Source organism: Sorangium sp. So ce176 (assembly GCF_051519835.1).
GTDB lineage: Bacteria > Myxococcota_A > Polyangia > Polyangiales > Polyangiaceae > Sorangium > Sorangium cellulosum_G.
The window spans coordinates 7,938,012-8,053,354 of record NZ_CP150371.1; the positions used below are offsets into that span (position 1 = coordinate 7,938,012).

At 73.5% G+C, this 115,343-nt stretch carries 91 protein-coding genes and 1 riboswitch (1 of these 92 only partly in view); of the genes, 44 read left to right on the top strand and 47 right to left on the bottom strand.

From position 1 onward, the window contains the following. Positions 1-25, bottom strand: the beginning of a protein-coding gene (locus WMF42_RS29785; RefSeq protein ID WP_437686236.1) for a DUF2378 family protein. Its footprint begins 713 nt before the window's first position; 25 of the gene's 738 nt are visible here — the first part of the coding sequence; it begins with the start codon at positions 23-25; its stop codon lies beyond the left edge, outside the window. 275 nt (positions 26-300) lie between these two features. Continuing rightward, on the bottom strand, positions 301-846 hold the full coding sequence (locus tag WMF42_RS29790; RefSeq protein WP_061612033.1) for a DinB family protein: 546 nt from the start codon (positions 844-846) through the stop codon (positions 301-303). Between the two features lie 100 nt (positions 847-946). Here WMF42_RS29790 and WMF42_RS29795 point away from each other — a divergent pair, with 100 nt between their 5' ends. The 3 genes from WMF42_RS29795 (at position 947) to WMF42_RS29805 (ending at position 2,307) form a co-directional block, all read left to right on the top strand. Beyond that, entirely contained in the window at positions 947-1,342 is a 396-nt protein-coding gene (locus WMF42_RS29795; RefSeq protein ID WP_437686237.1) for a VOC family protein, read from the top strand. Then, positions 1,339-1,494, top strand: a complete 156-nt coding sequence (locus tag WMF42_RS29800; protein WP_437686238.1) for a hypothetical protein — start codon at positions 1,339-1,341, stop codon at positions 1,492-1,494. Before WMF42_RS29795 ends, WMF42_RS29800 begins: the two co-directional genes overlap by 4 nt. A gap of 93 nt (positions 1,495-1,587) precedes the next feature. Beyond that, positions 1,588-2,307 carry a M15 family metallopeptidase gene (locus WMF42_RS29805; RefSeq protein WP_437686239.1) on the top strand — a complete coding sequence of 240 codons (720 nt, stop codon included), beginning with the start codon at positions 1,588-1,590 and terminating at the stop codon, positions 2,305-2,307. Between the two features lie 9 nt (positions 2,308-2,316). Here WMF42_RS29805 and WMF42_RS29810 read toward each other — a convergent pair whose 3' ends face one another. Together WMF42_RS29810 and WMF42_RS29815 are read right to left on the bottom strand one after the other, a co-directional pair. Next, positions 2,317-2,808, bottom strand: coding sequence for an acyl-CoA thioesterase (locus WMF42_RS29810; protein WP_437686240.1), 492 nt, complete (start codon positions 2,806-2,808; stop codon positions 2,317-2,319). 63 nt (positions 2,809-2,871) lie between these two features. Further along, positions 2,872-5,703: an ATP-binding protein gene (locus WMF42_RS29815; RefSeq protein WP_437686241.1), complete on the bottom strand. Its 2,832-nt coding sequence runs from the start codon at positions 5,701-5,703 to the stop codon at positions 2,872-2,874. A 102-nt stretch (positions 5,704-5,805) separates the two neighbouring features. Between WMF42_RS29815 and WMF42_RS29820 the strand changes: the two genes are divergently transcribed. Further along, a complete protein-coding gene (locus tag WMF42_RS29820) occupies positions 5,806-6,924 on the top strand; it encodes a hypothetical protein (protein WP_437686242.1) in 1,119 nt (372 codons plus the stop codon). Positions 6,925-7,018: 94 nt separating this feature from the next. Here the strand turns inward: WMF42_RS29820 and WMF42_RS29825 are convergent, their stop codons facing one another. Both WMF42_RS29825 and WMF42_RS29830 read right to left on the bottom strand, forming a co-directional pair. Continuing rightward, complete coding sequence (locus tag WMF42_RS29825) at positions 7,019-7,645, bottom strand: hypothetical protein (protein ID WP_061611530.1); 627 nt, start codon at positions 7,643-7,645, stop codon at positions 7,019-7,021. 147 nt (positions 7,646-7,792) lie between these two features. Beyond that, positions 7,793-9,205, bottom strand: a complete 1,413-nt coding sequence (locus WMF42_RS29830; protein ID WP_437686243.1) for a penicillin-insensitive murein endopeptidase — start codon at positions 9,203-9,205, stop codon at positions 7,793-7,795. 294 nt (positions 9,206-9,499) lie between these two features. Between WMF42_RS29830 and WMF42_RS29835 the strand changes: the two genes are divergently transcribed. The 6 genes from WMF42_RS29835 (at position 9,500) to glmM (ending at position 15,941) form a co-directional block, all read left to right on the top strand. Continuing rightward, positions 9,500-10,258: a CoA transferase subunit A gene (locus tag WMF42_RS29835; protein WP_437686244.1), complete on the top strand. Its 759-nt coding sequence runs from the start codon at positions 9,500-9,502 to the stop codon at positions 10,256-10,258. A 29-nt stretch (positions 10,259-10,287) separates the two neighbouring features. After that, positions 10,288-10,953 (top strand): CoA transferase subunit B, encoded by a 666-nt coding sequence (locus WMF42_RS29840; RefSeq protein ID WP_061612514.1) that lies wholly within the window; start codon positions 10,288-10,290, stop codon positions 10,951-10,953. Between the two features lie 10 nt (positions 10,954-10,963). After that, a complete protein-coding gene (gene accD / locus WMF42_RS29845) occupies positions 10,964-11,821 on the top strand; it encodes an acetyl-CoA carboxylase, carboxyltransferase subunit beta (RefSeq protein WP_061612515.1) in 858 nt (285 codons plus the stop codon). Then, positions 11,818-13,140, top strand: a complete 1,323-nt coding sequence (locus WMF42_RS29850) for a bifunctional folylpolyglutamate synthase/dihydrofolate synthase (protein ID WP_437686245.1) — start codon at positions 11,818-11,820, stop codon at positions 13,138-13,140. Before accD ends, WMF42_RS29850 begins: the two co-directional genes overlap by 4 nt. A 144-nt stretch (positions 13,141-13,284) precedes the next feature. Further along, a complete protein-coding gene (locus WMF42_RS29855) occupies positions 13,285-14,340 on the top strand; it encodes an SDR family NAD(P)-dependent oxidoreductase (RefSeq protein WP_437686246.1) in 1,056 nt (351 codons plus the stop codon). A 158-nt stretch (positions 14,341-14,498) separates the two neighbouring features. Further along, on the top strand, positions 14,499-15,941 hold the full coding sequence (gene glmM, locus WMF42_RS29860; protein WP_081426537.1) for a phosphoglucosamine mutase: 1,443 nt from the start codon (positions 14,499-14,501) through the stop codon (positions 15,939-15,941). Between the two features lie 31 nt (positions 15,942-15,972). On the opposite strand, the gene WMF42_RS29865 is transcribed toward glmM, so the two are convergent. Together WMF42_RS29865 and WMF42_RS29870 are read right to left on the bottom strand one after the other, a co-directional pair. Next, positions 15,973-16,977 carry an ABC transporter ATP-binding protein gene (locus WMF42_RS29865; protein ID WP_061608720.1) on the bottom strand — a complete coding sequence of 335 codons (1,005 nt, stop codon included), beginning with the start codon at positions 16,975-16,977 and terminating at the stop codon, positions 15,973-15,975. Beyond that, positions 16,974-18,398, bottom strand: a complete 1,425-nt coding sequence (locus WMF42_RS29870) for a sigma-54-dependent transcriptional regulator (RefSeq protein ID WP_437686247.1) — start codon at positions 18,396-18,398, stop codon at positions 16,974-16,976. The genes WMF42_RS29865 and WMF42_RS29870 overlap by 4 nt, the downstream gene beginning before the upstream one ends. A gap of 390 nt (positions 18,399-18,788) precedes the next feature. On the opposite strand from WMF42_RS29870, the gene WMF42_RS29875 reads away from it, so the two are divergent. From WMF42_RS29875 to aat, 5 genes are all read left to right on the top strand, one after another. Continuing rightward, entirely contained in the window at positions 18,789-21,659 is a 2,871-nt protein-coding gene (locus WMF42_RS29875) for a carboxypeptidase regulatory-like domain-containing protein (RefSeq protein WP_437686248.1), read from the top strand. 84 nt (positions 21,660-21,743) lie between these two features. Then, positions 21,744-22,502, top strand: a complete 759-nt coding sequence (locus WMF42_RS29880) for a hypothetical protein (protein WP_061608730.1) — start codon at positions 21,744-21,746, stop codon at positions 22,500-22,502. 56 nt (positions 22,503-22,558) lie between these two features. Further along, positions 22,559-23,884 (top strand): ergothioneine biosynthesis protein EgtB, encoded by a 1,326-nt coding sequence (egtB, locus tag WMF42_RS29885; protein ID WP_437686249.1) that lies wholly within the window; start codon positions 22,559-22,561, stop codon positions 23,882-23,884. A gap of 56 nt (positions 23,885-23,940) precedes the next feature. Beyond that, positions 23,941-24,942 (top strand): glycosyltransferase, encoded by a 1,002-nt coding sequence (locus WMF42_RS29890; RefSeq protein WP_061608724.1) that lies wholly within the window; start codon positions 23,941-23,943, stop codon positions 24,940-24,942. Between the two features lie 62 nt (positions 24,943-25,004). Further along, positions 25,005-25,727: a leucyl/phenylalanyl-tRNA--protein transferase gene (gene aat, locus WMF42_RS29895; RefSeq protein ID WP_437686250.1), complete on the top strand. Its 723-nt coding sequence runs from the start codon at positions 25,005-25,007 to the stop codon at positions 25,725-25,727. A 52-nt stretch (positions 25,728-25,779) separates the two neighbouring features. On the opposite strand, the gene rbfA is transcribed toward aat, so the two are convergent. From rbfA to WMF42_RS29930, 7 genes are all read right to left on the bottom strand, one after another. Then, entirely contained in the window at positions 25,780-26,154 is a 375-nt protein-coding gene (rbfA, locus tag WMF42_RS29900; RefSeq protein WP_061608726.1) for a 30S ribosome-binding factor RbfA, read from the bottom strand. Next, positions 26,151-26,546, bottom strand: coding sequence for a DUF503 domain-containing protein (locus tag WMF42_RS29905; protein ID WP_061608727.1), 396 nt, complete (start codon positions 26,544-26,546; stop codon positions 26,151-26,153). Before WMF42_RS29905 ends, rbfA begins: the two co-directional genes overlap by 4 nt. A gap of 9 nt (positions 26,547-26,555) precedes the next feature. Beyond that, positions 26,556-29,693, bottom strand: coding sequence for a translation initiation factor IF-2 (gene infB, locus WMF42_RS29910; protein WP_437686251.1), 3,138 nt, complete (start codon positions 29,691-29,693; stop codon positions 26,556-26,558). A 15-nt stretch (positions 29,694-29,708) separates the two neighbouring features. Then, positions 29,709-30,713, bottom strand: coding sequence for a DUF448 domain-containing protein (locus WMF42_RS29915; protein ID WP_437686252.1), 1,005 nt, complete (start codon positions 30,711-30,713; stop codon positions 29,709-29,711). Between the two features lie 23 nt (positions 30,714-30,736). Beyond that, entirely contained in the window at positions 30,737-32,380 is a 1,644-nt protein-coding gene (nusA, locus tag WMF42_RS29920; RefSeq protein WP_061611001.1) for a transcription termination factor NusA, read from the bottom strand. A 30-nt stretch (positions 32,381-32,410) separates the two neighbouring features. Then, a complete protein-coding gene (gene rimP, locus WMF42_RS29925) occupies positions 32,411-32,995 on the bottom strand; it encodes a ribosome maturation factor RimP (protein WP_437686253.1) in 585 nt (194 codons plus the stop codon). Positions 32,996-33,342: 347 nt separating this feature from the next. Beyond that, positions 33,343-34,527 (bottom strand): phosphoglycerate dehydrogenase, encoded by a 1,185-nt coding sequence (locus WMF42_RS29930; protein ID WP_233562165.1) that lies wholly within the window; start codon positions 34,525-34,527, stop codon positions 33,343-33,345. 22 nt (positions 34,528-34,549) lie between these two features. Here WMF42_RS29930 and WMF42_RS29935 point away from each other — a divergent pair, with 22 nt between their 5' ends. Beyond that, complete coding sequence (locus WMF42_RS29935; protein WP_437686254.1) at positions 34,550-35,587, top strand: FG-GAP repeat domain-containing protein; 1,038 nt, start codon at positions 34,550-34,552, stop codon at positions 35,585-35,587. On the opposite strand, the gene WMF42_RS29940 is transcribed toward WMF42_RS29935, so the two are convergent. The 3 genes from WMF42_RS29940 to WMF42_RS29950 are packed head-to-tail and all read right to left on the bottom strand — an operon-like array spanning position 35,544 to position 39,707. Continuing rightward, positions 35,544-37,355, bottom strand: coding sequence for a hypothetical protein (locus WMF42_RS29940; RefSeq protein WP_437686255.1), 1,812 nt, complete (start codon positions 37,353-37,355; stop codon positions 35,544-35,546). The genes WMF42_RS29935 and WMF42_RS29940 overlap by 44 nt on opposite strands. A 12-nt stretch (positions 37,356-37,367) precedes the next feature. Beyond that, positions 37,368-38,006, bottom strand: coding sequence for a hypothetical protein (locus WMF42_RS29945; RefSeq protein WP_061610996.1), 639 nt, complete (start codon positions 38,004-38,006; stop codon positions 37,368-37,370). A 15-nt stretch (positions 38,007-38,021) separates the two neighbouring features. Beyond that, on the bottom strand, positions 38,022-39,707 hold the full coding sequence (locus WMF42_RS29950; RefSeq protein WP_080682436.1) for an FHA domain-containing serine/threonine-protein kinase: 1,686 nt from the start codon (positions 39,705-39,707) through the stop codon (positions 38,022-38,024). Positions 39,708-40,092: 385 nt separating this feature from the next. On the opposite strand from WMF42_RS29950, the gene WMF42_RS29955 reads away from it, so the two are divergent. From WMF42_RS29955 to WMF42_RS29990, 8 genes are all read left to right on the top strand, one after another. Then, positions 40,093-41,256 (top strand): hypothetical protein, encoded by a 1,164-nt coding sequence (locus WMF42_RS29955; RefSeq protein WP_155798792.1) that lies wholly within the window; start codon positions 40,093-40,095, stop codon positions 41,254-41,256. Between the two features lie 339 nt (positions 41,257-41,595). After that, entirely contained in the window at positions 41,596-43,377 is a 1,782-nt protein-coding gene (locus tag WMF42_RS29960; protein WP_437686256.1) for a serine/threonine-protein kinase, read from the top strand. A 259-nt stretch (positions 43,378-43,636) separates the two neighbouring features. Further along, positions 43,637-46,330, top strand: a complete 2,694-nt coding sequence (locus WMF42_RS29965; RefSeq protein ID WP_437686257.1) for a TonB-dependent receptor domain-containing protein — start codon at positions 43,637-43,639, stop codon at positions 46,328-46,330. A gap of 8 nt (positions 46,331-46,338) precedes the next feature. Then, positions 46,339-47,865, top strand: coding sequence for a hypothetical protein (locus WMF42_RS29970; protein WP_437686258.1), 1,527 nt, complete (start codon positions 46,339-46,341; stop codon positions 47,863-47,865). A 158-nt stretch (positions 47,866-48,023) separates the two neighbouring features. Beyond that, entirely contained in the window at positions 48,024-51,701 is a 3,678-nt protein-coding gene (locus WMF42_RS29975; RefSeq protein ID WP_437686259.1) for a S8 family serine peptidase, read from the top strand. A gap of 218 nt (positions 51,702-51,919) precedes the next feature. After that, the gene (locus WMF42_RS29980; RefSeq protein WP_061609588.1) at positions 51,920-54,625 is read left to right on the top strand and encodes a vWA domain-containing protein; all 2,706 of its coding nucleotides are present in this window, start codon (positions 51,920-51,922) and stop codon (positions 54,623-54,625) included. A 60-nt stretch (positions 54,626-54,685) separates the two neighbouring features. Continuing rightward, positions 54,686-55,021, top strand: a complete 336-nt coding sequence (locus tag WMF42_RS29985) for a hypothetical protein (RefSeq protein ID WP_061609587.1) — start codon at positions 54,686-54,688, stop codon at positions 55,019-55,021. Between the two features lie 312 nt (positions 55,022-55,333). Beyond that, positions 55,334-56,068 (top strand): high-affinity nickel-transport family protein, encoded by a 735-nt coding sequence (locus WMF42_RS29990; protein ID WP_437686260.1) that lies wholly within the window; start codon positions 55,334-55,336, stop codon positions 56,066-56,068. Between the two features lie 92 nt (positions 56,069-56,160). Here the strand turns inward: WMF42_RS29990 and WMF42_RS29995 are convergent, their stop codons facing one another. From WMF42_RS29995 to WMF42_RS30015, 5 genes are all read right to left on the bottom strand, one after another. Then, a complete protein-coding gene (locus WMF42_RS29995; RefSeq protein ID WP_437686261.1) occupies positions 56,161-56,919 on the bottom strand; it encodes a response regulator in 759 nt (252 codons plus the stop codon). Positions 56,920-56,923: 4 nt separating this feature from the next. Beyond that, a complete protein-coding gene (locus WMF42_RS30000; RefSeq protein WP_437686262.1) occupies positions 56,924-58,087 on the bottom strand; it encodes a sensor histidine kinase in 1,164 nt (387 codons plus the stop codon). Beyond that, positions 58,075-58,596, bottom strand: coding sequence for a Rab family GTPase (locus WMF42_RS30005; RefSeq protein WP_061609583.1), 522 nt, complete (start codon positions 58,594-58,596; stop codon positions 58,075-58,077). The genes WMF42_RS30000 and WMF42_RS30005 overlap by 13 nt, the downstream gene beginning before the upstream one ends. 3 nt (positions 58,597-58,599) lie before the next feature. Then, positions 58,600-60,336 carry an OmpA family protein gene (locus tag WMF42_RS30010; protein ID WP_437686263.1) on the bottom strand — a complete coding sequence of 579 codons (1,737 nt, stop codon included), beginning with the start codon at positions 60,334-60,336 and terminating at the stop codon, positions 58,600-58,602. A 96-nt stretch (positions 60,337-60,432) separates the two neighbouring features. Beyond that, entirely contained in the window at positions 60,433-61,020 is a 588-nt protein-coding gene (locus WMF42_RS30015) for a hypothetical protein (protein WP_061609581.1), read from the bottom strand. Between the two features lie 164 nt (positions 61,021-61,184). Here WMF42_RS30015 and WMF42_RS30020 point away from each other — a divergent pair, with 164 nt between their 5' ends. Continuing rightward, positions 61,185-62,132 (top strand): hypothetical protein, encoded by a 948-nt coding sequence (locus WMF42_RS30020; protein ID WP_437686264.1) that lies wholly within the window; start codon positions 61,185-61,187, stop codon positions 62,130-62,132. 15 nt (positions 62,133-62,147) lie between these two features. On the opposite strand, the gene WMF42_RS30025 is transcribed toward WMF42_RS30020, so the two are convergent. Genes WMF42_RS30025 through WMF42_RS30035 form a run of 3 tightly spaced genes read right to left on the bottom strand, consistent with a single transcriptional unit; the run spans position 62,148 to position 65,067 of the window. Then, the gene (locus WMF42_RS30025; RefSeq protein WP_437686265.1) at positions 62,148-62,837 is read right to left on the bottom strand and encodes a hypothetical protein; all 690 of its coding nucleotides are present in this window, start codon (positions 62,835-62,837) and stop codon (positions 62,148-62,150) included. Further along, positions 62,837-64,096, bottom strand: a complete 1,260-nt coding sequence (locus WMF42_RS30030; protein WP_437686266.1) for an MbnH family di-heme enzyme — start codon at positions 64,094-64,096, stop codon at positions 62,837-62,839. The genes WMF42_RS30025 and WMF42_RS30030 overlap by 1 nt, the downstream gene beginning before the upstream one ends. Positions 64,097-64,101: 5 nt before the next feature. Further along, a complete protein-coding gene (locus WMF42_RS30035) occupies positions 64,102-65,067 on the bottom strand; it encodes an MbnP family copper-binding protein (RefSeq protein ID WP_437686267.1) in 966 nt (321 codons plus the stop codon). Between the two features lie 296 nt (positions 65,068-65,363). Here WMF42_RS30035 and WMF42_RS30040 point away from each other — a divergent pair, with 296 nt between their 5' ends. Genes WMF42_RS30040 through WMF42_RS30050 form a run of 3 tightly spaced genes read left to right on the top strand, consistent with a single transcriptional unit; the run spans position 65,364 to position 69,277 of the window. Next, positions 65,364-67,499 (top strand): TonB-dependent receptor, encoded by a 2,136-nt coding sequence (locus WMF42_RS30040; protein ID WP_437686268.1) that lies wholly within the window; start codon positions 65,364-65,366, stop codon positions 67,497-67,499. A gap of 9 nt (positions 67,500-67,508) precedes the next feature. Continuing rightward, positions 67,509-68,402 (top strand): hypothetical protein, encoded by an 894-nt coding sequence (locus WMF42_RS30045; RefSeq protein WP_437686269.1) that lies wholly within the window; start codon positions 67,509-67,511, stop codon positions 68,400-68,402. Positions 68,403-68,419: 17 nt separating this feature from the next. Beyond that, positions 68,420-69,277 (top strand): hypothetical protein, encoded by an 858-nt coding sequence (locus WMF42_RS30050; protein WP_437686270.1) that lies wholly within the window; start codon positions 68,420-68,422, stop codon positions 69,275-69,277. Between the two features lie 27 nt (positions 69,278-69,304). On the opposite strand, the gene WMF42_RS30055 is transcribed toward WMF42_RS30050, so the two are convergent. The 8 genes from WMF42_RS30055 to WMF42_RS30090 all read right to left on the bottom strand — a co-directional run bounded on the left by WMF42_RS30055 (position 69,305) and on the right by WMF42_RS30090 (position 78,102). Then, a complete protein-coding gene (locus WMF42_RS30055; RefSeq protein WP_437686271.1) occupies positions 69,305-71,065 on the bottom strand; it encodes a protein kinase domain-containing protein in 1,761 nt (586 codons plus the stop codon). A 67-nt stretch (positions 71,066-71,132) separates the two neighbouring features. Beyond that, the gene (locus WMF42_RS30060; RefSeq protein WP_437686272.1) at positions 71,133-72,377 is read right to left on the bottom strand and encodes an NAD(P)/FAD-dependent oxidoreductase; all 1,245 of its coding nucleotides are present in this window, start codon (positions 72,375-72,377) and stop codon (positions 71,133-71,135) included. A gap of 66 nt (positions 72,378-72,443) precedes the next feature. Further along, the gene (locus WMF42_RS30065; RefSeq protein ID WP_061605863.1) at positions 72,444-73,208 is read right to left on the bottom strand and encodes a class I SAM-dependent methyltransferase; all 765 of its coding nucleotides are present in this window, start codon (positions 73,206-73,208) and stop codon (positions 72,444-72,446) included. Between the two features lie 81 nt (positions 73,209-73,289). After that, positions 73,290-74,315, bottom strand: coding sequence for a dipeptidase (locus WMF42_RS30070; protein ID WP_061605864.1), 1,026 nt, complete (start codon positions 74,313-74,315; stop codon positions 73,290-73,292). Positions 74,316-74,380: 65 nt separating this feature from the next. Further along, the gene (gene sugE / locus WMF42_RS30075; RefSeq protein WP_061605865.1) at positions 74,381-74,698 is read right to left on the bottom strand and encodes a quaternary ammonium compound efflux SMR transporter SugE; all 318 of its coding nucleotides are present in this window, start codon (positions 74,696-74,698) and stop codon (positions 74,381-74,383) included. 26 nt (positions 74,699-74,724) lie between these two features. Next, positions 74,725-74,791: riboswitch (guanidine-III (ykkC-III) riboswitch) on the bottom strand. 163 nt (positions 74,792-74,954) lie between these two features. Next, positions 74,955-75,959, bottom strand: a complete 1,005-nt coding sequence (locus WMF42_RS30080) for a pectate lyase family protein (RefSeq protein ID WP_437686273.1) — start codon at positions 75,957-75,959, stop codon at positions 74,955-74,957. 893 nt (positions 75,960-76,852) lie between these two features. Further along, a complete protein-coding gene (locus WMF42_RS30085; protein ID WP_061605866.1) occupies positions 76,853-77,590 on the bottom strand; it encodes a pyridoxine 5'-phosphate synthase in 738 nt (245 codons plus the stop codon). 158 nt (positions 77,591-77,748) lie between these two features. Continuing rightward, positions 77,749-78,102 (bottom strand): SPW repeat domain-containing protein, encoded by a 354-nt coding sequence (locus tag WMF42_RS30090; RefSeq protein ID WP_437686274.1) that lies wholly within the window; start codon positions 78,100-78,102, stop codon positions 77,749-77,751. Between the two features lie 351 nt (positions 78,103-78,453). On the opposite strand from WMF42_RS30090, the gene WMF42_RS30095 reads away from it, so the two are divergent. After that, positions 78,454-79,563 carry a THUMP domain-containing class I SAM-dependent RNA methyltransferase gene (locus WMF42_RS30095; RefSeq protein ID WP_061608630.1) on the top strand — a complete coding sequence of 370 codons (1,110 nt, stop codon included), beginning with the start codon at positions 78,454-78,456 and terminating at the stop codon, positions 79,561-79,563. A gap of 45 nt (positions 79,564-79,608) precedes the next feature. Here WMF42_RS30095 and WMF42_RS30100 read toward each other — a convergent pair whose 3' ends face one another. Then, the gene (locus tag WMF42_RS30100) at positions 79,609-81,723 is read right to left on the bottom strand and encodes a protein kinase domain-containing protein (protein WP_437686275.1); all 2,115 of its coding nucleotides are present in this window, start codon (positions 81,721-81,723) and stop codon (positions 79,609-79,611) included. 510 nt (positions 81,724-82,233) lie between these two features. Between WMF42_RS30100 and WMF42_RS30105 the strand changes: the two genes are divergently transcribed. From WMF42_RS30105 to WMF42_RS30115, 3 genes are all read left to right on the top strand, one after another. Continuing rightward, positions 82,234-87,246, top strand: a complete 5,013-nt coding sequence (locus tag WMF42_RS30105) for a hypothetical protein (protein ID WP_437686276.1) — start codon at positions 82,234-82,236, stop codon at positions 87,244-87,246. Between the two features lie 235 nt (positions 87,247-87,481). After that, entirely contained in the window at positions 87,482-88,117 is a 636-nt protein-coding gene (locus tag WMF42_RS30110; RefSeq protein WP_437686277.1) for an N-acetyltransferase family protein, read from the top strand. Positions 88,118-88,306: 189 nt separating this feature from the next. Next, the gene (locus WMF42_RS30115) at positions 88,307-89,518 is read left to right on the top strand and encodes an MFS transporter (protein ID WP_061608634.1); all 1,212 of its coding nucleotides are present in this window, start codon (positions 88,307-88,309) and stop codon (positions 89,516-89,518) included. Between the two features lie 9 nt (positions 89,519-89,527). On the opposite strand, the gene WMF42_RS30120 is transcribed toward WMF42_RS30115, so the two are convergent. After that, entirely contained in the window at positions 89,528-90,745 is a 1,218-nt protein-coding gene (locus tag WMF42_RS30120) for a M14 family metallopeptidase (protein ID WP_437686278.1), read from the bottom strand. Positions 90,746-90,852: 107 nt separating this feature from the next. Between WMF42_RS30120 and WMF42_RS30125 the strand changes: the two genes are divergently transcribed. The 3 genes from WMF42_RS30125 (at position 90,853) to WMF42_RS30135 (ending at position 94,221) form a co-directional block, all read left to right on the top strand. Continuing rightward, on the top strand, positions 90,853-91,383 hold the full coding sequence (locus WMF42_RS30125; protein ID WP_437686279.1) for a hypothetical protein: 531 nt from the start codon (positions 90,853-90,855) through the stop codon (positions 91,381-91,383). 67 nt (positions 91,384-91,450) lie between these two features. After that, a complete protein-coding gene (locus WMF42_RS30130; protein ID WP_437686280.1) occupies positions 91,451-91,720 on the top strand; it encodes a hypothetical protein in 270 nt (89 codons plus the stop codon). Positions 91,721-91,803: 83 nt separating this feature from the next. Next, complete coding sequence (locus WMF42_RS30135) at positions 91,804-94,221, top strand: fused MFS/spermidine synthase (RefSeq protein ID WP_233562646.1); 2,418 nt, start codon at positions 91,804-91,806, stop codon at positions 94,219-94,221. A gap of 43 nt (positions 94,222-94,264) precedes the next feature. Here the strand turns inward: WMF42_RS30135 and WMF42_RS30140 are convergent, their stop codons facing one another. Beyond that, positions 94,265-95,068 (bottom strand): OmpA family protein, encoded by an 804-nt coding sequence (locus tag WMF42_RS30140; protein ID WP_434042020.1) that lies wholly within the window; start codon positions 95,066-95,068, stop codon positions 94,265-94,267. A gap of 138 nt (positions 95,069-95,206) precedes the next feature. Between WMF42_RS30140 and larE the strand changes: the two genes are divergently transcribed. Both larE and WMF42_RS30150 read left to right on the top strand, forming a co-directional pair. Beyond that, the gene (gene larE, locus WMF42_RS30145; protein WP_061612992.1) at positions 95,207-96,061 is read left to right on the top strand and encodes an ATP-dependent sacrificial sulfur transferase LarE; all 855 of its coding nucleotides are present in this window, start codon (positions 95,207-95,209) and stop codon (positions 96,059-96,061) included. A gap of 148 nt (positions 96,062-96,209) precedes the next feature. Continuing rightward, entirely contained in the window at positions 96,210-96,515 is a 306-nt protein-coding gene (locus tag WMF42_RS30150) for a hypothetical protein (protein ID WP_061612991.1), read from the top strand. On the opposite strand, the gene WMF42_RS30155 is transcribed toward WMF42_RS30150, so the two are convergent. The 4 genes from WMF42_RS30155 to WMF42_RS30170 all read right to left on the bottom strand — a co-directional run bounded on the left by WMF42_RS30155 (position 96,481) and on the right by WMF42_RS30170 (position 101,213). Continuing rightward, on the bottom strand, positions 96,481-97,095 hold the full coding sequence (locus tag WMF42_RS30155; RefSeq protein ID WP_437686281.1) for a hypothetical protein: 615 nt from the start codon (positions 97,093-97,095) through the stop codon (positions 96,481-96,483). The two genes, WMF42_RS30150 and WMF42_RS30155, sit on opposite strands and share 35 nt — an antisense overlap. Positions 97,096-97,364: 269 nt before the next feature. Beyond that, on the bottom strand, positions 97,365-98,210 hold the full coding sequence (locus WMF42_RS30160; RefSeq protein ID WP_061612997.1) for a pyruvate, water dikinase regulatory protein: 846 nt from the start codon (positions 98,208-98,210) through the stop codon (positions 97,365-97,367). Between the two features lie 101 nt (positions 98,211-98,311). Further along, positions 98,312-99,412: a molecular chaperone DnaJ gene (gene dnaJ / locus WMF42_RS30165; RefSeq protein ID WP_061612988.1), complete on the bottom strand. Its 1,101-nt coding sequence runs from the start codon at positions 99,410-99,412 to the stop codon at positions 98,312-98,314. Positions 99,413-99,464: 52 nt separating this feature from the next. Further along, complete coding sequence (locus WMF42_RS30170) at positions 99,465-101,213, bottom strand: class I adenylate-forming enzyme family protein (RefSeq protein ID WP_437686282.1); 1,749 nt, start codon at positions 101,211-101,213, stop codon at positions 99,465-99,467. 48 nt (positions 101,214-101,261) lie between these two features. Here WMF42_RS30170 and WMF42_RS30175 point away from each other — a divergent pair, with 48 nt between their 5' ends. From WMF42_RS30175 to WMF42_RS30185, 3 genes are all read left to right on the top strand, one after another. Then, complete coding sequence (locus WMF42_RS30175) at positions 101,262-101,666, top strand: PilZ domain-containing protein (RefSeq protein ID WP_061612996.1); 405 nt, start codon at positions 101,262-101,264, stop codon at positions 101,664-101,666. Positions 101,667-101,727: 61 nt separating this feature from the next. Next, on the top strand, positions 101,728-103,971 hold the full coding sequence (locus WMF42_RS30180) for a hypothetical protein (RefSeq protein WP_437686283.1): 2,244 nt from the start codon (positions 101,728-101,730) through the stop codon (positions 103,969-103,971). A 181-nt stretch (positions 103,972-104,152) separates the two neighbouring features. After that, positions 104,153-104,716 (top strand): hemerythrin domain-containing protein, encoded by a 564-nt coding sequence (locus WMF42_RS30185; RefSeq protein ID WP_061612985.1) that lies wholly within the window; start codon positions 104,153-104,155, stop codon positions 104,714-104,716. A gap of 36 nt (positions 104,717-104,752) precedes the next feature. Here the strand turns inward: WMF42_RS30185 and WMF42_RS30190 are convergent, their stop codons facing one another. Further along, positions 104,753-105,874, bottom strand: coding sequence for a hypothetical protein (locus WMF42_RS30190; RefSeq protein WP_437686284.1), 1,122 nt, complete (start codon positions 105,872-105,874; stop codon positions 104,753-104,755). A gap of 74 nt (positions 105,875-105,948) precedes the next feature. On the opposite strand from WMF42_RS30190, the gene WMF42_RS30195 reads away from it, so the two are divergent. Further along, positions 105,949-106,254: a PilZ domain-containing protein gene (locus tag WMF42_RS30195; protein ID WP_061612983.1), complete on the top strand. Its 306-nt coding sequence runs from the start codon at positions 105,949-105,951 to the stop codon at positions 106,252-106,254. A 47-nt stretch (positions 106,255-106,301) separates the two neighbouring features. On the opposite strand, the gene WMF42_RS30200 is transcribed toward WMF42_RS30195, so the two are convergent. Both WMF42_RS30200 and WMF42_RS30205 read right to left on the bottom strand, forming a co-directional pair. After that, positions 106,302-107,609 (bottom strand): FecR family protein, encoded by a 1,308-nt coding sequence (locus WMF42_RS30200; RefSeq protein ID WP_437686285.1) that lies wholly within the window; start codon positions 107,607-107,609, stop codon positions 106,302-106,304. Then, a complete protein-coding gene (locus WMF42_RS30205) occupies positions 107,606-108,538 on the bottom strand; it encodes an RNA polymerase sigma factor (protein WP_233562067.1) in 933 nt (310 codons plus the stop codon). Before WMF42_RS30205 ends, WMF42_RS30200 begins: the two co-directional genes overlap by 4 nt. Positions 108,539-108,656: 118 nt before the next feature. Here WMF42_RS30205 and WMF42_RS30210 point away from each other — a divergent pair, with 118 nt between their 5' ends. Next, complete coding sequence (locus WMF42_RS30210) at positions 108,657-108,779, top strand: hypothetical protein (RefSeq protein ID WP_437686286.1); 123 nt, start codon at positions 108,657-108,659, stop codon at positions 108,777-108,779. A 121-nt stretch (positions 108,780-108,900) separates the two neighbouring features. Here WMF42_RS30210 and WMF42_RS30215 read toward each other — a convergent pair whose 3' ends face one another. After that, positions 108,901-109,287: a hypothetical protein gene (locus tag WMF42_RS30215; protein ID WP_437686287.1), complete on the bottom strand. Its 387-nt coding sequence runs from the start codon at positions 109,285-109,287 to the stop codon at positions 108,901-108,903. A 101-nt stretch (positions 109,288-109,388) separates the two neighbouring features. On the opposite strand from WMF42_RS30215, the gene WMF42_RS30220 reads away from it, so the two are divergent. Beyond that, positions 109,389-110,240: a purine-nucleoside phosphorylase gene (locus tag WMF42_RS30220; RefSeq protein WP_437686288.1), complete on the top strand. Its 852-nt coding sequence runs from the start codon at positions 109,389-109,391 to the stop codon at positions 110,238-110,240. Then, entirely contained in the window at positions 110,237-110,701 is a 465-nt protein-coding gene (locus tag WMF42_RS30225; protein ID WP_437686289.1) for a cytidine deaminase, read from the top strand. Before WMF42_RS30220 ends, WMF42_RS30225 begins: the two co-directional genes overlap by 4 nt. A gap of 33 nt (positions 110,702-110,734) precedes the next feature. On the opposite strand, the gene WMF42_RS30230 is transcribed toward WMF42_RS30225, so the two are convergent. Then, positions 110,735-114,004, bottom strand: coding sequence for a response regulator (locus tag WMF42_RS30230; protein WP_437686290.1), 3,270 nt, complete (start codon positions 114,002-114,004; stop codon positions 110,735-110,737). A 202-nt stretch (positions 114,005-114,206) separates the two neighbouring features. Continuing rightward, a complete protein-coding gene (locus WMF42_RS30235; protein WP_061612531.1) occupies positions 114,207-115,331 on the bottom strand; it encodes a 6-phosphofructokinase in 1,125 nt (374 codons plus the stop codon). Positions 115,332-115,343: the final 12 nt, after the last annotated feature.

The following is a 115,343-nucleotide window of genomic DNA, read 5'->3' on the forward strand; positions in this document are numbered from 1 at the left end:
GCTGATCGCTGCGGACCTCTTTCATGGGGAGCTCGTCGCGCAAAAGACCTCAACTCAGGACCACTTGCGGCAACCACCGCAGCGGAGGGAACATCGTCCGACGGTGCAATGGCCATGCCGTCTCGCCCTGAGACGAGTACCGCGCGAACACGGGGGTCCTCGGCAGATTTCCCTTGCATGGATGCAACGCCGCTTCAGCGCTGCAACCGGAGTCGATGGCGAGGACGTCCCGGCGCCTCCGCTCCTGCCGAGCGCGCGTGTGCCCAGGTACATCGCCGTGCGCCCGCCCGAGGCGCCGCGTCACCGCACCGGCAGACCGAGCTCGCGGAGCTCTGCCTCGCGCAGCGGCAGCTCCGCCGCCATGAAGAACTCGTCGAGCTGCGGCGGCTTCACGCGCGTGCCGGCGAGCATCGCGTGCGCCTGCCCACGGTGGTGGATCTGGTGGACGAAGAGGTGCAACAGCACGCTTCCTACCCGATCGACCTGCACGTAACCCTCGCGCGGAATCTGCACCTCGTCGTCGATCGCTGCGTCGCCGGAGAGCCGCTCGCAGAAGGCGGTGAGGCGGCGGTCGGCCTCACGCTGCGCCTGCCGCAGCGCGGCGAAGTCGGTGAACGGCGCGACGTCCTTGAAGACGCCGAGGCCGCGGCCGCCGCGCTCGAGCGCGTCGAGGTAGTACCAGTCGACGTGCAGGATGTGCGTCAGGGTCCTGTGGATCGAGGGGAAGAAGCTGGTCCGCTCGGCCGTGAGCTCATCGAAGGTGAGCTCGGCGCACGCGCGGTGGAGCCGGTGGTTCGACCAGGCGTTGTTCTCGGCCATGGAGCGAAATGTGGACAGCGAGTTCATGCGCGGGAGTATCGCGCGCCTCGTCTGCTGACAGCACGCTGTCAGGAGGGCGGTCCCATGATCCCGTGCGTGCGGGCCGGAAGCCCGCGAGGAGGTCTTCATGAGCGCAGAGTTCGGCGGTGTGATCGTCTATGTGCCCGACGCGCTGGAGGCGGCGGCGTTCTACGAGCGCGCGTTCGGCTTCGAGCGAAAGTTCGTCTCTGGCAACAACGACTATTGCCAGATGCAGGGGGAGGTGCCGCTCGGGTTCGTGCGGGAGGACTTCGCCCAGAAGAGCCTCCCCGAGTTCGTGAAGAACCGGGCCGGCGCACGCCCGCCCGGGTTCGAGATATGCGTCGCCAACAAGGACGTCGACGCGGCGTTCAAGCGCGCGGTCGAGGCCGGGGCGACGCCGGTCGCGCAGCCCCACGACGTGCCCTGGGGCCAGCGCATCGCCTACGTGCGCGATCTGAACGGCGTGCTCGTGGAGATCTGCTCGCCGTGGAGCACCCCATGAGATCGACCGCCGGGCGGCCGCGCGGCGCGCTCGCCGTCGTCCGCGGTCCGCCGCGCGCGATGTTGTCGCTGCTGCGCAGCCGCGCCGCCCCGGAGACGCAGCGCGCCATCCATCGGCTGGGTGCGCCCTGCCTCCTGACAGCGCTCTCCTGACGGGCACTTGCGGACAAGTCCTTGCCGCCCTTCGCTCGGCCTGCTTAACCTCCGCGCGTGAACGCGAACGGCCGGACACGGGTGCATCTGCTCGTGGCAGCAGCGATCGCCCTGCTCGCGGCCGGCCCCCTGGGGCTCGGCGACGGGCCCGTGGCCGAGGCCAAGGAGGCCGCCCGGGCCAAGAGCAAGAGCAAGAGCAAGAAGGCGAAGCAGGTCGAGTGCCGCCCGCAGAGCCCGCAGAAGTTCCTGAAGCGGCGCACCTTCGTCCAGAAGGGCATGCTCGTCCCGAGCAAGCACGCCAAGGCGGTCCGCTACCTCGCCGAGCGCTACGGCCACGTCGAGACCGAGGAGACGCGGCGCTTCAACCAGGAGAGCGCCCACTCCCAGGCCACGACGGTGCAGTTCATGGGCCTGCCGCTCTCCATCCACGAGAAGATCGCCCCCGCGCTCCACTGCGTCGAGAAGCGGATCCGCGCGACGTGCTCCGGCAAGCCGCGCCGCTACACGCCGCGCGCTGTCGGCGGGTTCCGCACGGCGAACAGCTACCGCGGCGCGGAGATCTCGAACCACCTCTTCGGCATCGCGGTCGACATCGATCCCGACCGCAACCCGTGCTGCGGCTGCGTCGATCCGTGGCCCACGAGCCCGCTCTGCCAGGAGAAGAAGCGCACCGCCTACGAGCGCACCGCGCTCACCCGCTGCTGGATCAAGGCGTTCGAGCGCTACGGCTTCGACTGGCTCGGCCACGACGACCTCGAGGACACGATGCACTTCGAGTTCCTCGGCAACCCCGATCGCTTCTACAAGAAGTAGCGCCGGCGGTCAGGCGCCGCCGCGGCCGCCGCTGCGCCGGGCGAGCCGGCGGGCGCGCCGCTCGGCCGCGGCCTCGGCGAGGTGGCGATCCTCGTCCGTCTCCAGCCGGAGCGGCCGCACCGCTGTCGGCTTCAGCGACGCGTCGACCGCCACGAACGTCACGAAGGCCGTGACCGTGGGCCAGACGTCGCCCGTCGCCGCGTCCTCTCCCTCGACGGACACGAGGATCTCGAGCGACGTGCGGAAGGTGGCCGTCACCCGCGCCGCGAGGCGGACGACCTGGCCGACCTTGATCCCGCGGTCGAACGAGAGGTCGTCGATGCCGGCGGTGATGACCGTGCTGCCTGTGTGCCGCTGCGCGCAGATGGCGGCGCACAGGTCGATCCAGGCGAGCACCTGGCCGCCGAAGATCGAGCCGAGCGCGTTCGCGTGCGTCGGCAGGACGTACTCGGTCATTGTCGTGACCGAATCGGCGGCGCGCTTTGCGGGCTTGGCGTTCACCCCGCAGGCGTATCACGGGCGGCCGGCCGCGTCAGAGCGCGCCGCCCGCGCGCCGCTCCGGCGTCAGCTCGACGTCGACGCCGTGTCGGGCCCCGGGAACGGCGGCTCCTCCGGGGCGGAGGAGGCCGCGCGCCCCGGGCTCGACGCGACCGGCGGCTTCGCGAGCCCGGGCGGGCCCGTCGGGAGCGTGGGCTCGTCCTCGAGGCGCGCCGCCGTGATCTTGAGCCGCCCGAAGATCGCCTCGGCCCGCTCGTTCATCGTCACCGCCTCGCGCCGCGCCGCCATGTTCGCGACGAAGCTCCGGTCGGTGGTCAGGAACCGCGCGTACGCCTGGAAGGTGCGCGCGAGCTCGAGCTCGTTCCCCGTCTCCTCGAAGATGCTCACCGAGCGCGCGAAGTAGGCGCGCGCGCTCTTCGTGTTCGCGCTGCCCCACCCGCCCGCCGCCGTGATCTCCCCGAGCGTCCGCAGCGCGATCCCGAGGTGCACCTTGCTCCGCACGGAGGCGAACAGGTCCACCGCCCGGCTGATCGAGTCGCGCGCCTTCTCCAGGTCGCCCCGCAGCATGTACGCCTTCCCGAGCGCCCGCCGCGCCTCGGCGAGGCCGAGCCGGTCGCCGAGCTCGTCGCAGAGCTCCTCGGCCTGCTGCAGCACGCGCACGGCGTGGTCGGGATCGCCGCTCCGGTAGAGCGTCCCGCCGATGTTCGTCAGGATCAGCGCCGTGCGGTTGCGATCCCCGACCTGCCGCGCCACCTCGAGCGCCTCCTCGAACAGCTTGAGCGCGCGCCGGTGGTCGCGCTGATCCTGCGCGATCATGCCGAGGTTGTTCAGGCTCATCACGACGCCGAGCAGGTCCGAGATCTCGCGCCGGATCGCGAGCGACCGCTCGAACGTCGCGAGCGCCTGCTTGAACTCGCCCGAGTCCTGCAGGGCGAGGCCGAGGTTGTTCAGCGAGAGCGCGATCGAGCGGCGATCCCCCATCTGCTCGCGGCGGGCGAGCGCGTCGCGCAGCCACTTCAGCGCCTCCTGGTACTCGCCCCGGAGCCAGTGCAGCTTGCCGATGTCGTCGATGGTCGAGGCCTTCCCCCGCTCGTCCCGCGCGCCCTCGAACAGGCGGAGCGCGGTCGTGAGGTGCTTGCCGGCCTCGTCGAGCGAGCCGCTGTCGCGGTAGAGCCGCCCGATGCGGTTGTGCGCGGCGCCGCCCTTGCGCCGGTTGTCGAGCCGGTAGGCGAGCGTCAGCATCTCGCGGAAGGCCGCGAGCGCGTCGTCGATCCGCCCGGCGAGCTGCAGGACGTCGCCGTAGTCGTGGAGCGCGTCGATGCGCCGCGCGACGTGCCCGTCGCCGAGCAGCGACAGCCCGCGCGCGTAGTACTCCGCGGCCTTCGCGTTCGAGTAGCGCCCGCGCGCCACGTCGCCGGCGTCGAGCAGCGACAGCCCCGCCCGCACCGCGTCGCCGATGCGCTCGCGGTGCATCGCGAGCTGCGCCAGGAACTCCTCGCTGGCGCGCACCGCCACCTGCTGCTCCAGCCACTCGGCGACCGCGTGGTGGTACCGCCGCTGGGCCGCGGCGCTCATCCGCTTCTGGAGCGCCTCGCGCTCCTTGTCGTGCACGAACACGTACTCGTCCGAGCCCGCGAAGCTCGACTCGCCCTGCCTGCGCAGGTAGCCGCGGTCGCACAGCGAGCGGAGCGAGGCGTGGATCCTGTCGAGGTCCCTGTCGCTCTCCTCCTCGCCCCACAGCTCGGGGGCCTGACAGCCCGCCCGGCCGAGCACGAACAGCGCGCCGCTCCAGAACACCGGGCCGATCGTCGCGGCCTGCTCGAGCAGCAGCCGGCTGTCCTGATCGAGCGCCGCGAGGCGGACGTTCACGGCGTCCTCGACCGTCATCGGCAGGCGCGCGGTCGACAGCTTCCCGAGGTGCACGCGCCAGCGCGGCCCGCCCGCGGAGTCGGGCGAGATCTCCTCGATCACGCCCTGGTCGTGGCAGATGCGGACCATCTGCTCGAGCAGCGCCGGGTTGCCGTTCGCGAAGGAGCACGCGGCCTCGACGAGCTCGGGCGGCGCGCCCGGCCGGGGCTGCGACTGCGCGCCCGCGGCGTCGACGACGACGACGTCCTCGCTCCCGCTCGGCATGAACGGCGCGAGCAGCGCCCTCGCCATCGCCGCCGACTCGGCCTCGGCGAGCGGCGCGAGCTCGATCAGCGCGTGGCGCCGCTCGCCGACCTTGCCCCAGTCGTCCTGGCGGGTGAGCAGGTCCGGGCGGGCCACGCAGAGGATCAGCACTGGGCCCGCGAGGTACTCGATGAGGTAGCGCAGCAGCGAGAGCGAGTCGTCGTGGGCGGCGTGCAGGTCCTCGAAGACGAGGCACAGCGGCCCGTGGGCGGCGTCCGCCTCGAGGAACGCCTTCAGGACGGCGCGGCGGATGAGGTCGGCCTGCGCGGGGTCGTCCTGAACCGCGCGGGTGAGCGGGCTGTCGCCGAACGCGAGCCCGATGAACTGGCCGAGGAAGTAGATGACGTCCCCGACCTTGCGGTCGCCCATCACGTGCGCCGCCTGCGCGCGGACCTCGGCGCGGGCCGCGTCCTTGTCCATGCCGTCCGAGAGGCCGAAGCGGGCGCGCAGGAGCCGCGTGAAGATGCCGTACGCCGACGCGATGTCGCCGGCGCTGCCCGAGGTGACGCGCAGCGCGGAGGAGCCCTGGCGCTGCTGCTCGAGGAACTCGCGCGCGAGCCTGCTCTTGCCGATGCCCGGGGGGCCGACCAGCGTCACGGCGCGGGTGGAACGCCCCCTCTCGACCGCCTCGAGGGCGCGCGCCAGCGCCGACAGCTCGGCCTCGCGCCCGATCAGCGGTGCGCGAGCGGGCGGCGCCGCGCCAATTGCACTGTCCTCTCGGCTCATCTCCCCTGGCCTCCACATCCCCCGGGTGCCGAAGCGCGGGGCACGATGTCCGGAGCCTATACCAGGTTCGGCTTCCGTGGCGCGTGCGGTAAACTGCAGGGCGTGGATGACGAGATCACGGGAGGGCCGCGGAGCGCGGGCAGCACGGCGCGCGACGCCGCGGAGATCCGCGGGCGCATCGCGGCGTGCTTCAGCCTCGCCGAGCTGCGCCGCTTCGCGCAGGAGCTCGGTGTGCCGGATATCCCCTGGGAGCGGGGGATCAAGGGCGCGGCGCACGAGCTCGTCCGCCGCTTCGAGCAGCGGCGCGAGCTCTGGGCGCTCGTCGAGCACCTCCGCGCCGTGAGGCCGCTCGTGGAGTGGCCCGACTTACGCACGGTCCCGCCCGCGTCGTCGGTCGGACAGGCGCACACCGACATCCCGCGGCCGGCGCCGCTGCCGAACCTCTCGCCGCAGCCTGTCCCCTCGCCTGTCGCGCAGATCCCGCCGACGCTGGCGCCGCCGCCGATCCCGCCGACAACGCGCACGCCGGCCGTCCCCGTGCCCGAGCCCGCGAGGGCGCGCGCGCCCGGCGCCGCGTCGGCCTACCGGCCTGCCGGCTCAGCGGGCGCCGCCGAGCGAGCGCCGGCGCGCGCGTCGCGCCGCGTCGACTCCCGCCTGCTGCTCGCGGCCCTGGGGCTCGTGGTGGTCAGCCTGGTCGTCGCCTTCCTGATCGGCAGGGCGTCGAGCGCGCCGGGCGAGGAGGCCGCGCGCGCGAGCGCCGCGCCCGCGAGCGCCGCGCCGCCGGCGCTGCGGCCGGACGGGGTCGCGGCGCGCGCGGCCGCCGCTGTCGAGCGCCGGATCGAGAGCGTGGCGCGGGCGTGCGAGATCCCGCCGGGCCCGGCGGAGGACGTGATGCGCCGCGCCTTCGCGCGCTGCGGTCCGGGATCCGTGCTCCCCGCGCAGCGGGCGGCGCCGGCGGCGCAGGGCGGCCCGCCGGACGCGGAGCCCTCGAGCGCGCCGCCGCCCGCTGCGGCCGCGGAGCGCCGCGCGCCCGCCGCGGCCGGCAACCTCCCGGCGGCCGGCAACGCCGGGTGCGTGGGCGCGTGCGAGCGGCGCCACAAGACGTGCAGGGCGACGCGATGCGGCAGCGAGCCAACGCAGAGCAGCCTGTACGAGCGCTACCAGAGCTGCCTGTCGACGTGCCTGGAGGAGGCGTCCAGGTGCCGCCTCGGCTGCCTCTGAGCGCAGGGCCGCGCGGGCGCGAGCGCAACGGCCGGACGCGCGGGCGCTAGGGCCGCGCATACCGGCGCCGGTATGCGCGCCCGCGGGCCGGGCCTCAGATCGGCGGGCGGCTGCGGCGCATCACGCTGACCGTGGCGGTCGGCTGGTGCTCGGGGCAGCCGGTGCGGCCGGACCTGCTCGGATCGAAGTCGATGCGGAGGCACGTCTTGCAGACGCAGAGGTACGCGTCGTGGAACTCGCGGTAGCTCAGGATGTCGGCGGCGAACAGGCTGAGGACGACGTCGCTGAGCAGGTCCTCCTCGCGCGGGGACGGCTCCCAGAGCGCGGCGTCTCCGGCGGGGCGCACGCGCCCGCCGCTGACGGCAGCGGCGAGGAAGCGATCGTCCGCGGCCGGCGGCATGAAGGCGCGGAGCGAGGCGAGCACGCGGAACCGCGCCGCGTCGACGAGCTGCTGGAGCTCGGGCTCGTCAGGGTCCGCGGAGAGATCCGGGCTGAGCCTCACCTGCTCGGAGAACCCCTCCGTCACGTAGCCCGGGCGCGGCATCCACCCGGGCGCCACGAGGTGCTTCTCGAACCAGGCCGCGAGCGCTGCCGCGCTCCGGGGTGGCTTGTCGATGAACGTGAGCGCGGCGAGCAGCGCGCGGCGATCATGGCCCCTGGCGATGAGCGACGGAGCGGATGGAAGCGTGGGAATCGAGGTGTGGGAGTCCGCTTGACGCATGAACATCCCCCTTCAACTGTCCCAGTCTGCACGCGGAGTTCTCGCCGGGTCTAGATGGGAGGACTCCCGGTTGAGGAATGCGGGACCACCTTCAACGCATGGCGTCATGCGATCGGCGCTGTCGCGCGGGCGCGGAGATCGCGGGTCTCAGTCCGTGATCTTGAGCGCGCCGCTCTCGTCGAGCGCGCCGCCCGCGTCGGCGCCGTCGGAGTCCGCCTCGAGCTCCTCCTGGGAAGCGGAGGGCGCCGATCGGCGAAGGAATGACAGATCGAGGCCGCCCGTGGGCTGCTGCGCCGCCGCGCGCGCGGCGGCGAGCGGGAGCGCCTCTCCGTCGCCCGCGCGCGGCGAGGCCCGGCGCGCCTCCTTCTCGGGGCGCGGGCCCTCGGGGCGCGGCTCCTCCCGGCGGGCGCCGTCGCGGCGCGGCCCTTCCTGGCGCGCTCGCTTCGTGGGCTCGCGCCCGCTCGCCTCGGCCTCGCGGGGCCGCCTCGCGGGCGCCGCGGTCGCCTTTTCGGAGCGCGCGGCGCTTCCCGGCGCGCGCGCGGTCGGGGTCCGGAGCGCCTTCGCCCCCTTCGCCATCCGCTCGCGCGTGCGGAACGAGGGCGCGTTCTTCGCGAGCTCGATGCAGCTGCCGCGCATGGCGCTGGGGCAGGAGATGCGCACGTGCATGTGGTCGTCGTGCGGCTCGGCGCCGGTCGGCTGCATCATGGCGAGCTGCGCGCGGACGAGCAGCGCGCGGGAGACGCCGATGCGCTTGGCGTGGGTGACCAGCGCGTGCCGCAGCGGATCGGAGATGAAGATGTGGCTCACGCGGGCGCGCGGATCGGTGAGCAGGTGCTGCACGAGCAGCCAGTTGCGCGGCACGTCGAAGCGCGCGCCGGGCATGTTGGTCGACGCGAGCCGGGCGTTGAACCGCAGGAAGAACGGCGCGTGCACCTGCTTGCCGCGCACGTCGAGCGCGTAGAAGCCGAGGTCGACGTCGCGGCCGCTCTCGTGGGAGCCGTGCCGGTGGACCTCGCCGCCGCGCTCGCGCGACAGGTCGCCGACCTCGAGCACGGCGCCCGGGTATCTCCTGGCCACGCCGCGCGCCGCGCGCTCGATCATCCCGACGAGCGCCGGCAGCCCCCACTGCACGTCGGCGTGGGCGTACGCCGGCACGACGCGGATGTCCTTGCGCGAGGAGTCGAGCCGCACGCCCCCCTCGAGGCGCCCCTCGTTCGGATGGCCGACCGACGAGGCGGGCGTCCGGGGCGCGGCCTTGCGCTTGGCGGGCTCGGTCGACCGCGCGCCCGCGTCGCTGGCGCGCGGCCGGTGCCCCTTGGCCGGGTCGTTCGCGAGGCGCGCGCGCGGCGTGCGCGCGGTGACGCCCTTCGCGCCGGCGCCCTTCGCGCCAGCGCTCTTCGCGCCAGCGCCCTTCGCGCCAGCGCCCGCGCGCGGCGACGCCCCGCGCGCCGCCGACGCCGCGGCGGATCGCGCCGGCGCTTCCGTGGCGGCGTCGGCTGACCGGAAGCCGGGCAAGGAGAGCGCCAGCATCGTGAGCAGCAGGGGGAGCGGTCGAGGCACACCGGTCCGTTACGGGGTTTCTGCGGGCAGGGCCAAGAAGCCGGCGGCCCTGTCGCGCCCTGCGGTGGAGCGACCGTGGACGTACGAGCACCTCGATCTGCAGGCGATCTCTGTAGGCGAGCACGCGGGGGCTGCGCGCTGCCCGGCGCGGCTCGACGCGCGGCGCCGCGGCGCGACGAGCACGGCCGGCGCCGCCCGGCCCCTGTGCCGCGCTGCGGCGCCGGCGTGATGGCGTGCTGCGGCGGCAGCGGAGGCTTTTGCCACGCGGCCAGTTGGGCTACCTCTCGTGCGGCCATGGACAAGGTCTACAAGAGCGCGCTGGATGCGGTGAGGGACATCCCGAGCGGCGCCACGGTCCTCGCGGGCGGCTTCGGCCTCTGCGGCATCCCGGAGAACAGCATCGCGGCGCTCCGGGAGCTCGGCACGAAGGATCTCGTGGTCGTGTCCAACAACTGCGGCGTCGACAGCTTCGGGCTCGGGGTCCTCCTCCAGAACCGCCAGATCCGGAAGATGATCTCGTCGTACGTCGGCGAGAACAAGGAGTTCGAGCGGCAGTACCTGAGCGGGGAGCTTGAGGTCGAGCTCACGCCGCAGGGCACGCTGGCCGAGCGCATCCGCGCCGGCGGCGCCGGGATCCCCGCGTTCTACACCCCGACGGGCGCGGGCACGGCCATCAGCGAGGGCGGGCTGCCGGTGCTCTACGACGCCAGCGGCGCGGTGAAGAGGTACTCCGAGAAGAAGGAGATCCGGCAGTTCGACGGCCGCGACTACGTGCTCGAGCCGGCCATCCGCGGCGATTACGCCCTCGTGAAGGCCTGGCGGGGCGACCGGTTCGGCAACCTCGTCTACCGCCACACGGCCATGAACTTCAACCCGATGATGGCGATGGCCGCGAAGGTGACGGTCGCCGAGGTCGAGGAGCTCGTGGAGGTCGGCTCGCTCGACCCGGACCACATCCACACGCCCGGGATCTTCGTGCACCGGATCTTCCAGGGCGAGCGCTACGAGAAGCGGATCGAGCGGCGCACGGTGCGGAAGGCTTCGGCGGCCTAGCCGCGCGCGGCGCAGGGACAGGGGACACGATGGGACTCACGCGGGAACAGATCGCGCAGCGCGCCGCGCTGGAGCTCAGGGACGGCTACTACGTCAACCTCGGCATCGGGATGCCGACGCTCGTCGCCAACTACATCCCCGCCGGGATCGAGGTGGTGCTCCAGAGCGAGAACGGGCTGCTCGGCATCGGCCCCTACCCGGTCGAGGGGTCGGAGGACCCGGACCTCATCAACGCCGGCAAGGAGACGGTGACCATGCTGCGCGGGTCGGCGATCTTCTCGAGCGCCGAGTCGTTCGCGCAGATCCGGGGCGGCCACATCGACCTCGCGATCCTCGGGGCCATGGAGGTCTCCGAGAAGGGCGATCTTGCCAACTGGATGATCCCCGGCAAGATGGTGAAGGGGATGGGCGGGGCGATGGATCTCGTGGTGAGCGCGAAGCGCGTCGTCGTGATCATGGATCACGCGGCGAAGAACGGCGCGCCCAAGATCCTGAGCGAGTGCGCGCTGCCCCTCACCGGGCGGGGCGTCGTCCACCGGATCATCACCGACCTCGCCGTGCTCGACGTGACGCCCGAGGGGCTCATGCTGCGCGAGCTCGCGCCCGGCGTGAGCGCCCGAGAGGTTCAGGAGAAGACACAACCAACGCTCCGGGTCCCCTCCGACGTGAAGGAGATGGACCTCGGGAGCGCCTGAAGGTGCGCCGATGACCTGGCCCGAAAAGACCCTGCCGACGACCGACGCGAGCGAGAAGCGCTCGCTGGGAGCGGGCGTGTTCCGTCGCTGCGACGGCTGCGCGCACACGCACGACGCCGCCGAGCTCGCGCGCACCTTCGAGGTGTGCTCGCAGTGCGGCCACCACCACAAGCTCGACGCCGACGGCTGGCGGCGGCTCCTGCTCGACGACGGCGAGCTCGCCCAGTGGGACGACCACCTCGCCCCGAACGACCCGCTCCGGTTCAGCGACGGCAAGAGCTACCGCGACCGCGTCGCGGCGCTCCACAAGAAGGGCCGCGCGAAGGAGGCGATCGAGATCGGTCGGGCCCGGATGGGCGGCCGCGACATCGCGTACGGCGCGTTCGTCTTCGCCTTCATGGGCGGGAGCATGGGCTCGGTCGTCGGCGAGAAGATCGCCCGCCTGTTCGAGCGCGCGGCCCGCGAGGAGCTCCCGGTGGTGCTGCTCCAGTCGTCGGGCGGCGCGCGCATGCAGGAGGGCATCCTCTCGCTGATGCAGATGGCGAAGAGCGTGTCCGCGCTCGAGCGGTACCGCAAGACGCGGCTCCCGTTCTTCTCGGTGCTGCTCCACCCGACGACGGGCGGCGTCGCGGCGAGCTTCGCCTTCCTCGGCGACGTGAACATCGCCGAGCCCAAGGCGCTCATCGGCTTCGCCGGGCCCCGGGTCATCGAGAACACGATCCGGCAGACGCTGCCGGAGGGCTTCCAGCGGGCCGAGTTCCTGCTCGAGCACGGGATGGTCGACGCCATCGTGCCGCGCCTCGAGATGAAGGCGTACCTCGGGACGCTGCTCCATCACCTCGCAGACGGTCGCCGGGCGCGGCGATGAGCTCCGCGGCGCCGCGGCTCCCGGCGCTGCTCGCGGCGCTGGGGCAGCGGGCGCCGCGCGGCATGGTGCTCGGGCTCGACCGGGTGCGCGAGGCGCTCGCGGCGCTCGGCGACCCGCACGCCGGCCTCGCCGCGGTGCACGTCGCCGGCACCAACGGCAAGGGCAGCGTGTGCGCGATGGTCGAGTCGATCGCGCGCGAGGCCGGGCTCCGCGCCGGCCTCTACACGTCGCCGCACCTGTCGCGCTTCGCCGAGCGCATCCGCATCGGCGGGGAGATGATCGGCGACGCGGCGCTCGAGGCCGCGCTCTCGGCCGCGCTCGAGCGGGTCCCCTCGCCGCTCACGTTCTTCGAGGCGCTGACGGTGGCCGCGTTCGTGGCGTTCCGCGACGCCGGGGTCGACCTCGCGATCCTCGAGGTGGGGCTCGGCGGGCGGCTCGACGCGACCAACGTGATCGCGGCGCCGCTCTGCACGGCGATCACGTCGATCGCGTTCGATCACGAGGCGCTGCTCGGCCCGACGCTGGCCGACATCGCCAGGGAGAAGGCCGGCATCCTGAAGCCGGGCGCGCCCGCGGTGCTCGGCCCGCTCGACCCCGAGGCGGACGCCGCGATCGAGTCGGCCGCGCAGGCCGTCGGCGCCGGGCCGCGCGTCCGCGTCGGGCGGGCGGAGCACCGCGGGCGCGCGGGCGAGATCGCGGTGGGGCGCGCGGGGCCTGGAGGGCGCGCGACGCGCGTCGCGGGGCCGGGGCGCGGCGCGATCGAGGTGGAGCTCGGCCTGCGGGGGGCGCACCAGGCGGAGAACGCGGGCGTGGCGTGCGGCGTCGCGTGGCAGCTCGCCGGCCGGTGGCCCGAGATCGAGCGGGCGCTGCCGGCGGGGCTCGCCGCGGCGCGCTGGCCCGGCCGGCTCGAGCGGATCGACGCGGGGGGCGCCCAGGTCCTGCTCGACTGTGCGCACAACCCGCACGGCGCGCAGGCGCTCGCGGCGTGGCTCGACGAGGAGGGCCCGGGCGCCGCGCGCACCGCGCTCGTGTTCGGCGCGATGGCCGACAAGGGGTGGGGCGAAATGCTACAGATGCTCGCCCCGCGCGCGCAGCGTCGGTTCTACGTGACGCCGCAGGGCCGCGCGGCCGCCCCGCTCGAGGCGCTGCGCGAGGTCGCGCCGGGCGAGCCGATCGGCGACCCGGGCGCGGCGGTGGCCCGGGCGATCGAGGGCGCCGCGCCGGGCGGGCTCGTCGTCGTGGCCGGCTCGATCTACCTGGTCGGCGAGGTGCGGTCGGCGCTGCTGGGCATCGCGCCGGATCCGGTCGTGGCGCTCTGAGCGGGCGCGAGCGCGGAGGCAGGCGCGAGCGCTGGAGCGGGCGCAGGTGAGCACCGCAGAGGAGCGCCGCGGGAGCGCCCATGTGCAGGCGCGTCGCTGCCCGACGGCGCGCCGGCTGGCATGCGCGATGCCGGCTCCGGCGTCATGGCATTCATCAAGAAGCGGCGTTCGCCGGTGCTCTTTCCAGCGGCAGCCCTCGGGGCGGCCGCGCTCGCGCGGACGGCGTTCCGCGCCCTGCGGCGGCTCGACCTGCGCGGCCGGGTCGTGGTCATCACGGGCGGCTCCCGCGGCCTCGGGCTGCTCCTGGCCGAGGAGTTCGGCCGGCACGGCGCGCGGGTGGCGATCGTCGGGCGCGACGCCGGGGCGCTCGACCGGGCCGCGCAGCGGCTGCGGGCGCTCGGGATCGAGGTGCACACGGCGGCGTGCGACCTCGGCGACCGGGCCGCGGCCGAGGCGTTCATCGACGGCGCGGCGCGCGCGTTCGGCCGGATCGACGTGCTCGTCAACAACGCCGGCGTGATCCAGGTCGCGCCGATGCAGGACCTCAGCGTGGAGGAGCTCAACGAGGCGATGCGCTCGAACTACTGGAGCGCCGTCCACGCGACGCTCAGCGCGCTGCCGCACCTCGAGAAGCAGGGGCGCGCGGCGCGCATCGTGAACGTGGTGTCGATCGGCGGGCGCGTCGCCTTGCCGCACCTGCTCGGGTACAACGCGTCGAAGTTCGCGATGATGGGCTTCTCGGAGACCCTCCAGGCCGAGCTCTCCCACGGGAGCGCGGGCGGCCCGCGCGTCACGACGGTGATCCCGGGGCCGATGCGCACGGGGTCGATCTACAACGCCGAGTTCGGCGGCAACCAGCAGCTCGAGTTCGGCTGGTTCGGCCTGGCCTCGTCGATCCCTGTCGCGACGATCGACGCGCGGCGCGCGGCGCGGCGGGTGGTGGCGGCGGCGCGCGAGGGGCGCCCCGAGGTGAAGCTCGGGCTGTCGGCGCACCTGCTGAGCTGGGCGCACGGGATCGCGCCGCAGGCGACGGTGCGGCTGATGGGCCTGGTCAACGCGCTGCTGCCGGCGCCGCGCGGCGTGGAGGGCACGACGCGCGGGAGGGACCTGCGCACGCCGGCGCAGAGGTCGGTGTTGCTGCGCCTGAGCAACGAGGCGGCGCGGCGCAACAACGAGGCGCCGCCCGAAGCTGCGCGATGAGCGCGATGAGCGCGATGAGCGCGATGAGCGGCCGCGCCGCCGAGACGGAGCGCGGCGCGACGAGCGCGCCTCGGTCCCGCGCCGGCGATTGCCCGTAGGCTGTCTTGGCAAAGGTTGCTAAGGGTGGTCTCCTCAGCGCAAAACCACAGAGAGGGACCGTGCCGAAGCACACCAAGAAGGATCAGAAGGAGAGCGCTCCGTCGGCGACGGGCGAACCGCAGAAGCAGTCCGCAGGCCGCAAGCTCTTCGGCACCGACGGGGTGCGCGGCGTGGCGAACCAGCCGCCGATGACGCCGGAGATGGCGCTGCGGCTCGGGCGCGCGATCGCGTTCGTCGCGAGCCACGGGAAATCCCGGCAGGTGCGGGTGGTGATCGGGAAGGACACGCGGCTGTCCGGCTACATGCTCGAGACAGCGATCGCGTCCGGCGTGTGCGCGATGGGCGGGCGCGTGATGCTGAGCGGGCCGATCCCGACGCCGGCGGTCGCGCAGCTCACGCAGAGCATGCGGGCCGACGCCGGGGTCGTGATCAGCGCGAGCCACAACCCGTACCAGGACAACGGCATCAAGATCTTCGGGCCCGACGGCTACAAGCTGCCCGACTCGGAGGAGGAGGAGATCGAGCGGCTCATGGAGAGCCACGAGCTCGATGAGGCGCGGGTGGTGGGGGCCGCGATCGGCAGCGCGGTGAAGCTCGACGACGCGCGGGGGCGGTACGTCGTGTTCTGCAAGAGCACGTTCCCCACGGCGCTGTCGCTCGACGGCGTGAAGATCGTCGTCGACGCGGCGCACGGCGCGGCCTACCGCGTGGCGCCCCTGGTGTTCAGCGAGCTCGGCGCGCACGTGACCGCGCTCGGCGTGAAGCCGAACGGCCGCAACATCAACCGCGAGACGGGCGCGATGCACCCGGAGCACGTGAAGGCCGAGGTGCTGAAGCGCGGCGCGGCGATCGGCATCGCGCTCGACGGCGACGCGGACCGGGTGATCATGGTCGACGAGCGCGGCGAGGTCGTGGACGGCGACGCGATCATGGCGCTCTGCGCGCTGCGAATGCTGCGCACGGGCAAGCTGCCGCGGAACACGATCGTGACGACGGTGATGTCGAACCTCGGCCTGGAGCGCTCGCTCAAGGCGCACAACGGGCACGTGGTGCGGACGGCGGTCGGGGACCGCTACGTCGTGGAGGCGATGCGGAACGGCGGCTACTCGTTCGGCGGGGAGCAGTCGGGGCACCTCATCTTCCTGGATCACGCGACGACGGGCGACGGCATCGTGGCGGCGCTGCAGGTGCTCGCGATCATGGCGGAGGAGGACAAGCCGCTGAGCGAGCTCGCCTCGAAGGCGATGCAGCGGGTGCCTCAGGTGCTGGAGAACGCGACGTTCGCGACGCGCCTGCCGCTCGACAGCATGCAGCGGACGCGGCTCACCGTGGATCGCATCGAGAAGACGCTCGGCGACAAGGGGCGCATCCTGGTGCGCTGGAGCGGAACGGAGCCGAAGCTGCGCGTCATGGTCGAGGGGGAGGACGCGTCGACCATCGGGGCGTATGCGCTCGAGATCATCGAGGCGGCCAAGCAGGACGTGGCGGGGGCCACGGCCTGACGGAGGCCGCCCGGCCCGAGGGGCGGGTCGATCACAGCGCGCGGCGCATGAAGAGGTCCTCGAGCGTCTCGCGGCGCGGCGTCACCTCGACGACCTGCGCGCCCGCCGTGAGGGCCTCCTGGAGCACCTCGCGCACGCGCGCCTCGCCCTCCACGTCGACCACCACGACGTCGCCCCGGACCGAGGTCGCGAAGCCCTTCGCGCCGAGCTCCGCGAGCAGCGCTCGGCTCGCGCCGGCCAGCGTGACGTCGGTCCGCAGCACGTCGCCCCGGAGGAGCTGCCGGATCGCGCCGCTCACGACGACCTGGCCCTCGCGCAGGATCGCCACGCGATCGCACATCGCCTCGACGTCGCTCAGGATGTGCGTCGAGAAGAAGATCGTCCGGCCCTGGTCGCGCTCCGCGAAGATGAGATCGCGCACCTCCTTGCGGCCCACCGGATCGAGGCCGCTCATCGGCTCGTCCAGGATCAGCATCTCCGGGTCGGCGACCAGCGCGGCGGCGAGCCCCGTGCGCTGCAGCATCCCCTTCGACAGCCGGCGCACCTGGCGGTCCGCCGCGTACGCGATCTTCACCTGATCGAGCACCTCCATCGCCCGCCTGCGCAGCGCCGCGCCGCGCATCCCCGACAGGCGGCCGCACAGCTCGACGAACTCGCGCGGGGTGAGGTACGGGTAAACGTACGGGTTCTCTGGCAAAAAGCCGATCTTCCGGCGCGCCTCGGGCGAGGGGACGCGCGCGCCGAACAGGTACGCCTCGCCGCCGGTCGGGGAGATGAGGCCCGTCAGCATCTTGATCGTCGTCGTCTTGCCGGCCCCGTTCGGACCGAGGAAGCCGAAGATCTCGCCGCGGCGCACGTCGAAGCTCACCCCCTTGACCGCCTCGACCGCCTTCCGGCGCAGGAAGCCCACCTGGAACGTCTTCAGCAGGCCGCGCACGTCGATCAGCAGCTCGCCGTCCGCCGCCTCGTCGCCGGAGCGCGCTGGCGCGGCGCGCCCTGCGCGCTGCTCGACGAGAGGCTCCGCTCCGCTGCTCATGCGCCCTCCTCACCCTCGGGATGCTCGCCGGCCCCGTCGCCCGGCCTCGCCCGGCCGCGCGCGTTCGCCGCGCTGTACTCGTGCAGCTTGTACTGGATCTTGCGCGGGCTGATCCCCAGGATCGTCGCCGCCTTGGAGGTCGAGCCCTTGCACGCCTCGAGCGTACGCAGGATCGCGTAGCGCTCCAGGTCGTAGATGGTGCTCCCGGGGATGCGGGGCATCGCGTCGGCCGCCTCCGCCGGCTCGGACGACATCTGGACCGGCAGGTGCCGGGGCTCGATGCGCGGGCCGTCGCAGAGCACCGCCGCGCGCTCGATCGCGTTCTCCAGCTCGCGCACGTTGCCGGGGAACGAGTAGCTCGTCAGCGCCGACAGCGCCTCGTCCGTGAAGCCCTCGATCCGCTTGCCGTTCTCCTGCGCATAGCGGCCCAGGAAGAACGTCGCGAGCTCGGGGATGTCGCTCCGGCGGTCGCGGAGCGGCGGGATCTCCAGGGTGACGACGTTGAGCCGGTAATAGAGATCCTCCCGGAACAGGCCCTCGGCGATGCGCTGGCGCAGGTCGCGGTTGGACGCGGCGAGGATGCGCACGTCGACCTTGAGGGTCTCGTTGCCGCCGACCCGCTCGAAGGTCCGCTCCTGCAGGAAGCGCAGCAGCTTCACCTGGGTGGCGAGCGGGATCTCGCTCACCTCGTCCAGGAACAGGGTGCCGCCGTTCGCCTGCTCGAAGCGGCCCTCGCGGCGCCCGACCGCGCCGGTGAAGGCGCCGCGCTCGTGGCCGAACAGCTCGCTCTCGAGGAGCGACTCGCTCAGCGCGGCGCAGTTCAGCCGGACGAGCGGCGCCTTCGCCCGCGGGCTGGCGCGGTGGATCATCTCGGCGATGAGCTCCTTGCCCGTGCCCGTCTCGCCCACGATCAGCACGCTCGCGCGGCTCGGCGCCACCTGCTCGACAAGCCTGACGAGCTTCACCATGCTCGGGTGGCTCGCGATCACGTGGCCGAACGCGTTGCGCTCGCGCAGCCGCTCCCGCAGCCGCGAGTTCTCCTGGAGCAGCCTCGCCCGCTCGACCGCGCGCTCGACCACGACCGCCAGCACCGAGAAATCGAGCGGCTTCGTGAGGTAGTTGTACGCGCCCTTCTTCACCGCCTCGACGGCGCTCGAGATGGTGCCGAACGCGGTCATCACGACGAACGTCGCGTCCGGCAGCGCGAGCTGCGCCTTCTCCATCATCCGGATGCCGTCGAGCCCCGGCATCTTCAGGTCGGTCAGGACCACATCGGGCGCGAACTCCTCGAGCTTGCCGAGCGCCTTGAACCCGTCCGCCGCCGTCTCGGTGGTGTACCCCTCCTCGCGCAGGATCTCGGAGAGCGCCGCGCGCGCGTTGGCCTCGTCGTCGACGATCAGGATACGCCCGCGGGATGCCATGGCGGCTTTCCTAGCATGCGCGCTCGCTGGATTGGGCGGCGGCTCGGCCCGGCCGAGGAGCGCCCGGGCCGCGGGGCGCAGCGGTCCAGCACGTTTGCGACCCGGGGGCGCCCGTGCGGGAGGGCGCCGCGCGCGCCGCTCGACGGAGGACGTGGCGCGCGGAGCGCTCGCGGGAGGGCGCAGACGACTGGGCATCACCTCGAGGCGAGATCGCGGAAGCCGCAGCGAGGCCGCACTTATCGAGCTGCGCGGCGCGGCTTGTCGCGAATCTGCCGCCGACGAAAACCGCTGTTTCGTGGGCCGCCCGCAGTGGTACAACGGGCCGCGCGCGAGGTCTCCACCGTCCCGATTGGCGGGCGTTTCCTTGATCGACCTCGCGGATGAGGCTCGATGCATACGCTTCTGAAGGTGTTCGCCGACAGGCCCCGGCGCGCTGCGCTCACGGCGCTGCCGCTCGTCGGCTGTCTCACGCTCGCGGGCGCCGCCGAGGCGCAGCAGCCGCAGCCGCCCTTCGGACCGCAGCCGCCCTTCGCACCGCAGCCTCCTCCCGGCCAGCCTGGCCCGTTCGGGCCGCAGCCGGGCTCGCCGGGCGACGCTCCCCAGTTCGGGCCGCAGCCGGGCTTCCCGGGCGGCCCTCCGCCCCCGCAGTTCGGGCCGCAGCAGCCGGGCTTCCCGGGCGGCGCTCCGCCTCCGCAGTTCGGGCCGCAGCCGGGCTTCCCGGGCGGCCCTCCGCCTCCGCAGTTCGGGCCGGCGCCGTCGCAAGGTCAGCCGCCGCCGGACGCGAGCTTCACGTTCGGCGCGGAGGCGTCCGCCGGCGCCCAGGGCGCTCGCGCCAGCGCGACGGCGCCCTCCTCCACGGCGTGGGACGAGCAGGAGCGCGCGCTGTCGCTCACGGCGCAGCCGAACCTCTGGGGCTCGACCGGCCTCCTCAGGACGTCGTATGCGGGCTCCGGTGCGCCGGGCACCTTCCGGGTGTCGTTCCTGCTCGACTGGTTCTCGACGAGCGGCTTCCTCTGCGATCCGACGGAGTCGACGCCCGCGGGCCAGCCGATCACGTGCGGCCCCGACGCGCTGGAGGACTCGGCGAGCCACGTCGGGGCGCTCTTCGCGCTGAACGCGACCCCTCTGCCCTTCCTCGAGGGCTACGCGGCGATCCGGACGTTCGCGAACGCGAACGATCAGGGTCGTCCGCGGCTGCTGCAGGTGCTCGGCGACACGACGTTCGGCGTGAAGGCGTTCACGCCGACGAAGATCGGCAAGCCGCTCTCCTTCGGCGGCGAGGCGCAGCTCCTCCTGCTCAACGGGACGGGCGACGTCGGCCTGGCCGGCGGCGGGACGAGCGCTGTCTTCCGCGGGCTCGCGACGCTCGATCTCCGCAAGCCCGAGGGCAAGGGGTTCCCGCTGCGGGTCAACCTGAACCTCGGCTACAAGCTCGACAACTCCGGCGTGCTCGTCGAGGAGGTCGAGGCGCAGCGGGCCCTGGCGTTCACGGACGGCCGCGATCGGCAGCCGATCTCGCGCATCGAGCGGTTCGGGCTCGGCATCAACCGGGTCGACTTCTTCCAGACCTACCTCGGCGTGGAGATGCCGCTGCCGAAGGTGCAGCCGTACCTCGAGTACACCCTCGATATCCCGGTGAACCGGCAGGGCTACGAGTGCCACACGAGCCGCGTGTCGCGCGGCGACGTCTGCCTCGGGCTCGACGACTTCGCGTCGCCCGATCCGCAGAGCCAGGGCGGGCCGGGCTACGCGGCGGCGCCGTCGCGGCTGTCGCTCGGCGTGCGCGTGACGCCGTTCGAGAAGGCGTTCCGCGGGCTGTCCGGGCACGCGGCGTTCGATCTCGGGCTGTCGGCGACCTCCGTGTTCATCGAGGAGGTCGCGCCGCAGGCGCCGTGGACGCTCTACCTCGGGATCGGCTACGCGTACGACACGAAGCAGAAGGAGCCGCCGGCCTCCGCGCCGCAGATCGTCCGCGAGCCGCCGCAGCTCGTGCCTGCGCCGCAGACCTTCGTGCGCGGGCTCGTGCACGAGCAGAACCGGCCCGACGCGGCGGTGGTGGACGCGATCGTCGCGGTCGAGGGCGTCCCGCAGCCGCCGTACGCGACAGGGCCTGACGGCCGCTTCCTCACGCGGCACCTCGAGCCGGGGACGTACACGTTCAGCGTGCGGGCGAACGGCTACAAGCCGGGCACGTGCCAGGCGACGATCCTCGCGGGCGGGGCAGCGCCTGGGCAGCCTGGGGCGTACGGCCCGCAGCCCGGGCAGCCCGACGCCTTCGGCGCGCAGCCGGCGCCCTTCGGCGCGCAGCCCGGTCAGTTCGGTCCGCAGCCCGGGCAGCCCGGTGCCTTCGGTCCGCAGCCCGGACAGCCGGGCGCCTTCGGTCCGCAACAGCCCGGTGCCTTCGGTCCGCAGCCCGGACAGCCGGGCGCCTTCGGTCCGCAACAGCCCGGCGGCTTCGGTCCGCAGCCCGGTCAGTTCGGTCCCCAGCCCGGCGGCTTCGGTCCGCAGCCGGGGCAGCCGGGTCAGTTCGGACCGCAGCCAGGGCTGCCCGGCATGGCGCCGAGCCCGGCGCAGCCGCAGGGGACCACGTTCGTGGACGTCGACTGCTCGCTCGAGGCGCTTCCCAAGACCGGCAACGTCGTCGGGACGGTGAAGGACGCCGAGAGCGGGGACGCGGTCGCCGGCGCGACGATCCGGCTCGTCGACGCGGCGGGGCGCGAGCAGACCGCGACGACCGACGCGAGCGGCGCCTTCCGCTTCCCCGATCTTCCGGCCGGCGCGGTGACGCTCAAGGTCGAGGCGCAGGGCTACATGAACCACGTCAACCAGGCCGACGTCCGGACCAGCGAGGACACGCGCGCGCAGCTCACGGTGAACAAGCGGCCGAAGGTCTCGCTCGTGAAGGTGCAGGGCAACGAGATCAAGATCTCGAGGCAGATCCACTTCGAGACCGACTCGGCGAAGATCCTGGGCGACTCGAACGCGCTGATGGAGGAGATCGCGGACGTGCTCCAGCGGAATCCGAACATCCGCAAGGTCGAGATCCAGGGGCACACGGACAACACCGGCGGGCGAGAGCACAACCAGACCCTCAGCGAGTCCCGCGCGAACTCCGTGCGAGCCTGGCTGATCAGGGCCGGCGTGGACGGCTCGCGGCTGGCCGCGAAGGGCTACGGGCAGGACCGTCCGGTCGCGCCGAACGTCACGCCCGCGAACAAGGCCAAGAACCGGCGCGTGCAGTTCATCATCCTCGAGAAGTGAGCCACGTCCGCCCGTCGGGCGGGCGGCCCTGCCGCGCCCCAGCGTCGCTTGTCGGCGCCGGGGCGCTGCGATAGGGGCATGCGCATGATCAAGCAGGTCGTCGTGGGCGCGCTCGCCGCGGTGATGGGCTGCGCGGCGCCGACGCCGGCGCCGGACGCCCGGCCCGCCGAGAGCGCTCAGCTCCCCTCGGCCGGCACCTCGCCGAAGGCGGCAGCTGCAACAGCGACGTCAGGCGCGGGCGCGGCCGGGGCGGCGTCGGCGCCACCTCCGCAGGACGCGGCGACGCCGGAGCCGCTCGGCGACGGAGGCGCTCGCACGGGCGCCGAGACGGCCGCGGCCGACGGGGCTCTCCAGCCGGGATCGGCGCCTCCGCCCGACGCCGGCGACGCGGCGTTCTCTGCGACGAACAAGATATTGCCGCCGCTCGAGGGCCAGGAGCTCACCGCGCGGGCCAGCGCGCTGTTCGACGCCATCGTGAAGAACGAGCCGGCGCTGGCCGATCCGTTCTGGTTCCCGAAGGAGCCGTTCATCCCGCTCAAGGACGTGAAGGACCCCGGCAAGTACTGGGACAACCTCCACGCCGCCTACCTCAACGACGTGAAGGCGATGCACCGGAAGCGCAAGAGCTGGGAGGGCGCGCGGTTCGTCGGCTTCGAGGTCGGCTCCAGGCCGAAGTGGGTGCCGCCGGGAGCCGAGGTCAACAAGATCGGCTATTACCGCTCCCTGCACGGCAAGCTGAAGTACGAGATCGACGGAAGGCCGGCGAGCATCGACGTCCACACGATCATCTCCTGGCAGGGTCGCTGGTACGTCACGCACCTCGGCGACTTCAAGAAGCGCTAGGCGACGCGCGCCGGGGCGAGGCGCCTCGCGTACACCAAAGGATCCCAGGGAACGCGATGGAACAGGCGCAACGCGTCGCGGGCGGGCTGAGAGCGCGGTACGACGCCGTCCGGGCGTTCACGGAGTCGCTCTGCGCGCCGCTCTGCCCCGAGGACCACGTCGTCCAGTCGATGCCGGACGCGAGCCCGGTGAAGTGGCACCTCGCGCACACGACCTGGTTCTTCGAGACGTTCGTGCTCGGGGAGCGCGCCGGGTACACGCCGTTCCACCCGCAGTTCGGGTACCTCTTCAACTCGTACTACGTGAGCGTGGGGGAGCGGCACAGCCGGCCGCAGCGAGGGGTCCTGTCGCGGCCGACCGTGGAGGAGACCTACAGTTACCGGCGCCATGTCGACGAGCGCATGCGGGCGCTGCTCGACGAGCTCGCCGCGGGCCGACACGTCGCCGACCTCGCGTTCACGATCGAGGTGGGGCTGCACCACGAGCAGCAGCACCAGGAGCTGATCCTGACCGACCTGAAGCACGCGATGGCGCAGAACCCGCTGCGCCCTGCGATCTTCGGCGGCGCGCAGCCGGGCCGGGGCGGCGGCGCGGCCGGGGAGCTCCGCTACCTCGATCACGCCGAGGGCGTGCGCTGGATCGGCCATGGCGGGGGCGCGTTCGCGTTCGACAACGAGGCGCCGCGCCACCGCGTGTTCGTTGGCGCGTTCGCGCTCGCCGAGCGGCCGGTGACGTGCGGCGAGTACCTCGCGTTCATGCGGGACGGCGGCTACGCGCGGCCGGGGCTCTGGCTGTCGAGCGGCTGGGACGCGGTCGTGGCGAACCGGTGGGAGGCGCCGCTCTACTGGGAGCGCCGCGACGGCGGGTTCGAGCTGTTCACGCTCCACGGGCTCCGTGAGGTCGACGTCGACGAGCCCGTCTGCCACGTGAGCTACTACGAGGCCGACGCCTACGCCCGGTGGGCAGGCGCGCGGCTCCCGACCGAGGCCGAGTGGGAGACCGCGGCGCAGGGCGCGCTCGCCGGCGCGGAGGAGAGCGGCGGCGACGCCGCGCCGGGCGAGGCGGCGCTCGAGGGGAACTTCGCCGAGCGCCGGCGCTATCACCCCGAGCCCGCGGTCGCTCCATCGCGGCCGGGAGCCCCGCGGCAGATGCTCGGCGACGTGTGGGAATGGACGTCGAGCGCGTACGCGCCGTACCCCGGGTTTCGCCCGTGGTCGGGGGCGCTCGGCGAGTACAACGGCAAGTTCATGAGCAACCAGCTCGTGCTCCGCGGCGGGTCCTGCGCGACCCCTGCGAGCCACATCCGCGCGACGTACCGGAACTTCTTCCCGCCGGACGCGCGCTGGCAGATGAGCGGCATCCGGCTGGCCCGCGACGTCTGACGCGGTCGCGCCCCCTTCTCCTGGACGCTGCGCCGGCGCGCCGCCATGGTCCTGGCGTGGCGCCGCTCGTCTCCGTCTTGCTCCCGTACCGGCAGGCAGAGGCGACGATCGAGGAGGCGCTGGAGAGCGTGCTCGCCGAGCGCGACGTCGACCTCGAGGTCATCGCCGTGGACGACGGCTCGACCGACGCCGGCCCGTCCACTGTCGCGCGCGTCGCGCAGCGCGACCGCCGGGTCGTCCCCGTCGCGACGGGCGGCGTGGGGATCGCGCGGGCGCTCTCGCGCGCGACGGAGGCAGCGCGCGGCGAGCTCCTCGCGCGCATGGACGGCGACGACATCTCGGTCGGCGGTCGGCTCGCGCGGCAGGTCGAGGCGCTCCGGAGCGATCCGCGGCTCGGCGTCGTGGGCGCCCGCGTCGAGGCGTTCGCGGCCGGCCCGGTCGGCGAGGGCATGCTGCGCTACGTGGACTGGCTGAACTCGATCATCACGCCCGAGGATCACGCGCGGGAGATGTTCGTGGAGTCCCCGCTGTGCCACCCGTCGGTGATGCTGCGGCGAAGCGCGCTGGAGCAGGTCGGCGGGTTCCAGGAGGCCCCGTGGGCCGAGGACTACGATCTGTGGCTGCGCCTCGACGCCGCGGGCGTGCGGATGGCGAAGCTCCCGGAGCTCGGCCTGCGCTGGCGGCATCGCGAGGGCCGCGCCACGTTCGCGGATCCGCGGTACGCCATCGAGCGCTTCCTCGAGGCCAAGGCGCACTACCTCGCGAGGAAGCTGGGCACGGCGCGCCCCGTGGCTGTGTGGGGCGCGGGCAAGACCGGCCGGAAGCTGGCGAGGGCGCTCGCCCGGAACGGCGCTCCGCCGGAGCGGTTCGTGGACATCGATCCGCGCAAGATCGGCCGGACGGCGCAGGGCGCGCCGATCGTCGACCCGTCGCGGCTGGAGCGAGGCGCGCAGACGATCGTTGTCGCCGTCGGGGCGCGGGGGGCACGCGCGCTCATCCGCGCTCACCTCGGGGCGCGCGGCTTCGTCGAGGGCTCCGACTATGTGTGCGCCTCCTGAGCGCGCGCGCCGAGCGACGCTTTGCAAGCGCCCGCGCTGATGGGAGGATTCGCTCCACAGCGATGCGCGTCCCGTTGCTCACGAGCAAGCTCGACTTCCCTCCGCCCGAGCGCGCGACCCCGGAGGGGATCGTGGCCGTGGGCGGCGAGGCCTCGCCGGAGCGGCTCCTGGCCGGCTACCGCCGGGGCATCTTCCCGTGGCCCCACGAGGGGCTGCCGCTGCTCTGGTTCTCTCCGGACCCGCGCTTCGTGCTGCCGCCGCGCGAGGCGCACATCCCGCACTCGCTGCGCAAGCGGGTGCGGCGGGGCGGGATCGAGGTGCGGGCCGACACGGCGTTCGCGGACGTCATGCGGGCCTGCAGCGAGACGCCGCGGCCGGGGCAGAGCGGCACGTGGATCACCGAGGAGCTCATCGCCGGGTACACAGCGCTGCACGCCGCCGGGATCGCGCACAGCATCGAGAGCTGGTCCGACGGCGAGCTCGTGGGCGGCCTCTACGGCGTGTCGCTGGGCCGGATGTTCTTCGGCGAGTCCATGTTCGCGCGCGCGCCCGACGCCTCGAAGGTCGCGTTCGCGACGCTGCTCGGGCACCTCGTCGCCTGGGATTTCGCGCTGGTGGACTGCCAGGTGTACACGGACCACCTCGAGCGCTTCGGCGCCGTGGAGTGGCCGCGGCGCGAGTTCCTCCGCGCCCTGAGGACGGCGCTCGACGCCCCGACGAAGATGGGTCCGTGGCGCTTCGAGCTCGAGCCCGCGCAGGCGATCGACCAGCTCATCCCCCGGTGATCGCCTCCGGACGCGGCGCGCCCGGGCCGTCCCCGGCGCTCGGGGTTAGGCGCTAGGAGCGCTCGCCGCCCGAGTCGTCCTTGATCTCCCGCAGCAGCTCCTCGATCCGCCGCTGGGCGTCGGGGCCCTCGTCGTAGAAGAAGCGCAGCGTCGGCACGACGCGCAGCCCCATCGTGCGGGCGACGTCCCTGCGCAGCCGGCCCGACGCCGCGTCGAGCCCCTTGAGCAGCGCGCGGCGCGACGCCTCGTCCTCCGCCCCGAACTCGTGGCGCACGTGGACCTTGGCGCTCTGCAGATCGTCCGTGATGTCCACGCGCGACACGAGCACGCCGGCGAGCCTCGGGTCGCGCAGCTCCCGCAGCAGATTGGACAGATCCTCGCGGAGCCGTTCGGCCACCCGCGTCGCCCGCTTCACCGTGCCGCTCATTCGTCGTCCTCTGCGTCCTCGAACATGCCCGAGGGCGCTCCCAGATCCTCATGGCCGCGATCGAGCGCCTGCTCGATGCCGCCCTGCACACCCATCCCACCCTCGCCGAACGGCACGATCTCGGTCGCCCGATCGGTGAGGACGGCGTGGGGCAGCGACCCGGCCATCGCGGCCACATCCGCGAGGACCCTGTCGCACATCGCCGCCGAGTTCGAGACGACCGCGACGCCGAGCGTCGCCCGCCGCGGGTCGTCGAGCACGCCGACCTCGGCGATCGACACGCGCATGCGGCTCTGCGCCCGCTCCTTCAAAGAGCGCACCACGCTGCGCTTGTCCTTGAGGGAGCGGGCCCCGACGATATCGAGGCGGAGACGGAGGACGCCGACGAACATCTAGGAAACTCAGAGCTTCGTCTTGACCTCTTCGATCTCGAAGCTCTCGATGATGTCGCGCTCCTTGATGTCCGAGTAGCCATCGAGCGAGATACCGCACTCGAAGCCCTCGACCACCTCTTTTGCGTCGTCCTTGAAGCGGCGCAGCCCCGAGAGGCGCCCCGTCCAGACCACGACGTTTTCCCGGATGAGGCGCGCCTCGGCGGTGCGCTTGACCGAGCCGCTGATGACCATGGAGCCGGCGACGATGCCCGCCTTCGTGATCTTGAAGACCTGGCGGACCTCGGCGCGGCCGAGGACCTTCTCCACCTTCGTCGCGGGGAGGAGCCCCTCCATCGCGCTTCGGATGTCGTCGACGGCGTTATAGATGATGTTGTAGAGCCGGATCTCGACGCCCTCGTTCTCGGCCAGCGCGCCCGCCTTGCCGGCCGACCGGACGTTGAAGCCGACGATGATCGCCTTCGACGCGACCGCCAGGTTGACGTCGCCCTCGGTGATGCCGCCGACGGCGCCGTTCACGATGGTGACCTTCACCCGCTCGGTCGAGAGCTTCGCCAGCGCGTGGGTGATCGCCTCGACCGAGCCCTGCACGTCGCCCTTGATGATCAGCTTGAGCTCGAGCTGATCGGCCTCCTGCAGGTTCTTCGTGATCGACTCGAGCGAGACGCGCGAGTCCTGCGGGATCAGCGTCTTCGACGCCTTCTTGCGGCGGGTCTCGGCGATCTCCTCCGCGGTCTTCCCGTCCTTCACGGCGTGGACGGGATCGCCCGCGCTCGGCACCTCGTTGAGGCCGAGGACCTCGACGGGCGTCGCGGGGCCGGCCTCGGCGACGGAGCGCCCGAGCTCGTCGGTCATCGCCCGGACCTTGCCCCACGCGGCGCCGGCCAGGAGGATGTCGCCCGTGCGGAGCGTGCCGTCCTGGATCATGACGCGCGCGACCGGGCCGCGGCCGCGATCGAGCAGGGCCTCGATGACGGTGCCGCTGGCGCGCTTCTTCGGGTTGGCGCGCAGGTCCTGGACCTCGGCGAGGAGCAGGACCGACTCGAGGAGCTGGTCGATGCCCGTCCCCTGCTTCGCCGAGACGCTGCAGAACATCGTCTCGCCGCCCCACTCCTCGGGCTGGAGCCCGAGCGAGGCGAGGTCGCGTTTAATCTTGTCCTCGTCGGCGCCGGGCTTGTCGATCTTGTTCACCGCGACGATGATCGGCACCTTCGCCGCCTGGGCGTGCGAGATCGCCTCCTTGGTCTGAGGCATCACGCCGTCGTCGGCCGCGACCACCAGGATCACGATGTCCGTGAGCGAGGCGCCGCGGGCGCGCATCGCCGTGAACGCCTCGTGGCCCGGCGTGTCGAGGAAGGCGATCGTCCCGCGGGGCGTCTCGACGCGGTAAGCGCCGATGTGCTGCGTGATCCCGCCCGCCTCGCCCTCGGCGACGGCCGCCTTCCTGATCCGGTCGAGCAGCGACGTCTTGCCGTGGTCGACGTGGCCCATGACGGTGACGATGGGCGGACGGATCTCGACGTCCTCGTCGATGTCGACCCCGGCCTGCATGGCCGCTGTCAGCGTGTCCTGCTCGCTGACGGCCACGTCCTCGACGCTCCAGCCGAACTCGCTCGCGAGGATCTTCGCTGTGTCGGCGTCGAGCGTGCTGTTGATGTTCACGCCCGTCATGCCCATCGACAGGAGCCGCATGAGCACGTCGGTCGCCTTCAGGCTCATCTTCGCGGCGAGCTGCTGGAGGGTGACCTGCTCCTCGATCTTGATGACCTTCTTGTGCGAGGCCATCTCCTGCGTGGAGACCTGGACCGGCTTGCGCGGGAGACCGCCGCCTCCCGGACGCCGACCGAAGGTCCCCGGGCGCGTGTTCCGGCCGCCGGGCATGGACCGGCCGCCGGGCCCGAAGCTGGGACCGCCGGGGCGCGCCTGCTGGGCGTTGGCGCGCGGATCGTAGGTCGTGCGCCGCGCCGGCGGCGGGCCGGGGCGGGGGGCGGGCATGGTGACGCCGGGACGACCCTGCCACACCTCGATGCCGGTCTTCGGCGGCGAGGACGGGCGGCGCGGCGCCTGAGCGGACGCGCCGGCCGCCGTGTCCTCCGGCTTGGCCGCGGGCGCCGCCCCGGGCGGCGACGTCGGACGGGGCGGCGGACGGGACGCGCTCATCGATCCGGGCGCTCCCGGCCGCTGCGACGCGGCGGACGCCGGCCGAGACGACGCCTGCGCCGGGGCAGGCGCGGAGGACTGCCGGCTCGGCGCGGACGCGGCAGGCGCGGACGTCGCACGAGCAGGCGCCGCGGGTGCGGCCGCTTGCGCGGGGGCGGGCGCTGCCTGCGCCGGAGCGGGCGCTGCTGCCTGCGCCGCGGTGGGCGCGGGCGCCGCGGGCGCTGTAGCCTGCGCCGGAGCGGGCGCCGCAGCCTGCGCCGCGGTGGGCTCGGGCGCGGCGGGCGCTGGCGCCGCAGCGGTCTCGGGCGGCGGCGCCGCGGCGGCGGCTGCCGGCTTCGGCTCCGGCGAGGTCGCCTTCACCTCGACGGACGCAGGCGCCGCGGCGGGTGTGGGCGCCGCCGGAGCAGCGGGCACGGCGGACGGCGCAGGCGGCGCCGGCTCGGCGGGCCCTGCCGGCGTGGCCGCGACGGGCGGCGCGTCGGAGACAGCCGCGACGGGGGCGGGCGCTGCGGGAGCGGGCGCGCTGGGGGCGGGGACCGGCGCGGGCTCGCGCGGGCTCGCTGCGACCACCGGCTCGGGAGCGGGCGCCGGGGGCGCTGCAGCGGGAGCGGTGGGCGGCGGCGGAGCGGGGCGACGGACCTGCGCTTCTTCCTGAGCGGCGCGCTCGGGCGGAGAAATGGGAGCCGGCGCAGCCGCGGGCCGAGAAGGCGCCGGCTCGGGAGCCGCGCGCACGGGCACCTCGGCCGGCTCGGGCTCAGCCCCGGGCCGCGCGCGGCGCTTGACGACCGTCGGGCGGATCCGCTCCTCCACCACCTCAGGCGACTTCTGCCGCTCGAGGTGCCGCTTGACCCGCTCGACGACGTCGGATTCGACGGCGCTCATGTGATTGCGCACGTCGCCTATACCCATGGATTGGAAGAGCGCGACCAGCGTCTTCTGGTCCATGTTCAGCTGCTTGGCGACCTCGTAGACCCGGACTTTGCTCATGCACCTCGCTCCACGTTAACCAATCCGCCTCACCCATCCGCGCGGGGGATAATTTGCGGCCACTCTGTCCACCGTCGAGGCGCGTCCGGCGGAACCGGACACACCCCCCCTGCCCCCGACCGCGCCGCCTTCCCCGGTCCCCGGCGCAGTTGCAAGAAGCCGACCGACCCCACTATCTGGCGTCGGCGGCTCCTCGCCGCTAGCAGGCCGCGCGCCCTGCTCCGACCGCGTGGACGCATGCCGCGCCGGCCGACCCCGTCGACCGGCTCGGCCGCGCCCACCCGCTGCTTCGTCTTCGCCCCGCTCGATCCGGGCGCAAGTATCCACCACGTGAACTGCTGTCGCGACGGCGGCGGCGATCGACGCCGACGAGAGGGCCATCACGGCCACGCCGAGCTCGCGCGCGCCGCCAGCGAGGGCGCCGAGCGCCTGCTTGCTGCCCCACGCGACGGCGCGCCCCTCGGCGATCGCCCGCCGGACCTCCGGCAGATCTGCGTCCCCCGCCGCGTCGCACGCGACCAGCACGAGCGCGGCCTCGCCCCGCTCGCACGACGCCACGACAGCATCCGCCCCGATCGCCGCGCTCTGCGAGCGCACCGCGGAACGGAGGAGCCCCTGGATGCGGCGCTCCGTCGCCTCGCGGATCGCCCGCGCCAGCGAGACGGTCGTGAGCGGCTCCGCGCCCGGCGCGACCTGAGCGCCGGCGCCCTCCACGTCCCGGCCTGCGCTCCCCACGATCGCGTGGACACGCCCCTTGGCGGCGCGCGCCAGGCCCCGGGCCACCGCCCCCGCCAGGCAGTCCTTCCGCGGGTGGACGTGCGCGCCGCGCCCGAAGCCTCCGTCGCCCGGATCGACAGCGATCACGCCGCCGGGGCCGAGGATGAGCCGGACGAGCGGACGGGCGCCGCGGGCGTCATCGACGCCGACGCGCTCCCCGCAGCCGACGCACGTGCGCACGCGCCCCTTCTCGGGGGCCTCGCGCTCACCTGCGCCGATCTGTCTGCTCACCGCGGATTCCATCCTCGATCCTCTCGACCCCCAGCCTACGCGTGCCTCGCCTCCGCGGCGCGACGAACATCCGCCCGCGCCGCATCGAGCACCTTCTGCTCGCTTTCAACGAAATCCCGCGCGCCCTGCTTGATCGCGCGCGCCTTCTTGATGCCGAGCCCCGTCCGGATCGCCAGCCGATCCTCGTCCTCCCGCAGCACGTCCTCCACGCTGCGGTACCCGGCCTCCTCCAGCAGAACCACCGTCCGGTCGCCCACGCCGCGGATGAACATCAGCCGCTCGCGATCGGTGAGCGGCTCGGTGCGCGAGCTCGCGGAGCGGATGCGCTCCTGCCGGAGCCGCTCCATCGTCGTGTCCGCCTGCGCCTTGATCCGCTCGGCGGCCTCGGCGCCGCCGAGGCCCGGGATGGCGGCGAGCTCCTCGACGGACGCCTCGCTCACCTCTTCCAGCGCGCGGAAGCCGAGCCGGTACATGGACTTCGCGATCTGCTCCGTCACGACGTCCATCTGCTGGAGGGCGGAGATCGCCTCCTCCTCCATCTGCTTGAACTTCGTCTCGCTGATGATGTCGAGCTTCCAGTTCGTGAGCTGCGCGGCGAGCCGCACGTTCTGGCCCTTGCGCCCGATCGCGAGCGACAGCTTCTCGTCGGGGACCACGAGCTCCATGCGCCCGTCCGCCTCGTCGACGATCACCTTGTGCACCTCGGCCGGCTGGATCGCGGCGATGACGTAGCGCGCCGGATCGCGGTCGAACGGCACGATGTCGATCTTCTCGCCGCGGAGCTCCTGGACCACCGCCTGCACGCGCGAGCCCTTCATGCCGACGCACGCGCCCACCGGGTCGACGTCCGCGTCGCGGCTCGTCACGGCGATCTTCGAGCGGGCGCCCGGCTCGCGGGCGACCGACACGATCCGCACGATGCCCTCGTAGATCTCGGGGACCTCGGCCTCGAAGAGCTTCTCGACGAGGCGCGGGTCGGAGCGGGAGAGGATGACCTGCGGGCCGCGCGCCTCGCGATCGATGTCCTTCACGTACGCGACGATGCGGTCCCCGGGCCGGTACGTCTCGCGCGGCGTCTGCTCGCGGAACGTGAGCACGCCCTCGGTGCGGCCGATGTCGACGATGATGTTGTTGCCCTTCTCGAACCGGCGCACGATGCCGCGGATGAGCTCGCCCTTGCGATCCTTGTACTCGTTGAAGATGAGATCGCGCTCGGCGTCGCGCACGCGCTGGAGCAAGACCTGCTTCGCCGTCTGCGCGGCGATGCGCCCGAAGGTCGTGCGGCCGTGCTTGAGCTTCAGGATGTCGCCGTACTCCTTGTCCTGATCGCGCGCCTTCTCCGCGTCCTCGGGGCGCCAGAAGACCTGGAAGCCGAGCTCCTCGCCCAGGGTCGCGTCCAGCTTGAGCTTGTCCACGTCAGTGATGGAGATCTCGCGCTCCGGCTCCGTCACGGCCTCGACCACCGTCATGTACTGGAAGAGGTCGATCTGCCCGGTGTCCTCGTTGAAGCGCGCCTCGAGCTCGCGGGTGGGGCCGAAGACGCTCTGCGCGGCCTTCAAGATCGCGGCCTCGATCGTCTCGACGAGGATCTTCTTGTCGATCCCCTTCTCCTTCGCGACCTGATCGAGGATGCTGCCGAGGCTCGTCTCCGAGGTCGGCATCGCTGCCATCGTTGCCATGACGTCCCTGTCTCCTGATCTTTCTTCTCTCTACTTGCGCTTCTCGGAGCCGCGCTCGCTCCGCTGCGAAGCCGGCCGCGGAGCCGACCCCTTGGCGGCGTCCTTGCCCTGCCGCTGCCCCTTCTTGGGCTTAGGCTGCGACGCGAGCTCGAAGACGAGGCGCGCCTCCACGACATCCGAAAACGGGACCTCGATCCGCTTGCCGTCGACCAGGACCGCGACCCGCCCCTCCGAGGACTCCAGGAGCTCGCCCCGGAGCAGCCGCTGGCCGTCCGGCGCGGGGCGCGACAGCTTCACCTTCGCCGTCCGACCGCGGAAGCGGGCGAACTCGGCCTCCGTGCGCAGCCGCCGATCGAGGCCTGGAGAGCTGACCTCGAGGTTGTAATGATTGGGTATGAGATCCTCGACGTCGAGGACCGATGAGACGTCGCGCGACACGTCCACGCAGTCCTCCAGGGTGACGCCGCCGCCCGCATCCGCCGACCCCTCGCGCTCGATCGTGAGCCGTAGCGTCCAGCCCGCCCGCTCGGTGGTCCACTCGAGATCGACGAGCGTGACCCCGTGCGAGGCGAGCACCGGCGCGATCGCGTCGCGGACGCGACCAAGATCGAACACGGCTCTGGTCGTAGGCTCCATCGGTTCCGGCATGTGAGAGACGTCAGCCCTGGGGATCCGGGACTTTTCAGCGCCATGGGCCCCGGGCGACGGTGCCCGGCGCCCCTGCGCCAAAAAAAAAGAGCCGATTCCCGAACTGGGAATCCGGCTCAGCGGATCCGCCTAGTTGTCGGCCGACAAGCTAGTCGAATGCGGGCCTTCATGCAAGGGGGGATACGGGCAAACCGCCCCTGCGCGGCCGGGGATCTCCCGGCCGGCTCGTCCGTACGTGCCCCCACGCCGCGCCGCGCCGGAGGGCGACGGCGCGGCGCTTCACGGCGGCTACGCCAGGGTCACCCGGTCACGTGTCACGCGAGGTTGGGCAGCGCGACGATATCCACATGCAGGACCTCCTCGAACGCCGCGATCTCCTTCAGGCAGGCTTCGCTCGGCCGGCCGGAGACCCGCATCTTCGTGCAGGTGGCAGTGGCCCCCTCGAAGACGGTGTTTGATATCTCCTCGATGTTGATCCCGTGCCGCTTCATGACGCTGAGCGTGTTCGCGAGGACACCGACCTTGTCCAGCATCCGGACGACGACCGCGTAGCGGGCGGGCGAGGTCGCGCAGATGTTGACCACGTTGGGGAGCTCCTCCTCCGTCATGAAGGCGCGGATGATCCGGGCCGTCTCCAGGGCGACGGCGCGCTGCGCCTGCTCCGTCTGCGCGCCGATGTGCGGCGTCCCGTAGACGAGCCCTCGGGCGAGGAGGTGCGACTCGAACGGCGCCGAGGGCCTGTCGGGCTCGCTGGCGAAGACGTCGAGGCCGACCCGCAGCCCCTTGCGCGGGATGAGCTCCTCGAGCGCCGCGTAGTCCAGCACCTCGGGGCGCGCGGCGTTGACGACGATGGCGCCGTCGGGGAGCGCCTCGAGGACGCTCCGGCTCACGATGCCGCGCGTCTGCGGGGTCGCCGTGAGGTGAATGGCGAAGATGTCCGAGCGGGCGGCCAGATCCTCCAGCGTCCGGGCGTAGCTGACGTCCAGCTTGGCGGCGCGACCAGGCGTCAGGGAGCGCGACCAGGCGTGCGGCTCGAGGCCGAACGCGCGGGCGCGCAGCAGCACCTCGCGGCCGATCGCGCCGAGCCCCGCGATCCCGATGCGCCGGCCGAACAGGCCTCGGGCCACCGAGTACTTCGCCTTTTCCCAGCGGCCGGCCCGGAGCTCGGATGTCGCGTCGACCAGGCGGCGGTCGAGCGCGAGGATGAACCCCATCGTCAGCTCAGCGACCGCTGTCGCGTTCTTGCCGGGACAGTTCGCCACGTACACGCCGCGCGCGCTCGCGGCCGCGACGTCGATCGTGCCCACGCCGACCCCGGCCCTCACGATCAGGTTGAGCTGCCGTCCCGCCTCGATCGCCTTCGCCGTGACCTCCGTCGAACGAACGACGAGGATGCCGATTCCGTCCAGGGCTGCCGGAAGCGTGTCCTTGGTCAGCTCCGGCCGGGACTCGATCTGGATCCCGAGTACCTTGAGCTCTTCCAGAGCCGAGAGATCCATTTTATCGGCGACTAGCAGGCGCATGCGGACGGGAACGGTAACAGAAAAGCTCACGCTGACGATGGGCGTTCTGCTCCTCTCCTGCGCCAGCGATCATCAGGTTTCTCCCTGGGGCGCCGCGCGCAGGCCGCCCCTCGGCGCGTACGTCGCGCCCCCGGACCTCGATGCGCATCTGCGCGCCATCGACGTGGAGGCCGACGAGCTCGGGCTCGAGCTGGAGGTCGAGCTCCGCGGCGCGCTCCCGCGCGGCGGCGGCGAGGTGGTGCTGCGCGGCTATGCCAGCACCGACGCGCTCGGGCGCCGCACATCGGCCGTGCGCGTGGCGACGCCGCGGGGCGTGGTCATGGCGGCCGGGCCCCTCGACAGCGGGCGCGTGGACCGGAGCCAGGCGACCCGGCTCGTTCCTTCGCTCCTGCCAGGCGCGGCGCCGGACGCCGCGGAGCCGCTCGGGATGTTCCGCTCCGGGAGCGATCTCAACCGCGACGGCGCTCCGGACGTCGTGCTCAGCAACGAGGCAGGCGAGCTGGAAATCTGGGCCGTGCAGCCGCTCGGCGCCGCGCGGTACGCCGTCGAGCTCGCGACGCCGCCGCGGTTTGCACTGGATGTTGATCGGGACGGAACGTTGGAGCTCGCCGGACGCGTGCCGGTGAAGGAAGGGGATCCCATCGCGCCGGATCTCCTCGACGTCGCGGGCTTCGAGGGCGGCCGCTACACGCACAGGGGCGACGCAGCGCGCGCGTTCCACGAGGCGCGCGCGAGGGCGGACGACAACGGTCCGGGGGGCAAGCGGCAGGAGCCGCCGAAGGACGATGCGGCGCGCCTGCGGCGCGCGCTCGAGCAGGCCTGGCACGCGGCGCTCGCGGGGAGGCCGGAGAAGGAGACGCTCGCGGCGCTCGATCGGGAGCCGGTGCCGCCCGGCCTGCAGCCTGCATTCGCGGCGCACCGCGCCCGGGTGGCGCGCGTGGCCGCGACCGACGCTTCGGGCAGGGAGGGACCGCGCGGCGCGGGCGACGCGCCTACTCGTCCGCAGGGAGCATCGGAAACGCCTGACCGAAGGTGACGACGATGTCGCCCGGGAGGGCGTCGGGCTCCTTGTAGCCGCGCGTGAGCGGGAAGCCCCAGTCGGCGCGCATGACAACGCGGTTGAGCTGCGGGAAGAGGGCCCGTACCCCGAAGCCGGCCGACTGCTTGAGGCGCAGGTCGCCGTAGCCGTGGAAGGCGTCGCCGGCGTCGAAGAAGGCGGCGCCGGCGATCTGGCACGACCAGATCTCGAGCGGACGCGTCCGGAACTCCAGGTTCGCGGAGAGCACGTCCTCGCCGATGAACGCCGCCGACGGATAGCCGCGCAGGCGCGTGTCGCCGCCGAGCAGCAGCCGCCGGTTGAGGTAGTTCCGGTAACGGTCGAACAGCCGCACGTCGAACACGAGCCGCCCGACGCCGAAGCTCGGCGTGTGCACGCGCGCGCGCGCCTCGATCGATGCGTCGAAGATCTGCGATCGATCGAGCTCGGTGACCGTCTCGATCACCGCGCGCGCGAGGCCGTCGCCGAGCGCGACCGTGTACGCCGCCGCGGCGGAGACGCCGAGGAAGCTCCGGGTCGAGTTGAGCGCTGTCGTGACCGGGTAGATCGCGATCGAGAGCTCGTGGCCGAGCCGGTAGTCCTCCTGCAGCGCGAGCGTGTTGAAGTCGAGCACGCGGGAGAAGCGGGTCGAGTACGTGGAGTACTTGAGCACCGGCGCGACGCGGGTGTCGCTCACGGGCATCTCCTGCTCCTCGAACTCGGCGACCGCCGACGGGGCGAAGCCCGCGCGCTCGTCCACGCGGTAGACCTTGCGGCTCGCCTCGATGCCCACCGAGAGGTCGTGCTTCACGCCCGACGACCTCCCCGCGCCGCGGCCGCCGAAGCTGCGCGTGACCGTGTAGCCGCCGACCAGGAGGTCGCTCCGGTAGCGGTAAGGGATGCGGTCGTCCCCGGGCGTCACCGCGGCGTCGAAGGTGGCGAGCCGCGTGCCGATGAAGCGGCGGGTCACCTCGTCGCGCCAGGTGACCTCGGCCTCCCAGGCCCACTCCGCCTCCGTCGCGTAGAGCGGCTGCCCGTACACGAACGTCCCGCTGGAGCCCTCGAGCGCGCCGGTCTCGCGATCGACGATCGCGTTCAGCTCGGTCCGCAGCCGCACGCGGCTGCCCCCGACCCGCGGCATCGCGTAGGCGACGCCGAGCGAGAGCGCGCCCGGATCGAGCGCGAGCTGCGCCGCGATGGTGTGGTGGACGCCGAACAGGTTCGTCTCGGCGGGCTGCAGGAACAGGTACTCGAGCTCCCCGCCGGCGAAGCGGTAGTTCGAGTTGAGGCGCAGGCTCCAGACGTCCTTGGTGGCGACGGCGACCCGCACCCGGTCCGGCGCGCTGCCGCGCACGGCGAAGACGAGGACGAGCGAGAGCTGGCTCAGGCCGCGCAGGATGCGCGCCGACTCGTCGGCGAGCGCCTGCTCGTAGGGGCGCCCGACAGAGAGCAGCACCTCGCGCCGGATGACGTACGGCCTCGAGAGGACGTGGAACCAGTTCAGGAAGCCGGGCGCCGGATCGCGGTCCTCGATCACCTCGAACGGGACCACGTCGATCGCCTCGACGATCTTGCCCTCGGGGGCAGGATCGAGGGGCGCGCCGACGCGCGCGAGGGCGCGCTCGATCGTGGCGCTCTCGTAGCTCGAGTAGCCCGCGTGCTCAGCGGGCGCGGCCGGCGCGCGCTGCTGGGCGTGCGCCGCGGCCGCGAGGAGCGCTCCGGAGAGCGAGAGCGCGCAGCGCACCAGCACGATCGATGCGCGACGCAAGGCCCGCTCGCCTCAGAACGACTCGCTGGCCGGGTAGGTCGCCATGACGTTGACCTTGTACTTCACGTACTGGTGCGGGATCGTCCCCCAGTCGGGCGTCGGCATCGCCCGCTTCACGCAGCGGAGCAGCTCCTTCGTCCTCGTCCGGCTCACCGTCGTCGACTTGCCAACGTAGAGGTTGGTCCGCTTGCGCCGGAAGTCCATCTCGAGGACGAAGCTCACCGTGATGCTCGCCTTGCCGGTCGGCGCGCACTGGACGTTGTCGCGGATCGCGCGCGAGAGCGCGTCCTCGAAGAACGTGACGTGATCGCAGCGGTCGGGCGGCGTGCTGCCCGGGCCGGGGTTCTCGCAGCGGATCGTGGTGAACGGCGACAGCGTGACGCCCTCCGGCAGCCCGGCGCCCGCGTCCGCGAGCGCCCCCGCGTCCCACGCGGAGGCGCCGGCGTCCGCCGTGGCGGCGTCCGCGGACGGGATCGACTCGGGCCGCGGGCGGCGCCACAGGTAGAGCGGCACCGCCACCACGATGAGGCCCGCGACGAGCGCGATGATGATCTGCAGCCGCACGGGGCGCTCGCCGCCGCCGCGACCGAGGTAGCGGTACGGCGAGGGCTGAGACGGCGGGCTGGACGGGAACGGAGGCCGGCTGTTCATCGGACGCGTTCGGGTTCAGTCGATGAGCGTCCGCGCCGGGCGCCCGGGCTCGCCCTTCACCAGCGTCGCGCCGAGCTCGAGCGTCTCGGGGAGCATCCCCTGCACCTGCGCGACCACCTGCTCAACCACGTGGCGCGCCTCGTCGATGCTCGGACCGACGATCGACACAACGAACTTGAGCGGCCCCGTCCGGCCCGCGACGGCGGGCGTGAGGCTCAGGAGGAGCATCTCGGTCAGATCGATCACCCGCTGCGCCGCCTTCCGCAGGGCGAGCATCTCGAGGATCGTCGGGCGCTCGCTCACCTGGCGGTTCGGCCCGCGCAGCTCGTAGCGCGCGACCTGCATCGGGACCTCGGCCCAGTCGGCGAACAGGCCGTCCTCGTCGATCGCCTTCATCAGGTGCTCGCGCACGAGAAGGCCGGTGAGGCCGTCGCGCTTCGCGAGGTACTGCTTCGCGCGCCGGTGCTGCGGGGAGTCCGGGCCGAACGTCACGAGCTTCATCCGGCACTCGCCGACCTGCACCTCGCCGCCGTGCAGCAGCGAGACCTGCGACTTGCGCTCGTAGTTGAAGTCCGCGTAGGTGCCGTTCGTGCTGCCCTGATCCTCGATGAGCCACGAGCCCGTCTGCCACTTCAGGATCGCGTGCGCCCCCGAGACGGTCGCCTCGGGCACGCACAGGCTCTGATCGCTGCGGCGGCCGAGCGCGAGCTTCGTGTCGTGCAGCGGGAGCAGCGAGCCCACGATCTCGGGCGCGTTCGTCGCGTACGTCACGAGCAGCGACTGCGCCCCGGGGGTGAAGTTCAGCTTGAGCGCGCCGCCGGGCGGCGGGCCGGGATCGAGGCGCTCGCGCGGGAGCTGGATCGGGCTCGTCGTGAGCTGCGACGGGTTGAAGAAGCGCATGTGCCGCGCCTGCGGCCGCATCGACGGGTCCTCGTTGAGGCCGCGGAAGATCTGCCGCACCTCGTCGATCGACAGGCCCGCCGGCACGTCGAACATGATCTGCTGCTTCATCGTCTTGAGCCGCGGCTTGTAGCCGGGCTCCGGGACGCGGCAGGTCCACATCTCCCAGAGCGTGAGCGCCATGGCGTACACGTCGTCCTCGGGGCTCGCGCCGCCGTTGCGCAGCCGCTCGGGAGACATGTAGTTCGGCGTGCCGCCGTCGGGCGGCGCGCCGGGGCGGCGCGCCGAGGCGCGCGCGCGCTCCTGCGCGAAGCCGAAGTCGAGGATGACCGCCCGCCCCTCGGAGACCATCACGTTGCCGGGCTTGAGGTCGCCGTGCACGAGGCCCTGCGCGTGGATCGCCGCGAGCCCGTTGCAGACCTCGCTCGCGATCTTGCGGAACTCGTCCGCCGTGTAGCCGCCCTGGGCCTTGCGCTTGCGGATGTGCGTGTGGAGCGTCTGCCCGGGGATCTGCTCCATCACGAGGATGGGGCCCCACGGGCTCGGCGCGAGGTCGTGCACGCGGCAGACGTTCGGGTGGCCCACCGAGCGCGCGAGGAGGAGCTCCTGGCGGAGCGCCTCGTCGTCGCCTGGCATGCGCGACTCTTCGCGGACCACCTTGAGAGCCACGGTCTGCTGCGTGGAGCGATCGAAGGCCAGGAAGACCTCGCCCATGCCGCCTTTACCGAGGCTCTGACGGATGTCGTAACGATCGTTGATGACCGTTCCGGCAGTGATGGGAGGGGGGGGTGTCTTGGTCACGGCCCGCGGTGGATAAAAAGGAGCGCGAACCGGAGCGTGCCCGACACCGGCTGCGGCGCAAAGCGTCGTCCATCTGAACGTGGAGCGCAACGGTCGTTCTGGGGGACAGGCCGGACAGAGGGCGGCACCGGCCGCCCCGCCGCTGGTTTGGGCCGAGATCGTCCCCGCGAACGTCCCGGACGCCGGGATCTCTTGACGATGGCCGATGATTTGTTTACGCGGCTCGGCCAGCCCGGCGCTGACGGCCGCGCGCGCCGGCGCTGGCGCCGCGAGGTCCGCCGGGCCAGCGAGCCGGTGAAGCCCCGCGCGGCGTGGCCTCCGCGGTCCGGAGCGCACGACGGGCGCGATGACCGGACCGCAACGCCGCGGCTCCTCGGAGGCAACGATGCGCTGGGACGGCTGGATCCAACAGGGAAGAACGAACCTCGCCGCGGCGGCGCTCTGCGCGGCGACGGCGCTCGCGGCGGGCTGCGGCGACGACGCGGATGGGAACGCTGGAGCGTCGTCGGGCGGCGGCGGCCACGACGGCGCCGGGTGCCTGGACGCGGGCTCGCACGACGCGCTCTTCTCGCTGGTCGATCCGGCGTGGTGCGCCGTCGCGGTCTACCAGACCGACGAGGACATCGGCTTCGCCTCGGTGACGTGGGGGCGGCACGGCGGGCCGATGTTCGTGCGGAGCGACGCCGGGGGCGCGGCGGAGATCGTGCGGCTCACGCCGCCCGACGGGGCCACCGGGGATCTCACGGCGACGCGGGAGGAGGTCGACGCGGGCGTCCCCGCCGACGCCTTCCTCGGCGGCCAGGCCGTGGACCTGCCGTTCTTCGGATGGACGGCGATCTCGTGGACGAGCGCGTTCCCCGAGACGCTCGGGGAGCTGATCCTGATCGAGGACCGCGCTGTCGCGCAGCGCTACGAGGTGAACGGCTTCTTCATGGCCGCCGCCGTCGAGGGGCGCCTGCTCTACACCGGGCTCTCGCCGCTCGGCGATCCCACCGCGGGGTCGAGCGGCCTCTATGCGGCGGAGAGCTGCGGCGCGGCGGGGCAGGACGCCCGGCTCGTGCCGGAAGGCGACGCGAGCTGCGCGGCGCCCGCCGCCGTCGCCACGTGGGGCGACAACGCCGGCCCCGTCACCGCCGATCGGCGCGGCAACGTGTTCGCCGTGCTCCCGTCCGCCGACGGATCGCAGCAGGCGCGCGGCTTCGCGGCCGGCACGATCGCGCGCGGCGCCGGGCCGACGGAGGGCGACGCCGTCTTCACGCTGCCAGGCGGCGGCATGGGCCTGGCGGCCCTCGCGCCCGAGCAGGGCGCGCCCGGCCTCCTCGTCTTCCAGCCGACCGACCCGGCGACCTACGAAGCCCTCGCGCCGGTCGCCGTCGCCTTCAGAGACGACGGCGGTCGCGTGCAGGCCGACGGCGACCCGGCGCCGCTGCTCGATCTCGCGACAGCGGGCACATCGATCTCGCTCGTCGCCGACGAGGCAAACCGCCTCTGGATCGGCGGCCCCCTGCCGGGCGGAGGCACCCTGTTCGCGATCGCCGTCCGCCGCTGAGCCGTCCGGGCGAGCTCCTCCACCGCCGCGGCACCAGCGCGTCCGTCCACGATCCAAACGCAGCGCGACGCAGCTCACCCCAACTGAGCGCGTTGCGCTGTGTTTCACGTCGGTCACGCGACAGCCACATTCGTCCTCGGACGCCGGCGCTCAGCGCCGCGCAGCTGTCGCCGCGCTCACCGACCGTGCGGACGGCAGCGCACCAGACTCCACGCATTTCATGCGCGTATCGCGGCACTGCAGATTGACACCTCAGAGTCGCCTCAGTCACACTGCTCCTGAGGCGGCTGCTGTGCGTCCAATCTTCACCTCCTCACGCTGCCCGAGGAGAGGCACGACATGCCTGATGGCCGACAGGGAGAGGTAACCGGCAGCTCGAGGACATCGAAGGCTGCCGCGCCGGACCCGCTGCTAGGGCGTGTCATCAACGGCCGCTTCAAGGTCGTCAGCGTCATCGCGCGCGGCGGCATGGGGAAGGTCTACAGGGCAGAGCAGGCGCCGCTCGGCCGCATCTGCGCGCTCAAGGTGCTGAGCCCGAAGTACGACGGCGACCACGATCCCGAGTTCCACCGTCGCTTCTTCCTCGAGGCGTCGACCGCGGCGAAGCTCACGCACCCGAACACGGTGACCGTGTTCGACTACGGCCAAAGCGACGACGATATCTATTACATCGCGATGGAGTACATCGAGGGGAAGACCCTCCACCGCGTGCTCCGCGAGGAAGGGCCGTTCCCCGAGGCGCGCGCCGCGCACATCGCCCGCCAGATCTGCCGGTCGCTCCGCGAGGCGCACGGGCTCGGCGTCGTGCACCGCGACCTCAAGCCGGGCAACGTGCTGCTCGTCGATCACGAGGACGAGCACGATCACGTGAAGGTGCTCGACTTCGGCCTCGTCAAGGACATCGAGAGCGGCGAGAACCTCACGCAACAGGGCCTGTTCATGGGCTCGCCGAAGTACATGGCGCCCGAGCAGATATCCGGCAGCGACGTGTCCCCGCGCACCGATATCTACGCGCTCGGCGTGATGATGTACGAGATGCTGACGGGCCACGTGCCGTTCGACAAGGGCGCGAGCGTCGGGACGCTCATGTCGCACGTCAACGACCCGGTCCCGCCCATGCAGACGTACAACCCGCAGATCTCCATCTCTCAGACGATGGAGGGCATCGTCCATCGCTGCCTCGAGAAGGACCCGGCGCAGCGCTTCTCGTCCATGAACGAGCTGGTCGCCGCGCTCAAGTTCACCGCGGGTGGCATCTCCATGCGCGACACGGGCGAGACGCTGCCCGTGCGGACCGGTATGGCGAGCCACCGCCCGTCGGCGCCGTCGTACCCGTCGTACCCGTCAGTTCCGTCAGTTCCGTCAGTTCCGTCAGTTCCGTCGTACCCGTCGGTTCCGTCGTCCTCGACGCTGACGGGCGATTTCCCGGGCCTCTCGACGCCGAACTCATCGCCTCCCACGAGCTCGCCCCCGACGATCACGGGCCCGTTCGCCACGGACAGCGCGCTCAAGGCGCCGGCGGCGCCCACCTTCGTCGCGCCCTCGATCACGGACTCGATGGGGCCGCGCCCGGCGCCGCCCGTGGAGGGGCTCTCCGCGACCCAGCCCGGCGCGGGCCCGGGGCGGAGGCTGGTCCCGTGGGCGATCGCCGCGGTCCTCGCCGCCGGGGTCGGCGTCGCGGCCGTGGTGACGTCGCGCGCGCCGGTCGCGCAGATGGACGCGCCGGCGCGCGAGCCCGGCGCGGGGAGCACGCCGCCCGCGGAGACGGCGCCCGCCGCGCCGGTCGCGCCCGCCGCGCGCACGCTGCACGTCGAGAGCGCGCCGCCCGGGGCGGCCGTCAGGGAAGGCAACAAGGAGCTCTGCGCCGAGACGCCGTGCGAGATCGTGTGGCGAGGGTCGGCGGCCGCGCTCGCGTCGGAGCACGAGCTCGTCTTCGAGAAGCAGGGCTACAAGCCCGCGACAGTGCGCGTCTCCAGCGCCGAGGAGCGGGTGCGCGCGAAGCTCGACCCGGCCACGACCGGAGCGCCGGGGACCCCGGGCAAGCCCAGGTCGAACGTCGCGAACGTCGCGAACGGCGCGAGCGGTCAAAAGAGCGCGCCGTACAAGAGCAACCCCTACTGACGAGCGCGGACGCGCGCCGGGCAACTCTGGTAGAGTCGGCGGCGCTCTCGCGCTTGCAATCCCGTGACATCGCCGCAGTGGCTTCGCGCTCGCGCGAGGGGCGTACCGGGCGCCCCGCGCACGGAGGACGTGTTCGATGTGATGTGGGGAGCAGCTCCGTGGATGCTCCCGAGCTCCTGCCGGGATCGCCGTCGCGCCCCGGCCCATGTCGCCGGAGGATCGCCGTCATCCCCGGCCCCGCTGAGGACAGGGCGAACCCATGTCGTCTCCCGATTCCTGCTCGCACGGCCGCCGCGACGCCGGCCCGGCGCTCCCCCCGACGAACGACGCTCGCGCCGCGCTGCCGCGCGGAAGGGCGGCGCTCGCGCGCAGGCTCTGCGCCTGCGCCGCCCTCGTCGGCGCGATGGCCGCCGCGCGCGGCGCGCGCGCCGACGCCCGCACCGAGGCGCGCCTCCACTTCCGGGCCGGCATGGAGCTCATCGCGCAGAAGCAGTACGACGAGGGCATCCGGCAGCTCCAGAAGGCCAACGAGATCCTCCCGCACCCGAACGTCGTCTTCAACATCGCGCGCGCGCACGCCGAGGCCGGCAGGATCGAGCAGGCGCTCGCCGCCTACCGCGAGTACATCGCGAGCGACCCCCCGGACCGCGAGCAGGTGACCCGCATCGTGGCGCAGCTCGAGCAGCGCCTCGCCGCGCAGCGCGCCGCGCCGGCGCCCGAGCCGCAGCAGCCGGCGGCGCCCGCGCCGCAGCCGCCAGGAGCGCAGCCGCCAGGAGCGCAGCCGCCAGGAGCGCAGCAGCCCGCCGCGGGCGCCCCCGCCCGGCCCACCGACGGGCAGCCCGCCGCCGGCGAGCAGGCGCCGGGCGGCGCGCAGGCGCCGGGCGGCGCGCAGGCGCCGGGCGCGAGGCAGGCGCCGGGGCGCGGTGCGGCCCCTGTCGACGCCGCGGGGATCGTCGGCGCGGCCCGCACCGAGGACGTCTACCAGGAGACCGTCATCACCGCGTCGCGCGGCGCCCAGAGCCCGCTCGACTCGCCGAACTCGACGACCATCGTGACCCGCCAGGACATCCGGCTCTCCGGGATGACCCGCATCCCGGAGCTGCTCCGACGCGTCGCGGGCATGGACGTCATGCAGATCACGGGCGGCGACGAGAACGTCTCGATGCGCGGCTTCAACAGCCGCCTCGCGAACAAGCTCCTCGTCCTCGTGAACGGGCGCACGGTCAAGAACGACGTGCTCGGCTCGACCTTCTGGGAGGCGCTCTCGATCGACGTCGACCAGATCGAGCGCATCGAGGTGGTGCGCGGCCCGGGCTCCGCGCTCTACGGCGCCGACGCCTTCGCCGGCATCGTCAACATCATCACGATCGAGCCCGGCGCCGGGAAGAGCGGCTTCCGCGCGGGCTACGGCGACCACCAGCAGGGCTACGGCTCGGTGTGGGCCTCCGCGCGGGAAGGAGACTTCGCGTACCGCCTGTCCGCGGGCTACACGCGCTACCCGCGGTGGACGCGCGAGGTCGCGGACGACCGCATCGACCTCGAGACGAGCGGCCAGAGCCAGGATCTCGGCGCGCAGAACGTCCGGATCGACCTCCGGGCGTCGCAGCGGCTCGGGCCGCGCCGCGCGCTCGACGTGGGCGCCGGCTACGCGAGGAGCGAGCTCGACGTCTACGGTATCGGCCCGTTCAACGACTACAACCTGGAGGTCACGAACGCCGACGTCGCTGTCGCGTACCGCAGCGAGAACGTCAACGCGCGGGCGTACTACACGAACCTCGACGGGTACTCGCTGCTCAACGCCGCGTACCTCGGGCACACCCTGTACGCGGGGCGGCCGCAGCAGCACGTCGCGAACGCCGAGCTCGAGTTCGTGAAGACGCTCCGGGCGCCCGCGTCCGTGGTGCACGACCTCCACATCGGCCTCGGCTACCGGCTCAAGGCGACCGCGTGGAGCTACCTCGACGACGACATGCCGATCGAGCACCACGGCTCGGTGTTCCTCCAGGACTCGATGAGGCTCGGGGAGCGCGTCACGCTGGTCGCGTCGGGGCGGCTCGACTACGTGCCTTACCTGGAGCGGCTCATCCCGTCGCCGCGCGGCTCCGTCATCGTCAAGCCGACCGATCGCCAGGCGATCCGCCTCTCCGGCTCGACCGCGTTCCGCTCGCCCACGGCGCTCGAGGCGTACGTCGACCTGCCGATCCAGCTCGCGCTCCCCGGCCTCGAGATGCTCTCGACCACGAGGCCGCCGGTGCGGTCCGGCGTCATCATCGATCCGGAGCAGATCATCACCGCCGAGGCGAGCTACCTGAACCAGCAGAGCGACTACTTCGAGTTCGAGGTCACCGCGTACTACAACCGCGTGAGCGACCTCATCGTGCTCTCCGAGCCGCAGCGCACGACGCTCTCGCAGCGCGCGCAGGGGGTCGGGGGGCTGAACCCGGAGACGGGGCGCTACACCTCAGGCCTCGGCGGCTTCGAGAACCAGTGCGACGTCTACCACGTCGTCGGCGGCGAGCTCGGCGGCCGCGTCTACCCGGTCGAGGGGCTCGACATCTTCGCGAACTACGCGCTCAACCTGTCGGAGCAGCAGCGCCCCGACGGGTGCAACGCCCTCGAGGACGGGCGCACCAGCCAGCACAAGGTGAACGCGGGGGTCCAGGTCCGCACGCCTGTCGGCGTCGACGGCGAGGTCACGTTCCACTACCAGTCGTCGCAGGAGTGGGCCGAGCAGGTCCCGATGGGGACGGTCATCGCGACCAACATCTACCCGCTGCCCGCGTACACGCTGCTCAACGCGCGCCTCGGCTACCGCTTCCCGGACAACCGCGCCGAGATCTCCGCGACCGTCTTCAACGCGCTCGACGGGATCGGCGATCAGCCGCTGCAGATGCACCCGTTCGGCAACCGCATCGGACGGCGCTTCATGGGCTTCTTCCGGTACTCCCTCTAGGCACCTCCATGCTCGGACCCAGCCTCCGCACCGGCCTCCTCCTGCTCGGCGCACTCCTCGCGACCCTCCCGGGCTGCGAGGAGGTGGACGTCTTCATCCCGCTGCCGGAACAGAGCGGCCCCGCCGGGGTGCTCGACGGCACGCTGACGTACTCCGGCCCCCGGCCCTGCACGAAGGACGGCCGCGCCGTCGGGGCCGCGATCGTGCTCGGCTTCGACGCGCGCAGCCTGCCGCCGCCCGAGGGGCTCGGCACCTCCGCCACGAGCATCGACGTGATCCCCGGCGACGAGCTGTTCGGCGGCCTGGGCGCGGCGCTCGACGTCGCCCCCGACGGCGCGCTCCGCTGCCCCGCGCCGGACGACCCGCCCGTCACCGTGAGCGCCACGTGGAGGATGTCGCCGCTGCCCGCCGGCACCTACCAGATCCGCGGCTTTTACGACCACGATGGAAATTTCGACCCCACCTTCAGCATCGCCAACCTGCCGAGCCGGGGCGACGTGGCCGGCGGCGCGATCGAGAACGCGGCCGAGGTGCTCGGCGGCGCGGCCCCGCGCTACCGCGAGGTCACGCTGGCCGCGCCCATCCCCGCGACGGGCGCGCGCGTCAGCGGCATCGCTGTCACCCTCGGCCTGCCGCTGCCGCTGGAGCGGCCGGTCTTCCACGTCGCCGAGGTGCTCATGCCCCCGTCCGGCGTCGCGCAGAGCGCGGGGGAGGTGGTCATGGCGTCGGACTTCCTGCTCGACGTGTTCAGCCCGGCGAACCCCGCGGGCACCGAGGCGTCGCTCCTGCGCCTGCAGCTCGCCGCGGGGGTGCCCCGGAAGGAGGTCGCGAGCGCGGCGGCGCCCCCGCTCTCGCTGCCGGTGGGCGGCGAGGCCGCGCCGACCCTCGCGTACGCGCGGCAGGACGTGAACGGCGACGGCGCGATCGACGGGGAGGATCACGTCCCGGACTCGGCGCTGATCCCGGCGCTCTTCCCGATGTCGGTGTTCTCGAAGCTCGAGGGCGACGACAGGCTGGTCGGCCAGGCCGCGCCCGCGGTGCTCATCCAGGGGCTCACGATCTACGAGGACCTCGTGACGACGGCCACGCTCGGCGCGGAGCCGCTCGAGCCGAAGGAGAGCGCCGTCATCGGCGTCCGGCCCGCCGCGCTGTGCATGCACCCGACCGATCCGGCGCAGGGGGGCGTCCTGGTGATCAGCCGCGCGCAGGACGGCGAGGGCAACGACATCATCGCCGCGGGGGACGTCGCCGGGGTCGAGGAGGCGCTCTCGCGGCAGTTCGGGCGCGCGATCGAGATCGTGTACGGCTGCCTGCCCGAGGGGCGCTACGCGCTCAACCTCATCTACGGCACCGGCCAGGCCTGGACCGTGCCCAACGAGGCCGGCGTGTGCGCGCCGTCGGAGCCGGCGACGTCGCCCGCTGTCTGCGGCGCGCGGCCGCGCCTCGAGTCGCAGGACGTCGTGCTGCGCATCGGCCCGCCGGATGACCCGGCGTACTGCGCCGAGCACCCCACCCCGGCGATCTGCGCGCCCTGATCGACGCCGCCGCGGCGGCGCGCCCGAGCGGCGGCGCGCCCTGGCGATCGCGGCGCGGAGACTCCGCGATCCGGGCGCGCGCGGCGCGACGAAGGCGCCGATTTCCTGCTGAAAGCGCCGGTTGCCTCGCGCGCGCGGACCGATGGTAGGGTCTCGGCATGCGCCGCGCTCGCTTTCCCTCGCTTGCTTTCCTGGGGGCGCTCGGCGGCGCCGCGGCGGGCGCGCTGGTTCCGTCCGACGCCTCCGGCGGCTGGCCGCCGCCCACCTTGGCCGACGCGTCGGACATGGCCGATCGGGACAGCTGGCCGAGCGACCCCGACTACGGCCTCTCGGCCACGCAGAGCGGGCAGTGGAGCTTCTACTCCTTCCTCCCGACCCCGAGCGGGCGCTTCCACCCCCGTCCGGAGGAGTCTGCCGCCGGCATGTCGATCGACCTCGCCTGGCGGCTCACGCAAGGGGACCCGCGCGTCAGGATCGCTGTCACCGACTCGGGGATCCTCTGGGGAGACGGGGATCTGCTCGAGAAGGTGTGGCTCAACCCGGGCGAGCTCGCGCCGCACAAGCCGCGGCGCGCGGACGGGTCGCCGTGCGGCGGCGACGGCGAGCTCGCCGGCTTCGACTGCAACGGCGACGGGATCCTCTCCGTGTCGGACTACAGGGACACGCCGGCGCTCAGGCCCGAGCCGTCGGAGGGGCGGCCGAGGGGCGACAGGAACGGGAACGGCCGGCTCGACGCCGGGGACCTCCTCCTGCACTTCTCGGACGGGGCCGACGACGATCGGAACGGCTACGTGGACGACATCGCGGGCTGGGATTTCTTCAAGAACGACAACGATCCGTTCGACGACACCCGGAACGGCCACGGCACCGAGGGCGCGAAGACAGCGGCGGCGCAGACGAACAACCGGCTCGGCGGCGCGGGCGCCTGCCCCCGCTGCAGGATCATCCCGCTGCGCGTCGGCGACAGCCACGTCGCGGACGCGCAGGACCTGGCGAAGGCGCTCCTCTACGCGGCCGACCGCCGCGCCGACGTCGTGCAGTGCCCGGTGACCGCGATCGACAGCACCCGGTTCCTCCAGGCGGCGCTCGACCACGCCCACGCGAAAGGGACGCTCGTCGTCGCGTCGATGGGCGACCAGGGCTCGCGCCACCACAGCGTGCCCGCGACGAGCAACCACGCGCTGCCGGTGAGCGCCGTCCGCTACGACGGCCAGACCATCACGACGTCGACAACGTTCCTCGACGCCTCGCCGTGCTCGAGCTTCGGCGGCAACAACGTGCTCGCCGTGCCGAGCGACGGCTGCGCCAGCGACGCGACCGCCGGGCTCGCCGGCGTCGCGGGGCTGCTCTACGCCGCCGCCCTGGAGCGCGGCGTGACCCTGGCCCCGGGGGAGGTGAAGGGGCTGCTCATCGCGAGCGCCGACGACGTCGACGTGCCGGAGTCGCGGGAGCCGGACTCGCCGTACCGCTGGTCGCAGCCGGGGTTCGATCAGCGGTTCGGCTACGGCCGCGTCAACGCGAACCGCGCCGTCGAGGCGCTCCGCGGCGGGCGCGTGCCGCCCGCGATCGACCTCACGTCGCCGCTGTGGTTCGAGGTCCTCTACAAGGACCAGGTCCAGGGGCCGGTGCCCATCGAGGGGACCATCTCGGCGAAGCGGGCGAGGACCTACGACTACACGGTCGCGTGGGCCTCGGGCGCGCAGCCGCGCGACGCGGATTTCAAGGAGATCCACCGCGAGGAGAACGTCGCGCCGGCGGTGGTCACCGGCAGCGAGGGCCCGCTCGCCTCGCTCGACGTGCGCACGATCGCCGCGTCCCACACGCGCGACCCCGACAGCCCCCACGGGGAGAACGACCGCGCGATCACGGTGCGCGTCCACGCGGTCGCCCACTACGGGGGCGCCATCGGCAAGGTCGAGGTCGAGGCGCGGCGCACCTACCACGTCGACAGCGATCCGACGCTGGTCGAGGGGTTCCCCGTTCCCATCGGCGACAGCGGCGAGGGCAGCCCGAAGATGGCGGACATCGACGGCGACGGCGTCCGCGAGCTCGTCTATCCGACCGCCGGCGGCGCGCTGCACGTGCTGAAGATGACGCCGAAGGGACCGACGGACCTGCGCGGGTTCCCGTTCCATACGCGCCTCACCGACGGCCTGGCCAAGCCAGCGCCGCCCTCGGCCGCGCCCGTCTACCGCGACGCCCCGGCGTACCGCGAGGTGGACCTGGAGCTCGGCCGCGAGCCGATCCTGGGCGCGCCAGCGATCGCGGATCTCGACGGCGACGGCGCGCAGGAGATCGCGATCTCCACCTGGCCGGGCACGATCTACGTCGTCGGCGCCGACGGCGAGATCAGGGATGGATGGCCGGTGCGGCTGCCCGAGATCCCCTCCTGCCCCCTCGATCCCGGGGCGCCGCCGAGCGCGCCGTGCATGTCCGCGAGCGCGCGGATCGCGCGGGGGGCCTTCGCCTCGCCCGTCCTCGCGGACCTCGACGGCGACGGCCGGCTCGACGTGATCCAGGCGGCGTTCGACGGCCGGGTCCACGCGTTCGACGACGGCGGCGCGCCGCTGCGCGGCTGGCCGGTAGAGGTGCACTACACGGGCCCGCTCGCCCCGGAGCCGGCGCGGAGCCGCGTCCTCGCGACGCCCGCCGTCGCGGACTTCAACGGCGACGGGCTCCCGGATCTGCTCGTCGGATCGAGCGAGAAGCTCGGCAAGGACGGCCAGGCCGGGGCGGTCTACGTGCTCGACGCGCGCGGCACGGCCGCGCCGTCCGGGCCCGTGCTCGCGGGCTGGCCCGTGACGATGCCGTCGCTCGCGCTGGCCCCGCTCGTGGCGGAGGGGATCGCGGCGTCGGGCGTCGTCGGGGAGATCGACGGCGCGCTCGCGGCCGTCGTGCAGGGCAACGGGGCGCCGCCGCTCCTGCTCCCGGCGTCGCCCGGCGCGCAGGCGGATCTGCTGGCGACGCCCGCGGGCGCGCTGCCGCCGGCGCAGGGGGGCGCCCAGGCCGGGCTCGATCCGAGGTTCGGACCCCTCTCGCCCGCCGCGGGGGCCCGGGCGATGCTCCCGCTGTTCTCGCAGCCTGCGCTCGGTGACATCGATCAGGACGGCACGCTGGACGTCATCGCCGCGGGCGCCTCGGAGGCGGAGGCGGCGACCCTCACGGGCGCGCGCGGCGCGGGGCGCCACGGGCCTCACCTGCTCGGGGTCTGGAGCGGGAAGTCGGGGGCGATGCTGCCGCGCGCCCCGTTCGTCCTCGAGGACCACACGATCGGGAACAGCCAGGCGGTCGTCGACCTGAACGGCGACGACTACCCCGAGGTGCTGACGGGATCGAGCGGCTACTTCCTGCACGCCCTCGACGGGTGCGGCCGGGAGCCGCGCGGGTTCCCGAAGTTCACGGGCCAGTCGATCTCGACGACGCCCGCGGTGGGCGACATCGACGGCGACGGGCGGCTCGAGATCGCGGTGGGCACGCGCGACGGGTGGCTCTTCGCCTGGCACACCGAGGCGACGACGGACGCGCTCGTCGCGTGGGAGAGCTTCCACCACGACAACCGGAACACGGGGAACCTCGGGACGCCGCTGGAGCAGGGGGGCAAGAGGAGGGCGGCGCGGCCGCTCACCGTGGACATGTGCGAGGCGCCGCAGCAGGAGACGGCGCTCCTGCGGCCGAGCGGCGGCTGCTCCTGCGCGACGCCGGGGGGAGAGCCGCGGGGCGGGACGGGCGGCGATCGCGGCGAGGGGGCGACGCTGGGGGCGGCGCTTGTCGGGGTGGCGGCGCTGTGGCGGAGGCGGCGGAGGTCGAACGGGCGAGCTGGCCCCGCGCCGACGTAGCTCCCCCTGCGGCGGTGCTGCTGACGCCGCTCTACCGGCGCGCATCTCGGAGCCCTGACCGCCGGAACCTCGCCGCGGAGCCGGTGTCTCTCACGGGGCGAGGGACAGCCGGCCGGCGCGGCCGGAGCGCCTCGCCGCGAGGGCGCACATCGACGCGCCCTCTGCCGGATTTCTGGCGACATGAGCGCGCCGCTCCGCGCGGCGCACAGGGGAGTTCCATGCCCAGCGCGAACACGACGGACGCCGCCGACGGCGCCGCGGCCACGGCCGACGCGATCACCACCGCTCCAGGGCGACCCGACGCGGCGACCGCCGGCGACGCGGCCGAGACGGCGGTGCGCTCGGTGGAGATCCTCATCTCCTGGGGCGCGACCGTCCTCTTCGTCCAGCACCTCACGCCGCCGCGCGCGCTCGACGTCGGCGAGCAGCGCGGCGACGGTCGCCCGTGCGACTGCTTCCTCCCCGAGCGCGTGCTCGGCGCGCGCCGCGCGCCGCTCCTCGAGGTCGACCGCGCGGGGCGCGTCCGCTTCCTCCTGCTCGGCGCCGCGACCGGGACGCTCACGCTGGACGGCGCGCCCCTGACCGCCGCCGAGGCGCGCGCGCGGCACGCCGGCGCGGCGCGCGCGGACATCCCCGGCGCGGTGCTCGTTCCCCTCCCCGCGCACGCCCGCGTCGACGTCGAGCTCGCGGGCGTGCGGATCCAGGTCGGCGCGGACGTCGCCGCGGGCGAGCGCGTGCGCCGCTCGCTCGTGAGCCGGAAGAGCCTCGCCCTGCACGCCGCCTCGGCGGTCCTGCACCTCGGGCTCCTCGGCGCGCTCGCGCGCTGGGCGCCGCCGCCCGTCGGCCCGTCCTCCGAGATGAGCGCCGACCGGATCGCGCTCGTGCAGCAGTACCTCGCCGCCGCGGACGAGCGCGAGCTGCGCGCGTCGCTCGAGCAGGAGGGCGAGCAGAGCGCGGACGCGAAGGAGGGCGGCACCGGGACGCGGGCGCGGGGCGAGGAAGGATCGATGGGCGACGCGACCGCCGGCGCGGTGGCGCGCGGAAACCGGTGGGGGGTCCGGGGCCCGAGCGACAGCCCCGATCCGCACGTGACGACGCAGCAGCGGCTGCGCGACGCCGCCGAGTTCGGCATGATCGGGTTGCTCAACCAGGGAAGCGGCGGCGATCCGGGCGCGCCCGCCGCACCGTGGGGGCTCGACAGCCCGGCGCCTTCCGCGGGCGGCGCGGGCCTCTCGTTGAACGGCGCCGGCGACGCCGGCGGCGGCGGGGGGCTGGGGCTCAGCGCGATCGGGACCCTCGGCCACGGCGCCGGCGCAGGGTCAGGCCAGGGGTTCGGCAGCGGGCGAGGGCGCCTCGGCGGGGCCGCGACGATCGCCGCGCCGGGCGCCGCCGCCCACGCCTACGCCCCCGAGCCCGAGGCCCGCCTCGATCCGAACGGCCGCTTCGCCACCACCTACCGGCCCGGGGGCGGCCACCTCGCCGCGTTCGAGGCCGCCGTCGCCCGCGGCATCGTGCCCGCGGGGGAGCGCGCGCTCGTCGGCGACGTCGGCGCCCGCTACGCGCCCGAGATCCCGATCGATCCCGGCAAGGCGCTCGGCCTGCGCGCCGACCTGGAGCGCGCCGCGCTCGCGCCGGGCGGGGGCGCCTTCCACCTGCGCCTCGCGCTCCGCTCCGCGGCGGCGGCGGCGCCCGCGCGGCCGCACCTCTCGGTGCACCTCGTCCTCGACACGAGCGGCTCCATGGCCGGCGCGCCGATCGACAGCGCCCGCCGCGCGGCGCAGGCGCTCGTCGACCGCCTCGCGCCCACGGACGACTTCTCGCTCACCACGTTCTCCACCGGCGCCGACGTGATGATCGAGGACGGCCCCGTGGGTCCGCGCCGCGCGGCGATCCGCCGCGCCATCGGCGAGATCCGCGAGGGCGGCGGCACGAACATCGGCGACGGGCTCTCGCTGGGCTACGCGCAGGCGAGCCGGCCGGGCATCCCCGAGGACGCCGTGCGCGTGGTGCTGCTCGTCTCCGACGGCCGCGCCACGAGCGGCCTCACCCGCGGCGATCGGCTCGCGCGGCTCGCGCTCGACGCCTTCCAGCGCGGCGTCCAGACGAGCGCGCTCGGGCTGGGCGACGACTACGACAGCCAGCTCATGAGCGCGATCGCGAGCGACGGGGCCGGCGGCTACTACTACCTGCGCGACCCCGAGCAGATCGCGCCGGCGCTCTCGGCCGAGCTCGACAGGCGCCTCGATCCGGTCGCGACAGCGGTCGAGGTGCGCGTGCGCCTGAAGCGCGACGTCGATCTGCTCCGCGTCTACGGCTCGCGCCGGCTGAGCGACGCCGAGGCCTCCCGGGTGCGCGCCCAGGAGATCGCGGCGGACGTCGCCGCGCTGTCGCGGGACCGGATCGCGGCCGATCGCCGCGAGGACGCCGCGGGCGGCATGCGCTTCTTCATGCCGATGTTCGCGCGGGATGACCGGCACGCCCTGCTGCTCAAGCTGAGCGCCGGCCCGGGCGCAGGGGAGCGCGCCGTCGCGAGCGTCGAGCTCAGGTACAAGGACCGCCTCTCCAGGAAGAACGTGATCGAGGAGATCCCGATCGAGGTGCGCTATGCCGACAACGACGCGGCGAGCGCCGCGTCCGTCGACGCCTCGGTGGCCCGGACTCTCCAGGGCTTCGCCGCGGGCGAGTCGCTCGCCGAGGCCGCTGCCCGCGTCGGACGCGGCGACCGCGGCGGCGCCGCGGCGCTCCTCGCCGAGCGCGAGGGCATCCTCCACGAGGCCGCGGCCCGGCTGGGCGAGCCGCTGTTCCTGGAGGACGCTGCACGCCTGACGCGCCTCCGCGCGCACATCGGCGCAGAGCAAGGGCTCGGCGATCCGCTCGTGCTCGCGATGTTGCTGGAGACGGCGGGGCGATCCCACCTGCGTTGACCGCAATCGCGGCGCGCGCACGGGCGGAGGCCTCGGCCAGGTGGTACGCTGAGCACGGCCATGACAGAGAGAGTCTCATCGACCGGTCGCTCCGCGCTGCGAGAGTCGCTTCTCCAGTTCTCCGCCTTCGCCGACGCGCTCGAATCCCGTGCCATGCGCGAGGCCATCGAGGCCTGCATCACCGTCCTGGACGCTCCCGGACCGCTCGACAGGCGCCTCCTGGCCCCTTGGCTCAAGGTCGTCCACGAGCGCGCAGCAGACGTGTTTCGGCGCGGGATCCGCGAGACCTCGGGGACGCTGCGCGCGCAGATGATGCATGGGTTGAAGCAGGCTGAAGAGGATGCGGTCTGGATGCAGCAAGCCATCGACGCGTTGAGTCGAGACAACGCGAACTGACATGCTGGGCTGAGCAGCGCCGTCGTTTTCTGGCGCTGTTGCAAGGAGTCTGTATTCCTCGACGCGCGCTGGAAGGAGCGCGCGTCGAAGACGCGATCGTGAGTCGCAGTCGCTGTCACGGATGAGCGCGCCTTCACAACCGCGCTGATCGGATGTCTCCGGATTGTCGCGGTGAGCTCGCCAGCGATCTCTCGAGCTGAGCCCGCGGGCGACGGTCGGCAGCGCCCGGCCGATCCGGAGGGCTCGGGCCGCGGTTGTCGGCGCCGTGTGCGGCGTAGCACGGAGCGCGTGGTCCGTGCTACGAGACGGGGCATGATCGCCTCGGCATTTCCGCTGCTGCTCCTCGGGTTCTCTCTCGGCATGCGCCATGCGACCGACGCGGACCACGTGATCGCGGTGGCGACGGTGGTGAGCCGGGTGCGGAGCCTGGGCGTGGCGCTGCTGATCGGCGCGATGTGGGGACTCGGCCACACGCTCACGCTGATGGTGATCGGCGGCGCCATCCTGCTGTTCGGGCTGGTGGTGCCGCCGCACGTCGGTCTGGCGATGGAGCTCGCTGTCGCGCTGATGCTCATCGGCCTCGGGGGGTATCACCTCACGCGGATCTACCGGGCGGTCCGGCGGGGCGAGCCGCCGGCGCAGGCCGCGGAGCAGCACGACGGACACCGGCACGACCTCGGCTGGGCGGACCGCGTGTTCGGAAAGTCGCGCGTCTACCTGAGCCTCCGGCCGCTGGTCATCGGCGTGGTCCACGGGCTCGCGGGCTCGGCCGCCGTGGCGCTCCTCGTGCTCACCACGGTGCGCGACCCGCGGTGGGGCGTCGGCTACATCGCGCTGTTCGGCGTCGGCACGGTCGCCGGGATGATGCTGATCACCGGGGCCCTCGCGGTGCCGTTCGCGTTCACGCGCGCGCGCTTCGGCGGGATGCACCACGCGCTCGCCGCGGTCGCGGGCCTCCTCAGCGTGGGCTTCGGCCTGTTCCTGGCCTACGACATCAGCGTCGGATCCGGCCTGTTCACGGCGAACCCGCAGTGGACGCCGGGCTGAGCGCCCGCGGCGCCGCGCCGGACGCGCGCGGCGCGTGAGCGCGAGCGCCCCGCCTCCTCCCTCCCTCCGTACCTCGGCCCTCCCAGCGCTGGTCATCGGCTCGCGGACGACCACGCGCGCTCGGCCTCGCGCGGCGGCGCCGGCGCGAGGTGCGCGTCGATCTGGGTCATGAGCCAGTCCATGAACTCGTCCTTCAGGATCGTCTGCGCCACGTGCAGGTCGGTCCAGACGGGGGCGCGCGCGGCCGCCCGATCGCTCGTCTGCACCACGACCGGGATCGTGCAGAACCTCGGGTCGTCGCGCATCGCGCGGAGGAGCTCCACCCCGTTCATGATGGGCATGTGGACGTCCACGATGGCCAGCGCCACGGCCTCGCGCGCGAGCAGCGCCAGGGCTTCACGCCCGTTCTCGGCCTCGAGCACCGTGAAGCGCGGCTCGAGGATCATCCGGTAGCACTCCCGGATGTCCGCGTCGTCGTCCACGACGAGGATGGCGACCCCCTCGACGGCGCCGAGCACCCGCGCGACGGCGGCGCGGAGCTCCGCCGCGGTGACGGGCTTCCGCACGTAGCCGGCCACCCCGCGCAGGATGGCCTCCGCCGGCTTGTTCACGACCGAGACGAGCATCACGGGCACCCGCTCGCGCGACTGCACCAGGCGGGTGAAGGCGAAGCCGTCCATCTCGGGCATCAGGAAGTCGGTGACGATGAGGTCCGGCGTCCAGGTCCTCAGCAGCTCCAGCGCCGCGCTCCCGCTGCTCACCGTCCGGACGTCGTACGCCGCGCCGTCCAGCGCCTCGGCCATCCACGCGAGCGTCCCCGAATCATCGTCGACCAGCAAGAGCTTGGCCATGGCATCACTCCCTTTGCGCCTCTCCGTGCGTCCCTGCGCCCCTCGCCCCACCCGCCGCGCCGGCGCGGCGCAACCGGAGCCAGAACCGCGCCCCCCCCTCCGGCCGCGGCTCGTGGCCGATCGCCCCGCCCCACCGCTCCACCGCGATCCGGGCGCCGTAGAGCCCGAGGCCGCTGCCCGCCCCCGGGTCGCGGCCGTGCGCGAACTTCTGGAACAGGTGCGGCGCGATGGAGGGCGAGACGCCCGGCCCCTCGTCCTCCACCGCCACGCGCGCCCATCCGGGCTCGTCGTGCACGAGGACCCGCACCGCCCCGCGCGCAGCCGTGAAGCGGAGCGCGTTCTCGACGAGGTTGGAGATCACGCGCGCGAGCCTGCGCTCCTCGCCGACGACGCTCCACGGCGGTCCGTCGACGAGCGCCGGCGGTCCCTCCAGGCGGACCCCCCGGCTGCACGCCATGGGCAGGAGCGCCTCGACGACCTGCGCGACGGTGACGCGCAGATCCGCCACCTCGGCGAGATCGCCGGAAGCGGCGTCGAGCGCGGCCCCCTCGGCGGCGAAGGTGTCGAGGATCTCCCGGATGAGCTCGCGCTGCCGCAGGGCCGCCTTCAGCGCGACGCCGGCGAGCGCGCCGCTCCTCTCCGGGAGCGGCTGCTCCTGCAACAGGGACAGGGCGCCGAGGAGGCTGTTCAGCGGGCCGGAGAGATCATGGACGATGCAGTGGACCAGGACGTCCTTTCGCTCGACCTCGCGCGACAGCGCCTCGTGAAGGAGGCGCAGCTCGCGCGCCCGCTGGAGGACGCGGCGGCGCTCGTGGAGCAGCGCGTCGCGCCGGGTGACCACGAGCAGCCGCGACGAGCCCACGCGGAGCGCCGTCGCCTCGAGGTGCAGCGCCTCGCCGTCGTCGGTCATCTGCGTCCAGGTGTCGGACTGCGCGATCCGCCCTTCCGTGGGCCAGGCCCGCTCCGCCTCGGGGAGGAACACCTCCAGGAACGGCAGCGCGCTGTCGATCGGGAGCGGCGCCTCGCGCCGCGGCGGCGGGATCCCGAGCCGGAGGAACCACGGCGGCGGCTGGCCGCGGACGACGAAGGCGCCGTCGTCCAGGCGCTCGAGCACGAGCTTGTCGAGCGCCGCCAGCAGCGAGGCGTCCACGGCCGTCACCCCCGCCACAAGGGCACCTCGCTCGCCAGCATCGCGCGCGCGAGCGCGCAGAACGCGCCCTCGACCCCGGCGCCCGTCCTGGCGCTCGTCCTGGTGACCAGGAGCCCCGCCCTCCTCAGCCGGGCCTCGGCGGCCTCGTCGATCTCCCACGCGGCCGTGAGATCGGCCTTGTTCAGGGCGATGACGGACGGGAGCTCCCCCGCGATCCCCCGCGCGGCGGCGTGGAGGCGGAGCCCCGTCTCCACCGTGGCGCGCCGCGTGCCGTCGATGACGATGAGGAAGCCCGCGGAACCGCGCACATACGATATCTGGACGTCCTGGAACTCGTCCTCTCCGCTCAGGTCCCAGAGGATGAGATCGAGCTCGCGGTCATCGAACCTCACGCGCCGCGTCTCGATCGTCACGCCGATGGTCGTCCGGTAACACTCGGAGAAGATGCTGCGCGCGAAGCGGGCGACGAGGCTGGTCTTGCCGACCCCGGTGGCCCCCAGCACGCAGACCTTGCGTCTCTCCCCCATGCCTCACTCCTTCCTCGCCGCGCGCAGGTCGACAAGGAAGATCACGCTGCGCGCGCGCCGCGCGTCCGCGCCGGGGTCGCACCCGGTCCGGGCCGCCCCGCTCGAGCAGGACGGGGGGAAGAGCTCGCGCCGCAGGCCCGCGCCGCTCGCGCGCAGCCGGTCCGGCGGGACGCCGCGCGCGACGAGCTCGGCCGCGACGTGCTCCGCGCGGGCCAGGCTGAGCGCTCGGTTCGACGCCTCCGAGCCGACAGGATCCGCGTAGCCGATCACGCGGATCTCGGCGGTCATGCCTGCCTCGCGCGCGAGCGCGAGCAGCCGCTGCGCTGCGGCCGCGACCTCCTCGACGCGCGCGCGCTGCTCGGCGTCGAGCCGGGCAGCGCCCCGGTCGAAGCGGAGCTCGATCTGCCCGAGGGCCCTCGCCGCGGCGCGCGCGCCGTCGATCGACTCCTGCGCGACGAGGCGATCGCCGTCGAACCGCGCGACGCCGGGGAGCACCGCCGCCGACCACCGCGCGCGCTCGATCCAGCGCTCGGGCGCGATCCCGCTCGCCGCGAGCACGCCGTCGCGGAGCGCCAGGGAGACCCCCGGCGGCGGCCGCAGCGCCTGCTCCACCCGGCGCTCGACGATCCGCGGATCGAGAGAATAGAACGGCTCGAAGCGCAGCGTGACCGCCGCGCGCGCGGGGCCGCCGCGCTCGATCACGGCCCTCGGATCGGCGGCGAGCGGGTCTCGCAGGCCCGCGAACACGTACTCTCCCCCGCGCCGCTCGGCCGCGGTCACCAGCAGGCCGGGCTCGCGCCGCAGCGCCTCGGCGTAGTCCGCGAAGCGGCGCTCGTCCCGCCACGAGGCGCGGAACCAGAGGACGAGGGCTGTCGCGGCGATCGCGACCAGCAGGGCGGCCGCCCAGAGGGCGGCACGGCCCTCGCGCGGGGACGACCTGCGTTGCTCGCGCAGGCAGCGAGAGAGCTGCGCGCGGGAGCCGGAGAACGGCGCCCGGTCGCCGCGGAACTCGGAGAGCTCGGCGCCGTAGGTGAGATGAACGTGCTCCAGCGTCTCGCGCAGGGCGAGCTCGTAGTCGGGCGGCGCCGCGCCGCGCACGATCGCGACGAGGAGCGCCGACGGGCCGTGCTCGACCCACCCCGTGAGATCGCCCACGCGGAAGCGCTCCAGCCGCGCGTCGGTGCGAAACGCGTCGTGAGCGAACGCGTCGATGGCGGTGAGCATCGCCGAGACCTGATCGGGATCCCTGAAGGGGATGTCATCGACGCTCGCGTGCTCGAGGACGATCCCCGTCCCGCGGTGGACCAGGAAGAGCTGCTCGGTCCGGTAGACCATCGATCGGAGCAGCATCACCTCGGCGAGGGGGCGCCCCGTGCGCCGCGCCTCGAGGCGCCAGCGCACGCTCTCCCAGGACAGGCTGCGGGCGAGCACCTCGTTGAGGCGCTGGAGCATCGCCTGGAGCGCGCTGGCCACGGCCTTGCGGATGGCCGGCCCCATGGCGGGGGAGATCGCGTCCGCGAACGCCCCCGGGTCCCGGCGCACGCTCTCGTGGATCGCGGCGGTGAGGATCGGATCCATCGCCCACGAGAGCGTCTCGCCCCGCTTGCGGCTCTCGATCACGGCTTGCGGCAGCACCTCCGCGACCATCTCGGTCATGGAGTGGTCCAGCCGCTCCTCGATCCGCCGGATCCGGCGCTGCTCGGGGCCCACGAGCAGGGGGCGGAGGTCGTCGAGCGTCATGGAGGGCGGGGGCGTCCCGCGACGCGCTCTCGGCTGTCCCATCGGTCGTCTCCGGGCCTCCTCGTCCGCGCCGCTCCGGCGAGCGGCGCGGACGCCTCAGGCGGCCTCGTCCGAGCGGTGCTCCGTCGTCGGGTACCGCTCCGACGCCGCGGCCCCCTCGCGCGCCGGCGCGTCCGGCAGGGCCGCGTCGGTGCTGTCGGCCCAGGCGGCGAGCTCGCGCTCGAGCGTGGCGCTCAGCTCGTCGCGCGTGCGCCGCGTCTCGTCGATGAACGACTTGGACTGCTCCAGGAGCTGCTGCCTGAGCTCGCGGTGCGTGCGCGTCACGAGATCTTCCAGCCGCTGGATCCGCTGCTCGAACGACGCGATCGCGTCCCGCGACTCGCGCGCGACGTTGCCGAGCGTGCAGGCGCTCGCCGCGCGCTGGGCCTCGAGCGTCGCGCTGAGCGCCTCGATCTCCTTCCGCGTGTGCGCCTCGAGCACGTCCAGGCGCCGTCGCGCCTCGCTCCGGAGCTCCTCCGCCTGGACGGCGAGCTGGGCGTCCGTGTGCGAGAGCCGTCGAGCGAGCTCCCGGAGCTGGGCGCCGCACAGGATGTCGCGGACCTGCTCCAGGCTGTTGGTGATCGCGGACTCCAGGTGCGCTGCGCTCGCCTCGTGCTCCGTCCGCCCGCCCGTCCTCATGGTCATGATGAAGATCCCCCTCTCCGTCGAGCGCTACATGGGTCAGCGCCACGGCCGCTGGTAGCCCTCCGGGGCCGGCGGGCCTCGCCGCGGCGCGGGTCCCGGAGCCGCTCGGCTGCTCCGGGGCGGCGCGACGCACAGGCGACAGCGACGATCGGTAAGATGCGCCGATGCGAACCCCGCGAACCTTCGTGGCGGCCGCGACCCTCCTCGCGGCCTGCGGCAACGCGCCGGCCGGCGCCGGCGCGCCTGCCCCCGCGAGCGCCGCCGCCGTCGAGGCCACCTCCCCCTCGGCGGCTCCACCGCCCGCACAGCAGGCCGCCGGCGCCCCGGCGCAGGCGCCCTGCGGCGCGCTGGGCTGCCTCGCGTTCGACACCCCGGCCCAGGCCTTCTCCCACGTCCTCCGGAGCGGCCCGCGCGTCCTCGCGGTGGGCGAGTCGCACGCCCAGCAGGGCGCCGAGGGCGTCCCCTCGGCGACCCGGCGCTTCACCGAGCTCTTCCTGCCCGCGCTCGCAGGCCGCGCCTCCGACCTGATCGTCGAGCTCTGGGCGGCGGATCCGCGCTGCGACAAGGAGCAGGTGGCGCGCGTCGAGGGGGAGCAGAGGGCGGTCACCCAGGCCCAGTCCGCGAGCAACCAGGGCGAGTTCCTCGCGCTCGGCGGCGAGGCGAAGCGGCTCGGCGTCACGCCCCACCTGCTGGTGCCCTCCTGCGAGGAGTACGACGCCATCGTGCGCGCGGGGCCGGACGCGGTGACGGCCATGCTCGAGATGATCGCGCGCCTGACCGCGGCCAAGGCGAAGGCGCTGCTCGGCCGCGAGGGCGCCGCGGGCAAGATGGTGATCGCCTACGGCGGGGCGCTGCACAACGACGTCGCCCCGCGACCGGGGCGCGAGCGCTGGAGCTTCGGACCGGAGCTCTCCGCGACGACCGGCGGGAAGTACGTGGAGCTCGATCTCATCGTGCGCGAGTTCATCGGGGACTCGGAGTCCTGGCGGGCGCTGCCGTGGTATCCCCATTTCGACAGGGAGGGGCACCCGGACAAGGCGGTGCTCTTCAACCCCGCGCCGGGCTCGTACGCGCTCATCTTCCCGCGCGCTGAGCCGCGCGCGGGAAGATGAGCGCGGCGGTGGTCCTCAGGGCGCGACGGAGAACGTGACCGGCGCGCCCGTGAACGGCCCGCCGCCCTGCACGATGCGGTTGGTCTCGAACACCGCGTTGATCACGTCGACGGTGATCGGCGCGCCGGCGGCGCGGAGCTTGTCCCAGGCCGCCGCGTCCGGCGTGTAGGTCAGCTTGGTCGTGAACACCCGGAGCAGCCCCTCGCGCTCCGGCGTCGAGAAGACAAGGAAGTACGCGCGCCCGTTGACGGGCGTCCCGTGCGCCCGCGCCGCGCGCGCCGGCCCGACGAGCGCGCCGAGCTCCGCCCAGACCGGCGCCCCCGCCGCGCCGGCCTCGCGCGCTCGCGGCGCGTCGCCCGTCGCGCGCCGCAGCGCCGGCGCGGGCCCCGCGCCCTGCGCCGCGCCCGCGATGTGGAAGGCCAGCGCCGGCGCGGCGTCGCCGGGGAGCGTCGCGCCGTCCTCGGGCGCGTCGAACACCGTCCCTTGCGAGGGCTCGTCCTTCGGCTCCGCGGCGAGCAGCACGATCAGCGCCTCGTCGGTCGCGCCCCCCTCGTAGATGACGTCGTCGAGCTCCGGCCCGGACGACGTCCCGCTCGACGCGCCGTCGTGGCCGTGGCCGCACGCCCCGGCGTACATCGCGGCCGACACGAGCGCCGCCAGCGCAGGGACGAGCAGCGCTCGTCGCAGGAACGGTCTCCGGCTCATCACGGCGCCTCCGCCCACGGATCCGCGTGGCGCGGGTCCGTCAGAAATTCATCGTCGGTCAGGCTCTTCAGAAAATCGATCACGTCCGCTTTCTCCTCTGCCGTGAGGTCGAACCCCCTGATGAGCTCGCTCTTGAACCGGTTCTCGCTCCCCACGCCGGCGTTGGGCCCGGACGCGATCGTACGCCCTCCCGCGGCGTAGTGGTCGAGCACCTCCGCGAGCGTCTCGACGCTGCCGTCATGCATGTAGGGCGCCGTGAGCGCGATGTTGCGCAGCGTGGGCGCGCGGAACCGGCCCATGTCCGCCTCGACGCCCGAGACGTCGTAGACCCCGGCGTTGCCCTCCGGGTACGCCCCGGTCCCGCCGATGTTGTAGAGACCGGTGTTGTGGAACATCACCTCCGTGAAGGTGGTCCCGTCGTGCTGCACCGAGTCCGACAGGTTGAAGCCGCCATGGCAGTGGAAGCACTCCAGCCTCTCGGAGAAGAAGAGATCCATGCCGCGCAGCGCCGACGCCGACATCCCCGAGGGGTCACCGCCGTAGCGATACAGGTCGTAGGGCGAGCGGTACGAGATCAGCGACCGCTCGAACGCCCCGATCGCCTTGGTGATGTTGGCGAGCCGGATGGGATCGTCGTCGCCCGGGAACGCCTGGGGGAAGAGCTCGCTGTACAGCGGCTCGTCGCGGAGCCGCTCGAACAGCTCCTGTTCCCTGCCCGCGAGCCCGAGCTCGACAGGGGTCTCGCCGAACATGGGGAGGAGCGCCTGCTCCTCGAGCGAGTCGAGGAGCGGATTCCCCCAGGTCAACGTGGTCAGGTACGCGACGTTGGCCAGGCTCATCGAGCCGCGCGAGTGCATCTCGCCGGTCGACCCCTTGGCGCTCCCGAGGCCGTCGGTGAACGCGAGCTCCTGCAGGTGGCATGAGCCGCAGGAGTACGTGCCGTTGCCGGAAAGGCGCCTGTCGTAGAACAGCCGCCGGCCGAGCTCGACCTTCGCCGCCGACATCGGGTTGTCCTGCGGCACCTTCGGCACCGGGAAGCCCGGCGGCAGCCCCCAGTCGAACGCGCCCTCGCTCCCTCCGCCGTCGCCTCTGCCATCACCCCCGCCGCCGCCCTGGTCGCCGCCGCCATCCCCTGTCGACCCGGGGGTGTCCGGCGGGTCCGCGCCGTCGCCGCAGCCGGAGGAGAGGGCCGCGAGCGCGGCGACGAGAGAGGAAGCGGCGAAGCAGCGGAGAGCGTTCCCCAGAGAAGACATCGGCATCCCCCCTATTCTACCCTGAAGAACGCCTGGTGCTCGGGGCGCGGCGAGCCATCGGTGACGTCGATGCCGAGCCGGGTGAACACCAGCGCGCACTCGGGATTGGTCGGCTCTGACATGCAGCCCTCGCTCCCCCCCACGTCGCTGTCCAGCACGAGCGCTGCATAGTCGACGAGCACCTTCGTCGTGAGCGGGTTCAAGCCCTCGAGGACGACCTCGGCGATATTCGGGCGATCGCACGTCACCTCGCCGTCCGCGCCGGAGACGCAGCCGGTGCTGCCGACATGCACGATGAAGGCGCCCTGGCCCGCCTCGGCGGCGCTGTCGATGCGCAGGAACTTGTAACCATTGGTCCAGTTCCACCACAGCCCCGACAGATTGAGCGGCGAGGGCGCCGTCGACGCATCGCCGTGGTTGAGCTCGGACGGGACGCCCACCCTGAACGACAGGCCGTTGTACTCCCCGGCCGGAACCGCCCCGCGCACAACCGAGTTCGTGTCCTGCGTCCCGTTGGCGCAGCTCCCCGACTTGTCTTCGAAATCGAGGAGCGCGACGTTCTGGTGCTGCCACAGCCCGTCCTGATCGAGCGCGACCGGCACCTCCTCGCCGTCGGCCCGGCGCAGGCGCACGTCGTGAATGTACAGGCGGAAGTCGTTGAGCCTCACCTCCGTCTGCGAGGTGCCGACTGCGTACGAGTCCCCGCAGGAGAACACGTCGTCGCCGACGCGGCCTTCGAACTGCAGCTCGACGGGAATCGTCCCCTCATCGCCCCCTGCCCCGCCGCCGCCTTCGCCGGCGCCGCCCGCCCCGCCAGCGCCGCCGTTCCCCCCGCCGCCGGCGCCGCCGGTGCCCGTCGCGGTCGCCGTGGCGTCGACGGGATTCGCCCCATTCTCGCCGCCGCCGCACGCGACGAGCGAGAGCGCCACGCCGACCACCGGAAACAAGAGCCGTGATGCACGAAGACCGGATTTCATGAGAGCCCTCCTGGGGAACGACGCGCGCCACGATAGGCCGCGTCGCAACCAAGCTGAATGCGACATGTTGTCGCGATCGCTATCGCGGTGGGCTCCAGAGCGCGAGTCGGGTCGACGTCGAGAAAGAGGGGTCGACCGGATCGGCGCCGCGCCCGGCCACCAGAGGATAACGCGGGCGCCGCTCGCTCGCCGCCTGGGACGGCGCGACCCGCGCGCGCCCGCGGCGCCGCAGGCGAGCGAGCGCGTCCAGAGCGTGGCACAAAAATGAAAAATCGTGCTACGACCCGCCCGGCTGAATGATCCGCTCCCTGTGCGCGACGCTCGCGTCGCTCCTTATCACCACGGCCGCCGCGGCGGCACGCGCCGCCGACGACGTCGCCGCGCCGCCCGCCGTCGCGGCCCCCGGGGCGCCGGAGGCCTCGCCGGAGGGCGGCGAGGCCTCCGCCGCGGCCGCCGGGGGCGCGCCTGTCGCGGTCGTCGTGCACGGCGCGCGGCCGCCGCGCAGCGCCTCGGAGACGGTGCGGGAGCGGGCGGAGCTGAAGGCAGCACCGCACCGCACCGCGAGCGACGCGCTGCAGCTCGTCCCGGGCGTTTTCACGACCCAGCACAGCGGCGAGGGCAAGGCGCACCAGATCTTCTTCCGCGGCTTCGACGCGGTCCACGGGCAGGACCTCGAGATCTGGGTCGCCGGCGCGCCGGTCAACGAGGTGTCCAACGTCCACGGGCAGGGCTACGCCGACCTCCACTTCGTCATGCCCGAGGTGATCCGCGAGCTCCGCGCCCAGCCCGGATCGTACGACCCCCGCCAGGGCGACTTCGCCGTCGCCGGCTCCGTCCGCTTCGAGCTCGGCTACGACGAGCCGGGGATCACCGTCGCCGCCGGCGCCGGATCGGCCGGCGCGCGCCGGCTCTTCCTCGCCTACCACCCCGAGCGCGCCGACGAGGCCACGTTCGCCGCCTTCGAGGCCTACGAGACCGACGGCTTCGGCCCCGCCCGCGCCGCCAGCCGGACCTCGTTCATCGCGCAGGGCGTCTACCAGCCCGCCGCGGGGGTCAGCGCGCGCGTGATGGCGTCGGCGTTCGCCGCGCGCTTCGGCTCCGCCGGCGTCCTGCGCCTCGACGACATCGAGGCGGGCAAGGTCGACCGCTTCGCCTCGTACGACCCGGACCAGGGCGGCGACTCGTCGCGCGCGCAGCTCGTCCTCGACCTGCGCACCGCCGGCGACGCCCCCGGAGAGGGCCTGTCGCTCGCGCCGTTCGTCGTGCTGCGCGCGCTCCGGCTGCGCTCGAACTTCACCGGCTACCTCGCGGATCCGGCCTCCGGCGACTCCACGCAGCAGCGCAACGAGGCGATCACGGTGGGCGCCACGGCGTCGTACCGGCTCCGGCTCCCGCTGCTCTCGGACCGCGACGCCTTCGAGGCGGGCGTCGTCGCGCGCACCGACTGGATCGAGCAGTCGCAGCGGCGCCTCGCGGCCGTCGACGACCGGCCGACCGCCACGCTCGTCGACGCGCGGGTGCGCGCGACCGACATCGCTGGCTACCTCGACGCGTCGATCCGGCCGGCGCGGCGGATCGAGGTGCGCGGCGGGCTGCGCGCCGACGGGCTCGCGTACCAGGTCCTCGACGACGCCGGCGAGGGCGCGGCGGCGCGCAGCGCGCAGGGCGTGCACGTGGGCGGCAAGGGCACGGTCGACGTGGCGCTGCTCCCCGGGCTGCGCGCGCTCGCCAGCGTCGGCCAGGGGTTCCGATCGCCCCAGGCGCGCAGCCTCGGCGACGGCGAGCGGGCGCCGTTCACGCGCGCGCTCTCCGCCGAGGCGGGGCTCCGCTACGCGGACGAGCGCGTGAGGGCGTCGGCGGCGCTGTTCCACGCGCGCCTCAGCGAGGACCTCGTCTTCGACGAGGCGACAGGCCGCAACGAGCCCGTGCCCGCCACGGCCCGCACAGGCGTCGCGCTCGACGCCGTCGCGCGCCCCGCGCCGTGGCTCGTGTCGAGCGTCGGCCTCACGTACACCCGCGCCGCCTTCACCGCGGCCGGCGGGCGCTACGCCGCGGGCGACCTCCTGCCGTTCGTGCCGCAGGTCGTCGCGCGCGCCGATCTCGCGGTGACGCCGCGCCTCGGCGCGCTCTTCGGCCGGCGCCTCGAGGCCCGCGCCGGCGCCGGCGTGACGCTGCTCCACCGGCGCCCCCTGCCCTTCGGGGAGATCGGCCACGACGCGCTCCTCACCGACGTGACGGCGCACCTCCGCTACGACCGCATCGAGCTCGGGCTCGACGTCTACAACCTCCTCGACGCGGCCTGGTTCGACGGCGAGTTCGTCTACCCGTCGAGCTTCACCCGGGGCGCGGCGCCCGACCTCTTGCCCGCGCGCCACGTGACTGTCGGCGCCCCGCGCAGCGTCTTCGCCTCGCTCTCCCTTTACATCGGCTGAGGTCCCTCGATGACATCGATCACGGCACAGGACAGCTCCCGGCGGCGCGCCGCGCCCGGCGCCGCGGGGCTCCTCGCGGCGGCGCTCGCCGCGGGGTGCGGCGCCGGCGACGGCGACGCGACAAGCGGCAAGCGCCTCACGCTCGCCACGCAGGTCACCGCCGACGCGGCCTCGGTCGCGCCGTTCAACACCGCGCTCGGCTGGACCGTCACGCTGTCGAGGGCGCACCTGTCGGTCGGACCGCTCTACTACTTCGAGGGCGCCCCGCTCACCGCGGGGCGCGCGGCGCCGGGCCGCGGCGGCGCCCGCCCGCTGCTCGATCGGCTCGCCCGCTGGGCCCTGCCCGAGGCGCACGCCCACCCGGGCCATTACCAGAGCGGCGAGGCGCGGGGCCAGATGGCGCAGCCCACCTCGGTCGACCTGCTGCAGGGGACGACAGTGCTCGCGGACGCTGACGCGGTGAGCGGCGTCGTGCGATCCGCGCGCTTCACGTTCGGCGCGCCGCCCGCGGGCCCGTTCGCCGCGGCGCTCGACGGGCACGTCGTCGCGATCGAGGGCCGCGCCGAGAAGGGCGACGTCGCGCGGGTGTTCCGCGCGCGCGCCCTGGCCGCGGACGTCGTCGATGCCGCGACCGGCGAGCCGTCGGTGGAGGGGTGCGCCTTCGAGGAGACCTTCCTCGACGGGCCCGGCGTCGTCACGCTCGTCGTGAAGCCCTCGGTCTGGCTCGACCAGGTCGACTTCGAGGAGCTGGCCGCGAGCGAGGACGGCGCGCCAGTCGATCTCGAGCCGGGGAGCCAGGCCCTGCGCGGCTTCACGCGCGGGCTGAAGAAGGGGACCGCCTACGCGCTCTCGTTCGCGCCCGGCTCGCCCGCGCAACCAGAGCAGCAGGACGACTCGGAGTGATGGGAGGCAAAGCAGCGATGAGGATCAGCAGGGCCATGAGCGCGGCGGCGTGGGCGCTCGCCGCGGGGGCGCTCGCCGGCTGCGGCGACGACGGCGCATCGGGAGCCGGGCGCGTGGAGTTCACCACCTGGGGCGAGGACTACATCGAGCAGGAGATCCCGGCCGCCGATCTCGAGGACGGCTGGAGCATCCAGTACCAGAAGTTCCTGTTCGTCCTCCGGAACGTGACCGTCGCCGATCGCGACGGGAACGTCGGGGCGCGCATGGAGGGCTCGATCCTGTTCGACCACACGAAGGCCGGCCCGAAGCCGGTGGTGACGTTCGACGGCCTCGACGCGAAGCCGTGGGAGAGCGTCTCCTACGAGATCGGCCCCGCGGACGCGGACACCGCGCTCGACGGCGCGACGGAGGACGACAGGGCGCTCATGATCGACGCGGGCGCGTCGGTGCACATCGAGGCGACGGCGCGGAAGGGCGACGTCGAGAAGCGCCTCGACTGGACCTTCTCGCGCGCGACGCGCTACGCCGACTGCAAGGGCGAGAAGGCAGGCAAGGAGACCGACGGCGTCCTCGTCACCAACGGCGGCACGGACACCGTGGAGCTCACGATCCACGGCGACCACTTCTTCTACGACGACCTCCAGGCAGCGACAGCGGCGCGCCGCTTCGCGCCCATCGCCGCCGCGGACGCCGACGACGACGGGGCCGTCACGCTGGAGGAGCTCGCGGCGGTGCGCCTCGTCGCGATCGACGAGGGCACGTACGGCACCGGCAGCGCCGGAAACGTCGATGATCTCGGGGCCTTCGTCACGGCCCTCTCGCGGACGCTCGGGCACTTCCGGGGCGAGGGCGAGTGCGTCTCCGTCGATCCGTGATCGGCGCCGGACGCGCGCCGGGCGCGCTCACTCGATCGCGACCGTCGTCGAGACCTCCTGGAGCTCGGTCCCGTCGAACGCCGGCACCCGCGCGGAGCCGAGCATCATCTGCACGCACATCCCGGCCTGGGTCATCGCGACCTGCGGCGCGAGGCTGGTGCGCTGCACGGCGCCCGCTGGGTTGAAGAACACCCGCGCCGACACCGCCTTCGGCCCCGCCTTCCCCTTGCAGTGGACGCGCGCGTTCGCCCCCTTGCTTTGCAGCGCCGCGTGGGCCGCCGCGTGATCGAACGGCCTCGCCGTGGCCGTCGGCGGCGCCGCGGCCATCGCCGCCGCGGGCGCGTCGCCGTCGCGCGTCGGGCGCGCGGCCCTCGGCAGGAGCGGCACCGGAGGGATGCGAGGGGCGGGCGCCTTCTCCCCGGCGCTCGCCAGCGCAGGCGCGCGCGCCCCGTCGCCGGGCCCGGCGCCGACCACCGCGGGGCGCGCCGGCGCGGGCAGGTGCCGCGCCTCGGCGACCTCGCCCGGCGCCCGGCCGGCCGCGTACGCGACGACCGCCGCCGTGGCGCCGCCGAGCAGGCCGCACGCGAGGAGCACCGGCCCCCACCGGGTCGGCCGGCGAGAGCCCTCCGCCGGAGCGCTGCTCGCCAGGGCCGGCGCGCTGCCCGGCGGGACGGACGCGCCCGGCCGCGATAGCTGCGCCGGCGCGCTCGCCGGACCGGCGGCGAGCGACGCGCGAGCGCGCGCGCCGCGCCCCGTCGACGGCGGGCGCTGCGTGTCCACCGAGGTCTCGGCCGGCCCGCTCGGCGAGGGCGGCGAGGACTGCGCGACGGAGGTGACCGCCGCCGCGGCCCCGGACGGCGCCACCAAGGTGGGGGCGCGGGCGAGGCGCGGATCGACGAAGAGCGCGGGCCCGAGCGCGTCGAACGCGTCCTGCGCCGTCGGGAAGCGCTCCGCCGGGTCGCGCGCGACGCAGCGCGCGAACCAGGCGTCGAACGGGTGCACGATGCAGCCGGCGCGCCCGAGCGCCGTCGCGCGCACCGACGCCGGGTCGATCGGCTCGATCAGGATCTCGCGGAGCAGCACGGGCATCGCGGTGCCCATCGGGTCGTTCGCGGCGCGCCAGTACATCCGCCCGGTGAGCATCGCGAACGCGATCAGCCCGAGCGCCCACACGTCGGTCGCCGGCGCGATCTGCCCGCGCGCCTCGGTCTGCTCCGGCGCCATCCAGAGCGGCGTGCCGAGCGACGCTGTCGCCATCGTGTTCGCCTCCGCCGCGACCCTCGCGATGCCGAAGTCGAGCACCTTGACCGCCCACGGCGCCGTCGCGCTGCTCTTCTTCGCGAGGAAGATGTTCTGCGGCTTCATGTCCCGGTGCACGACGCCGGCCCGGTGGGCCGCGCCGAGCGCGTGGCAGAGCTGCCGGAAGATCTCGTGCATGTCCTGCGGCGAGAACAGCCCGCAGCGCCGCATCCGCACCGAGAGGTCCTCGCCGTCGAGCAGCTCCATCGCGATCCACGGCACGCCGCTCGCCTGGTCCACGCCGGCGCCGATCACCTGCACGATGTGATCGCTCTCGACCAGCGCGCCGACGCGCGCCTCCTGCTCGAAGCGCTCGCGCAGCCGGGTGTCGGCGCAGAGCTGGGGGTGCATCAGCTTGAGGGCCCGCAGCTGGCCGGTGCTCGCCTGCTCGGCGACGTACACGGCGCCCATGCCCCCGGCGCTGAGGGGCCGCACGATCCGGAACTCGCCGAAGAGCATCCCGACCGCCGGCTGGAACGGCGCGATCATGGCGGCCGATGCTATCACGCTCGCCGCCGAGGGCGATGCTCGCGCGCGCCCCGCGCAGGGCGCGCCGCTACGGGTGCGCGCCTTGCGCGGCGCGCGGCGGGAGCGACGCGAGGAGGCGCTCGATCCCGATCCGCCCCGCGACGAGCGCGCCCGTCGCCGCCGCGCGGAGCGCGTCCGGCGCCGGCTGGGGTCTGCCGGCGAAGTGGCGCATGCCGAAGCGCAGGAACGACGGCTCGTCGAGGACGTAGCGCTCGACCCGCTCCCGCGGCGCGCCGTAGAAGGCGCGCATCACCCGACGCCGGAAGCGGATGTCGAGGCCGAGGAGCGATCGCTCCACGCGCCGACCCCAGTCGTCGAAGCGGAGATCGCCGGCCTCGAGCTTCTCGGCCAGGTACGCGCCCGCGAGGGCGCCGTACGCGATCGCCTGGGCGATCCCCTCGCCCAGCATCGGATCGATGCCCGCGGCCTCGCCGACGAGCAGCGCGGCGGGCCGCGCGATCGCGGCCGTCCGGTCGAGGCCGCGCTCGGCGAAGCGCTTGCGCCTGTAGCGGTCCGGGTCGAGGCCGAGCGCCTCGAGCCGGCGGCGGAGGACGCGCTCGGCGTCGGGCGCGTCGCCCGCCCCGCGCCCGGCGCCGAGCGCGCCCTCGTGCAGGACGTACGCGCCCCGGCAGACGAGCTCGCGCCCGCCCACGGTCGTGGGGAAATCCCAGAGGTAGCCGGGGAACGAGCGATCCCGCATCTCGAAGTGCAGCAGGTCGCGCGCCCTGTCCCCGGCGACGGGCTCGGTGTCGACCTCGACGGCCTGCGCGCGCAGCCTGCCGAACGGCAGCCCCATCGCGCGGCGCACGACGCTGCCGACGCCGTCCGCGCCCACGACGACCCGGCCGGCGAAGTCCCCGGCCGGGCTCTCGACGCGCGCGCCGCCCGGGCCCAGCGCGGCGGCGGTGACCCGCGCCCCCTCGACGATCCGGACGCCGCGCGCCCGCGCGGCGAGCGCGAGCGCGCTGTCGAACTCGACGCGCCGGACGACGCGGCCGATGCGCCCCTCGCGGAGCGCGAGCTCGCCGGCCTGGAAGGCCGCGCTGACGCCGTTCACCGGGACCGACGGCACGTCGATCGTCACCCCGGCGGCCGACAGCGTCCTGTCCGCTCGCTCGCCGAGCCCGCCCGCGCAGCACTTGTCCCTGGGGTAGCGCTCCTTCTCGAGCACCACGATCCGGTCGGCGAGGGCCGGGCGATGGTGGGCGAGGAAGATCGCCGTGCTCATGCCCGCCGGCCCGCCGCCGACGATCACGACCTCGTTCGCCGACATGCGGCGGCGCTCTAGCACGTCGCGCCGGCCGCGGGCTCGCCGATGCTCGGCCCGCCGGCGGGCGGCTCAGCGCCGCTCGTACGACGCCACGAGCGTGCGGTACGGGAAGAGGTACACGCTCTTTCCGGCAAGGTCCGGGTGGGTCGCTGCCAGGTCGCGGATCTCGTTCAGGACCGCGTACCGCTCCTGGAGCGGGAGGGCGGAGATGTAGCTGATCGAGGCGACGCGCTCGAGGAGCCCGTCGAGGTCGAGCTCCTGCACGTGGGTGAGCTCGTGCTCCCGGATCGGCGCGAAGAGGCTGGTGTCGGAGAAGGAGCGGCGCCACGCGCCGATCGTGTGGACCGGGGCGTCCCGGCCGTGGCGGTCGAGGATGCGGGAGATGCGGGCGACCCAGTCGACGCGCTCGTCCCGCAGGTTGAAGAGCAGCGCGAGGCGCCGCCTCGGCCGGAGCACGCGGTGGATCTCGGCGAGCGCGAGATCGCCGTGGAACCAGTGGAACGACTGCGCGGCGACGGCGGCGTCGACCGACGCCTCGGGCAGGGGGATGGCCTCGGCGACGCCGTCGAGCACGGTGGCGGACGGGACCATCTGGCTCAGCTTGCGGCGCATCCCCTCCACCGGCTCGAGCGCGAGCAGCCGGGCGCCCGTCGGCGCCAGGAGGCGCGTGAGCTTGCCCGTCCCCGCGCCGAGATCGAGCACCGTGCTCGAGGCGTCGATGCGGAGCGTGTCGAGCAGGAGCTCGATCGCGCCGCGCGGATAGTCGGGGCGCCCTTTCTCGTAGGCGTCCGCTGCCGTCGCGTAGCCCTGCGCGGCGAGGCGATGGAGAGTCATAGGCTGCACCCGCTCCGCGTGGAGAGACCTCGAGCAGCGCCGGAGGGACCACCCGCCCCGACTGCCCCCTTGAGGGACACGCTACGCAACAGCGAGCCGCGTTGGAAGCGGATTGTCGCTCAGGATGCGCATCACGTTTCCTCGAAGCACCTTGGCAATGACGCGCTCGCTCAACCCCGCTGCGAGCAGCGCATCCGTCAAGAGCGGAAGGTGCGCGGCGTCGCGGAGCTCGCGTGTGGGGATGATGAAGCCGTCCCAATCGGATCCGAGCGCCGGCGTGTCCTCGCCGGCAACGTTGATGATGTGGAGCAGGTGCTGGACCACGGGCTCGAGCCCGTTGCCGCCGAGGTAGAGCGGGCAAAAGATGATCCCGGCGCACCCGCCGCGGTCGGCGACGGCGCGGAGCTGGTCGTCATCGATGTTGCGCCAGTGCTCGAACGCGCCGGCGACGCCCGTGTGGCTGACGAGCGGCGGCCGGCGCGCGAGGGCGCAGGCCTCGAGGAAGCCGGCGCGGTTGATGTGCGCGAGGTCGACGATGACGCCGAGGTCCTCGGCGCGGCGCACGACCTCGCGGCCGAAGGGGGTGAGGCCCGCGCCGTCGTTGCGGCCGCTGCCGTAGGCGGGGAAGCACGCCTCGTTGGCGGTGAAGTGGCAGAGCCCGAGGTAGCGCACGCCGCGCCGGGCGAAGCGCTCGAGCGTGTCGAGCTCGCCCTCGAGCGCGTGGGCCCCCTCGACGCCGAGCAGGGCCGCGACAGCGCCGCGGGCCCTCGCCGCCTCGACGTCGTCGGCGGTCCGCGCCTTGACGAGGCGGCCGGGCTGCGCGCGCACGGCCTGCTCGAGGAGGTCGATCTGCTCGTCGATCACGGCGGCGAGGCCGCGCCGCTGTCCGATCGGCAGCGAGACGAGCCCGAAGAACTGCGCGCCGACGCCGCCCTCGACGAGCCGCGGGACGTCGACGTGCCCGCCCAGGGCCGCGAGCGGCAGCGGCGGCTCGTGGCGCTCGTTCAGATCGTAGCCGACCCAGCGCGACCACATGAGGCTGTCGGCGTGGAGATCGATCGCGGGGAACTGCGCGTGCAGGGCGCGGGCTTCCGGGGTTCCGTGCATGGACACGAGGGTAATCGAGCCGGGCGCTGTCGGCCGCGCGCTCGCCGCTGTTGCGCGGTGGACGCTCAGGGGCTGGACAGCTTGAGGCCGAGGATGGACACGACGAGCAGCGCGAGGAAGCCGAGCCGCGCGGGCGTGGCCGGCTCGCCGAACAGGACGATGCCGGCGATGGCCGCCCCGAGCGCGCCCACGCCGACCCAGACGGCGTAGGCCGTGCCGATGGGCAGGGTGCGCGACGCGGTCTCGAGCAGGTACAGGCTCGCGATGATCGCGGCGACGGTGAGCACGGTCGGCAGCGGGCGCGTGAAGCCTTGTGTGTACTTGAGCCCGATGGCCCAGCAAACCTCGAGCAGGCCCGCCAGCAGCAACACCAACCAGGACATGACGACATCTCCTCGTGAGCGATGTGGCTGCGTCGTCTTGTCCTGACCGGGTACGGCGCGTCTCGTCCGGGACGTCCTCACCGGGACGCCGCCGGCAACCTAGCAGGGGTGGTCGTCAGCGCAAACGCCAGGCGGGCGGCGGCGCGCGACCGGCCGGGCGGCCGCCGCTGCGTCGTCGGCCCGATCGGTCCACGCCGCTGGACAGCGCGACAGCGCGGCTCTCCTCGACCGGCCCCGGTGGTCCCGGTGGCGCGCGCTAGTCGCCCATGTCCATCGCGAGGCTGCCCTCTGCCTCGCTGATCAGCGCCCCGGCGAGCTCGTTGATGTACTCCTCGATGGCGGTGTATCCGGACGGCATCACCCTGGTGTTGTCGCCGGCGTTCGACGGGTTGAGGCCGCGCTCTCGCTCCCACGCGTCCGCCATCCCGTCGCGATCGGCGTCCGTGGGCGCCGTCCCCGGGGTGAGCCCTTCCATCAGGTTCCTCACGTAGCGAGCGCCCCACGCGCCGTCGCGGCGCGCGATGTTCGCGAGGACGCCCTTCGTCACGACGTCGTGCGGCAGCGCGCCCGCCTTCGCGAGGACGAGCCGCTGGGCGTCCTGCGCGCGGTGCGTGGTCACGGCGGTGTACCCGGGGACGTCGCGCGAGAAGTTGAACTGCGTCGTCGCGCGGTGCGACTCGGGCTTGCTGAGCCGGCTGAAGCTCGGGTGGAGGTAGGGCCTCTGCCACGGGTTGTCGACGACGCCCGTGAACCTACCCGGGTCATCGATGTAGTTGTCGGCGAGGAAGTACTTGAGCCCGGCGCCGGCGCTGCCGTCGAAATAGAAGGGGATGAGCTGATCGCTCGGCCCCTTGATGTAGGCGTTGCCCACGATGTTGAACTGTCCGCTCGCCCGGTTGTGGTGAACGAACCCGTGCCTGACGTTGTAAGCCACGTTGTTGCGGATATCGGCCGGCCCGTTCGCGACCGCCGGGCACCTGGCCTTGTGGTGGGCGAACAGGTTGTGGTGAATCGTGATCCGATGGCCGTCAGGACCGTTGATGAGACCGTAATTATGCGCCCCCTCTGGATGCCCTGTGGTCGCCGACGACTCGATGGTCGACCACTGGATTGTCACGTCGTCCGCCTCGTAGAGGTCGAGGGTCTCGTCGACGCCCCAGGCGATCGACACGTGATCGAGGATCAGCTTGGAGTTCAGCGAGAACTGCGCTCCATCGAACTGGGCGCCGTCCGAGCTGTCGAACACGGGACGGACACGCAAGAATCTTACAATGACGTTGTTGACCTTGTCCGAGTACCTGGAGATCAGGCGTCCGCGCACGGTGATGCCGGCGCCTGGCGCTGTCTGGCCTGCGATCGTCACGTCTCCGTTCCTGACGGTGACGTCTCCCTCGATGACGCCGCTCACGTCGAAGACGATGGTGCGCGGCCCTGTCGCGTCGAGCGCCGCCTGGAGGCTCCCCGCCCCGCTCGTCCGCAGGTTCGTTACCTTGATGACGCGCCCGCCGCGCCCCCCTGTCGCGACGGCGCCAAAGCCCTCTGCTCCGGGAAACGCGGGAAGCGCGCTCGCCGGAGCCGACAGCGCGCTGAGCGCCGAGACCGCTGCGATCATGCAGCCGAGGCGGCGAAGCCCCTGTGCGCCCATGAAAGAACAAGTAGACATAGATGTCATGACGTCTCGCTCCCCTTCCGTACGTCTTTGACCGAAAGCCGTAGTGTGATGACCCTACAGGGCAGACTTCATCAGTGGCAATCGATAAGTGCCAATCTGTACGACAGGGCACATCAGGAGCGATCATGCGATTTCAACTCGCCAGATGAAGCCGACATGGCTTATCCTGCTCGCGCAGCGGCCAGGCGGGCACATGGCAGGTCGAGGCGCACCTACCCGCGACGACAACCGGGGCAGAGCGCCGCAAATGAGGGTCCCCGTCGGGAGATCGCCAGTCTCGTCGACGCGCGGACCTATCGAATCGCAACGACGCAGCAACGCCGGCGCGCGAGATCACCAGGGCGTCTGTTCACCGCCGCTGCGCGACATCCAATCTCCCGGAAGGAACATGGACGAGAGGAGGAGATGAACCGCCGGGACGCCAGGGGCGCCAGGACGAGAGAGGAGAGCAGCTCACGCTCTCCGGATCGACCGCAAGGCCTCTAGCGCGCCGGCCGGTACCGCCCCTCGACGGCCATGAGGTAGTCCGCCACGGACTGCCGCATGCCGACCTCCAGCGCGTGCGCCACGAGGTGGTGGCCGATCGACGCCTCCTGGATCTGCGGCGCCTCGCGCACGAGCGGCACGAGGTTGTCGACCGTGAGGTCGTGCCCCGCGTTGATCCCGACCCCCGCGTCCACCGCTGCCCTCACGGTCGCGACGATCTTGTCGAGCTCCGCGCGATGGTCGCCGCGGTCGAACGCCTGCGCATAGGGCCCTGTGTAGATCTCGATGCGATCGGCCCCCAGCTCCGCGACCAGCGGCACGACCGAGGGATCGGCCTCGACGAAGAGGCTCGTCCGGATCCCCTCCTCCCTGAGCCGCTTCACCACCGGCTGGAGGAGGAAGCGCCACTTCGCGACGTCCCAGCCGCGGTGCGAGGTGAGCTCCCCCGGCGAGACCGGGACCAGCGTGCACTGCGTCGGCCGGAGCTCGAGCGTGAGATCGAGGAACTCCTCGCGGATGTCGCCCTCGAAGTTCGTCTCCACCGTGGTGATGTGGCGAGTCACCGCCCGCGCGTCGTCCGGCGTGATGTGCCGCCGATCGGCCCTCGGATGGATCGTGATGCCGTGCGCCCCGTACCCCACGATCTTCTGGGCGAACGAGAGGACGTCGGGCGCGTCGTGTCCCCTCGAGTTCCGCAGGAGCGCGATCTTGTTCACGTTGACGCTGAGCTTCATCGGGGCATCCTCTCGCGGGCTCTGTGCGCGGCGCTCGCGAGGCCGCTATACACGATCGCCGCCGCGAGGCGAACACGCCGCGCGCCGGCCGCTGGAGCGCGACCGGCCGGCAGGGCGGCGCCCGGCGCGGAGGCGCCGGCCGGCGCTGCCCGCGCGCCCTACAGGCGCGGCGCCGCCCCCGGGCCCCGCACCCCGCGCGCGGCGGGCAGGGTCGGCACGAGCGAGACGACGAGGATGGCGATCGCGACGAGCACGTTGTTCCACACCGTCGCTACCGACAGCGCCGGTATCGCCCAGGCGCTGACGAACAGCCAGATCGCCAGGATCGTGTTGAGGTAGCGCGCCTTGGGCGCCCAGATCGCGAGCAGGGCGAAGGCGATGCAGAGCGCGCCCACCACCCAGGTGTTCGTGAACTGATCCTGGCTGTGCCGCCAGAGAAAGGCGGAGATGAACAACCATATCCCGAGCGCGATGTTGATGCCGCGCGCCGCCGTCATCTGATGCTGCTGCATGGCTTCCCCTCCTCCTCAGCATGGCCGTGCGGGCGCTCTCCGCCGCGCAACGCCCTCGCCCCTCGCCGCCCCCACGTCCGGTTGCCCGCTCGCCGCTCGCCGCGTGCCGGCGTCGCTCCCCCGAGCGGCCCGCCCAGGGGCCGAGTCCGCTCACCTCGTCTCCCGGGCGCCGGCCCGCCTGCCGGGCGCTTGCGCGCCGGGCGCCGGCGCGCCTGCGCCCGGCCCACACATCAAAGAGCTCACCCGGTCTCCGTGCGAATCCAGTGCCACGGCCGCGGCCCGCCGCGCGGGACCGGACGGGCGCGTTCGTGAGGGCCGCCGCGCGATCGATCGGCTACAAGCCCCGTCGCCATGGACTTCTTCGCGACCGCCGCCAAAGGCACCGAGCCCGCCCTCCGCGACGAGCTCCGCGAGCACCGCTTCCGCGGCGTGCGCGCCGATCGCGGCGGGGTCCACTTCTCCGGCGCCCCGGACGAGGGCTTCCGCGCCTGCATCGAGCTCCGCACCGCCGTGCGCGTGCTCGCCGAGCTCTCCTCCTTCGACGCGCCCAGCGGGGACGCGCTCTACGAGGGCGTCTCCGGCGTCGACTGGGCCCCTTACCTGAGCCCGGTCCACACGCTCGCCGTCCGCGCCTCCTGCCGATCGAGCGCGCTGACCCACACCCAGTTCATCGCCCAGCGGACCAAGGACGCCATCGTCGACCAGATCCGGCGCCGCGTCGGCGCCCGCCCGTCCGTCGACCTCGACGACCCCGACCTCGCGCTCTTCGTCCACCTCGTCCGCGACCGCGCGACGCTCTACGCGGACCTCGGCGGCGCCGCGCTCCACCGCCGCGGCTACCGCACGCACATCGGCGAAGCGCCGCTCAAGGAGACCCTCGCCGCCGCCCTGCTCCGCCTCTCCGGCTGGGATCGCGCCCGCCCGCTCGTCGACCCGATGTGCGGCGCCGGCACGATCGCCCTCGAGGCCGCGCTCTGGGCGCGCGACATCGCGCCCGGCCTGCGCGCGCAGCGCTTCGGCTTCGAGCGGTGGGCCTGCCACGATCAGGCCGCCGCGCAGCGCACGACCGCGCTCCGCGACGCCGCCCGCGCGCGGATCCGGCCCGAGGGCCCGCCGATCCTCGCCGCCGACATCGACCCCCGCGCCGCCGAGACCACCCGCGGCAACGCCCGGATGGCCGGCGTGCAGATCGATGTCCGCTGCCAGTCCGTCACCGCGCTCGCCCCGACCGCGCCGCCGGGGCACGTGCTGACCAACCCGCCCTACGGCGAGCGCCTCCCGGGGACGGCCGCCCTCTACCGCGATATGGCCGCCGCGTTCTCGCGGCTCGCGGGCCACCGCGTCGCCATCCTCTCCGGCACCGAGGAGATCGAGCGCGCGATGCGCCGCCGGCCGGAGCGCTCGCTCACCGTGTTCAACGGCCCGATCGAGTGCCGGCTGCTCACGTACGAGTTCCCCTGAGGCGCGCGCCTCCTCCGCGCGGCGCGCCCCATCGCGCGTCGCGCCTCAGAGGTGCCGCATCAGCAGGAACATCGCCGCCGCCGTGATGAGCATCCCGGCGACGAAGCCGATGATCAGCCCGCGCTTGCCCGCGAGCCAGCTCGGCTCCCGCGCCGGCGGCGCGGGCGGCGCCTGGGGCACGACGAACGTGTCCGGCATCGTCGCGCGCCGCTCGAGCGCCGCCCGCTGCTCCGCGAGGGTCGCGGCGAGCCCGAGCGGCAGCGAGCCCGGCGAGCCCGCCGCCGCGGCTGGGCTCCCCCGGACCACCGCCGAGGCGCCCCCGGAGACCTGCGCGCCCGACGCGCCGAGCTCCGGCGCCGCGCCGAACTCGGGCGCCGCGCCGAACTCGGGCGCCGCGCCGAACTCCGGCGCCGCGCCGAACTCGGACGCCGCGCCGAACCCCGCCGGGCTCGCCGCCTGGAGCTCGCCGGGCGTCACCGTGGGGAGCTGGCTCTCGGCCGGTCCGTGCGACGACACCAGCCGGAGCGTGTTGCTGGTGACGCGCTTCGACCGCCTGTCCCACGCCGCGCCGGCGTCGAACTGCGGGCTCTGCGGCGTCGCCGGCGGGATGGCCGGCGCGGAGTCGACGCGCACCAGGCCGACCTCGGCCCGCTTCTCGGGCGTGCCCAGCCCGAAATCCTCGGCCGAGCGGAGCGTCGCCTTCACGTCGCGGCCGGGCGGCGTGATGTCCAGCTCGTCGCCTTCATCGTACGACGCCGTGTGGACGCGGACCTTCGCCGGACCGCGCAGCTCGTCCTGGCGGACCATCGTCAACGTGCTGTCGTCATCTCCCACATCGCCGGACGAGCTCGACGACGCCAGGCCGTTCCCCGCGAGCAGCGCCTCGCTGGGGCCGTGGGTCCAGGACGGAAGCTGCAGCGAGATCTCCGGCACCGACTCCCCCGCCCAGCGCTGCGCCTCGCCGCCCGCCGACGCCTCGATCCGCGGCGGCTCGAGCGTCGGCGGGAACTCCGAAGGGGGCGTGGCGAGCTGCAACGGAGATGGGGATCCAGCCTCGGGGCCCGGCCCCCCGGAGACGAGCGTCCGGACCGACTCGATCGAGATCTCCGGCCGCGGCTCGGACGGGGAGAACGGCACCGACGTCGAGCTCGGCAGCGACGTCAGCGGCGGAAACGAGGACTGCGGCGTCCGCCCCGACGCGCCCCGAGAGAACAGCGAGCTCGACTGCCGGCGCGAGATCGGCCCGAGCCCCACCGCCGTGTCGGGCAGATCGGCGAGCAGGCTCCGCAGCCCATACCCGAGCTCGCGCGCCGTCTGGTGCCTGTCCGCCGGGTCCTTGGCGAGCGCCTTCACGATCAGCGCCTCGAGGCGCGGGTCGATCCCCGGCGCGCCGCCGCGCGGCGCCGGCACCGGCGCATGGATGTGGAGCGTCGCTGTGTGGAGCGGCGTCTCGCCCTCGAACGGCAGCCGCCCCGTGACGAGCTGGAACAGCAGCACCCCGCATGTGTACATGTCGGTCCGCTGATCGACGGGCAGCAGCCCGCACTGCTCGGGTGACATGTAGGCCGGCGTGCCGACGAACGTGCCCGCGCGCGTGACGACGGACAGCGGGTCCGCGTGGATGTCGGGCTCATCGCCGGCCGTGGCGGTGTCGAGGATCTTGGCGATGCCGAAATCAAGCACCTTCACGCGCTCGCCGTGAGGGTGCGTGGGGTCGGCGACCACCATGATGTTCTCGGGCTTGAGGTCGCGGTGCACGACGCCCATCTCGTGGGCGACAGCGAGCGCCTCGCACACCTCCGAGACGAGCCGGACCGCCCTCGCCTGGCCGAGCGCGCCGTGCCGCTCGAGGAGCGTGTAGAGGTCGTCCCCCGTGAGCAGCTCCATGACGATGTAGCTGAGCGCGCCCTCGACCCCGTATTCGAAGATCTTGACGGAGTTCGGGTGCTTGACCCGCGCCGCCGCCTTCGCCTCGCGCTGGAAGCGCCGGACGAACGCGCGATCGGCGGTGAACTCCGGGTTCATGATCTTGAGCGCCACCCGGCGGGGCTCGGCGTCGCGCTCGGCGACGAAGACGCTGGCCATCCCGCCCTCGCCGAGGAAGCGGGTGATCGTGAACCGCCCGGCCACCTTGCGGCCGAGGAGAGCTTCGTGCCTCATGCGCCTGGCACCCGCCGCCGCTCGCTCCGCCCGCTACCCCGCGGGCGCCCGCAACGCGGGCTCGCTCCCGGGCCGCCGCGCCGCCCGTGCAGCAGCGCACCGGCGCCAGGGCTGTCCGCGCGCCCGCGCGGCCCGCGCGATCGATGCGAGGGGGAGTGCACGCGGCGACCATATCAAAGAACGTGACAGCGGACGACCTGTCGACCCCGGTGACAGCGCGGCAGCGCAGCGCGCTCCTGCCCGCGCACCCGCGCGCGACCAGCCGTCCCGACCACCGTCACCCCGCACACGGCGCCGTCGCGGGCTCGACAGGCAGCAGTTAACTCTTTAACGCCACCCCGGGTGCAAATGTGCGACAGGTGCTTAACTTATCGAAAGGGCACGGAACCGAACGCTGGCGGCGCGTTGGCAGCGTTCTTGCCTGGGGGGAATTGCCTCGCGTCGCGCCGTGTGCGTCGCGAAGGGCCGGCTTGCGCATCGATCTCGACAGGCAGCTTCGGAGGATCGTTGATGAATCGAATTTTAAAGCGTGCGGTGCTCCTCGGTACCGTCGCAACGACCGTCGTGGGTGCGGGCTGCGCCCAGGAGCGCGACGACATTAACAGGGTGCAGAGGGACGTCCTCCCCAAGTCCTTCTTCGTCGGGGACCAGCTGGAAGACATCTCCGACGACCCCGAGTTCTACATGCGGGGTACCATCGTCGACGTCGGGTACGGCGCCGGACACGATGGCCTGTTCACGTCGACGTACGCCCAGCCTGTCTCCCGGATCAAGTGGGAGATCACCGAGCACCAGCTCAATGCTCGGCTCGCTTACGAGCGCATCGAGGGGACCGACGGCAAGGGCAACGACTATAACGGCCTCACGAAGAAGACGACGAACGACGGCCAGATCGTCGCGAGCTACGCGATCGAGTCGCACTTCGAGATCAAGAACGACTACAACCCGGCCACGGGCGAGAAGGCGAACGTCGTCGTCGAGAACACGACCGACCTGCCCTGGTACAAGCGCCCGTACATCCGCGTCGACTGGTCGCGCAACCTCGCCACCGACGCCTACAACTTCGACACCCTCTCGCAGCTCGGCCTCTACGGCGGCATCGAGTACGAGCCGCTCGCCTACCACGTCAGCCAGACCGACGACGAGACCGCCAAGGACGCCCCGCACCTCGACCCCGACAACGGCTACTTCGACGTCACGACGAAGGCGTTCGCCACGCCGGCGATGATCGACCTGTCGAGCCTCGGCTGGGGCATCGACAAGTTCCCGGCCTGCATGCTCCCGGGCGACTTCGCCGGCGGCACCGACCCGTACGGCAACTGCAACCCGGTCGAGGTCACGATCCGGCAGTCGTTCAAGAAGGTGGTCGACACCGACTACGAGCCGGTCGACTTCGACGGCGTCCGGTTCCAGGCGTTCGGCATCTTCAACTTCGACTACCGCTACGGCTACGATCGCAAGTACGGCATCGTGGACAACCAGTGGCGGCGCTTCGCGGCCCGCTACAACCTCTGGAAGCGCAGCCACTTCTACGAGAGCCCGGAGACGATGGAGGGCGCGATCGCCTGCGCGACCCCCGAGACGACCCACGTCGACGGCGACCTGGCCGCCGACCCGAACCGCGACGAGGACAACGACGGCACCGCCGACGAGTGCGCCGCGGCCGGCCCGGGCTCGCAGTGCGACGTGTACAAGCAGAAGTGCACGCTGCCCTACGCGCAGCGCGAGGCCATCACCATCCCCTGGTACATCGGCGGCGACACGTCGGAGGACCTCTTCGAGGCGACCAACTGGGCCACCGAGGAGTGGGATCTCGCGATGAAGACCGCGATCCAGACGTCGCGCCTCGTCGAGTGCAGGAAGACCGGCGGCCAGGACTGCGAGGCCCGGTTCCCGATGTGGAAGGGCCAGCAGGAGGACATCGACGAGGCCATCGCGATCTCCCGCGACCTGAACACGTGCCGCCGCGAGAACGGCTGGGACGCGCCGGCGTGCGACGACGCCGCCAGGGCGGCCGTGGCCGATCTCTCGGCGCGGCGCGGCGACGATCAGGCGACGCTCGCCATCGGCGCCGTCGTGGCGCAGCAGCCTGTGTTCGTGCTCTGCCACAACCCCGTCATCTCGAGCGATCACCCGTCCTGCGGTGAAGAGGGGCTCTCCCCGCGGCTCGGCGACCTCCGCTACCACAGCGTCCTCATCATCGAGAAGCCGCAGACCCCCTCGTCGTGGGGCATCATGGTCGACGCCGACGACCCGGTGACGGGCGAGAAGGTGGCCGCCAGCATCAACATCTGGAGCCACGTCACCGACTCCGCGGCGCAGGGGCTCCTCGACCTCGTGCGCTACATCAACGGCGAGCTCCCGACCTCCGAGATCACCGAGGGCAAGTACATCCGCGACTGGGCGCAGGCGAGCCGCATCTCGGGCGGCGGCCAGGGGCCCACGATGACCAGGCAGGAGGTCACGTCGCGGCTCGCGAGCGCCACGAAGCTCGACCCCGATCAGTACAAGGACCTCGTCGCGCACGGCGCCTCCCCGCAGGTCAAGGCGCTCATCAAGCCGATGAAGGCCCAGGTGGCCGACATCGCGGTGCGGGGCGACATCCCCTCCCCGCAGCAGGCGGTCGTGGGCGCCCGCATGAAGGCCGCCCGCGGCTCCGTCGCCGAGGCGGAGCTCATGAACCCGGCGATGCTCCAGCGCGCTGGCGTCCCCGCCGGCATGCCGGTCGAGGGCCCGCTCGCCGCCGCCGCCTCGCCGTTCGCGATGAACAACCCGAAGGTGCAGTCGGATCTCCGCCGCATGCACGACAACGCGCTCGCCGAGCGCGGCGCCTGCATCCTGCACGAGGCCCCCGAGCCGTCGGCGATGACCGGCCTCGCGGAGGCGCTCCGCGAGAAGTTTCCCGTGGGCGAGAACGAGACGTCCGCGGACAAGCGGGCGCGCCACGAGCGGATGTTCAAGTACATCCAGCGCCGTTACCAGTACGCGGTCATCGCGCACGAGATGGGGCACTCCGTCGGCCTCCGGCACAACTTCGTGAGCACCTACGCCTCGCTCTTCTTCCGGCCCCAGTACTGGCAGCTCAGGACGAAGAACGGGAAGATCAAGGCGACGTGCACCGGCGAGGCGGGCGAGGATCCCGCGGAGTGCGTCGGCCCCCGCTACTTCGACGCGATGACGGACGAAGAGCAGAAGAACATGATCTGGATGTTCCAGCACTCCACGGTCATGGACTACCCGGGCGACGTCTCGCAGGACCTGGTCGGCCTCGGCGTCTACGACTTCGCCGCCGCGCGCTTCTTCTACGGCGACACGGTGAGCGTCTACGACAACGGCGACCGCAACTACCAGGCCGGCGGCAAGATCGGCGGCGCGCTCCTCGCGGCGACCGACACCTTCGGCGGGCTGGCGGGCATCAAGTACGGGACGTTCTCGAGGACCGAGGACAGCGTCACGGACTTCCACTACTCGCAGCTCCAGTCGCAGTACAACGTCATCACCGACTGCTACGACGTGCCGGCGAAGGCGCCCGCGAGCTGGGACGAGGACGTCGACGGCAAGTGGCACCAGGTCATCGACGGCGGCGTCGTCACGGTCGACGGCGAGACGAAGCGCTGCCGCCAGCAGCCGGTCGACTACGTGGCGTGGCGCAACCTGCGCAAGCCGCAGGACGGCGAGACCTCGCTCGGGAGCTTCCGCGGCGGGCCGGCGGTCGACGAGCAGAAGCGCGTCCGCGTCCCGTACGCGTTCGCGAGCGACAACTGGGCCGACACCGGCAACGTCTCGGTCTTCCGGCACGACAACGGCGCCGACCCGTACGAGCAGCTGATGTTCCTGATCACCCAGCAGGAGAACAGGCACATCTTCGACAACTTCCGGCGCGGCCGCACGACGTTCAGCGTCCGCGGCGCGGCGGATCGCTCGTACGGCCGCTACAGCGAGAAGCTGCTCGGCATCGCCGGCGGCATCGGGTTCTTCGGGACGATCTACCAGGATCTCGCGACGAACCAGGGCCTGTCGTTCGACACGCTGTGGCCGCTCCTCATCGACGGCGGCCTGCAGGAGAACGTCGTGGCCGCGACGGTGGCGTTCGACCACTTCGCCAGGCAGCTCTCGCGCCCGGAGGAGGGGCCGCACTACCTGCGCAACACGGAAGCCAACATCGTGAACGACCCGTGGTCCGAGTGGGGGGTCCTGCGCTCGAACAAGGACGGCGACGATTACGGCGCCGGCACCGACTTCGGCGGCTTCGGCGGCACGACGAACAGCCCCGTGCTGGTGCAGGTCCCGAACGGCTCGACCGGCTACCTGAAGGACATCGGGTTCGGCGGTCACCCGCTCGAGAACGCGAACTCGGAGAACAACGGCGACTTCGACACCGACTACACGATCAACGCGGGCAGCTACTACGACAAGATCAGCGCGGCGATCCTGCTCTCCGAGTCGGAGGACCGGTTCGTGAGCAGCTCCCGCCGCGACTTCTACGACGCCCGCTTCCGCGCGGTCGGCATGGCCGACATTCTCCCCGAGGGGTACCGCCGCCTGCTCGCCAACGCCCTCACCGGCGACCGCTCGCTGCTCGCGCCGCGCCTGGAGGCCGACGAGAACGGCTTCCCGCTGCTCGACGCGAACACGACGGATCCCGATCCGCTGGCGAAGGAGTTCCCGGCGCGCCCGATGGGCTGGGTGAGCTGGTGGCCGACCGAGGGGCCGAAGGTCTGCTTCCCGAGCGACGGGAAGAACCTCTGCACGAACTACATCGGCGGAGACTTCAACCCGGAGACCGTGAGCCGGACCGTCGCGGTCGACCCGCAGGTCGGCTGGGAGGTGCAGAAGTTCCTGATCGCCTGGACGCTCGCGTACATCCCCGCGAACGGCAAGACGAACTGGATGGACATGATGCGCATCTACCGGCTCGGCAACGACGCGGATCCCGGGATCGAGCAGCGCGTCGAGTGGCAGGACCCGACGTCCGGGCAGGTCTACTACGCCCGCACGTACGGCATGGAGTGCCTCTTCGGGACCGGCGCGGACAGGGCGTCGTGCGAAGCCTCCAGCGGCAAGTGGGTGCAGAAGGGCATCGCTGCCCGCGTGCTCGAGTACGCCAACGCCCTCACCGCGAAGGGGTACCAGCTCGACACGGCGACGTACGTCGGCAAGCTGGAGCCCGGCGAGCTGGCGCCGGACGGCAGCATCCCCAGCGTCCCCACCGATCCCGCGTACGTCGCCGCGTATGGCAAGGGCTTCAACAAGTACGGCCGCGCGATGCTCACCTACCACCCGGACGGCGTCGCGATCATCGTCAAGGACCCTGCCGTCAAGGACGTGCCCGCGATCGGCCCGCTCAAGGAAGTGCCGGACTGCGATCAGAACGTCAACCCGACCTGCACGCAGCTCACCATCTACAAGAACCACTACGCGTACGAGCTGAAGAGCTACAAGTCGGTGCCCGACTACATGCTCCAGATGATGGCCGAGTTCGGCCTCGCGGCTCCTGACCAGCTCGGCGTCTACGGCGACTGATCCGCGGCTTGTCGCGCCGGGGGCCCCGCGCTGGGCCCCCGACCTCCTCTCCTCGTTTCCCCCTCCAGCTTCGGCGAGCCTCGCGCGCGCGGGCGACTGCCTGCCCCGCGCGCGAGGCGCTCCGCGCAGGCCGTCGGGCCGCCGGCTCGAGCGCCGCCTGCGCCGCCCCGCCTTTCCCGGTCGCACGCGCGCTGCCGCGGCACTACGCTGCCCGCGGCGCGGCGCGCGCCACGGAATGGCCCCCTCCCCCGCCCTCCCCGCCATCGTTCCAGCGCAGCGCTCGGACGCGCGCGCCTTCATGGCCTACCTCATCGAGCACGTGGCCGAGTCCGGGCGGCACGGCGCGCCTCATTTCGCCGTCGCGACGTCGCTGGCCCCCGACGAGGTCGAGCAGAGCGCGCGCGAGCGCTGGAGCAAGCCGCTCGACGAGCCGCTCTGGGGGCGGGCCTGGCTGCTCCTGTCCAGCGAGCCGCGGCCGCGCGTCATCGGGCACATCGAGCTGCGCGGCGGCCGCGTGCGGTCGGAGAGCCACCGCGCCGTCGTCGCGATGGGCATCCTCCACCCCCACACGGGGCAGGGCCACGGCCGGCGCCTGCTCGAGACCGCGATCGCCTGGGCCCGCGACAGGGCGGGCCTCGCCTACCTCGACCTCGGCGTCTTCTCCAACAACGAGCGCGCCGTGCGGCTCTACACACGCATGGGCTTCGTCCCCGCCGGCACCCGCGACGACGCGTTCCGGGTCGAGGGCGCCATCCTGGACGAGATCCAGATGACGCTCGCGCTCCGCGCGCCCGAGGGGCGCGCGGCGGGGCAATCAGAGCAGGCAGAGCAGGCAGGGCAACCAGGGCAAGCAGGGCAAGGGTCGCGCTGAGCCGCTGCGAGGGGCCCTGGGCCGGCCCGCGAGGCCGGGCGGGCTCCCGGGGAGCGCTGGAGGGTACACGCCGCCGCGCAGATGGGTCATGAGGACACCGCCGTCCGGACGCCCGTCCGCCGCCCCGACAATCGCCGCCGCGGACCGCCCGCGGTCCTCCCCCGCAGTCCATCGCCATCGAGAGCCACCATGCGCCGCTCGCCGCTCCTGCCGATTTTCCTGACCGTCTTCGTCGACGTCCTCGGGCTGACGCTCGTCCTGCCGCTGCTGCCGTTCTACGCCGAGCACTTCGGCGCCAGCGAGCTCGTGGTCGGCGTGCTCGCGGCGAGCTACGCGGTCTGCCAGCTCGTCTCCGGGCCGATCCTCGGGCGGATCTCCGACCAGGTGGGCCGCAAGCCGACGCTGCTCGCGAGCCAGACCGGCACGTTCATCGGGTTCCTGGTGCTCGGCTCGGCGAGCTCGCTCTGGATGCTCTTCGTGGGGAGGATCATCGACGGCCTCACGGCCGGGAACCTGACGATCGCGCAGGCGTACATCAGCGACGTGACCCGGCCGGAGGAGCGCACGCGGGCGTTCGGCCTGATCGGCATCGCCTTCGGCTCGGGGTTCCTGCTCGGCCCCGCGATCACGGGGGAGCTCGCGAGCCGGTTCGGCTACGGGGCCCCGGCCCTCGGCGCTGCCGCGCTGTCGCTGACGTCGATCGCCCTGACCGCCACGCTGCTGCCCGCGAAGCCGATCGCGCCGGCGGCCGCGCCCGGGGCGGCGGAGGCCGGAGCCGCCCGATCGGCGTCCGACGTCCGCGTCGGCCGCGGGGACGCCTTCCGCCGCTTCTTCGAGCGGCCGCTCGCGCGGCGCCGGCTGCTCGAGTTCTTCGCCTTCTCCCTCTCGTTCTCGACGCTGATCGGCGGCCTCGCGCTGTTCCTCGAGCGGCGCTTCGCGTTCGGCGTCAAGGAGACGGGCTACATCTTCGCCTTCTCGGGCCTCATCGGCGGGAGCATCCAGGGCGGCCTGCTCGGCCGGCTGGCGAGGCGGTACGGCGAGCAGCGGCTCGCGGTTGTCGGCTTCGCCACGATGGTGATTGGCTACGGCCTGCTCGGCGCGGCGTACGGGCTGCCCGTGCTGCTGCTGCTCGTCGCTGTCGGGGCGTTCGGCTCCGCGGTCGTGCGGCCGAGCATCACCACGCTGCTCACGAAGAGCGTCGGCCGCGACGAGCAGGGCGCGGCGCTCGGCGTGAGCCAGTCGCTGGCGAGCATCTCGCAGATCGTGGGCCCCATCGGCGCCGGCTGGCTGATCCAGCACCGGGCGCTCACGGCGTACGGCCTGATGGCGGCGGCCTTCGCCGCCGTCGGCCTCTTCCTCGGCGCGCAGAAGATCCCCGCCGGCGAGCCGGTCGAGCTCTGAGCGGCGCGCTCAGGCGCGCGCGCCCCTCACGAAGGGCAGGACGGCCTCGACGAGCTGCGGCGCGGCGTCGTCGGGCTTGCGGGGGTTGAACCAGGCGAACGGCTCGACGAGGCGCGACGGGCGCAGGCCGAGCTCGCCGCGCGAGCACTCGACGAGGAGCGACAGCGCCCCGTGGCGATCGTGGAGCCAGTCGATCTCCAGGCCCGCCTTGCGGATGCCCCAGGCGAAGCGGACGTACGACATGGCGCGGTACGGCCTGCGGTCCGCGGCGCGCGCGACGCGCAGGGCGAACGCGCGGTGCTCGGCGGCGTCGGCGACGGGCCAGAGGCTGTGCGCCGGCGGGTACAGCACGGCGCCGCCGGCGCTGTGCAGCGACAGGGCGCGATCGATCCGGCGCGAGGACAGCGCGTGCGCGATGGCCTCGACCTCGGGCTCGCTCGCGGGGCGGCTCCCGGGCGACGACACGAGCCCGACGAGGCGCTGCACGAGGCCGCGCTCGTACCATCCGGCGTCGAAGTTCCGGTTGAGGTCGACGCCGCGGGCGTTGCCGCGCACGTACCGGCGGCGCCCGGCGCGGAGGTTCATCTCGACGCGGAGGAGCCCGTCGGGGTTCACGATCGGGACGGCGAAGATCGACCGGCCGCCGAGGTCCTCGGCCGCGAGGCGCTCGAGCAGCGCGAGGTGGGTCTCGACGCCGATCCACTCGAGCGGGTGGATCCCGGACAGGATCACCGTCGTCCGCGCGCGCTCGCGCGGCCCTGCGCCGCCGGGGCCGCGCCGGTCGAGCGGGCCGGCGCGCCCGGGCGGCCGCACGAGCGCGGCATCGCCCAGCGCAGGATCGTCCGCGTCGGCCGTCGCGCCGGCGCCGTGGTGCGCCCCGGGGCCCGGCGCGCCGTTCAGCGAGCTCCCCCCACCCCGGGAGGTCCCCCCGCGCTGGCCGGACAGCGCCGACGGGTCCGCGCGCGCCTGGTGGTGGCCGGCCGGCGCGGCGGCGCCGAGCTGGACGGCGAGCAGCGGCTCACCGCGGACCGAGCGCCCGATCAGGGAGAGCTGCGCCCCGCGGTCGGCGAGCCGGTCGAGCGCCTCGAGCAGCTCGCCGTACCCGCGGTAGGGGCCGAGCCCGCGACGAGCGAGCAGGCGCGAGAGCGGAGCGCGGCGATGTACGAACAGGGCCGCCCTGAGGGCGGCCCGACCTTGCTCTTCCGACCCCTGATCGGACTTCGGCATGCAGCGCTAACCTTTATCCTAGATGACATGGATCACGGAGCGCCGGTCGCGCCTTCGCGCGATCGGGACCTGGTCACTCCGGGATTACCGTGGCGGCGGGCGCGCATATGGAATTCGACGGCAATGGGTGGGCGGAAGGACGGATCGAGCTGCAGCCGCCGAGCGAGGGCTGGTCGCTGCTGTCGCCGGAGCCCGAGGCGCGGATCGATGAGCACCGGTGGGCGCACCAGGCGCGCGTCTTCTTCCGGGCGGAGCTCACGCTCGTGCAGAAGAAGGCGTATCCGTCGGGGGGCACGCCGATGGCCGACGCCGTGGAGGTCGACGTCGCGCGCGCGGGCGGCGCGCCGAGCCGGGTGCTCGTGCTGACGGTGCCGCTGGATCGCGCGCCCCTGGTCCGGGCGGCGGCCGCGGCGGGGGTGCGGGCGATCGGCGGGCGCGGCTTCGACGCGCTGCTCGGGCGGGCGCGGCGCGCGTGGCAGGTGCGCGAGCCGCAGGTCGCGGGCGAGGACGCGCGCGCGCCGCTGCTGGTGACCGCGGTGCTCGCGGCGGTGCTGCTCGCGCCCGTGGTGCCGCCCGGAGAGGAGACGATCTTCGGGGTGAAGGGGGCGCGGGAGCGGCTGCAGCGGCTGGGCTGGTGACGGGCGGCGAGGGACAGGCTCGTCCGCGGAGCGCCCCCCTCCTTCCTGCGGTACGATGATCGCGCCCATGGAACTCGCACCTCGGCTCGTCCGTCCGGCCACGCTCGCCGACCTGGAGGCGTTGCCGCCGACCTGGCGCGGCGAGATCCTCGACGACACGCTCTACGCCTTCCCTCGCCCGCGCGCCCCGCACGCGAGCCACGTCGAGGGCAGGTGGATGGAGCTCGGCATCCACGGCGCGGACGAGAAGGTGCGCGCCGCGCCGTTCGACGCGATCGAGATCGATCTCGCCGCCTGGTGGGACGGCATCGCGCCGGAGATGAGCGCGGAGCCCTGACGGCCCCGGCGCTCGCGGCGCGGCGCCCCTCGCGCGCCGCGAAGATGCCTCCTCGCCCCGCGCCTGTACTAGCGTGCGCGCCCGTGCGCTCCCGCTTCCCGCTCGTGGCCGCCCTGTTCTTCGTCTCTGGCGCCACCGGCCTCCTCTACGAGGTCGCCTTCTCCAAGCTGCTCGCCTACGTCTTCGGCGCCACCGCCTATGCCGTGAGCACGGTCCTCGCCTCCTTCATGGGCGGCCTCGCCCTCGGCGCGCACCTCGGCGGCCGGCACGCCGCGTCCGCCCGCCGCCCGCTCGTCGTCTACGGCGTGCTCGAGGCGATCGTCGGCGCCATCTGCGCCGTCTCGCCGTTCCTGTTCGAGGCCCTGACCTCGGCCTACGTCGCCGTCGCCCGCGCCGCGCCGGACTCGCTCACGCTGCTCACCGCGGCGCGCGCCGCGCTGACGGCCCTCGTGGTCGTCGTCCCCACGGTCGCGATGGGCGCCACGCTCCCCGTGCTCTCGCGCATCCTCCGCGCCGACGCTGGCGCCGCGCCGGACGGCGGCGCGCCCCTCGAAGGCCACGACGCCGCGCGCCGCCTCTCCTCGCTCTACGCCATCAACACGGCGGGCGGCGCGGCCGGCGCGCTCTCCGGCGCCTACGTCGTCCTCCCGCACCTCGGCGTCCGCGGCGCGCTCTGGTCCGCGGCGATCGCCAACCTCGTCCTCGGCGCCGTCGCGATCGCCGCCGGGCTCCGCGGCCCGGCGTCCGCGCCCGGCGCCGCGGCGGCGGCTCGCTCTGCCGGGGCCCTCCCCCCCGAGGCTCGCACCCCGGACGCCCCTCTCCGCGCCCCCGCCGACCGCGGCGAGCCGGCGTTCCTGCTCCCGCTCGCGTTCGCCTCGGGCTTCCTTGTCTTCGCGGCCGAGGTCGTCCAGACGCACCTGCTCGCGCTGCTCATCGGCAACAGCGCCTACGCCTTCGGGCTGATGCTCGCCGTCTTCCTCGTCTGCCTCGCGGCCGGCGCCGCGCGCTCGCATGTCCTCGCGCGCCGCCACGGCGAGGGCGCGCTCTGGCGCGGGCTCGTCTCCGCGGCCCTCTCGCTCGCGGCCACCATCCCGCTCTGGGACCAGCTCCCGCGGATCTTCGCCTTCGCGGGCAAGCACGTCGACAGCTGGGCCGGCCGCGAGGCGTGCCGCGCGCTCGCCGCGCTCGCGATCCTCGCGCTGCCCACGCTGTGCATGGGCACCACCTTCCCCCTCCTCCTCGCGCGCGCCGCCGCGCACGCCGACGTGGCCGCGCGCGTCGGCAGGCTCACCTCCGCCAACACCCTCGGCACGATCGCCGGCTCCATCGTCACCGGCTACCTGATCCTGCCCGCGCTCGGCTCGGAGCGCGCCCTGCTCGCGATCGCGCTCGCCTTCGCCCTGACCGCCGTCCTCGCCGCCGCCCGCGCCCGCGCCGAGCTCCCCCGCGCCCTCGCGATCGCCGCCGCCGCGGCCGCCCTCGCCGCGCTCGCGCCCCGCTGGGACATGGCGCGCCTCACGAGCGGCGCGAACGTCTACTTCGCCATGGGCCCGCCCCCCGAGCGCATCGACTTCGTGCGCGAGGACGTGCACGGCGGCGTCACGACCGTCGCGCACCGCGCCGGCGTCACGACCATGTACACGAACGGCAAGTTCCAGGGCGACGACGGCCCCGAGATGACGGCGCAGCGGCGGTTCGCGCACTTCCCTGCGCTCTTCGTCCGCGACGCGCGCGCCGCGCTCGTCATCGGCCTCGGCACCGGCACGACGACGGGCACCATCGCCGCCTACCCCTTCGAGCGCATCGACGTCGCCGAGATCTCGCCCGCCATCGTCGAGGCCTCTCGCCGCTTCTTCGCGGGCCCGAGCCTGCAGGCGCTCGACGACCCCCGCGTGCGCCTCTCGCTCAACGACGGCAGGAACGAGCTGCTCGTCGCGCAGCGCCGCTACGACCTCATCGCGATCGAGCTCACCAGCGTCTGGTTCGCGGGCGCCGCGAGCCTCTACAGCCGCGAGTTCTACGAGCTCACCCGGTCCCGGCTCACCGAGGGCGGCGTCCTGCAGCAGTGGGTGCAGCTCCACCACATCCGGCGGCGCGAGCTCGCCGCCGTGGTGCGGACGATGCGCAGCGCCTTCCCGCACGTGGCGCTGTTCGTGGGCGGCGCGCAGGGCATCCTTGTCGCGAGCGCCGCGCCGCTCGTCGCCTCGGAGGCGCGCCTCGCCGAGCTCGACGCGCGCCCGGCGCTCCAGCCCACGCTCGCCGGCGCGCGGCTCGCGGACCTGCTCGGCGACCTCGTGACCTCTGGCGAGGACCTCGACCGGTTCATCGCCGACGCGGCCGAGGACGGCGGGCCGATCCTCTCCACCGACGACAACCTCTACCTCGAGTACGCCACGCCGAAGGGCAACGTGCTCCCGTATGGAGCGTCGCTCGACGCGACGCTCGCGCTCCTGGAGCGGTACCGCACGCCGTCGCCGCGCGAGCGGCACCTCGGGCCCTGAGCGCGCTCGGCCCCGCCCGCCGGCGACCGCCCCCCGAGGGCGCTCAGCCCCCGTCCGCCGGCTTCGCGGGCGCGCCGTCCTTGGCCGGCGCGCTCGGCGCCGGCGCTTCGCCCTCCGGCGCCGCCTGGCCCCGCGGCTTGACCTGCACCGGCCTGATCTCGTCGCCCGTCGCCACGAAGCCCCTGCGGAGCGGCGGCGCCTTCGGCTGCGCGGCCTGCTGCGCGCGCAGCTTGCGCTCCTCCAGGCTCAGCACCTCCAGCGCGCGGCCGCCCGCGTACGGGTCCTGCCCCAGGAAGGGGCGCCCGTTCACCTCGGCCACGTGGAACTCGACCCGGCGGTTCTCGCTGCGCCCCGCCGCGATCTCGTTCGGCCCGAGCGGGCGCGACTCACCGAAGCCGACCGCGATCAGCCGGAGGTTGTCGACCTTGCCATCGACCAGCCAGTTGGCGACCGCGAGGGCGCGCTTCGCGCTGAGGTCCTCGTTGTGCTCCTCGCTCGCCTGCGCGTCGGTGTGCCCCTCGATCCGCAGCCGCGTGACCTCGGGGTGCTCCTGGAGGAACTGGAGCAGCGTCTGCAGCGTCTTCTCGCTGCCCGGCCGGATCACCGCCTTGTTCGTTTCGAAGACGATCTTGCCCTCGATGTAGACCTGGCTCTCGCCGCCCTGCTCCGACCAGGCCTTCTCCGGGTACCAGCGCGGGAGCGGGCGCTGCTCGTCGGCGCGCGGAAGGTCCCGCGGCGGCAGCCGGTTGTCTCCGCACCCCTGACCAGCGGTCGCGGCGGCCGCGAGCGCCGCCGCGACCGCGAACGGCAGGACGGTGCGTCCTGCCTGCTTCCTCTTCGAGTCCATCTCGCCCTGTAGCGTGTCAGAACCCGCGCTCGGACCGCAAGTAACCTGGCGGGAGCGGGCAGAAGCGGGCGGGAGCAGGCGGCGCGGGCGCCGGGCCGACCGGCGCGCCATGCGGCGTGTGGTAAAGGAAGCGGAGCCATGTCCGCGCCGTCGCCCGAGGGCTCACCCATCGACCAGAAGCTCGCCCGGCTCCGCGACCGCCTTCGCGACCTTGGCTCCGTCCTCGTCTGCTACTCCGGCGGGGTCGACAGCGCCTTCGTCCTCGCGGTCGCCCACCGGGAGCTCGGCCCGAGGGCCGTCGGCATGACCGCTGTCTCGCCGAGCCTCGCGCCGGCCGAGAAGGAAGAGGCCACGGCGATCGCCCGTCTGATCGGCGCCGACCACCGGCTTGTCGAGTCGTCCGAGATCGAGGACCCGCGCTATGTGGCGAACAACCCCGACCGCTGCTTCCACTGCAAGAGCGAGCTTTACCGGATCGCCGTGCGCAAGCGGTCCGAGTGGGAGCTCGCGGCGATCCTGAACGGCACCAACACCGACGACCTCGGCGACTACCGTCCCGGCCTCGAGGCGGCGCGCGAGGCGGGCGTGCTGAGCCCCCTGGTCGAGCTCGGCTTCAGCAAGGCCGACGTGCGCGCCGGCGCCGCGCGCGTGGGCCTGCCCATCTGGGACAAGCCGGCCGCCGCCTGCCTCTCCAGCCGCATCCCCTACGGGACCAGCGTCACGCGCGAGCGGCTCGCGCAGATCGGCGGCTTCGAGGCAGCGCTGCGCGGCCTCGGCTTCCGCCAGGTCCGCGTCCGCTACCACGACGACCTCGCGCGCATCGAGCTCGACGCCGGCGAGCTCGCGCGCGCCGCCGAGCCGTCGATCCGCGCCGAGATCGTGGCCGCCGGCAAGCGGCACGGCTTCCGCTACGTGACGCTCGACCTCGGCGGGTACAGGACCGGCAGCCACAACGAGGTCCTCGTCGGCCGCGCCCTCAAGATCGTGAGCTGACCCCAACGGGGGCGCGGAGCGCGCGGCTCGCGGCGCTCCCCTGGGCGCCCGAGGAGGGCCGCCTCCGCGGCCCGTGGCGCGGCGCCGAGCGGGTGAGCGTGGGCTCGCGTCCGTTGCGACGCCGTGAGGCTCGCCGCATACTCGATCCATGAGCGAAGCCACGGCCGAGCCGATCGTCATCTACCGCAGCGTCAACCGTGACGGCGCGACGTTCGCGCTCGAGCCGCGGTCGCTCGATCGACTCCGCGCCGCGTTCGGATCCGCGGTGCGCGCTCGCGACCGGATCTTCCTCGCGCACGAGACCCGGGCTGACTACGAAGAGGTGCAGGGGAGCATCGCGCCGCAGGTCGTGATTCTCCTGACGGGCCTCAGCGAGGATCGCCTGCGACCGCTCGGCGGCGTCGTGTTCCGCGACCCGGTCAGCGAGAAGGATCTCCCGCTGACGGCGGCATAGGCGGCTCGGCTGCGCTGCCGCTCCCGACGCTGCCCGGACCGCCCTCGACGACCCACAGCTCGTCCGGCCATCGGTCGAGGTAACGGTCGAGGGCGCCCCCCCAGCCGTGTGCAACGTTCGTTTCGAGCTCGACATCCACGGCGAAGATGAGCGTGTCCGTTGTCGCGTCTTCGTCGGAGCGCGGGCGCCGCCCTGGGCTGGTTCGCGCCGTCGCGACATGAGCTTCCCTCATCTGGAACAGATCCCGGCGCGGGATGACCAGGAATCTCCAGCTCGCCGGGAGCCGCACGAGGAGCATGTAGAAGAGCTCTATCGCCTGCGGCGTCCGCAGCTGCTGACGCGACAGGTTGAACGTGGCGCGCAGGCGCCTCGCGCCCGAGCTCTCCGTGTGGCCCTCGATCGGCTCGGCCTTCGCGGTCTTCACCTGAACCCGGCGTGTCGTCTTGTCGCGGTCGTCGATCACGAACGCGTCATCGCCCACGTCGACCACAGGCACCGCGACGTTCCAGCCGCGCAGCAGCAGCTCCGACATCGCGTGGTACTCGCCCGCCCTCCCGAAGTGTGTCCTCTTGCTGACCATTCACCCGTGCTGGATCTTGGCATGTCGAGGCGCCGCCCGTCGCACGAAGGTCCGGACACGCCCCCCGCCCATCTGGACACGCCGGCCGCCCATCTGGACACGCCGGCCGCCCATCTGGACACGCCGGCCGCCCATCTGGACACGCCGGCCGCCCATCTGGACACGCCGGCCGCCCATCTGGACACGCCCCCCGCCCATCTGGACACGCCGGCCGCCCATCTGGACACGCCCCCTACCCCGCTGGGCGTCGCGACGCCCAGCGCGCGGCGTCACATCAGCGACGAGCGCGCCGCCTTCGCGCGCTCGTCGCGCTCCTTGAGGTGCTCGAGGATGATCACCGCCGTCTCCTCGATCGCGCGCCCGGTGACGTCGACAACCGGCCAGTCCGGGTGCGCGTCGAAGAGCCGGCGCGCATAATCCAGCTCCTCCCGGACGTGCTCGCGCATCGCGTAGTTCGTCTCCGCGGGCATCCCGAGCTGGCGCAGGCGCGCCTGCCGGATCGCGCAGAGCTGGTCGATCCCGATGGTGAGGCCGACGATCCTGTCCTGGGGCGCCTCCTGGAGCTCGGGCGGCGGGGGGACGCCGAGCACCAGGGGGTAGTTCGCGACCTTGAGGCCGCGCTGCGCGAGCAGCGTCGACAGCGGCGTCTTCGACGTGCGGGAGACGCCGACGAGGACGATGTCCGCCTTCTTGAAGTTCCGCGGCTCCTTGCCGTCGTCGCTCTTGACCGCGAACTCGACCGCCTCGATGCGCCGGAAGTACTCCTCGCTCAGCGGGAGCATCGCGCTCGGCAGGTTGATCGGCTCCCGGTCGAGGAAGGTGCCGAGCCGGACGATGAGCGAGCCGATCAGATCGATCGCCTCGATGTTCAGCTCGGCCGTGGCGCCGTGCACGAACTCGCGCAGCTCCGGGCTCACCACGGTGAACACGACAAGCGCGCCCTCCCTGGCCGCGCGCTCGAGCACGGGCCGCGCGACCTCCGGCGTGCGCACCCGGGTGTGCAGGCGGATCTGCACCCCGGCGTCCGGGTACTGGAGCAGCGCGGCGCGCACGGCCTTCTCCGCCGTCTCTCCCGTCGAGTCGCTCAGGACGTCGATGAACTTCGGCTTGTCCATGTCCGATGCCTCCGTCGCCACCTCGGCTCACGCGCGCGAGGCAGGGCTCGTGCCTCGGCGTTCAGCGGGACCTGGAGGATCGCCCGCGGCCGCGCGGCAGGTCAACCAAACAGCCCCTTCAGCTTGTCCATGAAGCTGGCCTGCTGCGGCTGCACGTTCTCGCCGAGATCCTTCGCGAGCTGGGAGATGAGCTCCTTCTGCGTCGCTGTGAGCTGCGTCGGCACCTCGACGCTCACCTCGACGAGCTGATCGCCGCGCCCGCCGACGACGCGGCGCGGTATGCCCTTGCCCTTGATGCGGAGCACCGAGCCGGGCTGCGTGCCCGGGGGGATCCGCAGCCGGCCCTTCCCGTCGAGCGTCGGGATCTCCAGCTCGCCGCCGAGCGCCGCGCGCGCGAACGAGATCGGCACGGCGCACACGACGTCGTCGCCGACGCGGCGGAAGAAGTCGTGCGGCGCGACCCGGATGGTGAGCTCGAGGTCGCCCGGCCCGCGATCGGCGCGGACGGCGTTGCCGCCGCGCTCGACCAGCCGCGTCGCGCCGTTCTCCACGCCCGCGGGGATGGTCACCTCGATGGTCTTCTGCTTCGCGGCGAGGCCCGCGCCGCGGCACGTCTTGCACGGATCGGTCACGATCCGGCCCGTGCCGCGGCACCGCCCGCAGGGGCGCTCGATCGCGATCGGGAACATGCCCTGCTGCATCCGGACGCGGCCGCGGCCCGCGCACGCCGCGCAGCGCTCGGTCGACGCGCCGGGCGCGGAGCCCGAGCCGACGCAGTCGCCGCACGGCTCGACGCGATCGTAGGTGATCTGCTTCGTGCAGCCGAACGCCGCCTCCTCGAAGCTGATCCGCACCTCTTTCTGCAGCGTCCCGCGGTCGCCCACCCGGATGCCGAGGGCGCCGAGGAGGTCGCCGAAGATGGCGTCGAGGTTCAGGTCCTGCATGTCGAAGGGCACGCCCTGGAAGCCCGAGCCGGCGGCGGCGCCGACGGCGGCGGGGCCGAACCGATCGAACGCCGCGCGCTTCTGCGGATCGCTCAGGATCTGGTAGGCCGCGTTCAGCTCCTTGAAGCGGACGTTCGCCCCCTGATCACCCGGGTTCTTGTCGGGGTGGTGCTGCGCGGCGAGCCGCCGGAACGCGCCCTTGATTTCATCCTGCGTCGAGGAACGCTCGACGCCCAGCACTTCGTACGGATCCCGCACGACGAGCGAAATAGCATCGATCGCGCCCCTGGGACAGCGGCTACGGCGGCGCTCACCCCGCGGGTTTCGCCCCGGGTCCGGCGAGCTCGCGCTTCATCACCTTGCCCGTCGGGTTGCGCGGGAGCGCGTCGACGAAGACGACCTCGCGCGGGATCTTCGGGCCCGCGAGCTGCGCGCGGCAGTGCGCCTTGATGTCGTCCTCGCTCGCGGCCGCCCCGGGGCGCAGGGCGACGAACGCGCGCACGCGCTCCCCCCAGGCGCGATCGGGGACGCCCACCACGGCGGCCTCGGCGACCGCCGGGTGATCGTGGAGGACCGACTCCACCTCGGCGGGGTACACGTTCACTCCCCCCGAGATGATCAGGTCCCGCTTGCGACCTTCGATGTGGTAGCAGCCGCGCGCGTCGCGGCGCGCGAGGTCGCCGACAGAGAAGTAGCCGTCCAGCATCGACGCGCGCGTGGCGCCTGGATCTCTGTGGTAACCGGAGACGAGCAGGGGGCTCCTTACGTAGAGCTCGCCCACCTCGCCGTCCCGGCACGGCTGCCCGTCCTCGCCGACGAGCAGGAGCTCGCTGCCGGCGACGGGGCGCCCGATGGTGCCCGGCGACGCGCGCAGATCCTCGGGGCCCGCGATCGTCACGATGCCCGTCTCGGTCGCGCCGTAGAAGTTGAAGAGCTTGTCGCCGAGCACCCGCGTCGCCTCCGCCGCGAGCGCCGGCGGCAGCGGCGCGCCGCCCGTGAAGATCGCTGTGAGCGACGACGTGTCGACGGCGCGGACGCGCGCCTCGCCGAGCTCGAGCACGCGGTGGAGCATCGTCGGGACGATCGTCGTCGTTGTCACGCGGTAGCGCTGGATCGCCTCGAGGAACAGCTCGGGCTGGAACTCGGGGAGGATCACGATCGTCGCGCCGAGGATGAGCGACAGGTTGACGAAGCCGATCGCGGTGAGGTGGTAGAGCGGGCACACGGCGAGGTGCACGTCGCCGACCCGCATCGGCGTCGCGCCGATCGCCCCGAGCGCCGACGCGACGATCCCGCCGCCGAAGCCGCGCACCGCGCCCTTCGGCTTGCCGGTCGTGCCGGACGTGTACATCACCACGGCCGCGCGCTCGCTCCGATCCGGGGCGGCGCCGCGCTCGGCGATGAGCTCGTCGAGGCGCGAGAAGCCCGGCGCGCCCTCGCCGACCGCGATCATGCCCTCGCGCGGGATGCCCTCGAGGAGCGGCGCGGCCTCGCGGATGACGTCGGCGATGTCGGCGTCGAACACGAGCAGGCGCGCCCCGGAGTGGCCCGCGAGGTACGAGAGCTCCGCGGGGGTCGAGCGCCACGAGGCCGCCACCACGGACGCGCCGACGCGGGCGAGCGCGATCTGGAGCATCACGAGCTCGGGGCGGTTCTTGATCGCGACAAGCGCCGTCACGCCCGGGCCGACGCCGCGCCGGTCGAGCGCGTAGCCCAGCCGATCGATGATCTCGTTCGTCGCGAAGAACGAGTAGACCCGGTCCTCGGCCGGGGCCCCCGCGTCGCTCTCCGCCGCGCGGCCCGCGCGGCGCGCGAGGCTCAGCGGCTCGATCACCGCGATCCGATGCGGGCTGTTCTCGGCGTGGAACCGGAACAGCAGCGACGGGTTCGCCTTGCCCCGCGCGAGCTCGCGCGCGAGGACCTTGAGCCCCGGCCAACGCAGCGCGGCGAGGAGCCCCGCCTGCGTCACCGCCCGCCCGGCGCCGAGCGCCTCGTCCTTGAGCGCGCCGATCCTCCGACGCCCGTTCGCGAGCGCCGCCCTGGCACCACCGAGATCCATCGCGGGCGACTTTACTCCGGCGCGCGCGCGCCGTGATAGGGTGGCGTGGTGACGGAGACTGACCGCCGCTCAGCCCATCGCGCCGCGATCGAGCTGAGCGTAGAGTACAAACGACTCAACACGTTCTTCGCCGATTACACCCGCAACATCTCGAAGGGCGGGACGTTCATCCGGACAGATCGCCCGCTCGCGATCGGCACCGAGTTCGTGTTCGCCCTCTCGATCCGCAACCTGGCCGAGCCGCTCCGCCTGCGCGGGCGGGTGAAGTGGATCGTGACGCCCGACGAGGCGACGGAGTCGGCCCCGGCGGGGATGGGCATCGAGTTCCAGTACGCGAGCGACGCGGAGCGCGCCGCGACCGAGTCGGTGGTCGAGCAGCTCATGCTGAGCGAGCTCGGCGAGACGCTCGCGTCCAAGCTGCTCGGTCGCAGGGTCGGCGAGGGCTCGCGGTAGCGCCCCAGGCAGAGCGCCGGGGGGGGTGCGCTCACGCGTCGCCCGTGTACACTGCCCCGCAATGTCGCTGCCGACCCTGCTCCCCCGGCGCCGTCTCGCCCGGGGTCTCGCCGCGCTCGCCCTCGCGCTCTCCCCCATCGCCTGCGGGGCCTCTGGCTCGCCAGGGGCGAAGGGACCGCCGGGCGCCGAGGGCCGCGCCGCGGCGGTCGAGGTCCGCGACGCCGACTTCTCCGGCAGCCTCTACACGATCGTGCGCGACGGCAAGCCGAGCCCGCAGCGCACGGGCCTGCTCATCGGCGTCGTCCGCCGGCAGCTCGCGCACGCCGCGGCGCGCTTCCACGCCGGACAGCAGGAGCGGGGCATCGACAGCGTGCTCGGCGCACTCTACCTCGTCCGCCCCGGCGAGGGCCGCGCCGAGATGATCGACGCCGTGGGCGAGCGCGCCCTCTCCGCCGCGATCGAGCGGCTGAGCCCGCGCGGCGACGAGGGCCGGGTGCGCGCGCTGATGGAGCTCCGCGCCGCCGCGCTGCCGAGCGGCAGCCGGGCCCGCGCCGAGGTCGACGAGCACCTCGCCGCGCTCGAGCGCTGGATGAAGGACACGCGCACCGGCGGGCCGCTCGAGCAGCTCGGTATGGAGCAGCGCGCGTCGGTCGCGCGCGCCCTCATCGACAGCCGCCCGGAGTCGGTCCAGCGCGCCGCCGCCGCCACGGCGGCGTGGATCGACAGGGCGATCGAGTTCAACATCGAGTACCGGCAAGGGGGGAAGCGGCCGGAGCGCGAGGAGGCGGTCGAGGCCGCGCGCGCGCTGGAGTCGGGCGGCGCGAGCATGGCCGCGCTGTTCCTCCGCTACGGGGACGCGAAGGGCGCGATCGAGCAGATCGACCGCACGAGCGCGCGCCGGGTGATCCCGCCCGGCCTGTACGAGCGGCTCAAGGCCGCCGCGACAGACGACGACGCGGCCTCGTGGCAGGCGCTCGCCGGGGCCTTCGCGCACCACGACACGCAGGAGCGCGACGCCGAGACAGGGATCGCGCAGGACCTGCTCGACGGGGCGATCTGGGGCACGGCCCTCGAGGCGTACCGCCGCGATCCGCTGAGCTACGACAGCGCCACGCTCCTCTCGCAGGTGATGATCCGCCTCGGCATGTCCGAGGCGACGCCGCTCGTCGTCGCCAGCGCGCTCGGCGATCGGCCGAGCCCCGGCGCGCTCGGATCCGCGCTGGGGCTCGTGCTGAGCGCGCTCTCCGTGGAGGCGTCGAGCGACGACTTCGAGGCCGCCCGGCGCACCTACAACGCCGCGGCGCCGCTGCTCGTGCTCGCCGACCGGGCGGCGCGCGGCGGCGCCGCCCTCGATCCGTCGGGCGCGCGCGTCCGGTCGCTCATGGCGTCGCTCGAGCTGCGCGCCGGCAACCTCGCCGCCGCGCTGCCGCTGTTCCGCGCGGCGACGGCGGCCGAGCCGACCGTCAACGGCCTCACGGTGCTCGCGATGGCCGAGCGGCAGGCGGGCGAGCCCCAGGCCGCGCTGGAGGACGTGCGGCGGGCGCTGGGCGCGCCGGACGCGCGCACCTCGCCGCTCGAGGTGATCCAGGCGCACCTGCTCGCCTTCGAGCTCCACCGCGACGCGGGCACGCAGGACCGGGCCAAGGAGTCGCTCGACGCGGCGCTCACCGCCGCGCTCGACGCCCGGCAGCGCGCGCGCGATCCCGGCGCGAAGGCGCGCGTGGAGCGGCTGCTCGGGCGCACCCTCGACGGCTACGGCGACGAGAAGGGCGCTGTCCGGGCCTACGAGCGGGCGTTCGCGCTGGTCGCCGCCGAGCCGCCGCAGCTCGGCGCCACCATGCTCGACGCCGTGGGGCGCGCGCTCGTCCGGCGCGACCTCCCCGCCGCGCGGCGCGCGCTGAAGCGCGGCCTCGACGAGAACGTCGGCGAGGAGGATCTCGTCTACGGCGGGCTGTGGGTCCTGCTGCTGGAGCGGACCCTCGGCGCCGCGACCGACGGCACCGCGGGCCGCGCGCTCGAGGGCTCTGTGGGCCGCCCTTCGTGGACAGGGAAGCTCGCCTCGTGGGCGAACGGCCGGATCAGCGACGCCGATCTCGGCAAGCTGGCCCAGAGCGCGGCGCAGCGCGTGGAGGCGCAATTTTATACCGCCATGGCCAGGAAGGCGGCTGGCGACGCGAGCGCGGACGAGCGGCTCCGGGCGGTGTCGAAGAGCCCCGTCATCGACCTGCTCGAGGTGCACCTCGCGCGCGAGATGCTGGCCCCCGAGCTGCACCTCGACGTGCCCCGCAACGCGAGCCTGCCCTAGCCCGGCGCGTCGCCGCTCCCCGACGGCGCGCCTGACGTGCGGAGCGTGAGGTGCGATGTCGTCCCCCGCGCTGGGCGGGTGGCGAGAGGTCGGATGATCAGCGCCGGCGAGCAGCGTCGCGGGGGCCTGTCCGGGAAAGAAAAGTTCCCACGCCCACGCGTTCTTGTTCGATGATCGCTGGATGCTCGATGACCGGAACGATCCGCTCGAGAAGCTCGCCGCCGCTCACCGGAGCCTGGAAGAGAACCTGAACGACCTCGCGCGCGCCGCGCGCGCGCTCGGCGATGCTCGGGGGCGCGCCGCCGCGCTCGAGGGGCTCTCCGGCGTCGTCGCCTACTTCGAGCGATCGATGAGCCGGCACCAGGAGGACGAGGAGCGATCGCTCTTCCCGCGGCTCGCGGTGCTCGAGGCCATCGCGCCGACGCTGGAGCGCCTCCGGCAGGAGCACAAGGCGCATCAGCGCGCGATCAACGCGCTGCGCGCCGCGATCGAGCGGGACGGCGGCGCCGAGGCGGCCGAGGTGCTCCCCCAGCTCATCGACGATCTGCGCGCGGCGTACCAGCGCCACGTGGCCTGCGAGGAGCAGGAGGTCTTCCCGGCCGCGCGCCGCTTCCTGCAGCCCTCGGCGATGCAGGGGATCATGCACGAGATGGAGACGCGCCGGGGGCGCGGCGGGCAGGGCAACCCCGCCAAGGGGATCAGCGGGCGCCCCCACCGCCCCGGCGGGATGCGCAGGGGCCCGTAGCGGCCGGCGCGCCGCGCCTCGACGTCGCTGCCGGCGCTAGAGCTGCTCTTCGCGCGCGCGCTCGACCGCCGCGCGCAGGTAGTTCTGGGCGCGCAGCGTGTGCGCCCCGTCGGGGTGCTGTTCCAGGTGGCTGCGGAACGCCTCCGCCGACTGCGCGAACTTCCGCAGCCGGTAGAGCGCCACGCCGCGGGCGAGGTGCCGCGGATAGGACGGATCGAGCGCGGCGAGCTCGTCGATCTTCTTCAGGCGGTACTGCTCCTCCGCGCGCTGCGCGTCGGCCGCGCGGAGCGCCGCCGCGGGCGAGCGCGGCGCCGGCTCGCCCGCCGGCTCGAGGCGCGCCGCCGTCTGCTCGGCGGGAGGAGCCGCGAGGTCCTGCGCGCCCCTCGCGGCGCCGACGGGGTGCGAGAGCAGGAACCTGAACAGGGCGCGCTCCTCGTCGAGCGAGACGCCGAAGGGAGCTCGCTGGACGCCCACGATCGCGCCCCAGCGCTTCTTGAAGAGCACCCCGAGCACGGTGCCATCCATGGCGACGCGGCGCGCCTCGCCGCGCGGCCTCGCCGTCGCTCGCCCGAGCCACCCGCTGCGGCGGAGCAGCCCGAGGAAGTTGCCGCCGAGATCGCGGAGCTCGTCGGACTCCTCGCCGGTCGCCTCGAAGCGGCGCACCTCGCGGATGAACGAGCTCATCTGGTAGGCGCGCAGCCGGAGCACCGCCTCGTCCCCTTGAGCGAGCGCGGGGCCCACGGCGTCGAGCACGCGCTTGCGCGCGGCGAGGAGCTCGGCCTCGGTGTGATCCGCGTCGGCGTCCACCACCCCGAACGCGCGGATCGCGGAGCCGAGCTCGCGCACCTCCGCGTCGAGCCCGAGCTGCTCGGCCTCGCGGGCGCGGGTGACGTCCGCATCGCGCGCGCGCGTGATCGCCCGCGCGTCGACGAGCGGGAGCGGCAGCTCGGCGGGCTCGACCGCGCGCGGCACCGCGAGGGTCACCGCGGCGCCCGCGATGAAGACGGCCACGAGCCCCGGCTCCCAGCCCTCCAGGTGCCGCTTCCAGCCGCGGCGCGGGCCCGCGTCGGTGCGCGCGGGTGCGCGATGGCGCGCGCGGCTCCATCGAGCCGCGCGCGGCTCCCGGCGCTTGACAGCGACGCTCTCGGCTCGCGACATTGATCGTCTCCTCTGCGCTTCAGAATACCCCACGCGCGCCACGTGAAGCGCCGCGCAGCCGGCCAAGGACGAATGTGCAAGATCACCGAAAGCACCCGCGCAAGCCCGTCGAGCTCTCGATCGCATTCCGGATGGGCGACGGTCCGCGCGTCGATGGGAGATGCCGCGACATCAGCCTCGGAGGGATGTTCATCGAGACCCCCTCGCCGGCTCCCTTCGGGGCGAACATCGAGGTGCTGCTGTCCCTGTCGGGCCTGAAGCAGCCTGCCGTGATCCCATCGATCGTGCGGTGGACCACCCCCGAGGGCATGGGGGTGCAGTTCGGGGTCATGGGCGCGCGGGAGACCTACGCGCTCACGGAGCTCCTCGGCTCGCGCTGATCGGGGCGCGCCGACGCGCGGCGCGCCGCGCCTCGACGAGGCCGCGCTCAGTCCTCGATGGTCAGCGGGACCTCGATCTGCCGCGGGCCGCCCTCGAAGCGCCCCCGGTAGAGGCCCTCCGCGCAAGCCTGCAGCGCAGGCCGGAGCGGAGGGTCGAAGCGCACGCCGGCGACGCTGCCGTCGGGGCGCACGGAGATGCGCAGGGTCGACACGATCGACCTGCGGATCAAGGACGATCCCCCCGCTGTCTCGCGCGCGAAACAGCTCGACAGGGCGGACTGCACGGAGGCGGGCGTGAGCGCGGGCGGAGCGGACGCCGGCTGCGCCTCGGGGACCGGCTCCACCGCGGCCGACTCCGAAGCGGGCGCCTCGGCGCTCGTCGCCGGCTCGGCGGGCGGCGATGCCATCGGCTCGGCGACCGGCTCGGCGACCGAGGAGCCGGCGGGCGCGGCGGGATCCTCCTCGTGCGCGGCGGCGGCCGCGACCGCCGCAGCGCCGCTCGGCGGACGCGCGGCGGCGGTCGCCGGTGGGGGTGGAGCCGGCGGAGGCGCCGGCGCGGGGGGCGCGACGGCGGGGGCGCTGTCCTGCGCCGCGAGGCGCTGGAGCAGGCGGGCGTCCCGGCCGCCGTCGAGCGAGAAGGTGCCGCGGGACGGGCCGACGAGGAGGTGCGCGGTTGTCGCGCCGCGGTACGCCGCCGGGCCGACCGCGACGGTGCCGTGCTCCACGTCGACCTCCACGCGCCCGTCCAGGCGGGTCACCGTGAACAGCGTGCCGTGCACCGCGACGCGGGTGCCGTCCACCTCGACGGCGAACGCCTCGACCAGCCCCTCCTCGGGCGCGCGCGTCGCGACGTCGGCGCGCACCGAGCCCCGCTCGAGCGCGACCACATGGCCGATCCCCGCCGCCCCGACGGCGCGCACCACGGCGCGGCTGTTCGGCAGCAGCGTCCAGCGCACCGAGCCGACATCGGCGAAGGAGACAGCGTAGGCGGCGGTCTCGATGGAGTCGCCGGGCCGGAGCGCGCGGAAGTCCAGATCGTCGGCCGCGCCGGGGGCCCGCGGGATCTCCGCGAGATCGCGGGCGCGCGGCGGCGCCGACGTCACCGCGACAGGCGGGGCAGAGCGCCCGGCCGCCAGGATCGCGAACGCGATGGCCGCCGCGGCCGCGGCGAACCCGAGCGCGCGGCCGAGCGGCGGGCGCTCGCGCGCCGGGGCGCGGCGGACGGGCGCGGGCTTCTCGAGCCGCGCGAACAGCTCGCGCTCGATCGCGTCCCAGCGCGGCTCCGGAGGCTCCTCGGCGCGGAGCAGCTGCTCCATGTGCTCGCGTGCTCGTTCGTACTGCTTTGCGCCGCTCACATGTCCTCCGTATCGACAGCCGCTCGATCCGCCGCGGGGAACGCCGCAGCACCGCCCCCCACAGAACCCCGCGCGCGCGTCCCCTCCGCGCCGGCGCCGTCCGCCTTCCCCGCGCCGCCCTCCGCCAGCTCGGCGGCGAGCTGGGCGAGCGCCGGCTCACCGCGCATCATCTCCTCGATCTCTCGGCGCGCATAGAACAGGCGCGTCCGGACCGTCAGGACCGGCGCGCCGACGATCTCCGCGATCTCGGTCGGCGCGATGCCCTCGAGCTCGTGCAGGACGTAGACGACCCGCTTCTTCTCGGGCAGGCGCTCCAGCACCCTCCGGAAGGCGTCGATCCTGCGGGCGCGCGCGGCGTCCTCGTCCGGGAGCATGCCGCGGTCGACCTCGTGATCCGCGTTCTGCTCGCCGACGAACACCGGCCGGCTGCGCGCCGCGCGCCGGGCCATCAGCACGGCGTTGACCGTCACCCGGTGGAGCCACGTCGTGAACTTCGATTGCCCCCGGAAGTCGCCCAGGCTCCTGTGCACCTGGATGAACACCTCCTGGATCACGTCCTCGGCGTCGGCGTTCGGGCCGAGCATCCTGAAGACGAGCCGCGCGACGTCGCGGCGGTAACGGCGGAAGATCTCGGAGAAGGCCTTCGGATCGCCGCGCTGGAACCGGCGGATCCACTCGCCCACGTCGTCGGGCTCGGTCACGGGCGGAAGCCTATCCGCCCGCTCGGCGCTCATGGAGCTCGATGGCAGGACGGCCAGCGCCGGGCGGCGCAGGAGGTCGTCACCCGCGAACACGGCGTCGAGGGCCACCCGGACCGCCTCGGCAGCTTGCCCGGGCAGATCGCCGCCACGGCCGTCCGGCGCCCCGCCGGAGAACGGAAAGAACGACCGCGAGAGGTGCGCCCACAACGCCCCTGTCTCGATCGCCACGGGTTGCACAAAGGCGTCTGGTGCGCCGGGCAGCCGGATCATTCATGCGGCGCCGCGCGAACGCTCGCCGCCCCGGAGCGAGCCCAGGGCGGCCGCGGCGCCCGGGAACGCACAAAAGTTGTTCCTCGAGGCACATCGGCGCGACCTTCAGCGCATGATCTTCATCGCCGTGTCGCTGACCGTGGCCCTCGTCGCCGCCGATCTGCTCGAGCTGGGCTCGCGCCGCCGGGAGCGCGTGTAGCGGCCGTCTTCAGCTCCGACAGGAAAAAAATACCCGGCTCGAGCCCGCTCCGGCCTCAGGCCAGCGCGCGCTCGAGCCGGGGATCAGGGAGCTCGAGTGCCGTCCGGATCGTCCGGTCGGCTCAGCCCGCGGCCTCGGCGCCCTCGGCCGCAGCGCCACCCTTCTTCGGCAGGTCGAAGAGCGCCGACAGCTCGACCTTCTCCTGCTTCTTCTGCTCGAGGATCTTGTTGACCGCGCGCAGCAGGCGCGTCTTCGCGGGGCCGCTGATCGGCTTGCCGTGAAGCGCGGCGCTGAGCGTGCGGTCGGTGACCGGACGGCCGCTGCGCGGCTTCTTGGTGCTGGCGGCCTCCTTCTTCTTCGCGGCGTCCTCGCTGCCGCGCGCCAGCCGCTTGGTCAAGCGGATCGCCCGATCCTCGGGCTGCAGCCGCTCAATCTTGACCGACGCCGCCAGGATGCGGCGGGGGTCGATCTTCTTATCCTTCAAGAAATCTTCGATCTTGGTGCCCATCGTCGTCACTTGCCCCGAAAGGGCGGCGACCCTATCACGGGCGCCCCTGCCGTGCATCTGCGACGTTTACCCCCCGCGTCGCCCTGGGGTAGCTTGTCGCGGTGACCATCCTTCCCGAGCTCGACGAGGCCGCTCGCGTCATTCGTCAACAAATTCCGGCGCTTCCAAGCGTCGGTGTGGTGCTGGGATCAGGGCTCGGGGGCTGGGGCGACGAGCTCTCCGATCTGGTCAAGGTGCCCTACGCGGCGATCCCCGGCATGCCGCGGCCCGCGGTCGCGGGGCACGCGGGCTTCCTGTGCGCCGGCCGCGTCGGCGACGTGCCCGTCGCCTGCCTGCAGGGGCGCGCGCACCTCTACGAGGGGCACCTGCCCGCGAAGGTCGTGTTCGGCGTGCGCGTGCTCGCGCGCCTCGGCTGCCGCGCCGTGCTCCTGACCAACGCGGCCGGCGGCATCAACCAAGGCTTCGCCGCCGGCGACCTCATGCTGATCGTCGACCACCTGAACCTGATGGGGACGAACCCGCTCGTCGGGCCGAACGACGACGCGCTCGGCAAGCGCTTCCCCGACATGACCTACGCGCACGATCCCAGGCTGCTCGAGCTCGCGCGGGCGGCGGCGCGCGAGGCCGGCGTCCCCCTGCGCGAGGGGATCTACGCCGGGCTGCTCGGGCCGACGTACGAGACGCCCGCGGAGATCCGGATGCTGCGCACGCTCGGGGCCGACGCGGTCGGGATGAGCACGGTCCCGGAGATCATCGCGCTCAGGCACATGGGCGTGCCCGCCGCGGCCGTCTCGTGCGTCACGAACCTCGCGGCGGGGCTGACCCAGCGGGAGCTCGACCACAGGGAGGTCGAGGAGACCGCCAGGCAGGCGCGCACCCGGTTCACGGCGCTGCTCTCGGCGTGGGTGCGCCGCGTGGGCGCCGAGGTCGCGGCCGGGAGCGCGGTGTCGTGAGCCGCGGCCCGCAAGACGCCGGCGAGGCGCCCGACGCGGCCGACGCGGCGCCGGCGATCGACTGGGATGCGCTCGGCCAGGCGGCCCTCGCCGTCCGCGAGCGGGCGCACGCGCCGTACTCGGGCTACCGGGTGGGCGCGGCGATCCTCGTGCGCTCCGGCCGCGTGTTCACCGGCTGCAACGTCGAGAACGCCTCGTACGGGCTCACGATCTGCGCGGAGCGCTCGGCCATCGTGCAGATGGTCGCGGCCGGCGAGCGCGATCCGATCGCGCTCACCGTCGCCACGAGCGGGCCCGTGCTCGGCAGCCCGTGCGGCATGTGCCGGCAGACGCTGGCCGAGTTCGCCGTGGATCTCCCGATCCGCCTCATCGCCCCCGGAGACGCCGGCGTGCCGCCGAGGAGCACCTCGCTGGCGGCGCTCCTCCCGGAGGCGTTCGGGGCGGCAGCGCTCTCGCGCTGACCGCCCCCCGCCCTCCAGGCGGCGCTGTCGGGCTCACTCGAGCGACAGCGCCTCGGCCTGCTCGATCTGGGTCAGCGCCGCGGCGAGCGCCTCCCGCGCGCGCTCGAGCGAGACGCGGTCGTCGCCCCACCTGGAGCGCGCCTTCTGGAGGCGGGCGCGCTCGACGGCGAGCTGCTCGGCGAGCTGCTCGCCGTGGGTCCTCAGGGCGTCGCGCTCCTCGGTGCGGTGCGAGAGCTGCGCGCCGAGCTCGCTCTCGCGCTGCTCGGCCTCGGTGAGCCGGCCTTGCATCGCCTCGAGCGCGCGCGCCCGCTCGGCGAGCTCGCCCAGCAGGCGATCGCGCTCCTCGCCGCGGGCGGTGAGCTCGCTGGCGCGCTGCTCGAGGTGCTGCTCGAGCTCGTGCCCGCGCGCCTCGAGGTGCGCCGCCTGGTTGCGCGCCTGCCCGAGCTCGGTCGAGAGCCCGCGGGCGATCTCGTCGAGCTCGTGCCGCTGCGCCGCCCAGGCGGTCTCCCGCTCGGCGAGCTCGGCCTGATGCGCCCCGCGGGCGTCGGCGAGCGCCTGCGCGTGCGCCGCCTCGAGCTGGGCCTGCCGGTCGGCGGCGCGCGCCTCGAGATCGGCCACCCGCGCCGCGTGGGCCTGCTCGGCGGCGCGCACGGCCTGCTCCCGCTCCTCGATGAGCTCGCGCTCCCGGGCCGCGAGCCGCGAGGCGAAGTCCTCGCGCGCGGCCTCGAGCGCCCGCGCGTGCTCCTCCGCCTGGCGCTCGACCGCCCCCGCGTGCTCCGCGGCCTGCCGCTCGATGGCCCGCGCGTGCTCCTCCGCCTGCGCTTCGAGGGCGCGCGCGTGCTCGGTCCGGAGGCCGTCCAGCGCGCCCGCGTGGTCGCGATCGCGCCGCTCGATCTCCTCCGCGTGCGCGCGGCGCAGCGCCTCGACGGCTGTCGCGTGCTCGTTCCGCAGCGCCTCGATCGCGGCGGCGTGCTCGCCCCGCAGCGCCTCGGTCGCGGCGGCGTGCTCGGCGTGCTGCCGCTCGATCGCGGCGACCTGCTCGGCGCGCACCCCCTGCAGCGCGGCCGCGTGCTCCGCGTGGAGCCGCTCGACCGCGGCGGCGTGCTCGGCCCGCGCCGCGTCCAGCGCGGCGGCGTGCTCCCGGTCGCGCCGCCCCGCCTCGGCGGCGTGCTCGCGCCGGAGCGCCTCGAGGGCGGCCTCCTGCTCGCGCTGCGCCGCCTCGGCCGCCGAGGCGTGCTCGGCCTTCAGGGCGTCCAGCCCCGCGGCGTGCTCGGCCTTCAGGGCGTCCAGCCCCGCGGCGTGCTCGGCCCTCAGCCCGTCCGCCGTCGCGGCGTGCTCGGCCTTCAGGGTGTCCATCGCCGCTGCGTGCTCGGCCCTCAGCCCGTCCGCCGTCGCGGCAGACTCGGCCCTCAGGCGCTCGAGCGCCGCGGCGTGCTCGCCGGCGAGCCTGTCGACGGCGGCGCGGTGCTCGGCCGCCTGCTGCTCGGACCGGGCGGCGTGCTCGGCGCTCAGCCTGTCGATCTCCGCGCGGTGCGCCGCTGTCGCCTCCTCGAAGCGCTCGCGCTCGGCCTGCGTGCGCTCCTCGATCTCGCGCTGCGCCGACGCCTCCGCGGCCTCGATCGCCTGGGACCTCTCCTCCGCCGCGGCGCGGAGCGCGTCCGTGTGCGCCGACTCCGCGGCCATCAGCGCCTGCCGCGCCGCCGACAGCTCCGCGTCGCGCGCGGCGACCTGCGCCTGCAGCTTGTCGGCGCGCGCCTTGAAGTCGTCGGCGCGCTTGGCGGCGAGCTCCTTGTCGGCGCGGAGCGACGCGACCTGCCCGTCGAGGTCCTCGCTCGCGCGCTCGAGCTCCAGGATCTTGTCGATCTGATCGGCCTTCTCGCGCTCGAGCGACAGCGCCTGGTCCCGGAGCTCGAGGAGCTCCTTGTCCTTGCGGGACATCTGATCGCGGAGGCCGAGGATCTCCTTGTCCTTCTTGTTCAGCGCCTCGCGCAGATCGAGGAACTCGCGGCTCGACACGCCGCCGGGCCTGGCGGCGCCGCCGGTCGCGAGCTTCGCCCTGAGCTCGTCGACCTCGCGCCGCAGGCGGGCCGCCTCCTGGCTGCCATCGCTCGTCGAGGAGAGCTCGTTCTCCAGGCGGAGCGAGGTCGCGCGCGCGGCGGCCACCTCCTTGGTGAGGCGGACGATCTCGTCCTTCGTCCGGTCCAGCTCGGCGCGCAGGCGCTCGATCTCGCCCGCGTCGACGTCCGAGCGCGGCGGCGATGGCGGCGCCGACGGCGCAGGGGTCAGCCGCCCGGGCTCGGAGACGGGCGCGCGGGACGCGGGCCCCCGCTCGGAGACGGGCGCGCGGTATGCGGCGCGCTCGGAGACAGGCGCGCGGTACGCGGCCCCGCGCTCGGAGACAGGCGCGCGGTACGCGGCGACCGGCGACGAGCTCACGGGCGGAGGCACCGAGGCGGGCAGGGGCGTCGAGGTGGACACCGGCGTCCGCGTCGACGGCACGACCGAGGACCTGGACTTGGTGCGCTCGTCGTCGCCTCGCTGCTCGTCCTCGTCGCGGATCAGCCGGGTGAAGGCGCCGCCGATGAACTCCTCGATGTCCTCGTCCTGCTTGCGGGGCTCCGATCGCGCGGCCGTCCCCTGCGAAGGCCTCGGCGGGCTCGACGTCCGGACGCGCGGATCCTGCGCAGCGGACGGCGGCGCGGCGGACAGCGGCCGTGGCGGCGCGGCGGACAGCGGCCGCGGCGGCGCGGCGGACGACGGCCGTGGCGGCGCGGCGGACGGCGGCCGTGGCGGCGGCGCGGCGCTCGCGCGCGCGCCGTTCGCGACGACGGTCGCCGTGATGATGGTGGGGTCCCCCGAGTCCTCGTCGATGTCGGCCTCGAGCACCTCGGCCTCGTCGATCATGATCGGATCGGCCTCCGCGTCGTCCCCTTCGAGCGGGACGTAGTTGCGGATGTGCTCGAGGAGCTCGCCGAACGCGATCGGCTTGTGGATGTAGTCCTCCGCGCGGGTCCTGAGCTTCCGGTGCTGCTCGAACGTCTCCTCGCTCGACTCGCTCGACATGATGACGAGCGGGACGTCCTTGAGCTGCGCGTCCTTCTTGAGCTTGTTGCAGACCGAGAAGCCGTTCATGCGCGGCAGCTCGATCGACAGCAGGATGAGGTCAGGGCGATCGGCCGCAGCGACCTGCAGGCCGACGTTGCCGTCGTCGACCACCTGGACGGTGCAGCCGAGGCGGCCAAGTTCCGTGCGGAGCTCCCCGGCGAACGCCGGATCGCTCTCAAATACGAGGACTTTCGTCATGTTCCGGGGGTATGCGCGGGTTCGGAGGGGGAACCCAAGATATCGGCCCCCGTCGACGAGTGTCAAACACGAGGCTGGACGCGGGCCGTCCGGCCGCTGACGCGAGGAGCGATGAGGCCCACGCCCGAGGTGCGATACCGGACGATCCAGGTGGTTCTTGCCGGGAGGGGGCAGGCGGCGGCGGACTCGCGCGCTCGCAGGGTCACCGCTCGGCGAAGTGGCCGGGCGGCTCGTCGCCGAAGCACAGGCCCATCTCGCGGGCCGTGACCACCGAGTCCGAGTCGAGCGGCACGGTCTTCGTCTTGCCGGCGACCTCGGCGAGGGGGACGAGCTCGATCCGGTTCGCGCGCAGCGCGACCATCCCGCTCCCGCAGCCCTCGACGAGGAAGCGCGTCGCCGCCGCGCCGAAGCGGAGCGCGAGCAAGCGGTCCGCCGTCGTCGGCCCGCCGCCCCGCTGCAGGTGGCCGAGCACCATGGAGCGCGCCTCCTTGCCGGTGCGGACCGCGAGCTCCTTCGCCACGCGCTCGGCCACGCCCCCGAGGACGGCGGTGCGGCGGAAGGCGTCGCCCGCGTCCTTGATGGTCAGCTCTCCGCCCTCGGAGCACGCCCCCTCCGCCGCGACCACGATGGAGAAGCGCCGGCCGCGAGACTCCCGGAGGCGGATCTTGTCGGCGATCGCGTCGTACCGGAACGGGATCTCCGGGATCAGGATCGCGTCGGCGCCGCCGGCGATCCCGGCGTTGAGCGCGATCCAGCCCGCGTGCCGCCCCATCACCTCGACGACCATGACCCGCTCGTGCGCCTCGGTCGTGGTGTGGAGCCGATCGAGCGCCTCGGTCGCGATGGAGACGGCCGTGTCGAAGCCGAACGTGACGTCCGTGCAGCAGACGTCGTTGTCGATCGTCTTCGGCACGCCGACGACGAGCGGCAACCCGCGCTGGAGGAGCTCGTACGCGATGCGCATCGAGCCGTCGCCGCCCACCGAGATGAGCGCGTCGAACCCGCGCTCGCGGAAGCGCCGTACGAGGTCGTCGGACCGATCCCGCGGCACGAGCCCGTGCTCGCCCGGCGTCGGGTAGTGGAACGGATCGCCGCGGTTCGCGGTGCCCAGGATGGTGCCGCCGAGGTGCGCGATGCCCCGGACGCGCTCGCGATCGAGCCGGATGAGCCCGTCCGGAGCGTCCTCGAGCAACCCGCGGTACCCCTGCCGGATGCCCCAGACCTCCCAGCCGCGCTCGAGCGCGGCGAGCGTGGCCGCACGGATGACAGCGTTGAGCCCGGGCGCGTCGCCTCCGCCGGTGCTGATAGCGATCTTGCGTGTCGCCATGAGGCGCGCAGC

Excerpts from the sequence above, each read along its gene's own strand:
- WMF42_RS29790 (WP_061612033.1), bottom strand. The coding sequence starts at position 846 with ATGAACTCGCTGTCCACATTTCGCTCCATGGCCGAGAACAACGCCTGG.
- WMF42_RS29795 (WP_437686237.1), top strand. The coding sequence starts at position 947 with ATGAGCGCAGAGTTCGGCGGTGTGATCGTCTATGTGCCCGACGCGCTG.
- WMF42_RS29800 (WP_437686238.1), top strand. The coding sequence starts at position 1,339 with ATGAGATCGACCGCCGGGCGGCCGCGCGGCGCGCTCGCCGTCGTCCGC.
- WMF42_RS29815 (WP_437686241.1), bottom strand. The coding sequence starts at position 5,703 with ATGAGCCGAGAGGACAGTGCAATTGGCGCGGCGCCGCCCGCTCGCGCA.
- WMF42_RS29825 (WP_061611530.1), bottom strand. The coding sequence starts at position 7,645 with ATGCGTCAAGCGGACTCCCACACCTCGATTCCCACGCTTCCATCCGCT.
- WMF42_RS29835 (WP_437686244.1), top strand. The coding sequence starts at position 9,500 with ATGGACAAGGTCTACAAGAGCGCGCTGGATGCGGTGAGGGACATCCCG.
- WMF42_RS29840 (WP_061612514.1), top strand. The coding sequence starts at position 10,288 with ATGGGACTCACGCGGGAACAGATCGCGCAGCGCGCCGCGCTGGAGCTC.
- accD (WP_061612515.1), top strand. The coding sequence starts at position 10,964 with ATGACCTGGCCCGAAAAGACCCTGCCGACGACCGACGCGAGCGAGAAG.
- WMF42_RS29850 (WP_437686245.1), top strand. The coding sequence starts at position 11,818 with ATGAGCTCCGCGGCGCCGCGGCTCCCGGCGCTGCTCGCGGCGCTGGGG.
- WMF42_RS29855 (WP_437686246.1), top strand. The coding sequence starts at position 13,285 with ATGGCATTCATCAAGAAGCGGCGTTCGCCGGTGCTCTTTCCAGCGGCA.
- WMF42_RS29865 (WP_061608720.1), bottom strand. The coding sequence starts at position 16,977 with ATGAGCAGCGGAGCGGAGCCTCTCGTCGAGCAGCGCGCAGGGCGCGCC.
- WMF42_RS29870 (WP_437686247.1), bottom strand. The coding sequence starts at position 18,398 with ATGGCATCCCGCGGGCGTATCCTGATCGTCGACGACGAGGCCAACGCG.
- WMF42_RS29875 (WP_437686248.1), top strand. The coding sequence starts at position 18,789 with ATGCATACGCTTCTGAAGGTGTTCGCCGACAGGCCCCGGCGCGCTGCG.
- WMF42_RS29880 (WP_061608730.1), top strand. The coding sequence starts at position 21,744 with ATGATCAAGCAGGTCGTCGTGGGCGCGCTCGCCGCGGTGATGGGCTGC.
- egtB (WP_437686249.1), top strand. The coding sequence starts at position 22,559 with ATGGAACAGGCGCAACGCGTCGCGGGCGGGCTGAGAGCGCGGTACGAC.
- aat (WP_437686250.1), top strand. The coding sequence starts at position 25,005 with ATGCGCGTCCCGTTGCTCACGAGCAAGCTCGACTTCCCTCCGCCCGAG.
- rbfA (WP_061608726.1), bottom strand. The coding sequence starts at position 26,154 with ATGAGCGGCACGGTGAAGCGGGCGACGCGGGTGGCCGAACGGCTCCGC.
- WMF42_RS29905 (WP_061608727.1), bottom strand. The coding sequence starts at position 26,546 with ATGTTCGTCGGCGTCCTCCGTCTCCGCCTCGATATCGTCGGGGCCCGC.
- infB (WP_437686251.1), bottom strand. The coding sequence starts at position 29,693 with ATGAGCAAAGTCCGGGTCTACGAGGTCGCCAAGCAGCTGAACATGGAC.
- WMF42_RS29915 (WP_437686252.1), bottom strand. The coding sequence starts at position 30,713 with ATGGAATCCGCGGTGAGCAGACAGATCGGCGCAGGTGAGCGCGAGGCC.
- nusA (WP_061611001.1), bottom strand. The coding sequence starts at position 32,380 with ATGGCAACGATGGCAGCGATGCCGACCTCGGAGACGAGCCTCGGCAGC.
- WMF42_RS29930 (WP_233562165.1), bottom strand. The coding sequence starts at position 34,527 with ATGGATCTCTCGGCTCTGGAAGAGCTCAAGGTACTCGGGATCCAGATC.
- WMF42_RS29935 (WP_437686254.1), top strand. The coding sequence starts at position 34,550 with ATGCGGACGGGAACGGTAACAGAAAAGCTCACGCTGACGATGGGCGTT.
- WMF42_RS29945 (WP_061610996.1), bottom strand. The coding sequence starts at position 38,006 with ATGAACAGCCGGCCTCCGTTCCCGTCCAGCCCGCCGTCTCAGCCCTCG.
- WMF42_RS29955 (WP_155798792.1), top strand. The coding sequence starts at position 40,093 with ATGCGCTGGGACGGCTGGATCCAACAGGGAAGAACGAACCTCGCCGCG.
- WMF42_RS29960 (WP_437686256.1), top strand. The coding sequence starts at position 41,596 with ATGCCTGATGGCCGACAGGGAGAGGTAACCGGCAGCTCGAGGACATCG.
- WMF42_RS29965 (WP_437686257.1), top strand. The coding sequence starts at position 43,637 with ATGTCGTCTCCCGATTCCTGCTCGCACGGCCGCCGCGACGCCGGCCCG.
- WMF42_RS29970 (WP_437686258.1), top strand. The coding sequence starts at position 46,339 with ATGCTCGGACCCAGCCTCCGCACCGGCCTCCTCCTGCTCGGCGCACTC.
- WMF42_RS29975 (WP_437686259.1), top strand. The coding sequence starts at position 48,024 with ATGCGCCGCGCTCGCTTTCCCTCGCTTGCTTTCCTGGGGGCGCTCGGC.
- WMF42_RS29980 (WP_061609588.1), top strand. The coding sequence starts at position 51,920 with ATGCCCAGCGCGAACACGACGGACGCCGCCGACGGCGCCGCGGCCACG.
- WMF42_RS29985 (WP_061609587.1), top strand. The coding sequence starts at position 54,686 with ATGACAGAGAGAGTCTCATCGACCGGTCGCTCCGCGCTGCGAGAGTCG.
- WMF42_RS29990 (WP_437686260.1), top strand. The coding sequence starts at position 55,334 with ATGATCGCCTCGGCATTTCCGCTGCTGCTCCTCGGGTTCTCTCTCGGC.
- WMF42_RS29995 (WP_437686261.1), bottom strand. The coding sequence starts at position 56,919 with ATGGCCAAGCTCTTGCTGGTCGACGATGATTCGGGGACGCTCGCGTGG.
- WMF42_RS30005 (WP_061609583.1), bottom strand. The coding sequence starts at position 58,596 with ATGGGGGAGAGACGCAAGGTCTGCGTGCTGGGGGCCACCGGGGTCGGC.
- WMF42_RS30010 (WP_437686263.1), bottom strand. The coding sequence starts at position 60,336 with ATGACGCTCGACGACCTCCGCCCCCTGCTCGTGGGCCCCGAGCAGCGC.
- WMF42_RS30015 (WP_061609581.1), bottom strand. The coding sequence starts at position 61,020 with ATGACCATGAGGACGGGCGGGCGGACGGAGCACGAGGCGAGCGCAGCG.
- WMF42_RS30020 (WP_437686264.1), top strand. The coding sequence starts at position 61,185 with ATGCGAACCCCGCGAACCTTCGTGGCGGCCGCGACCCTCCTCGCGGCC.
- WMF42_RS30025 (WP_437686265.1), bottom strand. The coding sequence starts at position 62,837 with ATGAGCCGGAGACCGTTCCTGCGACGAGCGCTGCTCGTCCCTGCGCTG.
- WMF42_RS30030 (WP_437686266.1), bottom strand. The coding sequence starts at position 64,096 with ATGCCGATGTCTTCTCTGGGGAACGCTCTCCGCTGCTTCGCCGCTTCC.
- WMF42_RS30035 (WP_437686267.1), bottom strand. The coding sequence starts at position 65,067 with ATGAAATCCGGTCTTCGTGCATCACGGCTCTTGTTTCCGGTGGTCGGC.
- WMF42_RS30040 (WP_437686268.1), top strand. The coding sequence starts at position 65,364 with ATGATCCGCTCCCTGTGCGCGACGCTCGCGTCGCTCCTTATCACCACG.
- WMF42_RS30045 (WP_437686269.1), top strand. The coding sequence starts at position 67,509 with ATGACATCGATCACGGCACAGGACAGCTCCCGGCGGCGCGCCGCGCCC.
- WMF42_RS30050 (WP_437686270.1), top strand. The coding sequence starts at position 68,420 with ATGAGGATCAGCAGGGCCATGAGCGCGGCGGCGTGGGCGCTCGCCGCG.
- WMF42_RS30055 (WP_437686271.1), bottom strand. The coding sequence starts at position 71,065 with ATGATCGCGCCGTTCCAGCCGGCGGTCGGGATGCTCTTCGGCGAGTTC.
- WMF42_RS30060 (WP_437686272.1), bottom strand. The coding sequence starts at position 72,377 with ATGTCGGCGAACGAGGTCGTGATCGTCGGCGGCGGGCCGGCGGGCATG.
- WMF42_RS30065 (WP_061605863.1), bottom strand. The coding sequence starts at position 73,208 with ATGACTCTCCATCGCCTCGCCGCGCAGGGCTACGCGACGGCAGCGGAC.
- WMF42_RS30070 (WP_061605864.1), bottom strand. The coding sequence starts at position 74,315 with ATGCACGGAACCCCGGAAGCCCGCGCCCTGCACGCGCAGTTCCCCGCG.
- sugE (WP_061605865.1), bottom strand. The coding sequence starts at position 74,698 with ATGTCCTGGTTGGTGTTGCTGCTGGCGGGCCTGCTCGAGGTTTGCTGG.
- WMF42_RS30085 (WP_061605866.1), bottom strand. The coding sequence starts at position 77,590 with ATGAAGCTCAGCGTCAACGTGAACAAGATCGCGCTCCTGCGGAACTCG.
- WMF42_RS30090 (WP_437686274.1), bottom strand. The coding sequence starts at position 78,102 with ATGCAGCAGCATCAGATGACGGCGGCGCGCGGCATCAACATCGCGCTC.
- WMF42_RS30095 (WP_061608630.1), top strand. The coding sequence starts at position 78,454 with ATGGACTTCTTCGCGACCGCCGCCAAAGGCACCGAGCCCGCCCTCCGC.
- WMF42_RS30100 (WP_437686275.1), bottom strand. The coding sequence starts at position 81,723 with ATGAGGCACGAAGCTCTCCTCGGCCGCAAGGTGGCCGGGCGGTTCACG.
- WMF42_RS30105 (WP_437686276.1), top strand. The coding sequence starts at position 82,234 with ATGAATCGAATTTTAAAGCGTGCGGTGCTCCTCGGTACCGTCGCAACG.
- WMF42_RS30110 (WP_437686277.1), top strand. The coding sequence starts at position 87,482 with ATGGCCCCCTCCCCCGCCCTCCCCGCCATCGTTCCAGCGCAGCGCTCG.
- WMF42_RS30115 (WP_061608634.1), top strand. The coding sequence starts at position 88,307 with ATGCGCCGCTCGCCGCTCCTGCCGATTTTCCTGACCGTCTTCGTCGAC.
- WMF42_RS30120 (WP_437686278.1), bottom strand. The coding sequence starts at position 90,745 with ATGCCGAAGTCCGATCAGGGGTCGGAAGAGCAAGGTCGGGCCGCCCTC.
- WMF42_RS30125 (WP_437686279.1), top strand. The coding sequence starts at position 90,853 with ATGGAATTCGACGGCAATGGGTGGGCGGAAGGACGGATCGAGCTGCAG.
- WMF42_RS30130 (WP_437686280.1), top strand. The coding sequence starts at position 91,451 with ATGGAACTCGCACCTCGGCTCGTCCGTCCGGCCACGCTCGCCGACCTG.
- WMF42_RS30140 (WP_434042020.1), bottom strand. The coding sequence starts at position 95,068 with ATGGACTCGAAGAGGAAGCAGGCAGGACGCACCGTCCTGCCGTTCGCG.
- larE (WP_061612992.1), top strand. The coding sequence starts at position 95,207 with ATGTCCGCGCCGTCGCCCGAGGGCTCACCCATCGACCAGAAGCTCGCC.
- WMF42_RS30150 (WP_061612991.1), top strand. The coding sequence starts at position 96,210 with ATGAGCGAAGCCACGGCCGAGCCGATCGTCATCTACCGCAGCGTCAAC.
- WMF42_RS30155 (WP_437686281.1), bottom strand. The coding sequence starts at position 97,095 with ATGGTCAGCAAGAGGACACACTTCGGGAGGGCGGGCGAGTACCACGCG.
- WMF42_RS30160 (WP_061612997.1), bottom strand. The coding sequence starts at position 98,210 with ATGGACAAGCCGAAGTTCATCGACGTCCTGAGCGACTCGACGGGAGAG.
- WMF42_RS30170 (WP_437686282.1), bottom strand. The coding sequence starts at position 101,213 with ATGGATCTCGGTGGTGCCAGGGCGGCGCTCGCGAACGGGCGTCGGAGG.
- WMF42_RS30180 (WP_437686283.1), top strand. The coding sequence starts at position 101,728 with ATGTCGCTGCCGACCCTGCTCCCCCGGCGCCGTCTCGCCCGGGGTCTC.
- WMF42_RS30185 (WP_061612985.1), top strand. The coding sequence starts at position 104,153 with ATGCTCGATGACCGGAACGATCCGCTCGAGAAGCTCGCCGCCGCTCAC.
- WMF42_RS30190 (WP_437686284.1), bottom strand. The coding sequence starts at position 105,874 with ATGTCGCGAGCCGAGAGCGTCGCTGTCAAGCGCCGGGAGCCGCGCGCG.
- WMF42_RS30215 (WP_437686287.1), bottom strand. The coding sequence starts at position 109,287 with ATGGGCACCAAGATCGAAGATTTCTTGAAGGATAAGAAGATCGACCCC.
- WMF42_RS30230 (WP_437686290.1), bottom strand. The coding sequence starts at position 114,004 with ATGACGAAAGTCCTCGTATTTGAGAGCGATCCGGCGTTCGCCGGGGAG.
- WMF42_RS30235 (WP_061612531.1), bottom strand. The coding sequence starts at position 115,331 with ATGGCGACACGCAAGATCGCTATCAGCACCGGCGGAGGCGACGCGCCC.